Consider the following 90,194-nt stretch of genomic DNA (forward strand, 5'->3'; position numbering starts at 1 on the left):
GCGGCACCCGCTGCTCCTGCTGCCGAAACTCCCGCCGCTCCGCAGGTGATTCTCACGCCGGCTCAAACTGAGCACATTCTCAAGGAACTGGAGAAAGTGGAGGCGCAGATCGGCCAGGGACGCAATGCGATTTTGGGCGCGGCGCTGACCAAATTCCGCGCGGCGATGAGCAGTGAGAGTGATGCGCTGGCACTCTACTTGGATTGTTACAAGTTGGAGAACTTCGAACGCAAGGATTTGAAACAGACGGATTTCACGGATTGGCGTGACAACAATGAGGCGCGGCTGAAGGACGACAACTTCAGGCAGGGATTGGTGCTCCAATTAGAATACCTCGTGCTGACGATTCAGGCCCAGGACATTGATGATCCGAAGAAGATGGGACCGCTGGTGGCGGTATTGCAGACGTTTCTGGGGAAAGCGATCGTAGCCGTGCAGGCCACGATGAAGCACACTGCCACTGGGGCGGTGGAAATTAAAGATGCAGGCAAAGGCGGCGGCCAAGGGGCGGGACGCGGTGGACCAGGGCGCGGCGGCCAAGGCGGCGGTGGCCAAGGTGGCGGCGGACCGCTCGCGGGAATCCTCCGGCAGTCCGTCAAAGGCACCGAGTTCAGCAAAGCGTATCTGCTGGACGATTATTTGGATCGCAAGGAATGGGAGTACTCGCCGCTGAATGTGGACGGCATTTATTCCAACGCCATTTTCCCTTACTACCTGGCTGAAAAACCGGCGGAGTTGCCCGCCCAGTGGGATGCACGCATCAATGCCGAGCTGGCATTGCGCAAAACCGGTCTGAGCGAGACGGAATTCAATTTGTTTTTAAAGGAGGAGCACCCTCGCCTGCTTTGGTCGAAGAGCAGCTACCTTCTGTCGAACAACATCAATGCAGTCAATGCGCTGGCGGACATGCTCAAGATCATTCAAACCAATCCGAACCATCCGGACGCCGCTGGCTGGCTGAAGGAGTTCAAAGAGATTGTGAAAAAGGTCGCGCCAGCGGGGGCGGTGGAAACACCCATCAGCAAATAATCACCCTCCGGCTCGATCTCATGCGCCATTGGTCTGCCTCGGTGATCCGTAGCTTTCGTCCAGCGCTGGTAGGATTGCTGTGGGCGCTGAAAACGCAGCGCAATCTGCAGGTGCATGCCTTTGCTTCGGTGTTGGTGGTGGCGTTCGGTGTGTGGCTGCAGATTGCCACCTGGGAATGGTGCGTGGTGATTTTGGCGGTGGGAATGGTGCTCGCGGCAGAGCTGATGAACACAGCGCTCGAAGTGCTGGCGGATCGCGTCACCCAGGAGCGGGAGGAGGCGATCCGCCGCGTGAAGGATGCGGCTGCTGCCGCTGTGCTGGTCGCGGCACTGGCGGCACTGAGTGTCGGCCTGCTCATCTTTCTGCCGAAGCTGTGGCGGCTGCTTTGAGAATGTTCCGCCGCTTCCTTGACGCAGCGGGGCAGACTTCTATGATGCGCGGCTTTCTCAGCCCCAAAACCTCACCGAATCACTCCGATGGCCATTCTTGTTGAAACCGACACCCGCATTCTTGTTCAAGGCATCACCGGTGACTTCGGTTCGCGTCATGCGAAGGCTTCCATCGACTACGGCACGCAGCTCGTCGCAGGCGTGACACCGGGCAAAGGCGGTCAAGTATTCGAGCACAGCGGTAAAAAGGTGCCGGTGTTTGACACGGTGGCCGAAGCTGCTCGTGAAACTGGAGCGACTGTCAGCGTGATCTTTGTGCCGCCGCCGTTCGCCGCGGATGCGATTCTCGAAGGCGTGGATGCCGGACTCGATCTCGTTGTCGCCATCACCGAAGGCATTCCGATCAACGACATGATTCGCGTCAAAGCGGCCATGAAGGGCAGCAAAACTCGTCTCATCGGTCCCAACTGCCCCGGTCTCGTGACGCCAGGACGTGGCGACAAATCTCACGGCGGCTGCCGCATCGGCATCGCTCCGGGTTACATCCACAAGCGCGGCAATGTCGGCGTCGTCAGCCGTTCCGGCACGCTCACGTATGAAGCCGTGTGGCAGCTCACGACCCGCGGCTACGGTCAGAGCACCTGCGTCGGCATCGGTGGTGACCCGGTGAACGGCACCAACCATCTCGACGTGCTCAAGATGTTCAATGACGACCCGGAAACTGAAGCCATCATCATGATCGGCGAAATCGGCGGTACTGCTGAAGTCGAAGCCGGACTTTGGGCCAAAGACAACTGCAAGAAGCCGATCGCCGCCTTCATCGCCGGTGCCACCGCGCCTCCCGGACGCCGCATGGGCCACGCCGGTGCGATCATTGGCGGAGCCGATGACACGGCGGCGGCGAAGAAGCGCATCCTCGCCGAGTGCGGCATCGCCGTCTCCGATTCTCCTGCCGATATGGCGACCACGCTGCTGAAGCGTTGGGGCAAGGCGTGAGTCATTCAGCGTCTCATCCAACAAACCCTTGTTGCGCCCAGGTGTGGAGCGTCGCCGGATCGATGTCGTAGCCATTCGGCCAAGTTAAGGCACCATCGTCAATGGCGACGCTGGCAAAGAAGGCCGGATCACGCAGCGGCGCAAGCATCGGGCCAGAGGTTTCGTGAACATCATCTCGAAAGTCCAGTTCTGCGACGAGACCGTCCCGGAAGCGTAAAGAGAGACGAAAATCCTCGGTCACACGCAGGCAGGCGACCTCGCAGTCGTGCAAGGTGGGTTTTGAAACGGTAATCGTCATATGGTTGAGGCACTTGCAAAACCTCGGCTTCAGAGTTCCGGCCTGCCATTTTTTACCCCTCATCTTTTACCAGATGCCTTGGGCGTTGGACGGTTGGGCAGGATTCAGATGGTAAAAGATGGTGGGTAAAAGATGGCCAAGCAGGGGTTTTGCAAGTGGCTCTCTTGATCCCATTAAACCGGCTTAGCGTGGGCATGTCACAGGCTCCAGGTCAGGGCTTGATCAGTTCCAGAAGTGAAACCATTGATTCAGCCAACCGACCACACCGGCAATCGTGCCGATGACCAGCGCACTTTCAGTGAACAAGCGCAGCCGCTCACCACGCCGCGCACGCTGTTGCGCGATGGGCACGCGACGATGACGCGGGGCAGGTGAAGAAAGTTCCATCGGCGGCACGATGTTCACGTTGGCCATACGTTGCTGACGTTCCAAACGCGGTGCGGCGGTGATGTAGCACTCCAGGCGGTGGATTTCGCTGCTCACCTCATCCGCACGCTTCGCGAGATGACGCGATTTGGCGCGCGGGGACGGTTCCTGCTTCAATTCCTGCGCGGTTTTTGGACGGCGGGAACGGACTTTGCGATTGCCGGAGAACAGAGCCATAGGCGTGAGGTGCGAAGGGTTGGAAATTAGAACATCAGGCGAATGAGCACGATGGCGACGAGGACTGTGGCCATCAGCGGCAAGGTGAAAGCAAAACCGCGACGCAGCCAGGCGGTGATGTCATCGGAGTTGCCGGTGAAGGATGACAACACCGGCGCATCAGCATCATCCAGGCTGATCGGGCCAGTGGCATTGGATTCCATCGGCCCCATGGCGTGCAGGCGGCGGATGCCTTTGGCGAAATCATTCTCCGCGTCCTCGATGGCGGCCAAGGCGTTGTCGAGTTCTTCATTCACCTGCGTGCGGTGCCACTTCTCCGGCTGGAGTGATTTCAAAACCTCCAGGTGACGGCGAAACTCATCGTGGGTGACAGTCAACTCTTCGACACGCTTCTGCACATCATAAAGCTCGCGTTCGACATGACCGGCGGAGCGACCGATTTTTTCGAGGAGATCACGTTTGCCAGCGACGAAGCGCTCCTGCTTGACGCGCAGACCTTCGAGATGCTGCTTCTGGCGTTCGATCTCCTCCTGTTGTCGGCGGAGTTCCACGAGCTGATCCTGCGCGGCTTTCACTTTGGAATCGACATTGTCGAGCGAACCGCCAGCGGCGTGTCCGTCCATGAATTCAGGGGCATCTTCGAAGACGAGGAGATGATCGTCGTTGTGGCCGGTCGGCGTGGCTGGGGCAGGTGCTTTGCGGGTGATCATGGGAGTGCTGGAAATTATTTTCAGCACGGAAATACTACAGATGTCTTAAATATTCCAGATTTTTCGTCCGCCGTTTGGCAAAAAAATACGGAAGCCCCCCAAAAACCACGGTCAGCACAGCCAGTCCACCGAGGCTGAGCAATTCGATCCGCCAGTCATAACCCAGCGGGGCAGGGGCTTCCTGTTTGAGATGCTGCCAGGATGGAATCACCAGCAAAGCCATCCCGCACACAATGTACACGAAGCTGGCGATCAGGCAGACCGTGCCGCCGAAGCCGGAGACGATGCGTGCCGGGTTCGACTCGCGGAAATTCGGCACCAGTGCCCCGAGGGACAGCGCCAGCGAGGTCAGGCCATAGCTCAGCATCAAAATCGCGGCGCTGAAGAACAGGATGCGTTTTCCTGGCAGTCCCAATGACATGCCCGACACGATCACGAGCGCCAGCATGACCAGCGCGAGCACGCTGGCACTCAAGCGCAGCTTCAAGGCCAGCACGCGATGCAGCGGCACAGGCGAGAGCCCCAGAATCCACATCCGCCGTCCTTCCAGGCTGAACTGCGGATAAATGAAACGCGTGGTCAGCGTGGACAGCGCCAGGCAGCAGACCAGCAGATTTAGATGACTCACCACCGTGGTCCAGAACGGGCTTTGCAGGTCGTAGCCCAGCTTGCGCAGGTTCATCGAATACATCAGCAACAGGCCGAAGATGAGCGCCGTCTGGCCCCACTGCACCGGCTCGCGCACAAAGGTGCGCACCTCCTTCACCAGCAGCGCGAACGACGCGCGATCCAGCGCCAGCATGCGCCGCAGCCATGTGGCAGCGCGTCCCGGCTGTGCGCGAAACGCCGGATTCGGAACGGCTTTGCCAGCGCCCGGTGCCGCGCTCATGATGCGGTTCCAGGCGGGCGTGAAATGCACGCCCGCGATGCGTGTGGTGATCACGATGCTCAGCAGCGCATTGGCCAGCAGCACGAGATTGAAAAACAGCGCACGCTCGCGGATGCCGCGCCCGGCGGCCTGAATCGTCTCAGCCACCCAGGAGCTTGGCAGCAGCGGATGCATGCAGATCTCGGTGTGGCGCAGGATTTGATTCAAGCTCGCGCTCAGATCACCGGAGTTCAGTGTCTCGTAGCTCGAATGCCACACCGGCAGCGCTTTGATCAACAGCAGCGCCGCGCACACCACCACCGGCTTCCACATCCAGCGCCGCGCCCCGCGCACCAGCGCGATCAGCAGCCAGGTCGAAACATTCGCCGCAATCGCCACCAGTGCCAGCAGTGCCGGCACCACGGCCAGCATGAAGCCCGCATCCGCCTCATACACACGCCCCAGCGCCAGCAGGATCGGCGCACTGAGCAGCAGCAGGCCCCAGCTTGCCAGCAGCATGCCTTCCAGCGTCTTCCACAGCACCAGACTGCGAGGCGGCAGCGGCAGCGCGATCTGCCATTCCATCTCCTTGCGCCTAAACAAGCCCATGCCCGTGATGGTGGCGTTTGAGATGATCAGCATCACAAAGAAGAAGAAAAACAGCAGAAACACCAGCCGCTCCGTCAGCAGCGGTCCGATCAGCGGCACCTTCACAATGAACTCCAGCCCGCGTGCCACCAGCAAATACGCCGCCATGCCATACAGCACGAGGAACGCCGCCACCGTGAAGCTCAGCAGCCGGTTCTCACGCAACCCAAAGCGCAGCTTGTGCAGCAGCATGCGCCCATGCGCACGAGCAAGCAGCGAGGTGGCGGCGGCGACGGTCATGAATGAGTCAGGAGTTAAGTGTTACGAGTGATGCGATGAGTTTTGGGTCCGGCTTCAATAACTCATCACCTCTAACTCCTAACCGGTTCCTTCACTTCACCTCTCCCTTGTTCCCCAGCATGTTCTGCTCGGTCATGTTATCCTTGCTGTCGAGAATGACGAGCGACGGCTCCTTGCTGCGTTTCTCAGCTTCGCGGTCATCGCGGATGATGTTGCCGTCGATGATGCTGTTGGTGACTTTTTCCAGGCGCAGGCCCGCACCATCGCTGTCCAGCACGCTGTTGTGGGAGATTTGCAGGCGGTTGCAGGACTCGACATCCACCGCCGCACGCTGCTTCCACACGCCGGAAATCACGTTGCTGCTGAGGATGCTGTCCTCGCAGCGCAGGAAGACGACGCCGTTCTTCTCCGCATTGTCGTTGCCGTTCACGAGATAGCGCGGGTTGCGGTCAAAATTGTTGCCGGTGACCACGATGTTGCCGCTGTCCTCCACCCGCAGGTCGTGCTGGAAGCCTTCCCAGAAGGTGTTGCCGGTGATCGTCACGCCGCGTGCGTGGCGGATCTCGATGTTCACCTGCACGTCGCTAAATACATTCGCGCTGATGGTCACGTTCCCTTCACGGGTGAACTCGCGTCCGCCACGGCGCAGCAACGATTCATCCTTTCCTGAGCCGATGATGCGGATGTTGGCGGAGTCCGTTGCCTTGTTCGTGTGCTGAAGCGTGCATCCCGTGATCGCCACCTCGCCGATGGAGCCGCCGCGTGAATCCAGCTCCACATTCGCGCTCGGCGGTCCGTCCTTCTCGTGGTTGCCTTCGATGTCGCAGGTGCCGATGTGCAGGTTGCGCACGTTGCCAGCGCGTGACACGACCCCGCCGCCGCCGTTGTAGCTGATGTGGCTGCCCGCGATGTTCGACTGGTGCAGGTTCACATCATCGTAAAACACGCCGATGCCCGTGTTGTGGTAGAAGTGGCAGGCGGAGATCAGCACATTGCGGTTTCGTTTCGTCAAATGCACCGCATGGCGGCACTCGCGCACCACCACCCGGCTCAGCGTGATCTGCATCGTGCCCGTGGCCTCGATGCCATCAGCCTCCGCATGCGCTCCCACGATCTCGATGCCTTCCACCATCGGCGTGCGTTGATTCTCCCACACTTCCGGCTTGAACGATTCCGGTGCCGCCGTGCCTCCATGCGTGCCGATGAAATGCAGCGCCGGTCCAGCGCCCGCCATCACGATGCGCGCCGTGCCATCGCCACTCAAGGCCGCGAAACCCGTCTTCGTCAGGTCCACCGTCAGTGTTTTCGCGATTCGATACGTGCCCTTCGCCAGCTTCACACTGCCGCTTGTATCTATCAGGTGCTGAATGGCCGCCGTGTCGTCCGCCTTGCCATCGCCGACCGGTTGTTGTCCCATCGCCAGACCAGTCGCTGTCAGCAGGAGAAAAAGAATTTTTGGGATCATCAACTCAGCGTAGCCGTCCGCCGTAGATTTCGTCAATCGAAGACTGAAAAGGTGACTCCCGAAACCAATTCCTCCTGCAGAATATTCCCCTCTGGCAATCTGTGGGTTCCTGAATCTGTGGGAACACTTTCTGTTTTCCGGCTGTGCCCAAAAGTCATCCCCTACCGCAATCACTTGAAACCAGCCCCATTCACGCCACGTATCGCCACGATCATCTTTTCCACCCGCCACTCATGAAAAACACCACCCGCATTCTCGTCCTCGTTGCCGGCTTGAGCAGCGCCTCCGCTTTCGCGCAGGCCGATCTCTCCGACGCCTTCCTGCCCATGTTCCAGCCGCTGCCAGCGCAGGCGCTGTCACCGGACAATGAACTCACCGAGGCGAAGATCAATCTCGGCCGCCAGCTCTACTTTGAGAACCGCATCTCCAAAGGCGAGAAGCTCTCCTGCAACTCCTGCCACATGCTCGACAAATACGGCCAGGACAATCTGCCCTTCTCCCCCGGCCATGAAGGCAAGCTCGGTGGCCGCAGTTCCCCCTCCACCTACAACGCCGCCATCCACGTCGCCCAGTTCTGGGATGGTCGTGAGCCCACCGTCGAGGCGCAGGCCAAAGGCCCCGTCCTCAACCCCGTCGAAATGGGCATGCCCAGCGCCGACTTCGTGGTGAAAGTGCTCAAGAGCATGCCCGGCTATGTCGAAGGTTTCAAAGCCGCCTTCCCCGGCGAAGCCGACCCCATCACATATGACAACTTCGGCAAGGCCATCGGCGCCTTTGAGCGCAAGCTCCTCACTCCCTCGAACTGGGACACCTTTCTCAAGGGCAACAAGGACGCCCTCAGCGCCGACGAGAAGAAAGGCTTCGCCACCTTCGCCAAAACCGGCTGCGTCACCTGCCACAACGGCCCCGGCGTCGGCGGCATGATGTATCAAAAGCTCGGCCTCGTGAAACCCTGGCCCGGCCTCAAGGACAACGGCCGCGCTGACGTGACCAAGAACGAAGGTGAAAAATTCTTCTTCAAAGTCCCCAGCCTCCGCAACATCACCGAAACCGCTCCCTACCTCCAGGACGGCTCCGTCAAGACCCTCGACGAGATGGTCAAGAAGATGGCCGAATACCAGCTTGGCAAGCAGCTCACCGACGAAGAAACCGCCTCCATCATCACCTTCCTCAAGGCCCTGAAAGGCGACCTCCCCACTGACTACATCAAAGCCCCCAAGCTCCCCGACAGCACCGCCGACACGCCGAAGGCGTAGCGTCGAACGGGGTTTCCAACCCGTTGTCCGATCTCCCATCTCATCAGCCGGGCCGCAATCCCGGCTGATTTGTTTTCACACAATCAGCAGGCAGTCGCCATAGCTGAAGAACCGATAGCGTTCACGAATCGCTTCCTCATAAGCCTGCATGGTCAGTTCTTTGCCCGCAAAGGCGCTCACCAGCATGATCAGCGTGGACTTCGGTAGATGGAAATTTGTCAGCAGACCACCAGCGACTTGAAATGCGAAGCCGGGATAAATGAAGATGTCCGTGCTGCCTTGTGTGGCGATGACGCGGCCATGATCGCGAGCCACCGTTTCCAGCGTGCGCAGGGCGGTGGTGCCGACGGGGATGACGCGTTTGGCTGATTGAATCGCCTGGGCGGTCGTTTCAGAGACTTCATAAACCTCGCTGTGCATCTTGTGATCCGCGATGTCTGCCACCTTCACCGGCTGAAACGTGCCGACACCGACATGCAGCGTCACAAACGTGTGGGGCAGGGGATTCAGCACCTCTGGTGTGAAGTGCAGCCCCGCCGTCGGTGCAGCGATGGAACCTTCGCTGCGGGCGAACACGGTTTGATAGCGTTCGCGGTCGGCAGGCTGGTCCGCGCGGCCCATGTAGTGTGGCAGCGCCAGATGACCGTGCTTCGACTCATCCACGATGCGGTCGAACTCGATGATGCGGTTGCCGTTCTCCTCCAAAATCTCGATCACGCGGCCCGTGGCCTCGCCAATTGGCACCGTGTCGCCAACGCGGAACTTTTTTCCCGGTTTCACCATGCAGCGCCAGCGCGTCGGCGTGATCGGCTCCAGCCGCAGCACTTCGTGCCCGTGATCCGTGAAGTAACGAGCCGGAACCACCCGCGTGTCATTCAGCACCAGCATGTCGCCCGCTTCCCGCGACACAAACTCACCGATCTCACGGAACATCCGGTGCTCGATCTTCCCCGAGTCCCGATGCAGCACCAGCATCCGCGACGCTGAACGTTCCGCCAGCGGCTCACTGGCGATCAATTCATGCGGCAGGTGGTAATCAAAGTCGGCGGTCAGCATCGGAGTGCGCACTCCCTAACTTGAAACTTTGAACCTGAAACCTGAAACTTTGCTCCCACCGTCCGATTCCCCCCAAACTTTGTCCTTCCCATGCGCCAGCGCCCGCGCCTATAAAGTCACCGCAACTTCCAACCATCATGTCAGACAAAAAACTCAACATCGCCGTCGTCGGCCTCGGTTTCGGGGCGGAATTCATCCCCATCTGGCAGCGCCACCCGCTCACGACCTGCTACGCCATTTGCCAGCGCGATCCGAAGAAGCTCAACGCCATCGGCGACGCCTTCGACATCGCCGTGCGCTACACCGACTTCAAAGCGATGCTCAAAGACCCGAACATCGACGCCGTTCACATCAACTCGCCCATTCCTGACCACGGCTGGATGAGCATCGAGGCGCTCAAGGCCGGCAAGCACGTCGCCTGCACCGTGCCGATGGCCACCAGCATCGAAGACTGCAAAAAGATCTGCGATTTGGTCAAAAAGACCGGCCTCAAATACATGATGATGGAGACTGTTGTTTATGCTCGCGAGTACCTGTTCATGAAGGAGCAGCTTGATCAGGGCAAGCTCGGCAAACTGCAGTTCGTGCAGGCCTCCCATCAGCAGGACATGGACGGCTGGCCGAACAACTGGCCCGGCTTGCCGCCGATGTGGTATGCCACGCACTGCGTCGGCCCCGTGGCCGGTATGATCGGCAAACCGGCCGAATACGTGAGCTGCTTCGGCTCCGGAACCGTGCGCAAGGAATTGCAGCAGTGCTACGGCTCGCCGTTTGCCGTCGAAACCGCGCACATCAAATTCAAAGGTACTGATGTCAGCGCCCGCATCATCCGCAGCCTGTTCGACACCGCTCGCCAGTATCGTGAGAGCATCGACGTCTATGGCGACAAAGCCTCCATCGAATGGCCGCTCATCGAGCACGAGCCGCTCATCATGCACCGCGCCAAACTGCCCGAGCACAAGATCCCCAAGACCATCAAGGCTCCCGACTTCGCCAAACGCCTCCCCAAGCCGATCCAGCGCTTCACCACCAAGGGCGTCTATGATCTCGGCAAGAAAACCCACCTCAGCTTCACCCAAGGCTCCGGCCACGGCGGCAGTCATCCGCATCTCGCCAACGAGTTCGCCAACGCCCTCGCTGAAAAACGCCAGCCCTTCCCGAACGCCGCCCAATCCGCCAACTGGACCTGCGTGGGCCTTTGCGCCCACCAATCCGCGATGGCTGGCGGTAAGATCGTGAAGCTGCCTGCCTTCACGCTGGGTTGAGTTTGGTCAAAGAGTCAAGGCTGCGCCGTCAAGGTGGTCAAGAGTCGTACTTTGGGACGATCTTGACCTTCTTGACCTTTTGACCCATTGACCTGCATGTCAGCCACGCCTGCTTCCTCGTCACCGATCGCCGTCATCACCGGTGGTGAGGGTGATTTGGCGAAATCGATTGGCGCAGAACTCAAGCAGGCAGGTTTTGACGTTGTCGCGCCGGGTCGTGACGCACTCGATGTGACGAGTGCGGACTCGGTGCGTGCCTTTTTCGCCACGCTGAAGCAGATCGACCTGCTGGTGAACAATGCTGGCGTGTGCCGTGACGTTTCGACGATGAAGATGGCAGAGTCGGAGTTCGATCACGTCGTCGATGTGAATCTCAAGGGCGCGTTTCTCGTGTCACAAGCGGCGGTGAAGCTGATGTCGAAGCAGCGCTGCGGCCACATCGTGAACATCGGCTCGTATTCAGCTCTCAGCGGTCCTTATGGTCAGGCGAATTACGCAGCGGCGAAAGCGGGCTTGATCGGATTGACGCAGAGCATCGCCAAGGAGTATGGCGCACGCAACGTGCGGGCGAACTGCGTGCTGCCAGGCTTCTTGGAGACGAAAATGACGCGACACTTGCTGGAAGATGCGGCGTGGCGGGAGAATTTGATGAACGCGCATGCGCTGGGCCGACTGAACACGCCGCAGGACGCTGCGCGCTTCATCGTCTTCCTGCACAGTCTGGAGAACGTGAGCGGGCAGGTGTTTCAGCTCGACAGCCGGGTGCGCCGGTGGACGTAGCTTCGATTGGCAATCGAAGTCTTGGAGCGCTCGGATTCGACTGCCAGTCGAATCTACAGGGCGAACTCCGCCGGCACAGGCGCTTCCCAGCAGCTCGGAAAACCTTCGAGATTGAGTTCAAGCCGTGAGGAGTGCAGCGCTTGCCGAGGCAGGAGAAGTTTCTGTTCCAATGCAGGCGTCCAGCCAGTTTCGATGAACTCGAGGTAGCAGCGGTCATCGCGGCCGTAGAGTTTGTCGCCGACGATAGGCAGGCCGAGATGATGCAGATGCACGCGAATCTGATGCATGCGGCCCGTTTCAGGCTTCGCCTCGATCAAGGCGAACTTCATACCATCGCGCTCGAAGCGCTGGAGTGTGCGAAACGCGGTGCGGCACTCAGCACCTTGCGGATGGACGATTTGTTTGACCCAAATATCAAAGGGCTGCACATCGCGGGCGTTCAAGATCGGCGCATCGAGCATGTGCTCCTCCCAGTCTGGCCAGCCGTGAACGAGCGCGACGTACGTTTTGTGAATCTTGCGGTCCTGCATTGCCATGCCGAAGAGGCGGGCGAGTTCATGATTCTTCGCCACGAGCACGACGCCGCTGGTCTCGCGGTCGAGGCGGTTGATGATGGAGACTTGGCCGCCGTTGGCGATTTCATACGAGAGGAGATCGCACAGCCGATGCCAGAGCGTGGGCGGACCATTCGGATCACCGGGATGAATTTGCAGCGGGGCGGGTTTGTTGACGACGATGTAGCCGTCGGTCTCGTCGATGACGGTGAAGGTGGCGTCGTTGCGGATGCTCACAGCACGGGGATGGCGAGTTCCCGGCCATAGACGATGGGCTGGGGATCGTGGATGTAGTCCTCGTCGTCAAAGTGCCACCACTCGGACTCCAACTGTGTGAACCCGGCCTGCTTCATGGCGTCCTTGAGGATTTGGAGGTTCTGTTTCACGACGGGATCGCTGCCACGATAGTGGTGGCTGGCGTGTTCGAAGTCCTGGTCAAAGTAGGTGGGCATGCGCTGCTCCTGGCCTTGTGCATTGACGAGAGTGAGATCGACGGCGATGCCGCCGCAATGGCGGCTCCAGCCGGATTTGGGAGAGAGAAACATGCCCGTGTTGCCGCCATGCCGATGCAGGGATTCTTGGGCTTCTGGCGGGCGATAGGCATCCCAGATGCGCAGGCCGTAACCCTGGGCGTGAAGGAGTGCCTGCGCCTGTTTAAGCTTCGCCGCTGTCTCCTGACGCAGCAGGCAGGGCATGCGTGCGGGATAAATGGCATGACGGACGACATTGTGCGGCGTGGCGTAGCGCAGGTCGATGGCGATGCCCGGAATCTCAGTGCGGACATCGACGAAGTCGAAGCGCTTGGCGAGTTCGATGGAATGGCTTGGCACCTGGGCGCTGCGGCGTTCCTCCTTCGTGGCGCAGGCGGCCAGAGTGATGATGGCAAGGGTGGAAGCAATGCGCAGGCTGCGCCAGGAATCTGAGGTCATGTGGAGTTTTTGCTTCCGTACTCACGCACGGCAGGCCAAGTTTGCAAACATTGCCCTTTGCCATGATCCGTTTTCAAATTCTCGACACCCTGCTGCACTTTCTGGCCTTTTACATCGGCGCGGGCATCGGCTCCTTCCTGAATGTGGTCATCTATCGCCTGCCATTGGGCATTTCGGTGAACAATCCGAAGCGCAGCTTCTGCCCGTCGTGCAAGCATCAGATCCCCATGTGGCAGAACATTCCGCTGCTGAGCTGGCTGCTGCTGCGTGGCAAGTGTGCGAGCTGCGGCGGTAAAATTTCGGTGCGCTACTTCATGGTCGAGCTGCTCACAGGCGTGATGTTCTACCTCGTGTTTCTGAAGATCAGCGGTGAATACCCGAATCCGTGGCCTGAGATTCAAACCTGGGGGCCGCAGGTGCTGTGCCTGTGGGTGTTCATGAGCCTGCTGATCTCGGGCACGTTCATCGACATCGACCATTTCATCCTGCCGCACTCGATCACGATTGGCGGTGCGGTGGTAGGCGTGCTGGCGTCATGGTGGGTGCCAGCGCTGGTGGATCAACACACACACACACACGGACTGCTCATCTCGCTCGCGAGTGCAGCTTTGGGCCTCGGCGGACTCTGGTTGGTGGTGGAACTCGGCAAGCTGGCGTTTGGCAGGAAGAAGTTCGTCTTTGAAAAAGTCGAGTCCTGGGAGGTAAAGCAGCCGGATGAGAACGAGCCGCCCGTGGTGGTCTTTGGCGAGCACAACTACGGCTGGGCCGATCTCTTCATGCGCGCGACGGATCGCATGGTCGTTTCCTGCAACGAGCTGCAAGTGAATGACCGCAGCTTTGGCGCCGTGACAGCTGAGTTGTGGATGGAAAAACTCAAGGTGCGTGATGGTGCGAGTCTGGAGGAGTTCTCCCTTGAAGGGGTGACGACGTTGAAAGCCAAGGTAACTCAGGTGGTGATCCCGCGTGAGGCGATGGGCTTTGGCGACGTGCTGTTCCTGATGATGATCGGTGCCTTCACCGGCTGGCAGGCCGTCTTATTCACGATTCTCGCCGCCTCTGTGCTCGGCACGGTCTTCGCCGTGATCCACCGCGTTACCGGCAAAGCGGAATGGGGCGCAAAGATTCCCTTCGGTCCCTATCTCGCGATGGGAGCTGTGATCTGGGTCTTCTACGGCCCACAGTTCGTCGAATGGTATGTGAGCAAGACGATGTGGCGGTGAGTTGCAGCAACGGTTGGAGGATAGGCCTCCGGCCTGTCTGCGGATCGGGGCGTCCCGCCTTGATCAAAGGCAAAGGCTGGTTGCGAAGCCGCGAAGCGAACCCTCTGTCCGTTGTCAGGCTAGAAGCCTAACCTCCGACGGCAGCCGTTGTGTGATGTTCGAAGGTTTACCCCTGCTTCGCTCCCGTCTTCTTCTTGCCCGCACCTTTGCCTTTCGTCTGCTCGGGCGGCTGAGGTTCGTTGTCGAAGGGCTTGTTGCCGTGCGTGAAGCGTGGTGGAGGCATGGTTTCCTTCACTTCGGCCTGGAGGCGGAGGATTTCGGCTTTGAGTTCCTTCACCGTGTCGGCGTAGGCGGGATCATCGTAGAAGCTCTTGGTTTCGAGCGGGTCTTTCTCGCGATCCATCAGCTCCCAATCATCAACGTCGGGCTTGTAGTAGTGGATGAGCTTGTAGCGGTCCGTGATGACGCCGTAGTGCGGGCGCACGCGGTGCGGCACGGGGAACTCGTAGTAGTGGTAGTAGAGCGATTTGCGCCAGTCAGCGGGCGTTTCGTCCTTCATGAGCGGCACGATGCTGCGGCCATGCACACCTTCGAGATTCGGGCACTGGGCGATGTCGAGGAAGGTGCTCGCGAAGTCGATGAGGCTCACGATTTTGCTCGTGCTGCTGCCCGCCTTGATGACGCCGGGCCAGCGGACGAGCAGCGGCGTGCGCAGCGACTCCTCGAAGATCCAGCGCTTGTCGAACCAGCCGTGTTCGCCGAGGTAGAAGCCTTGGTCGCTGCTCAGGATGACCACGGTATTTTTAGCAAGGTCTTCTTTGTCGAGGTAATCGAGCACACGGCCCACGTTGTCGTCCACGGCCTTCACGCAGGCCAGATAGTCGTGCATGTAGCGCTGGTAACGCCATTTCACGAGATCGCGACCGGCAGGAGCGTCGGCGCGATACTTGGCGTTGCGCGGCTCGTAGTAGGCATTCCAAGCGGTCTTCTGTTCTTCAGTTAAATTGCCGGGGACGATGAGTTTCGCATCGCGTTCGGTGAAGGTGCGGTCGATGCCCATGTCGTGATCGCTCACCGCTTTGCTGCGGCCGCTGTAGCTGTCGAACAGCGTCTCCGGCTCCTCATACACGCGGTCCTTGTCGAAGCCGAGATAGCGCACCGGCGGCTCCCATTCGCGATGCGGGGCCTTGTGCTGGCACATCATCATAAAAGGTTTGGTTTTGTCCCGCTGATCCATCCACTTCAGCGTCAGATCACCGATGATGTCGGTCGTGTAGCCGTCGTATTTCACGTTCTTGCCGTTCTCGGTCATCGGCGGGTTGTAATACACGCCCTGGCCGGGAAGGACGTTCCAGTGGTCGTAGCCCACGGGGTCGGCCATCAGGTGCCATTTGCCGATCACGGCCATCTGGTAGCCGCTTTTCTGCATCACCTTTGGAAACGTCGGCTGCGTGCTGTCGAACTTGCTGTTGCTGTTGTTATAGAAGCCGTTGGCGTGCGAGTACTTGCCCGTCTGGATCACCGCACGGCTTGGGCCGCAGATCGAGTTCGTCACGAGGCAGCGGTCGAAACGCATCCCTTCCTTCGCGATGCGGTCCATGTTTGGCGTTTCGAGCAGCTTGCGCTTGTCGCCGTAGCAGCTCATGGCCTGATAGGCCAGGTCATCGCAGAAGATGAAGACGATGTTTGGCGGTTGTGCTGCGTTGACGAAGATGGTGAGCGCGAGAAAGGCAAGGAGAGAGCGGATCATGATTGGAAAGTGGGATGAATGTCGAACGCAGGAAACACCAGCGCTTTTCAAGAATCATCCCGTATGCCTCATGCGGTGCTTCGTTTTCGTCCCCTCACCCAACCTCTCCCCGAAGCAAATCGTGGAGTCAATTCGACGAGGGGCGGGGAGAGGGGGATGCGTTTTGGCTCAGTATTGATTGAGAGCGCCTCAAAGCGTTCTCCCTCTCCCCGCCCCTGGATCGCAACGCTCAAAAAATATTCTTCGGGGAGAGGGTTGGGGTGAGGGGCAAGGTTGACGCCTGCGGCATTCTTTGGTCAGCCCGCATGTCCCATGGCGGCAGCCATGAGTTTTTCCTGCGTGGCTTCGGCTCGGGTGAAGGAGCCGCCGATGCGGCCGGCGTTGAGCATGAGAATGCGGTCGCTCATGCCGATGAGTTCTGGCAGCTCACTGGAGACGAGAATGACGGCCTTTCCAGCAGCGGTGAGCTGATTGATGATCTCGTAGATTTCGAGCTTGGCACCGACGTCGATGCCGCGTGTCGGCTCATCAAGTAGAATGACCGAGGGCTCCGTGAGCAACGCTTTGCCGAGCACGACCTTCTGCTGATTGCCGCCGGAGAGTTTGCCCACGACGGCCTCCAAACCCGTCGCTTTGACTCGGAGCGATTCAAAGATGCCCTGGTTGCGACGAATCTCGGCATTGCGCTGGATGAATCCGCCGCGCGTGACACTGGAAAGCGAGGACAGCGACAGGTTGAAGCCAATCTCGTGCTCCAGATGCAATCCGTAACGACGGCGATCTTCAGAGGCTAGTACGAGCCCCTTTTGAATGATTGTCTCCGGCGTGAGACCACCCAGCGGCTGACCGCGAAGCTGCACGCTGCCCGAGACACCGCGTCCCCAGGCTCCGAATAGATGCATGAGCAATTCGGTGCGTCCTGCGCCCATCAAACCACCGATCCCGAGCACTTCACCGGCACACAGCTCGAAATTGATGTCGTGGAGCTTGGTGGTTCCGCTTTCAGCATCGGCCACGGCGAGTGAATCGACGCGCAGGATGACTTCACCCGGTTGGGAGGTGCGACGCGGAAACAAATCGCCCAACTCGCGACCAACCATGTGGCGGATGACTTCGTTCTTGTTCGTGTTTGCAGCGGATTGCGTGCAAACCGTCGTGCCATCACGCAAAATCGTGATGCGATCCGCGATGTTGAAGACTTCATCGAGCTTGTGCGAAATGTAGATGCTGGCGATGCCGCGCTTCCGCAGATCACGCAGGATGTCGAGGAGGATCAAAACCTCATGCTCGGCCAAGGCGGCGGTGGGTTCGTCGAGGATGAGGATCTTGGAGTCCTTGGCGAGCGCCTTGATGATTTCGACGAGCTGCTTCTGCCCCACGCCGAGCGTGCGAACCAAAGCGGCAGGATCGAGATCGACCTTGAAACGACTCAACAAAGCCTGCGCTTCACGATACATGCGCGGCCAGTCGATGAAGGCACCCCAGCGGCGTGGTTCGCGACCCAGGAAGATGTTTTCAGCCACGGTCATCTCCTCCACCAGCGCCAGCTCCTGATAAATCACCGCCAGACCGGCCTTCTCAGCGTCCTTGATCGTTTCAAAGCGTGCTTCGACACCACTTACCTCAAACCGACCTTCGTAGCTGCCATGCGGATGAATACCGGAGAGCAGCTTGATCAGCGTGCTCTTGCCTGCGCCATTTTCGCCGCAAAGCGCGTGGATTTCGCCTCCGCGAAGGTCGAACGATACATCCTTGAGTGCCGTGACACCGGGGAAGCGCTTGGTGATGTTTTGAGCGGCGAGGATCATGTTGCGTGATTTGGGAGAATATCGAAAATGCCTGATGATAGGCCATAGGCCAGTCGCTTGCCATCTCGGGAATAGGCAAGGCTGCAAAGCCTGCCGCTCTCTTCGGGACAAGCCGGATAGGTTCTCAAGATCGACCATGAGACCGTTGAGTAGACGGTGATGTTTCGATTCTCACTTCCAACAGCCAGCTCAACTCCCCCAGGGGAAATGGAGATCGATCCCCCAATGCCGCCAACAGGCAAAGTTCCCAGGAGGGCGCCTGTGTGGGCATCCATGCGGTGAAGAACCGTTTCGGCTTCGCCTCCATTGCAAAGGCCGACGATTTCCATGCCTTTACCGGTAAAGGCAAGATCGTAGAAGCCAATATCTTCGCTCAGAACATGCTCTTTCACTACCTCGAGAGAGCTAATCTGAACGAGGTAGAGATGCGTTGATTGCTGTTCGTTTTGGTCGCGTGCTGCCACTGCGAGATAATTTCCATCCAAAGAGATTCCCATGGCCGTGACACCCATTCCGAGGGGAAGAGCATGCTCGAATACATTCTTCTGCCGAGACAAGCTGTAGATGTAGAATGAGTGGGACCCCTCGTAGTAGTCATACTCGCCGATGGCCAAAAGCGAGCCTTGCGGGCTGAATTCGCAGTATCCTTTGCACTTTCCGTCCTCTCCCCGCAGAAAAATAATATCGTCTTCGTCAAGGTCCCAGAGGTGTGCCGCGTAGTCGAAGCTGGCCGAAGCCAGGATACCTGTTGCTGGGTCTATGGAAAGGGCATGAACTCCGCAAACATGTGCGTTCAAGGTTTTAATGTTCCTCTTTGACAGAGGGTCGATTATCCGGATGGAACCATCTGCACCTGGCAGGCAGCCGCCGCCTGCCAGCGCTAGATAAGAATCGTCCTCCGCCCAACTGAGGTCTAGAATCGATGTGGAATGCACATAGGAGCCTTCTGTCTTGTCCCCGTCAGAGATTGACCAGCCTACAGGTGCCAGTCTGAAAATCTTAATCAGTTTTTGCCAGATGGATTTCGACTTCATATGAGCGACATTTTATTGAAACACATCGCTTTCTTTGCGGAAGCCATCCTTGATGACGGTGTCGCGCAGGTTTTCCTTGGTGACGGAGGTGATTTCGAGCAAAACGGAGGGCACATCGGTTTTGCCGTTGGAGACGGCGTCGCGGGCGACGATGGGCTGGCGGCGGGCGAGTTTGAGGGCGAGATCGGCGGCTTTGGTGGCGATGCTTTGGATGGGCTTATAGACGGTCATGGCCTGTGTTCCCTGAGCGATTCGCTGGCAGGCGGCGAGATCGGCGTCCTGGCCGGTGACGATGATTTTTCCGGCGAGTCCTTCCTCGGTGAGCGCTTGAATGGCTCCACCGGCGGTACCGTCGTTGCTCGCGAGGATGGCGTCGAAGTTCGGGCCGATCTTGGTGATGGCGGCGTTGGTGATCTTCTTGGCGTTCTCGGGCTTCCAATCCTCCGCCCAGTCTTCGAAAATGACTTCGACTTTGCCAGCAGCGATGAGTGGTTGGAGGATGTTGTCCTGGCCTTGTTTGAAGAGCTTGGCGTTGTTGTCGGTCTTCGCACCGTAGATGCGGATGAGGCGCAGTTTGCCACTCTGCGGGATGCGGTCGGCGAGGAATTTGGCCTGCAACTCGCCGACTTTCACGTTGTCGAAAGTCAGATACAAATCGAGGTCGCAGCCGGTGATGAGTCGATCATAGGAGAGCACGGGAATGCCAGCCTGATGGGCGAGTTCGACGCCTTTCGCCATGGCGGCGGCATCTTTGGGGATGATGACGAGCACATCGACCTTCTGCGTGATGAGGCTCTCGATGTTCTGGAGCTGTACGACGTCGTTGCTGTTGGCGGACTGCACCAACACGTCTGCTCCGGCGGCCTGGGCGGCGGCGGTGAAGAGATCGCGGTCAATCTGCCAGCGCTCTTCCTTGAGGGTGTCCATCGAGAGACCGATGAGCGGGCGCTGGCGTGCGGCGGTGACGCCTACACCGCCGCGAGCGATGACGAGGCCGGTGATGACGCTGAGGGCGCAGGAGACGAGGACGAGCAGGATGCGAACGTGCATGCCTGCTGTGTAGCGAATGCAGGGTGAGATGACGAGCAGAAAATGTGGGGGAGAGGTTATGAGTTAAGGGTTATGCGCCATAACCCATAACTTCTAACACTTAACACCTCTCCGCAGCTTACTTCACCACCTTGGCCTTCGTCGCTCGCTTGGCAGGGGCTTTCTTGGCCGCGACTTTCTTCACGGCGGCTTTTTTGGCCTTGGGGGCTGGCTCAGGCACAGGTTCTTCCACCGTCAGGGCAAGCTCAGGCGCATCGCCCCAGAGTTCTTCGAGGGCGTAGAACTCGCGTTTCTCGGGGGTGAGCACATGCACCATGACGTTGCCATAGACGAGGATGATCCACTGGCTCTCAAAGTTGCCGTCCTTCACGTCGGGCGGGGTGTCGTGCTCGTCCTTCATACGCTCGATGATTTCATCGCGCACGGCACGCAACTGCGGCGTGGAGGTGGCGGTGACGAGCACAAAGTAGTCGCAGATGGGGCTGAGGCCGCGCAGGTCGAGAATGCGGATGTCCTCCGCTTTTTTGTCATCGGCGTAAAGGGCGCAGGCGCGGGCGAGTTCGAGGTCTTCCATGTGTTTTCGGGTCGGGAGGGACAGCCATAAACGCTCCGGCATGGTTTTGACAGAACTTTTACACAGGCATCATGCTGCGTTGACGCAAGGCTCGGCCTGTGTGGCAGTCTCGTGGTGCATGAAATCACACGCCCTACTCTTTCTCGCCCTCGTCACCGTACTGGCCGCCCAGGACAAGCCGAAGGATCCGTTTGTTAAGGACAAGAAGGCTGCGACAGCGGCCCCTGCGGCGGCCGCCGAGCCCGAACCGGACGTGCCTGAAGCACCGAAAAACGTCCTTTGTTTCATCGAAACCTTCACGCTGTCGCACACGGACTACGCGGCGCTGCTGGATGCGCCCGAGGGCCAGGACAAGCTTTACAGTCATGTGCAGGCAGCGGTGAAAACCGGCACCGCCAAGCTGGATGGCTGTCATTTGATGACGAACAAGAGCGGCACACGCAGCACCTTGGAAAGCGTGGATGAGTTGATTTATCCCACGGAGTGGACTCCCGCAGACCGCACAGGATCTCAATATCCAACGGCCTTTGAGATGCGCCAATTGGGGGATAAATTTGAGTTTGAGCCCACTTTGGATGATGAAAACGGCACTCTGAACATTACGCATGAGTTTTCTCGGGATCGATTGCTCGGCATTCGGCTGTTCAAGGCGGATGCCACGTTGGCAGGGGTTCCAGTGGTGGATGTGTTTGCGCGGAGGGGGCCGTCCTCATGCCGCATGATTCCCGGTTTCCCCACGCTCATTTCCACGCTGAATGATGTGCAGCCAGGAATCATCACGCTCGTGTTCGCCACCGCACAGGTCATCACTCTCAAGGCGCCCAAAGAGCCTGCTGCAAAGAGCAAAAGCAACTTGATGCTGACCGCGCGGGTGATCTCAATTGACCGCATGAAAGGATGGGAGCTGCTCAAAAAGCATGCCATGGAGGGCGGGGCCTGTCTGGCGGAATTGAAACCCATGCTGGCGGCCAAGGAGGCGACGCTGGAACATCTGGCGACGATCAACACTCAATCAGGAGTGCGCGCCACGCATGAGTCGGGTCTCCTTTACACCTATGGTACCGAATACGCTCCTCCAACGGAGGGCGTGCCAGCGCAGCCCAGTGATGATCCGAAGAAGCCGGGAACTCCGGCCCGGCCTGCGGGGCTGGCGGGGACCACTGCTTTTGAGCAACGGTCCACGGGGTTTCGCCTGGAAGTGGAGCCGACTCGCAGTGCGGACAATGCCTTTTCCGATCTGACTCTGGCTCCTGAATTTGTCCGCATGACGGGCAACTTGAAGGACAAGAACTGGAATGAGCACTATCCTGAGGTGCCGTTGTTTTCGAACCAGAAGATCACCACGGGGTACACGCAGGTCATTGGCACCACGACCTTGATCGGCACGATGAATCCACCGGGAGACACCGGGGCGAATGAGCACAAGGATGAAGGCCGCATGTGGCTGCTGTTTATGGATGTGAATCAGGAATGAGTGCTGCCGACGAACGCCAACCGATCTCGGGCGCGAGCCTCATGCTGGGCATGATGCTCGTGCTGGCGTGTTGCATCGCGGTGGGCGGCGTCAGCGTGGCACGGCGAGAGACGGAAACACGGCGTGAGCGGGACCGGCAGGCGCTGCATGCCCTGGACAGCGCCATGCAGGTGGAAGCGCGGAAGCTGGAGGCATTGTACGATGGCCATCTCAAGAACACCGGCGGGCTGCTGGCGCAGTCCATGCGTGACAGTGAGGCGGCACGGCGCACCGCGCAGAATGTCGAGGGCATTCAACGGGTGTCCTGGTTGTTTTGGAAGAGCGCCAGCCCGGAGACGCATCTGAGCATCGGCTTTCCTGCCGATCCGCCACAGCCAGAACCAACGATTGAAAAGGAGCACAGCGGCCTGCCGCGTCCACGCGTGATGCTGAATGCCAAAAGAATCTTCGCCGACGTCGGCGGGCAAAGCTCCGGATGGATCGATGAACCGGGCAAACCACTGATGTTTTATGTGCAAATACTCGCCACGGCGGTGGTGTTGACGATTGATCGCGCAGCGGTGGAGACTGCGATGAGCGGGCATTTTCAAATCTGGCTGGAGCAAGAATTTCACCCGGTGGCACAACTGGGCGGACCGGATGCCGTGCAGGACGCCCACGGCAAGATGCTGTGCTCGGTCGGTAAACTGTCCGCTCTGCGACCTGACATGCTGGGGCCGGTCATTTCGCGTTTTGGCGTCTGGCAGATCGTCTCCTGGGATGAACGAGAAATGCGCGCGACGTATCATCTGCCGACGCTGGTTGGTTCGCTGGCGCTGGCGGTGTTGGTGGCGGGTTGTGGCATCGGTTTGAGCGCGCAGCAGCGGCGTGCGGCCTTGCTGGCGCGGCAGCGGGTGTCGTTTGTGAACCGGGTGTCGCATGAATTGCGTACACCGATGACTAACATCCTGCTCAATCTTGATGTGATCGAAGAATCGGTGCCGGAGGCAGCGACGAGCCGGTTTAGCCTCGTACGCGAAGAAGCGGGACGTTTGAGTCGCTTGATCGAAAACGTGCTGACGTTTTCGCGACAGGAGGAAGGTCGGCTCACGCTGCAAAACGCCGCCTGCATGCCGGTGGCGATCGTGGACGGCATCGTGCCGCAGTTTGAGCCGGCACTGGAGCGTCGCGGCATCACATTGACTCGCATCCACGCAGGTTTGAAAACTGAGGTGATGCTCGATGCGGATGCTCTGGCACAGATCACGGCGAACTTGCTCTCGAACGTGGAGAAATATGCGCCGAATGCGTCGGTCAGCGTGCACACGCAGCAGACGGGGGATGTTTTCATTCTCAGCGTGGCTGATGAAGGTCCTGGTATTGCTGCGGACGATGCTGAGCGCATTTTTGAACCATTCACTCGTCTCGATGATCGTGTGCAGGCCGGGGTGAGTGGCGCAGGGCTGGGGCTGAGCATTGCGCGTGATCTGGCGCAGCGCATGGGTGGCACCTTGTGCCTCATGAAGACTGAAAAAGGTGCTGCGTTTGAACTTCGGCTGACGTTGAATCAACCTCTTGTCCCATGACCATTCTTCTTGCCGATGACGATCCCGTGACGCTCGAAAGCTTGGCGGCGTGTTTGCAGCCGGAGGGCTTTCGCACGTTGCTGGCGCGTGATGGCGCGGAGGCGCTGGTGCTTTGGCAGAAACATCGTCCTGATCTGCTCTGTCTCGACATCATGATGCCCGGTGTGGATGGCTATGAGGTCTGCCGCCGCGTGCGTGCGGAGGATGCGACCGTGCCCGTGCTGTTCATTTCGGCCAAGAGCGAGGAGATAGACGTGGTGGTCGGTTTGCGGCTCGGCGCGGATGATTTTGTGCGCAAGCCGTTCGGGAAACATGAACTAATCGCACGCATCGGTGCGGCGTTGCGCCGCTCGCAGGCGGTGAAATCATCCGCGAGTGGCTTTCAACTGGGACCGCTGCGTGTGTTACCCGCGGAACTGCGGGCACAGCGAGATGCGGAGAGCATGGATCTCACACCGCGTGAGGTTTCGATCCTCAAGCTGTTGCATGAGCGTGCAGGACAAGTGCTGAGCCGCGATGTGCTGCTGGATGTATGCTGGGGGCTCGAATACATGCCGGAAAGTCGCACGCTGGACCAGCACATCGCCAAACTGCGCAAGAAGATCGAACGTGAGAGCGAGGAGATCATCGAGACGGTGCGAGGTGTCGGCTACTGCTGGCGTGGTCAGGGATAAAGCAGGAAACGCTGGCGCTGCGAGCGGAAGCTCTGGTTATAACCCTGCCAGCGGGCGACGATGCTGGTGGCGGGGACGCCGCGACGAAGGTCGCTGTGGAGCGATTCGCTGCCATAGACTTTGTTGAACAGGTTCAGCTTCGATCCGCTCATGCGACCGACGACTTTGCCGCCGCTGAGGCGGTTGATCTCGGCCAGCAGGAGGACATCGAGCGCGGTGATGTCGGCAGTGGAGCGTGGGTGAATGTTGAGACGGACACCGCCGAAGCCGTTCTTTGAATAAGGGGCGAAACTGACGCCTGGGGTGTTGAGGCGCTGGCAGTAGGCGAGGAGGGCGTGCGGATTGACGCCGCTGCCACCGGCGTAGCCGAAGGGGTTCTCGGTGCCGATACCGATGTCCACGGAGGTGGCACCACCAAGGATGCCAGTGGCGACGTAGTAGAAGGGGGAGGTGGCGTGCGGGATGTTGGGCGAGGTGCGATACCAGCGCAGGCCGGTGTCTTGCCAGACCATGCCACGGCTCCAGCCCTGCATTTTGACGACATCGAGACGCGGCACACGCGACACCCAGCCGCGCGCGGCGGCCATCATGGCGAGTTCCCCTGCGGTCATGCCGTGGACATAAGGAACGGGAATCTGGCCGACGAAGGATTTCCATTTGGCTTCGAGCGGCGGGCCTTCAACTCGCCAGCCACCGAGTGGATTGGGACGATCAAGCACGACGAACTGCTTGCCGTTTTCGGCAGCGGCCTCCATGGCGACGATCATGGTGCTGATGTAGGTGTAGCTGCGGCAGCCGATGTCTTGCAGGTCGAACACGAGCACGTCGATGGGGGCGAGCATCGCGGGTGTGGGTTTGCGCGTCGGGCCGTAGAGCGAATAGACCGTGAGGCCGGTCACGCTGTCGCGTCGAGTGCTAACGTGGATGCCAGCGCCGATGGTGCCGTCGATGCCGTGCTCCGGGGCGTAAAGTGCGGTGAGATTGGGGCCCAGGGCACGCTGAAACGCAGTGCGCGTGCGTTCGCCACGACCGGTGATGCTGGTGTGGTTGGTGATGAGGCCGACACGCTTGCCACGCAGCAGATCAAAGCCGCGTGAGGCCAAAACATCGACGCCGAGCATGAATGGACCGGCTTGCGCAGCCTGCGGTTGATATGCCTGCGGAGCAGGCATCTGGCAGGAGGCGAGAATGAGCGCTGTGAGAGCCGATACGATGCGAAGAAAGCCGCGAGTGAACATCATGGCGTTTCTTTAGCGGAGAATGCCATCAGCGGCAACGTCACGGTTCTGCGAGAAGAGAAAATGAGATGTATCTCTACGACGTGCCGGAGATCGTGGCGCTCAAACCGGAACAGGTGGCGGAGGGGTATGCGCGGTGGGTCGGGGAGAGTTGTCCTGTTTTGAATACACCACGACAGCCGAGCACATGATCCTTGCCAGTCCGTCAAACGGCGGCAACTAATTCGCCAGCTTTGGAATGGGACTACCCGTTCGGCGGAAGGTCACTGGGACTACCCGGTGGCCTTGCGTTTTTTTCTCGGGGAAGCACTTGAGGCCGTGGCGTTTAGCAGCCTCGTGAACTGCGGATGAATGCCGCGCTTTACCTCGCACCGGCTTTGCCATAGACTGCCCGCATGAGTTTCCGATTCGACATCACCAAAGCCACCGAAGTGGCCTGCGACCTCCTCCGCCGCGAAGGTGGTGTGATGAACATCATGAAGCTGATCAAGCTGGTCTATGCCCTGGACCGGCTGTCGATTCAGCGGCGCGGCATTCCGGTGGTGGGCGGCACTTATTTCTCGCTGCCGAATGGACCGATCACCAGTGAGCTGCTGGATCTCATCAACTCCGGCACCCTGTGGGGTGAGGACGAATGCCGCTGGGAGGAGTTCATCAGTGACCGGCAGAACCATGAGATCGGTCTGCAAGAAGCCAAGATCGGCACCGAGCATCTGGCGCCGAGTGAGATCAGGCTGATCGGCGAAATCTACGCAGAGCATGGCGGCAAAGACCAGTGGCAGCTTCGTGACTGGTCCCATGAGCGCTGCGAAGAATGGACCCCGATGGTGAGAGGGCGTGACCGCATCCCGCTGGCAAAGATGGCACGCGCGGTGGGACTCAATGACGCGCAGATTCAGCAGATCGAGCAGGATGCCGAGGAACTGAACTTTGTGGAAGCCGCGCTGCATGCATGATCACGCTGGGCACCACGCTCCGCTGCAATCTGCCGCCCCGTCACCTGTGGGTGGTGCTCTCTGATCCCCAGCAGACCGGTGATGCCATCCTGCTCGTGAGCCTGACCACTTTTCGGGACGACGGCATTGATGATGTCTGCATTCTCGATGCTCCTGATTTTCCTGGCTATCTGACGCATGCCACGACGGCGGCCTACTCACGGGCGAAGGCTGGCAGTGCTGCGGCACTGGCTGAATCCGTTGCCAACGGCAGCTTCACGATTGTTTCGTCGATTCCGCAGACAACACTCACCAAAATCATCGACGGCGCGCGGAAGTCCGATGAGTTGTCTGCCAGCAACAAAAAGCTGCTGCCACACTGACACTGGCTTAACCAAAGCGTATCACCTCCGCCAGCGCCCGCTGAATGCGCGAGATCGTCTTCCCACGCCCGATCAAATGCGCAATCGTCGTCACACCCGGTTCACGTAGCTCACCTTGCCTTCGGTATCGAGCAGGATGACGCCCTCCTGCAACGCCTCGAACACCTTCTCCTGAAATTTCTTCTCCCGCAGCAGCTCCAGCACGATGCCCTGAACTTCGCCCGGTTCCAGGCGGTCCATGCGTTTGATAAGCTTGTCGATGAAGGCAGATCTCATACACTGGCGGTCATGAACGACATCCTGATCGTCCTTTGCACCTTCCCGGACCTCGGGAAAGCCCGCGAGACTGGCACGGCGCTGGTGGAATCGCAACTCGCCGCCTGCGTGAATCTCATCCCCGCCGTCGAATCCATCTACCGCTGGGAAGGCAAGGTCGAAACCGCCGCCGAAGTCCTCGCCATCTTCAAAACCACGCCCGCCGCCTGGCCCCGCTTCGAATCACGCCTCCGCGAACTGCATCCCTACAACGTGCCGGAAATCGTCGCTCTGAAACCGGAGCAGGTGGCGGAGAACTATGCGCGGTGGGTGGGGATGAGTGTTTCGTAACGTTGAAGTTAAGCCTAAAACGAGGTTTGCCGTGGGCTATCGGTTCCAACGACTGGTTAGGCACCATGACATGACACGATTGTGTTTAGTTCACTTGCAAGATGAATGATGTCGATGGGTTCTCCACGCTCGACGCGTTTCCACAGCATGGTTAGCACTGCAATCGAGAGGCCCGATTGCCGGAAACGCAGCGCAGCATTTGTACCGTATTGATCGGACTCTAGGCACCACTCAAGACCAGGAATGTAATTCATCAGGGCATCACCGAACGCGACACCTACCGCGACCCACGCCCCGTAGTTGGCGTGTTGCATTGCTCCCACCTCGCAAAGACGCTGTAGCGTTTCAAAATCGTCCGCAGTCTGTGTGAGAACGTGGCCGGGCTGGAAGCGACCTACGAGACTTGAGGCAAAGGAGCGAAGGTCTGATAGCTCAGATCTTGCCTCGTCATTGATCGGACTGAACTTAGAGTTGTCAGTGTCTTTTATTGCCATTAGGGGCGGCGAGTTTGGTTGACGCCTAACTCATTGATGAGAAGCAATTCTGTCGAGTGCGTCAACAGGGTTTATGCGCCTAGCACCTCCGCTGTCGCCCGCTGAATGCGCGAGATCGTCTTCTCCTGCCCGATCAAATGCGCAATCGTCGTCACCCCAGGGCCGCGTGACTGACCGCTGAGCGCAAAGCGCAGCAGCGGCATCATGGCGCCGGGTTTCACGCTCAGAGCCTTCGCTGCGGCTTCGACGGCGTCATGCACGCCCTGCTCGGTCCATTCGGCGGCTTGGGTGAGGTGATCGCTGGCGGCCCTGAGCAGGCCGGGGTTTTCGGGTTTGGCCTTCAGTTTGGTCACGACATCGGCCTCGAAGAGATAATCCTCGCGGAAGAAGTAATGCACCCACTCGGGCAGTTCGGTGAGCAGGCTCACCTTTTCGCGCACGCTGTGAACGGCGGCGGCGGCCATGGCTTCATCGGTCCAGGCGAGGCCTTTGGCGATCAGAAACGGCCTGGCGTGCTGCAGCAGGTCTGCGGGACTCAGTTCGCGCAGATATTGGGCGTTGAACCACTGGGCTTTCTTGAGATCGAACTTCGCGTTGCTGCTGTGGATGGCGTCGGCGTCGAACAGCGCGGTGAGTTCGGCGCGGGAGAGTTTTTCGCTTTCGGCCTTTGGTGTCCAGCCGAGCATGCAGAGGTAGTTGAACACGGCGTCGGGCAGGAATCCGGCGTTCATGTAGCTGTGCTCGATGGCGCTGCCTTCATCGCGCTTGCTCATCTTGGTGCCGTCGGGGTTCAAGATCAGCGGGATGTGCGCGTAGGTCGGCGCGGTGGCACCGAAGGCGTTGAAGAGGTCAATGTGCTTCCAGGTGTTCGAGAGATGGTCCTCGCCGCGAATGACGTGCGAGATGCACATCTCGATGTCATCGACGACATTGACGAAATGGAAGATGTAGCTGCCGTCCGGGCGGCGGATCGTCATGTCCGGCTCCTCGGTGGGCGCGAAGGTCACATCCCCGCAGACCAGATCATGCACGGTGATGGCCGTGCGGCTGAATTTGAAGCGCATCGCGCCGTCGTGCTCCGCATAGACGCGTCCGGCGTCCTCCAGCTTCTTGAAATAGGCGTCGTAGAGGTCCTTGCGCTGACTTTGGAAGTAGGGGCCGCAGTCACCGCCGACATCGGGGCCTTCATCCCAGTCCAGTCCGAGCCAGCGCATGCCTTTGAGGATGCCAGCCGCCGCTTCCGCCGTGTTGCGGGCACCATCGGTGTCTTCCACGCGCAGCACGAAGGTGCCGCCGTGCTTGCGGGCCATGAGCCAGTTGAACAAGGCCGTGCGTGCGCCGCCGACATGAAGATCACCAGTGGGAGAAGGAGCAAAGCGGACGCGGATGGACATGATGGCTTGGGATTGGGTAAACGGGAGGCGATCATAGCCGGGATTCCTCATTTCAAATTTGAAATCTCAAATTTCAAATTGCCCGCCACTGGTTATGCTCGACCCATGAAGATCTCCCGCATCCTGCTTTCCCTGATCGGCCTTGCCCTATTGCTCGCCGTGGCCGCTCCGCTGGGCGGCGCTTGGTGGTTGCGCCGCTATGTGAACAAAGAGCGCCTCGTCCTCGAAACGGAGAAAAACATCAATGCGCGTGTGCAGCTCGACGACGTCACGCTCTCACTGTTCGCCTGGCCGCCGAGTCTGCGACTTTCAGGCATCAAAATCGGTCCGCGTGACCAGTATGCCGGCACTCCCATCGCCGCACGCCCACCGCTCAAGCATGCCCCGGTGCAAATCGAGATGGCTTATGTCGAACTGGTGCCCGAGGGCCTGTGGCACCGACACTTTTTTCCACGCGTGCTGCGCCTCATCGGCCTCGATGTGAACGAGTCCATCGGCCCACAGGGCAGCTCCCTGCAGGCGTTGTTTCAGCCACCAGCGGAAAAGCTTGCGCAGATGCAGCAGGAAGAAGTGCCGCGTGCGATTCCGCTTCAAACCGCGCCGCCCGTGGCGGTTGATCCTAATGTGCCCGGTGCGCCGCCGCCTTCTGTCGCTGCGCCGCTGCTGGATGTGCCGGAGGAGCCCAAGCACGCCAGGGCCGAACGCCTCGCCCTCCAGGAGATCAGCATCGAGCAGGCGCACTTCCGCATCACGAATCAGGACGCGGAGTCGAAGTTTGACGCCGACATCAGCGACTTCAGCCTCGCTCTCACGGAGATCGACATCGACCCTGCTGATCTCATGGCGCACAACCGCCTGCACGTTCGTCTGGCCGCCAAGATCGTGGTGGATGGCATGGCCAAGGTCGGCGGACAAATGCGACAGGTGCAGTTTGCCAACATGACCCTGCATGGCGAGGGCGATGTAAATCCCGTCGATCCCGCCACGATGGCGTGGTCGCCTGCGGCCGATTTGAACCTCGTGATCGACCGCGGCTCCGCCATCGGCGGCAATGTGACGATCGGCGAGGCGGCAGGGAGCAATCTCGACAAGCTCATGAAGTACGGCATCGACATCAGCACCATCCGCATCGGCGGCACGCTCGCGCAGGATGTCGCCGCCGCCGTGCATTACCGCGATCAAGCCATCCGCTTCCGCAGCGACACGCAGTTCGCGCTGCCGGACTACGAGTACACCATCAAGCGTGATTCCTGGATGGATTTTGCCAAGGACCAGCAGGGACTGCTCACCCGTCTTTCTTGCGGCGAGGCGCTGAAGCAAAGCGTCGTCAACGGCATCTCCAGTCGCGGACTTGGACAGACCGTGTCGAAGCTCATCGTGGAAGGTCTCTCAGACAACCGTGGTCGCTTGTCCTTTGATCTCACCGTCACTGGTTCGCTGTCGCATCCCGAGGTCAAGCCGGACCTCCAGATCAAACTGGAAAGCCTTCTCGGTGGCGACATTGAGGACAAGGCCAAGGGGCTGATCAACACTTTCAAAGGCCTCAAAGGGTTGTTCAAAAAAGACTGATCATGTTCAACCGAGTCCGCAAAGCCGTCATCCCCGCCGCTGGCTACGGCACCCGCTTCCTGCCCATCGCCAAGGCCGTGCCGAAGGAGATGCTGCCACTGGTGGACAAGCCAGTGATTCAATATGTCGTCGAAGAAGCCGTCGCTTCCGGCATCGAGGACATTCTCATCATCATCTCGCGCTCCAAGCGCTCGATTGAGGAGCACTTCCATCCCGCGTTTGATCTCGAAGCCGAACTCGCCGCCAAAGGGCGTGAAGCCGATCTCGCCGAACTGCGCCGCATGCAGACGATGGCGCGCATTCATTTCATCTGGCAGCCGAAGATGGGCGGTCTCGGCGATGCGATCCTCTACGCGCAGGATCACGTCGGCGATGAACCCTTCGCCGTGCTGCTCGGCGACACCGTCGTCACCAGCAACACTGACAAGCCTGTCACACGTCAGCTTGCCGATGTCGTCGAGCAGCACGGCGGCTCCGCCGTCGCTTTGCAGCAAGTGCCGCGCGAAAAAGTCAGCCGCTACGGCATCCTCGGCGGCGATGAGATCGCCCCCGGCCTCATTCGTGCCACCACCTTTGTCGAAAAGCCGAAACCTGAAGACGCACCGTCGAATCTCGCCGTCAGCGCCCGCTATGTGCTCTCACCGCGCATCTTCGATCACCTCAAAAAGACACCCCCGGGCAAAGGCGGCGAGCTTCAGCTCACGGATGCGATGGCCAGCCTGATGCGCGAAGAAACGCTGCACGGCCTGCGTTACGACGGCGCACGGCACGACATCGGCAACAAGCTCGATTTCATCAAAGCGAACATCCACTTCGGCCTCCAGCGCGATGACATCGCCCCAGCGCTGCGCGAGTATTTGAAGACGCTGGTGTGAGTGGAGGTTCACCCCTCACCCAACCTCTCCCCGAAGGTGGCCGAGCAGCTGCTCACGCACTCGACGGGGAGAGGAGAATCGTTTGGCGTGCCTATTCGCTTCCGAGGCGCTCAAACCCGTATCTCCCTCTCCCCGCCCCTGATTCGATAGCAGAATGACGATCTTCGGGGCTGCGAAGCCGCGAAGCGAAAGGGTTGGGGTGAGGGGCGAGTGACGATGCCGCCAAACGAGCAGCACAACCGACGTACATTAATCCTCATTTATCTGTGGCCCATGGCAAAACTTCACAGATGAGTTTGGTTCAAGGAATCACACCATGAGACTTATTTTCCTACTCGCAGCCACCAGCGCAGGTGCGATCACGCCTGAGCACAGTGCGTTCTTTGAAGCGAAGATTCGGCCCGTGCTGGCAGAGAAATGCTACTCCTGCCATTCAGCGCAGGCGGAGAAGCTCAAAGGTGAACTGTTGCTCGACACGCGTGCTGGAACGCTCAAAGGCGGCGAGAACGGCCCAGCCATCGTTCCAGGCGACGTGAATAAGAGCCTGCTCATCACCGCGCTGCGCTGGCATGACGCCGACACCGGCATGCCGCCGCAAAACAAAGGCGGCAAGCTGCCAGACAGCGTGATCGCCGACTTCGAGCAGTGGGTGAAGCTGGGCGCGCCTGATCCACGTGAAGGAGCTGCGAGTGTGGTCAAAGCTTATGATCCCGTGTCAGCGAAATCGTGGTGGGCGTATCAACCGCTGACCAAACCGGCGGTGCCGCAGCCGAAAGACGCAGGCTGGGCCAAGACCGACATCGACCGCTTCATTTTGGCGAAGCTGGAGGAGAAAAAGCTCAAGCCTGTCGCTGATGCGAATGCCGCCACACTGACACGCAGGCTTTATCTCGATCTCACGGGACTGCCACCGCCTGCGGAGCAAAGTGCTCAGTTCTCAGTGCTCAGTTCGCAGATTCAGAATCTGAGCACTAAGCACTCGGCACTGAGCACTGACTCTTCCGTTGACTCGCTACTCGCCACCCGCCAGTTCGCCGAACGCTGGGCGCGGCATTGGCTGGATGTGGCACGGTTTGCGGAGACGACGGGCCGCGATGTGAACATGACGATGCCCGAGGCCTGGCGTTACCGTGATTACGTCATCGAGGCGTTCCAAGCCGACAAACCCTTCGATCAATTCATCCGCGAACAGATTGCCGGTGATCTGCTGCCAGATCGCGGTGATGCGGATCGGGCGAAACTATTGATCGCGACGGGATTTCTCGCGGTGGGGCCGAAAGCACTCAATGGGACTGATCCAAGGCAGTTCGCCGTCGATTTGGCCGATGAACAGATCGATGCGGTGTCGCAGGCATTCATGGGCATGACGATTGCATGCGCCCGTTGTCATGATCACAAGTTTGATCCGATCTCGCAGCGCGACTACACCGCGCTGGCGGGCATCTTCTTGAGCACGGACACCCGCTTCGGCACACCCGGCGGCGTGCAGGGGCGCAATGCAGCGAGTTTGATCGAGGTGCCGGTTTCCGCTGGATTGAAGACGCTGGACCGCCGCATGGACCCGGCCTTGTGGGCACGGAAGAAGGTGGAATACGATGGTCTGGTGGCACGACGCGATGCAGCGCTGGCATCGCGTGCTCCAGGAGCATCGCAAACTGGCGGAGCGCAGATGACCGGATTCGACATCGTGCGCACCATCACGCGAGCAAAGCAGGTGGAGATGGACATCATCGCCTTCAATCCCGACGGCAGCCTCAAGCCGCGTGTCATGGGTGTGCTCGACAAGCCAGCGATAGCACCGGCTGCACGTCGCGGGCGCATGAATTCGAGCACCGGTGGCCCAAACAGTCGTGGACGACGCGGCAGCGGCTTTGAAGCGATTGCGGACAGTCCGTTGTTCGTGCGCGGCAGCATCGACAAGGAGAGCGATGCGGTGCCGCGTGGTCTGCCGGAGTTCATCGCGCATGGGGCGAAGCTGGAGATCGCGCAAGGCACGAGCGGACGTCTTGAACTGGCGAACTGGATCGCCTCACCGCAGAACACGCTGACAGCACGCGTGACTGTGAACCGCGTGTGGCACTGGTTGTTTGGCCGTGGGCTGGTGGAAAGCGTGGACAACTTCGGTGCGAGCGGCGCACTGCCTTCGCATCCTGAACTGCTCGACTATTTGGCGCAGCAGTTCATCGCCGACGGCTGGAGTTTGAAAAAATTGATCAAGCGTATCGTGACGAGCCGCGTGTATCAGCTCGACACACGATACGATGAGGCCAACAACACCGCCGATCCCGACAACACGCTGCTCTGGCGTATGAACACACGGCGTCTCGATGCCGAAACGATCCGCGATGCGATGTTGGCGGCGAGTGGAGCACTCGATCTGACGCCGCAGGCCGGTTCCATCGTTGCCAAGGCCGGTGACGGGCCGATTGGCGGCGAACGCTTTCAAATTTTGAACGAGGAGATGATCTCACAGGCGAATGGCCGCTTTCGCAGCCTGTATCTGCCGGTGGCGCGCAATGTGCAGCCGGAAACACTGGCCGTGTTTGATTTCACTGATCCGAGCGTCGTCCTCGGTGCCCGAGAAACCACCATCGTGCCGCCGCAAGCGCTCTACTTGATGAACAGCGACTTCGTGAGCACTCAGGCAGCGATCATGGCGAAACGGGTGATGGCTGAGAACGGCTTCGAGGAGCGCTTCAACCTCGCGTGCAGGCTGGCGTATGGCCGAGAGCCGCTGGCGGATGAGTTGCAAGCGGCGAAGAAGCTTGATCACAACGACCTTGCCTCGTGGACGAGCATTTGCCGCGCGTTGTTCGCCAGCGCTGACTTTCTATTCATCAACTGAACCACCATGAACCGTCGGCACTTCCTGCAACACACTTCGCTTGGCTTTGGTTGGCTCGGTTTGTCCGCGCTGGCGGCCAATACGGCACCGAAATCGCCGAAGCGGGTGATTTTTCTCTGCATGCGCGGTGCGCCATCGCATGTGGACACGTTTGATTACAAGCCGAAGCTGATCGCGGACACGGGGAAGCCGGGAACGCGGGCGGGGACGCAGTTGCTTGGCTCGCGCTGGAAGTTTGCGCAGCATGGGCGCAGCGGGCAGTGGATGTCGGAGCTGTTTCCCGAACTGGCGCATTGTGCGGATGATCTCTGCTTCCTGCATGGCATGCAGACGGAGCTGCCGGCACATCCGCAGGCGTATATGAAGCTGCACACGGGCAGTTCGCAGTTTGTGCGGCCTTCTCTGGGGGCATGGACGCATTACGGCCTCGGTTCGATGAATGAGAATCTGCCGGGCTTCATCACGATCACGCCGCCGAGCGGCTTTGGCGGTGCGCAGAATTATGGCAGCGCGTTTCTGCCGGCGCAGCATCAAGGCACGCGCATCGGTGCGGAGAAACGGCCCATCGCGAATGCGGAGGTGGCGAACTTGAAGCCGAAGCTTGGCGCGGTGGCGCAGCGGGCGGAGCTGGATCTCGTGCAGGCGTTGAACCAGGCGAAACTTGGCCGCGAGCAGCATGATCCGCAGGTGGAGGGGTTGATCGAGTCCTTCGAACTGGCCTACAAGATGCAGGGCGAGATGCCGGTGGTGATGGATTTGACCAAGGAGACCGAGGCAACGAAGCAGCTCTATGGCATCGGCGACGCGGTGACGGATGACTTTGGCCGCAAGTGCCTGCTGGCACGGCGCATGGTGGAGGCCGGAGTGCGTTTCGTGGAGATCAATCACGGTGACTGGGATCATCACTTCAATCTCGGCACGGCATTGCCCGCGAACTGTGCGGCGGTGGACAAGCCGCTGCGGGCGTTGATCACGGATTTGAAGTCACGCGGCCTGTTGAACGACACGCTGGTCATCTGGGGCGGTGAGTTTGGCCGCACGCCGCATGCGGAAGGCCAGGATGGCCGCGATCATAATGTGAAGGCGTTTACCATGTGGATGGCGGGTGGTGGCGTGAAGGCGGGCATGAGCCATGGCAGTAGCGATGACTACGGCTACGAGGCGGTGGACGGCAAGGTTTCGATCCACGACTGGCATGCGACGATTCTGCATCTGCTCGGTCTCGATCACGACAAGCTGACCTTCCGGCATGCGGGCCGAGACTTCAGACTCACTGATATTCATGGCAGCGTGGTGCAGGAAATTTTGGCCTGAAGGCTTGGCAAGGGACGTGGTGGCGCGTAGTTTCGGGCCATCATGAACAAAAAATATGGATGTTTGATTGCGCTGCTGCTGCTGGCTTTGCTGGTGAGCGTTGGCCTGAATTTTGGCCAGTTTCTAGGCAAGCTGGATTTGGATGTGGGTATGGATGCCGGGATTGCGACCGCGCATCCAAAGCGGCACTTGCGCGAGACAGTCGTCGAAACGGCAAAGAAGCCGACGCAGGATAAAATCGTTCACATCGACCTCGAAGGGATCATTTCTTCCATGGAAATGGGCGGTTTGTTTGCCGAGGCGATGCCGAGCGTGGATTCGATCAAACGGGCGCTGGAGCAGGCGGTGGCGGACAAGAAGGTGAAGGCCATCGTTTTGCGCATCAACTCCCCCGGCGGCGAGGTGACGGCCTCGGACATCATTTATAACGCGGTGAAGAAAGCGGCGAAGGAGAAGCCGGTGGTGGTTTACATGGATTCGATGGCGGCCTCAGGCGGCTACTACGTCGCTTGCGGGGCGACGAAGATCGTGGCGAGTGAGACGACGCTGACGGCGAGCATCGGCGTGATCATCGAGACGATGAATTACAGCGAGTTGTTTGGCAAAGTGGGCCTGAGCATGACCACCTTCACTAGCGGGGCCTTCAAGGACTCGCTGAGCGGCGCACGACCGATGCGTGATGATGAAAAGGCGTATGTGCAGAACCTGGTGACGCAGATGTATGACCGCTTCCTCGGCATCGTGTCTGAGTCGCGTGGCGTGCCGAAGGATCAGCTCAAAACCGTGGCGGATGGCCGCGTGGTGACGGGGCGTGAGGCACTGGATGCGAAACTGGTCGATCAAATCGGCTACGTGGAGGATGCGTATGCGCTGGCGCGTGTGCTTGGCAAGGCTGCGGATGCTGGTGTGGTGAAGTATCGCCATGAAGTGAGCTTGTTTGATGCGCTGGGCATGGCTTCGGCCAAAGCGGCACAGCAACCGGCGAAGGTGCAGTTTGATCTCAGCAGCGGTCTGCTGCCGAAACTGCAGCCGGGCGTGCCTTACTTTCTGCCGCCGAGCTACGCCCGTTGAATATGCTGGATGTGGCCACAGTCGGGGTTTTGCGTGACCTCTCGGTGTTTGTCAGCATCGCCACAATGTTGGCGCTGGTCGGCTATCGCATGATGAGGCATTGGCGGCCCGAGGTGTCGTGGAATCACGAGGGGCAGGTGCTGTCGCGCCCGTATGCCGCGCCGGATTTGCTGCTGCTGGCGGGACTGGGTTTGTTCTACATCGTGACGATGGCAGCGCAGAGCAGCGGAGACGGTGGTACGGCAAAAGAAAGCGGTCTGGTAGTGAGCATGGCGTTCAATCTCATCGTGTGTGCGGGTCTGCTGCTCTATCTGCACCGGCTGCGTGGTCTGAATCCGGCGGAGCTGTTCGGCCTGCAGCACCTGCACTGGCGTTCGCTGGCGCTGGCCGTGTTGATGTTCACGGTGATCACGTTGATCACGGTGAACCTTGTCTCCGCCGCTACGGTGAAATGGCTGAAGGACATCTGGCCGGATCTCGAACCCCAGGAGACCGTGACGGCGTTTCGCGAATCCAGCGGAGTCGGCTTCAAGATTCTCGTGATCATCGCCGCTGTGGTGATCGCCCCACTGGCGGAGGAAGTCTTGTTCCGTGGCTTTGTGTATGGCGTGCTGAAACGTTACACCGATGCGCCGTTCGCAGCGCTGGCTTCATCGCTCATGTTTGCGATCATTCACAACCACGTTGGGAGCTTGCTGCCGCTGTGGATGCTCGCGTTGCTGTTCTGCCTCGCCTATGAGATCACCGGGTGCCTGTTGGTGCCGATGATTTTGCATGCCATCTTCAATGCCGTGAGCATTCTGGGCATGCTGTTTCTGGAATAGCGTTCGGAGTCCGGCTGAAGCCGGGACGCCGCCAGCAAAGTGGCCGTCATCGCTCCGCGTGACGTGCGGAGGGCGCTGTGCAGGTGAAAAGCATTCGAGTGATGCGGACCGCTGAGTGCTGGCGGTGCGCCATGCTCATCACGCGGAGCGATGATGGCTACTTTCTTGCTCATTCAATTTTCATCACTGTGGCGAGCGCATCACTGATTTGCTCCATCTCGTCGGCACTGGCCACGCCCAGCTTGGGAATGAAACGCTCTTTGGCGGCGGCTTTGATCTGGTCCACCACGGCTACCGATGGACGCCCACTGCTGCTGATGGCGATGAGCAGCGGGAATTATGTGACCGCATGCGCGCTGGAGAGTGGCACGACTATGACGGTGCGTCGGAGGCGGATGAACGGCTGAGTTGAGATGATGATTGCCGGACGGGTCTTCTTGATCTCCGAGCCGATGGTCGGGTCAAAGTTGACGAGCCAAATCTCACCACGGTCCATGGTTATTGATCGTCAAAGCGCTCCCACTCGGTCATCTCCTGCTCCAACGCTGCCAGCTTGTTGACGCGGCGGCAGACGGCAGCCAGAGACTGCTCAGACGGCCCCAGCTTCTTGCGCAGGAAGTCGCTGACCACCGCCGAGCGCTCGCCGACTGGCACTGCCTGGCGGAAGCGGCGGCTCAAGTCGTCTGGAATGGCGAAGGTCATTTTCATGGGCGGTGTTTAGCACAACCGTCCTGCTGTTTCAAGGGGGGGGGCGATGCTGCGTCAGCAAAGTGGCCGTCATCGCTCCGCGTGACGTGCGGAGGGCGCTGTGCAGGTGAAAAGCGTTCGAGTGATGCGGACCGCTGAGTGCTGGCGGTGCGCCATGCTCATCACGCGGAGCGATGATGGCTACTTTCTTGCTCACATCACCATGCCGCCATCGACGGCGAGCACCTGACCCGTCACGTAGCGTGCAGCAGGGCTGGCAAGGTAGAGGGCGGCGGCGGCGATGTCTTCGGCGGCACCGAGGTCGCCGAGCGGGATCTTCTTCAAGATCTCTTCCTTCACTTGATCGTTGAGCACGTGCGTCATGTCGGTGGCGATGAAGCCGGGGCAGATGCAGTTGGCGGTGACACCGCGACCGGCGAACTCACGGGCGAGCGATTTGGTGAAGCCGATGAGGCCGGCCTTGCTGGCGGCGTAGTTGGCCTGGCCGGCGTTGCCGATGAGGCCGATGACGGAGCTGATGTTGATGATGCGTGCGCCTTTTTGCTTGAGCATGCTGCGTTGCACGGCTTTGACCATGTTGAAGGCTCCTTTGAGGTTGGTATCGAGCACGATGTCCCAGTCTTCCTCGCTCATGCGCAGGAGCAGGCCGTCCTTGGTGACACCGGCGTTGTTTACGAGGATGTCCACATGATCGAAGTCGGCGAGGATTTGCTTTCCGACCTCGGCGCAGGCGGGGCCATCGGCCACATCGAGTGCGTAGGCCTTGGCGGCACCGGGATGGGCGGCGTTGATGGCATCCGCAGCGCTTTGGGCGTTGGCCTGCGTGCGGCTGACGACGGCGACTTTCGCGCCCTCGGCGGCGAAGGCTTCGGCGATGGCTTTGCCGATGCCGCGTCCGGCTCCGGTGACGACTGCGATCTTGTCTTGGAGTTTTCCCATGCGGCATTTAGGCAGGAGGGCAGGGCGGTGCAAGAAGAAGGTGCGCGATGTGGAGTTCGCGTTCATGATCGCGCCATTGCCGATGAGTGACGACGCGCCACCTGCCGAAAAAACATCTTTCCTCAAATCAACGATCTCGCTGGGCGGATTCTGCGAGGTCATCGCATTCCTGTCGCTCACGGGCACCTGGTTGGGCAGTCTGGGCCGCTATGGCTGGGTGTTTGATCTGCTGTCGCACTTTCGGCTGCAATACATCGTCGTGTGTGCCGTGGTGCTGCTGTATGCGCTGTGTTGTCGTCGGACTTTGCTAGTGCTGGTGGCGGTGGTTTCGTTGCTATGGAATGCGCAGATCGTTTATGGCACACATCAAACCGCTGAAGTGGCGAGAAGTGCGACACCGAGGCCCCTGCGGGTGATGACTTTCAATGTCATGACGGACAACGAGAATCATGTCGCTGCCATCGAGCATGTGTTGAAAGCGGATGCGGACATCGTTTGCTTGCTGGAGGTGGATGAGACATGGCGCATGAGCCTAGAGCCACTGCGGGTGAAGTATCCTCATCGGGTCGAGGAGATGAACGACGGCAATTTTGGTCTCGCTTGCTACACGCGGCTGCCACTGAAAAGCAGCGAGGTGCGCCGGTTCACGATCTGGCGGCTGCCCAGCATCGTACTCAATCTCGATCACCTCGGCGTTCCGCTGACCTTCATCGGCGCACATGCCATCCCGCCGATGGGCGGATTGAGCGCACACGAGTGGCGGGAAGAGCTTTCCCAGATCGGTGCCATCGTCGCTGGCATCCATGGTGAAGTCATTGTGGCAGGAGATTTCAATGCCACGCCTTGGTGTGATGGTATGCGACTGCTGTGTGAGCAGAGCGGCCTGCAATTCCGCTCCGTCGATCCGGTGTGGCCGCCGACATGGGGCTTGAAGCTGCCGATGATGATTCCCATCGACCATGTGCTGGTCAAAGGTGGCCTGAGCGTGCAGAAGCGGGTGATTGGGCCTGAGATGGGGTCGGATCACCGTTCGGTGACGGTGGAGATCGTACGGTAGCCATGCCTGTAGCCACGCTCGCCAGAGTGTGGGTGGCGGGTGTTTGCGGAAGCGCACTTCCATCCTCTGGCGAGGATGGCTACTTTACGCTAGCACCGCCTTCACCGGATGGTGCTCTTCGACGCCGGTGAGCCGCTGATCGAGCCCCTGGAACTTGAAGCTGAACTTGCGGTGGTCGATGCCCATGAGGTGGAGGATCGTGGCGTTGAGGTCGTTGATGTGGACGGGGTCTTTGACGATGTTGTAACTGAAGTCGTCGGTCTCGCCGTGCTCCACGCCGCCTTTGACGCCGCCACCGGCCATCCACATGGTGAAATTGCGCGGATGATGATCGCGGCCGTAGTTGTCCTTCGTCAGCGTGCCTTGCGAATAGACCGTGCGCCCGAATTCGCCGCCCCAGACGACGAGCGTGTCCTGCAACAGGCCGCGTTGCTTCAAATCCATCACGAGCGCGGCGCAGGCCTGATCGGTGTCCTTGACCTGCGCGGCGAGGTTCTTGGGCAGGCCGCCGTGCTGGTCCCAGCCGCGATGCAGGATCTGCACCACGCGGGTGCCGCGCTCGATGAGCCGTCGGGCCATGATGGCGCTGTGGGTGAAGCTGCCGCTGCGATGCACGTCTTCGCCATACATCTCCAGAGTGGCCTTGCTCTCTTTGCTGAGGTCGGTCAGCTCCGGCACACTGGTCTGCATGCGGAAGGCCATTTCGTACTGGGCGATGCGTGTTTGGATTTCGGGATCGCCTGCACGTGCGTAATTGAGTTGGTTCAGCTTGTTGAGGCCATCGAGCATGGTGCGGCGGTCGGTGGCATCCACACCGGGCGGATTCTTCACGTAGAGCACGGGATCGCCTTGGCCGCGCAGCGCGACGCCGCTGTACTTGGTGGGCAGGAAGCCGCTGCTCCACATGCGGGTGAACAGCGCCTGGGCATTCCCGGTGGCGGGGAAGCTGGGCGTGAAGACGACGAAGGCGGGCAGATCGTTGCTTACGCTGCCGAGGCCATACGCGAGCCAGGAGCCGATGCTGGGCTTGCCGGGCACCTCGCTGCCGGTCATGACGAAGGTGCAGGCCGGATCGTGATTGATGGCGCTGGTGTTGACGCTTTTGATGACGGCGATCTCATCGACGATCTTGGCGGTGTGCGGCAGCAGCTCGCTCACAAAGCGTCCGCACTGGCCGTGCTGCTGAAATTTGAAGATGGACGGTGCCACCGGGAAGCGCGCCTGGCCGCTGGTCATGCCGGTGATGCGCTGGCCGTTGCGCACGCTGTCGGGCAGGTCTTTGTCAAAGTACTGCTGCAACTGCGGCTTGTAGTCCCACAGGTCGAGCTGTGAAGGAGCACCGTTCATGTGCAGGTAGATGACGCGCTTCGCCTTGGGTGCAAAATGTGGCAGTCCCGGCAGTGGTTGATGCACGGCAGTCGGGGCGGCATTCGCAAAGCGCGATCCCATCATGCTGGCGAGCGCAATGCTGCCCGCGCGCAGGCCGGTCTGGCCGAAGAACTGACGGCGGGTCTGAGCGAGACGGTATTCGAGGAGAGGGTCCATGGTGTGGAATTAACGTTATGGACTGGCGGGGGCTTGCGGTGACATGAGATGGAGGAATGGAGAATGGAAAACTGCCAATGGCAAGAGGGGGCCATTCAGGGACATGCGTGAGCGCTTTGGCCAGAGCTGGCGCGCTATACCCAACGTCACCATGATTGGTGAATCTTGACTGCGGAGTACTGGAGTCGTGGAGTGCTGGAATGCAGAACTCCATCACTCCATCACTCCATCACTCCATCACTCCATCACTCCATCACTCCAAAGGCCCGGGACTCCCAAATCTTGATGACGCGAGGTATATCAGCCTTCGATGCTCTGGCGGAACTTCAGGATGGCATCCATCCAGTCTTCAATGACGGCACATTCGGCGAGATGGCGGAGCGGGACGTCTGGCAGCAGCCGACTGGCTTCATGCGGGCCGGTGTAGTTGCCACGATCAAGCGTCCAGACTTCGAGCTGGCCTTTGCGCCAGAACCAGACTTCCGGCACGGCAAATCGCTGGTAGATTTCCAGCTTGGGCAGGCCGCCGCTGGTGAGATTGATCTCGAGCACCAGATCGGGCACGTCTTTGCGCTCATCAAAGGTCCAGGACTCATCTGGCTCGGCACCCGCCTCCTTGAGTTTCTTGATGGTGGCCTGGCCGCGTGGGTAAGCGTGGATGCGCTTGGCGATGAAGTATTGCGCCATCAAATCGGCCAGCCATTTCTTGAGTTCTTCGTGTTTCGATGAGGTGCTCATAATTTCAACCATGCCGTCGAGGAAATAGAGGCGCGGACTGGAGCGGTCATGGCCGAGCGCATCATCCAGCGCGAGATAGCCATCCCACGAGAAGCCGGAAAACATGAGCCGGTCCTCACCCGGGTCATCATGCGGCGCAGGATCATGCCAGCGCTGCTGGAGGGAGTGAAGCATGGACTCGCGCAGGCTGGGTTCGTTGATGAGGTCGAGCACGGTGGGCATGCGCCTAGCGTAACTCTCCGTCCATCGCTGGCAAGCCGCGATCCAGCGCAAAAAGCCGCACCTGCCGCACGTTCACACACTCCCATGATGCTCCGCTCTCTCATCGTCTGTCTGCTGCTGCTTTCATCTGCCAGCGCCGCGCCTGCCAAACCCAATTTCGTCTTCCTCCTCGTCGATGACCTGCGCTACAACGCGCTGGGCTGCATGGGCGACAAGATCGTGCAGACGCCGAACATTGACCGGCTGGCAAAGGAGGGCGTGCTGTTCAAGAACATGTTCGTCACCACCTCGATCTGCGCGGTGAGCCGGGCGACGTACCTCACCGGGCAATGGATGCGGCGGCATGGCATCGGTGATTTTGCCACGGGCATCACGGACGAGGCGTGGCAGAGTACCTATCCGGGGCAATTGCGTGCGGCGGGTTATCACACCGGCTTCATCGGCAAGTATGGTGTGGGCAATGCGAAGCTCACGACGGAGCGGGGAGCAAGCTTTGACTTCTGGCGCGGCGAACCGGGCCAAGCGGGCAGATTTTTCATCGAACCGAACGATCCCACGCGCACGCACAAGACCGCGAAGATGGGCAATGACGCACTGAGCTTTCTGACGACGGCGCCGCAGGACAAACCGTTCTCGCTGAGCATCAGTTTCAACGCCGTGCATGCCCGCGATCATGAAAAGCGCGAGTATGAGCCGGATCCGCGTGACGAAGGCCTCTACGATGGCATCGAGATTCCACTGCCCAAGCTGGCGACTGACGAAGCGTTCAAGCGTCTGCCCGAATTCGTGCAAAAGAGCGAAGGCCGCCGCCGCTGGGAGTGGCGCTTCGATGAGCCGCAGAAGGCGCAGGACATCCTGCATGACTACTACCGCCTCATCACCGGTGTGGATCGCGAGATTGGCCGTCTTTTGGCGACACTGGAGCAGCAGAAGCTGCTGGAGAACACGATCATCATCTTCACCGCCGACAACGGCTACGCGCTGGCCGATCGTGGCATGGCGGACAAATGGTATGCTTATGAAGAAGACATGCGCGTGCCGCTGATCATCCGCGATCCGCGTCTGCCACAAGAACGTCGCGGCATCAAAGTCGAGGCGATGGCGCTGAACGTCGATCTCGCGCCCACCATGCTCGATCTGGCCGGCATTCCAGCTCCCGCCGCCATGCAGGGCCGCAGTTTGAAGCCTGTGCTGGAAGGTTCGACGCCAAAAGACTGGCGCACCGAGTTTTTCTACGAGCACCACAGCGTCGCCGCCCGCATTCCGCCCAGCGAGGCCGTGCGCACGCAGCGCTGGAAATACATTCGCTGGATGGAGCCGAATCCGCTCGTCGAGGAACTCTACGATCTCGAAGCCGACCCGCTGGAGGAAAAGAACCTCATCGTTGATGCCCAACACGCCGGTATTCTCAAGGAACTGCGCGAGAAGTGGGCGAATTACCGCGAAAGCTTGAAGGGCACTCCCGGAAACTGAATTATTCCCGCAGATTCAGAAAACCCGCAGATTCGGACCCGAAGCATTCCATCTGTGGGTTTTCTGAATCTGCGGGAAAATATCTTCTGCATTGATCTGTGTGTGAGTTTTCGGGGGTGCCCTGAAATGATCAGTCGAAGACGGTGCCGCTGCATGAAACACTGCGTTTCACGAAATTCAGTTTCACGAGGGAGCCGTCTTTGGGGAATCTCAGGAACTGACGGCCGGAATGAACGCTGTAGGGCTGCTCCAGCAGCACTTCTTGAGAGGGGCCGCGAAAATGGATGTCTTGAGCCCGGGCGGTGAAGGTGCCGTCAGGCGTGATGACCGTCACCGTGGCACCGGTGGCACGGGCAAGCAGGACCGGGCCGTTTTTGCCAGATCGCGTGAAGCGGATGCTGTTGCCTTCGAGCAGCACAAACGGCGATTCGCACAGAACCAACTGCCTGCGCGGCTTCGTTGGCTCCATACCCATGGAATTCTGTGAGACCCAGGTGAACGGATCAACCCATGTCAGAGTGTAAGTCAGGCCATCAACGACGGCGGACGCGCCTTTGCCGACGAGAGTGCCGGGACGCGGCGCATTCCTGCCGCCGTTGGCCGCAGACAGTTCGGCCTCGGTGATGAGGGAGTTTCGCGGGATGGTCTGCCGCTGCATGACCGTGAGCTTTGGCCCCGGTTTGGCGGCCCATTGCTTGAGCTGTTTCGTGGGCAGGCGTGCCAGCGGTTCATCGCGTTTGGTGATGCTGTCATGCGCACCGTTCACCCCTGCGGCGGACCAGATGCCGACACACGGCGTGAGCCAGGGGAAGGAGAGCAGGCAGGCTGCGCTCACAAACAGCAAGCGCCGGAGTTTTTCCCGTTTCATGACGCCAGACTGCCGTTCTGGCCTGACGCGTGCAAGCGTGGATTTCGGATTCAAGACACGAACGTATCACCATCCGACATGGCGGCCCCTCACCCCAGCCCTCTCCCCGAAGTCGATCCTGGCACAAAGATGTTTTGAGGGCGGGGAGAGGGAGATCGTCGTTGAGCCGTATTGTCAGTATGTCGGAGCCAGAGCGCGTTTCTCCTCTCCCCGCCATGAGCATGAACTGCTCACCGACAAACTTCGGGGAGAGGCTGGGGGAGGGGACATGCTGACATTCGCGCCAGCTTTTCTTGGATGATCTGGATTACATCAGCACACATACGTGATGCCTCAGCGGAACAGCTTCTTCTCAATCACCGGCCCGTTGACGGTCACGCGTCGTTTCGCGAAGTCGAGTTTCATGATCGTGTCGGTTTTGGTGCCTTTGATGTGCTGTTGGCCGGATTGCACCGTCGGATCGCCTTCCAGGATCACTTCTGAGGAGCCGCTGCGGAAGTGAATGCGCTGGGCGATGCCGAAGAAGGTGCCGTCAGGCGTGATGACCGTCACCTTGCTGCGATTGGCGGCTCGGGCGATCTGAGGCCAGGGTTGGTCGTCCTGTTTGAGGTAGAGCAGTTCTTCGCCTTGCAGCAGCACAAAGGGAAATTCGTTGATTGCCAGTTGGCGGCGTTTGTCATCGATGGAGCCCAGTTTGTCTTCTTTGGTGGAGCCGCTGGCAATGGCCAGCAGCGTCGTGACAAATCCTACCAGATCTCCGGCCCTGCCGCGGATGCCAGAGCTGGGGCGTGGTGCTTTCCGGGCTTTGGCCAGTTCGTCGTCGCGAATGAACAGGCTGCTCGCAATGCTCTTGCTGGCCTGCACTTCCAGCAAGGGACCGGGTCGGGCGGCCCATTGCTTGAAACTGGGGTCCAGCAGGTGGTCCAGGGGATCGGAAGACAATGGACTCACCACCCGATGAAGGGCGTTTGAGGCAAGGGAGCCGACGTGCAGCTTGCACGAAGCCAGCGGAAGGATGGAGGTGAGGAGCACCGGCAACAAACGCCGGAGGTTTTCATTCATGGCTTCAGGCTGCCTTCTCACATCGCAGGTGCAAGCATGGATTTGCTGCGGCGATGCAGCATGATGAAGCCGAGTGCGGCCATGGCCAGCGCGATGAACTGATAGCCGCTGAGCCCGAGGAAAACCTTTGGCGTGTCACGCATGAACTCGTGGAAGAAGCGCAGCAGGCCGTAGGCGGTGAGGTAGAGGAAGAATAGCCGGTCGCGCAGCAGGCCGCGTCGTTGCAGCAGCAGAATCGTGATGAGCATGACGATCTGGAAGGCACCTTCGACGGCAGGAGCAGGCCAGCGCATGATGCCATTGATGTCGCGAGCGGCAAACACACCCGCGGTCGGTTTACCGAGGCAGCAGCCGTTCAAGTAGCAGCCGAAGCGGCCAAGCAGGATGCCGATGGGCACGATCACCGCGAAAGCATCGCCGGTGGAAGCTTTGTGGCCGACGAGGTGCTTGGTGCCTTCCACGCCCGCATAAGCGCCGAGCAAACCACCGAGCACGGACTTGCCTGTGGCCCAGCGCAGCCAGCGGTCAGGTTGATGCCATTCAAGCCAGCCTTCCGCGAGCAGGTAGGCGATCTTCGCTCCCGCGAAACCGCCGATGAGGGCACCGAGATAGATGAGCAGCAGGTCGCTTTGGCCTTTGGAGCGTCGATACCAAAACACCGCACCGATGAGAATGCCCGCTGCCATCAGCGCTGCATACGCGGCGTTGCCGGGAATGAGCTGATGCTGAGGCGCTGAGTTCACAAAGCTGCTTTTGTGTCGGGAAAGCCGGAGTAGTAGCGGCAGAAGGAGTCCAGCTTGCCATCGGGTCGAATGACATGCGTGCAGCAGCGGTCGATGCGGTCCTCGTCCCACGTCCACGCATCCATGAACGGCTTCACCATCAGGCGGAAGGCCATGCTGCGGGTCTGCTCCATCGTCTTGAGCAGTTCGCCGAGCGGTTCGTTCTCGCAGCCGCATTTAGCGAGGTCGGCGAGCGTGTAGTGGATCTTGTCTTGGAGGAAGCCTTGCAGCTTGGTGAAGTCGAGGAAGTCGCTGACGTGCCAGACCTGATCATCACGACGAATGAGATAGCCGATGGTGGCGCAGTTGGGGTCACCGCAGGGCAGGGGCGTGAAGTCTTCAAAGCGGAGCTGCTCCTTTGATTGTTCGACAGCGGCCAGGAGGATGTCAGCGGTGTTGAGTCGCTGCTTGGCGTTGGTCGCTTCATTGCGCCCACTCAAAAACTCCGGCTGGAAGGTCACACCGTGGATGTTGGCATCATCGAGACCGAAACGAATCGTCTGCCAGAGATGCGGCAGGTTGTCATGCGTCACCGTCATCGCCAGCGTGACGGGTATGTTTGCTGCGGCGAGGTTGGCGAGCGCCTTTTGCTTCACCTCGCGCAGATCGGCGCCGCGCAGTGCTGTGTGTCCGGCCACTTGCAAGCCATCGAACTGCAAATAGACCTGCAAGCCGCCGTTGCGGAAGATTTCACCGAGTTCTTGGCACAGCGCGGGTTCTTTGGCGAAGCGGACACCGTTGGTGTTGATCAGCAGGAAGTCGATCTGCTCGTGTTGCTTCGCCCAACGGCAAATGTCGGCCAGTTGCGGATGCAGCGTCGGTTCGCCGCCGGAAAGCTGCAATATCTCGATCTTGCCCTTGCGGGCGATCACGCCGTCCACACGAGCCTGTATTTCTGCCATCGGCACTGCATCCACCTTCGAACCGATGCCGATGGGCGAATCCGCGTAGCAGGTCGGGCAGGAGAGATTGCAGGAGTTGACGATTTCGATCAGCGCGAGGCAGGTGGAGAGCGTCTCGATGGGATTCGTGCCACGCCCTTCCGCATTGCGGCCCAGCGTGCCTGCGGTCTTGCCTTCCGCCGTGCAGCATGCGCCACCCGAGTAGCAGCGATTCTCCTCCTTGCCCTGCGCCAGCCAATAAAACCGCGCATCACTAGCGATGCAGGCGCTGAACTCGCCATGCGCGATGCAGCGCCGCTTCATGAAGACCTTGCCATCCACCTGCTCCACCGTGGCAGGGCATGGCGTGTGACATTGCGGGCAGCGTGAAGTGGTGCGCTTGAGGAGGGTGGCGCTCATCATTCGTTGGTGATGAGTACGAGGCAGCCGGCAAAAAAGGAAACCAGCATGAGCGCCCAGCCGCCGAAGATCAGGCCAACGACGAGACCGGCGGAGCGGCCTTTGCCAAGTTTGATGCTGGAGACGATGTGCAGGACTAAAGCACTGATGCCTCCCAGAGCCATGATCGTCTGTGGCAGGCTGTTATTCTCAGGCAGCAACGGCAGTACGGCCAGGGTGAGGCCAGGAATGACCGCCGTGGCGAGAATCCAGGCAAACCACAAGGAGCCTTTGGCTGGCAGGGGTGGAGGGGTGTTGGCATCCATAGGGTGTGATTCAACGCGCTTCCGATTCGCTGGCAAGATGCTTTCTCGCGCTGTCGTTGTTCTGCGCCTCATGATCCGCCGACTTTTCCTCTCCCTGCTGGCCCTGCCGTGCCTCGTTTCCGCCGCGGATGCGCCGCCGAACATTGTCATGATCATCTCGGATGACCATTTGTGGAGCGATTATGGCTTCATGGGAAACAAAGACATCCAGACACCGAATCTGGACAAGCTGGCGAGCGAGAGCCTGACGTTCCGCCGGGGTTATGTGACCAGCAGTCTGTGCTGCCCGAGTCTGGCGACGATGATCACGGGGCTGTATCCGCATCAGCACAAGGTGACGAGCAACGATCCGCCCCTCGTACTCGGAGCCGGAAAGAAGAAGGGTCAGGCCAAGGGGCCGGAGTTTGAGGCAGGACGCGAGGTGATGAGCCAGCACCTCGAAGACGCCGGCACGCTGCCAAAGATGCTGGTGCAGAAAGGCTACCTGAGCCTGCAAACCGGCAAGTGGTGGCAGAAGCACTACTCACGCGGCGGCTTCACCCACGGCATGACCGAAGGCGGCCGCCACGGCGACAAAGGCCTCGACATCGGCCGCAAGACGATGCAGCCGATCTATGATTTCATCGGCGAGGCGAAGCAGCAGCAGAAGCCATTCTTCGTCTGGTATGCGCCAATGATGCCGCATGATCCCCACACGCCGCCGCAGCGTTTGCTCGACAAATACAAGGACAAGGCCCCCAGCGAGCATGTGGCGAAGTATTGGGCCATGGTGGACTGGTTTGACGAGACCTGCGGCGCTCTGGTGAAGCACATTGATGACAATGGGATGAAGGAAAACACCATCTTCGTCTATGTCAGCGACAACGGTTGGATCACGAATCCCCAGACCGGCAAGTACGCGGCGAAGTCGAAGCAAAGCCAATACGACGGCGGCCTGCGCTCCCCCATCATGATTCGCTGGCCCGGCAAGGTGCAGCCGAAGATGTCTGACGAACTCGCCCAATCGATCGATCTCGCGCCAACACTGCTCAAAGCCGCCGGTCTGGAGCCGACCAAGGCCATGCCGGGCATCAATCTGCTCGATGATGCCGCTGTGAACGCTCGCAAGGCCATCTATGGCGAATGCTTCACTCACAACTTCGTCGATTTGAACGTCCCCGCTTCCAGCCTCAAATGGCGCTGGATGGTTGAGGGCACGACCAAGCTCATCGTGCCGCATAAAGCCAACCAACCGGACGATGTCGTCGAACTCTACGACCTGAAGGCCGATCCGACCGAGGAAAAGAATCTGGCGGCTGACAGCGCGGAGAAAGTGAAGGAATTGAGCGCGAAGCTGGATGCGTGGTGGCAGCCGTGACGCCCGGTTTATTCCGAAATGAGGTCTAGCGCTGGGGGCTTTGATCTCCATGGTCTATCTCGTCACCCAGGCCGCTTGGCCGTCGATATGCGCTGCTGGCAGACACCATGCCAGTCCATACCTGCCAACCCACCCAGAACCCGCGCATTCAGTCCGACAACGAATTCCTGCACGCTTTCAAGGATCAAGAGTTCGACCAGATTTATCCGGAGGACATTTCCAGGCTGTCCCCATGCCACTGGAGTCCGGTGGCGGTGTGCCAGATGGCCGCGCAGCTTCTCGTCGTGGCACCACGGCATTACGACGACTACACGCTGCACGTGCAGCAGCAGCTTGAGCGGGAGCCGATGGCCACGCGCGTGATCACCTGCTTCGGGAGCCGTGCCGAAGTTCCCGAACGCTACACCGGCGTGAAAACGGCCTGTGAAGGCATGTTGAAGCTGTGGGTGAAGACGCGCCCGAGCCTCAAAGACGACTGAATCTCCCAAATCAACCAACCACCCAAGAACATGACACCCATCGCCACCCAAATCGAAGACCTCGGCCAGCTCACGGAGCTGGACGCCAGCAAACGCCGCCTGACGTCAGGCACGTCCGAGTTCAAAAAACTCACCGTTGAATGCAATCATGTTCGCGAGCGCCTGCCCGCCGCCATTCTGCATCATTACGATCTCCGCATTTCCAAAGGTAAGAAGGGTGCGGCGAAGATGCGCAATAAAGTCTGCGGCGGATGTTTCATCTCCCTGCCCAGTGGCCAGCTCGCTGACATGCTCAGAGAGGACATGGCGGTGCAAATCTGCGGCAACTGCAGCATCTTCATTCTCCCAGGAGATGAGCCACTGCCAGTCGCAGAAACTCCCGAAGTCACCAAGAAGGCCGCAACCAAGGCCGCTCCGCGCAAACGCAAAGCCAAAGCCGCCGCTCCAGACGCGGAGACAGCAACGGATGAAGCGCCAGACACTGAACTCACCTGAAAACATCAGGCAGAGATCGCAATAGCTCAAGCCAACGCGCCAGACCGCGCCAACGGCGCGAAGAAACCCAGCCCAGGGCCAAGGAGCCTTGGCGACTGCCGCCCTGGGTCGGCGAGCAATGGATCTCATGGACCTCAGGTCGCGCTCTGAAAGAGCGCAGGAACGGCGGCGGCAGCTCTCCTGCGCTCTTGCAGAGCGCCATGACCTTTGATCTTGTTGGCCCCATGTTATCCCAGGGCTTTTTCGCCCTGGGCTGGAATCCTGCGGCCCTTCAGGCCGATGCTTTCACATTGAACTTCATGGTTGAGCCCCTTTTTTCGTGACAGACGGCACCCATATCGGGTATTTACACCGGTAATTATATGTCGGCCGCCTACCGCCAGCATCAGATTCGTCCCTCATCGCAGTCTCAAGCGACTACGGATGGCGGGATCGCCGTCCCGTGCGGGCAGCGCGAATCGCCCCGGATGGTGAACAGGCGTCAGCGTTCCACCAATAGCAGTCATCGGACCGCGAATCCCCGTCAGAGACGTGGGAATCGTTGTCATCGAAACGCGAATGGCCGCCATCGCAGTCCCAATCCCCGCCAGAGAACTGCGAACCAGCCTCCACGAACGGCGAATGGGAGCCAGACAAACGCGAATGACCGTCAGAGAAAAGGCAATGGCGGCCAGAGAAAGGTGAATGTGTGCCAGTTTGGCTCAAGTTACTTCCATTTCACCAAAAAAAGAGTCACTTGCAGCAATCTCCCCGTCTCTGTGCTTCTCGGTGATCTCTGTGGTGAACTCCATTTTCTACCACGGAGGACCCAGAGGGACACAGAGGGAGCGAACGCAGAGATTCGCTGATCCCGTTCAGAACCAGACGTTCCCACGAATCCATCCATCCAGTATCCAAGATCTAGCATCCAGCCTCCAACCCACCCAACCACCATGCCAGACGCACCCACACCCGCCCCAGAGCCAGCCAGCAACGGCAAAGCCAAACGTGCCAAAGCCGGCTTCATCAGCCAGAGCCTCGTCGATGCCATCGACCTCGCCGACGACTGCCATCTGGAGGCAGCCAAGCCCGAAGTCGCCGCCAAACTCGCTGAGCGTGACTGGTCCGCCGCCGACCAGACGAAGCTCGGCGAACACCTCGTGAAAGCGGATGATTTGCAAAACGACATCGCTGAAGCCCGTGCCGGGAAAGGCACCCGCACGCAGGAGGAGAGCGAGGCGCGTGAAAAACTCCTCACCGCCCTCGATCCCATCCTCAAAGGTGCCCGCCGCACCTTCGCCAGCGACGACGCCCAGCGTGCCGCCTTCGGCATCGGCCACAACCTCAGCAACGCCATCACTGGCGAAGTGCTGCGCCACGCCGAATACGCCCGTGACCAGCTTACCGGTACCCCGCCGAAAATCGTCCTCAAAGGCGTCATCGCCACCGAGATCACCGCCATCGCCACCCTGGCGGACAAGTACAAGAATGCCGACTGGGCCCAAGCCCAGGCCCAGCAAACCGCCAGCGCCCTCCTCCAAGACCTCCGCACCCTCGTCGAAACGAAAATCAACCCCGCCCGCCGCGAACTCCAACTCACCGCCGACATGGCCTACCCCCACCGCGTCGAAACTAACGCCGCGCAGCGGAAAGCCTTCGGCCTGCAGGTGGACCGCCCGCTGGCATAACCTTGGCGGTCTGGCAGCCCTAATGGCTTGCCAGACCGTTTCCCCCCAACCACAGCAACGCGCCACCTGCGGGCATTGCAGGAGTATCATCGGTAATTTTGAAAAGAAATTCGGAAAGCACTTCCAACACCTAAAACCACACGGCCATGGCTATCTACGTCTATATCACTGAACAGTGCCGCAAGGAGATCAAGCAGCAGCAATACACGGCCGAGGTCGAGAACTTCAAAAAGAAGGTGGAATCCGCCCAGACCCTGGAGGTGTTTGACAGGTTTCCGCCACCGTTCCTAAAGAAGCGATTCGAGCGCCAGATTAGAGTGGTTGCACGTGACATCATCCTCAAGGACCACATCGTTGTTGCCTTCCTTCGCTTGTTGGTTCGTGGTGGCAAGGAATACAAGCAATTTGGAGACTCCAGTTGGAAAGTGCTCCCCGGTTTCGATGGGATGGGTGATGAACTCAATGAAGCAAATCTCACCGCTTATGTAAATGGCAGGCAAGACCCGCCGCCGCCGCCGCCCCCAAAGCCCACTGACAATGAGGTAGCATTTCTCCACTCGGCACTGAACTCCTCGGAGAACATTTATCAGGACTTTCATTGCTGTGAAACGAAGCTTTGGGTCGATACCATTTCTTCTCCAGGCTTTAAGGATAGAAAAAACATTTTTATCGATCCAGTGTTTGAGACAATGGATGCTTCGGGGGCGGTTCTGGCTGAAGCGAGATGCAAAAAGGACCCCCAGTATGGAATTCTGTTTCGACGAGTGCCCGCTAAGAAGATGGTCATCTTGTTCACATCGTTTAAAGGCAACGCACCCTACGAGGCTGTTAGAGAACGTTACCCAGAACTGCTTTGCGCAAATGACCCAGATATGGAGGCGGTTCTCCGAAAGACCAAACGAGCCTACCCGCAGGAACTGCTTCTGAACGAAGATGCTTGGCTGCAAGTGCAGAACGACCAGGATGGCAATATGGCGCTTTCTTTTGAGGAGATAGAGGTCTTGGAGTCTGCGAGGCGGCCAGATGGTGGATACCCGCTATTCATCAACGGAAGTGCAGGAAGCGGCAAGTCCACCATCCTGCAATACATATTCTCTGAATATCTGTTTCATCATCTGGAGAGCGGCAAGGCGACCAAGGGTCCAGTCCTGTTTGCGTGTAACAATGAGTTGCTAGCGCGGTCAAACACAAGTGTGCGTTCAATTTTGAGGGCGCGTCACGGACGCAAATCCGAACAAGGGCAGTCTTTCGATCAGTGGATCAAACAGAACGAACAAAGTGTCGCTGCATCACTTCGTAATTTTCACGAGTGGCTCCAAAGCTTAGCTCCGTCCAATTTGTTTCGATCCGAACTGTTGTTTGACTACGGTAGGTTCAAGCTGTGGTGGGAAGATCGGTTTCGTGCCGAGGCACGCGCACGCGACCTCTATAACGCCGATATTTCATGGCATGTGATTCGGACTTACATCAAAGGAATCAGCCCGGAAGGCTATCTAGATCCTGATGATTATCTGGAGATTCCTTCAAAGCAAAAAAGCGTCACGCCAGATACCTATCGAATCGTCTTCGAGAAAGTGTGGAAGCGGTATTCGGAGGATCAAAAGAACTTTGGCTACTGGGATCATCAAGACCTCGCACGGTATGTTCTCGAGCATGCGCTAGTGTCTCCTGAGCATCCTGTCGTGTTCTGCGATGAGGCGCAGGACTTTACCCGAATCGAGCTTGAAGTGCTTCACCAACACTTTCTTTTCAATGCACGAACTTTGAACAGCTTTCAGCTTGCGCAGACCCCAATCGCTTTCGCTGGCGATCCTTTTCAAACACTCAATCCGACCGGATTTAGATGGGAGGCAACCAAGGCGTTCTTCACCGACAAATTCATCAAGTCATTCCCGGGGCAAAAAAAGGGCGAGATCAACTACCAAGAGTTGACATACAACTACCGTTCCAGTCATCACATCGTTCGGTTTATTAACAGCCTTCAACTGATTCGTAGTGTGATTTTTGGTTTTACGGAGATCAAACCCCAGCACCCTTGGGAGGATGACGATGATGTTCCGCTCGTCGCCTATTTCGAGAGGACGCCCGACTCGCTCAACATGCTCAAAAGCCAGTCTGAAATCCGTATTATCGTGCCATGCGAAGAAGGGTTTGAGGGGGAGTGGGCTAAAGCAAATGGACTCGCGGACTACGTTGAATTTGATGATGCTGGAGTACCGAAGAACGTGGTGTGTCCGACCGGGGTTAAGGGGTTGGAGTTTCCGCGTGTGGTCTTGTTTGGTTTTGGTGCAGCTTGTCCGCCAGCCTTGCGCAATGCCCTCACAGACGAGTCCGTCGAATTATCTGGCGATCAGGCAATCGAACCTCAGTATTTCTGGAATCGCCTATATGTAGCCGCAAGCCGACCAAGAAAACGCCTCTTCATCATCGATAGCCAGGAACACATTGATGGTTTTTGGAACCAGATTTTCGCCAATCAGGATAACACCATACTGAGAGCACAGAATGTAGCGCAATGGGACAAAAACATGACCGGACAGGTGGTCAAGGGATCACCCGAGGCATGGGAGGGTGACCGCGAGGATCCTGTCGAGACAGCACGAAAGCTAGAAAACGAAGGACGGATACGGAAAGATCGAACCCTGCTCCGTCAAGCCGCCCAGTCGTATCGAACCGCAAATAAACCTTCGGATGAAAAGCGATGCCGAGCCGAGGCGCTGGAACTCGAAAAGGACTTTTTGGGGGCAGCGAAACTATGGCAAGAACTCCAGAAATTCGACCTGAGTATCGCTGCAGCCTGGAATGCACGAATGGAAGGATTGGCCTTTATCGTAAGTCTTTCGGATCAACGCCCAGACATCAAGAATGGCATTCATTGGAAGTTCGCCATATATTTAAAGGCACAGGGAGACTTCAGTGAAGGTGTGGCATTGATCAAGGATTTGGCAGAAGCGCTTGATTTGCCTGAAGCACAGGGAGAGATACTAACGAGCGCCGTTTGGCCGGATATGATCCTTCTAGCTTTGAACCGCATGCTAGCTGACAAGGCTTCGGAGTCAGGCATGTGGTCTGTGACATATCGCAATGCAGTAAAGTTGGTGAAACAGGGCATCCGTCTTCCCAACGAGGTGCTTGGGCATCTTGCCTTCCGAGGTGTCCTAATGAGCGAAGCATTTCGCCACTGGGATTCTATACCACCTGAAGCTCGTTCCAAATTTGAGGGACTGTTCTTGCAGGCCAAGGCTGCCACTCTGCCATTTCCACAAAACATGGATGCCTATGGCGACCTTCTTCGCCACCAGGGTGACCGCAAGTTTGCTGATGAGATTATAACACTGGTGCAGCGGGAGGGCCGGGATCGCATCAATGCTACTCAGCTTCCAACTCTTGTCCGTGCTCAGCTAATTGCTGGTGATAGTGAGGCGGCATTTGGAGAGATCGAACGACTCACAGACATTCCGTTGCTAGCCAGCCTTCTTGAACTCGCTGAAAAAGGCGGCGACGATTCCAGAAGGGCCAGTTCGTTGAAGCAGATTATTACCCAACTCGCGAATCAAGATTTGTGGGCTTCTGTTATTGAACTGCTGCGGAAAGGGCGCACGGAAGGAGTGTCTATTTCATCTTTGGAATTGCGGGCGAAAAGCAGCCCACGAACGTATGCGCGACCCTTTATTGAAGCAGTTGTCGAGAACCGTGGAATTGAAAGTGCTCGCAATGATCTGAAAACCCTTTTAGCCGAATGGTTAAAAACCCACTTCCCAAGCACATTCACCTGGCATCAAGAGATTCACCCCTTGCTTGTAGGGCGAGCATTTGAACGGGCTGGTTTGTTCAGGGAAACACTTCCATATTATGAGGCGTTGGCGGCTTCGAGCTTTGCTTCCGAAGATTTGAAGAAATGGGCATGGCTCCGCTGGGCCAAAACGAAATCAATGCAGTCAACTCGTGAGCGCGAGATGAATGCAGTTGGGCGCGCAGAAAAAGCCATGAAGGAAGCAAGTGAAAAGGCTGCTGCCTACGGATTCCGTTCGCCAGAACTCATCCCAGATGACCTGCCGGAGCCACTTCCTGGCATTGTGGTCCAGCCCGCAGCAACGTCAGACACGCCAGAACCTAAATCGCACTTGGCGCAACCGGACGAGCCAATAGAACAGCCGAAAGAAATGCCAGCTCCAACATCGGCTTCATCATATGCGCGCACCGTGCCGATTGGGGAACTGCAAATTCGGGTAAGTCCTGACGGGAAACGAGTGAACATCGAGCACAGCATTACCCTCCAAATAGCATCAGTGAATGTAGCCAAGAAGCTGGTTACAATCGATGGTGAGACTGTTCCGATCAATTCGGACGGACAAGTTGAACTCCCACCTCAAGAGTGGGGGCTTGTAGTCGTGTTTGATCGTCTGATGGAAGGGAAATTGGGTTTTGTTTCAAGAGATGGGCTCGAGATCAATGTCCCCGTTATCATTGTTTAGTCAGGCGAGCTCCAGAAACATCTCATCCATCGAATCCCCACAAGGCAGAAGCAGCAGGGACACCCGCAGCAGGCCCTGGCTGAGGCCTTGGAGTGAGGGAGAATGACGAAATCCGAATGACGAATGGCGAAAAAGTACCTGGTGGCGTACATCCGAACCTTGGAGCGCGGGGTGAATGCGCTGGAGTTGATAGAGGATGGTTCATAGTTGATGGCCTGGAAATCAGCTCGTCTCACAATCAGGCTATCATCCATCAACTATCTACTATCATCTACCCTTCAAAGCCGATCCCCACGCCCGCCTACCCCTTGATTCGGCAGAGGTTCAGCAGCACGGACGTGTCTGCCACGACGATCATTGGGTCTTGAGGGCGGCAAGATGGCGCATGTCCTCATCAAGCATTTCATCGGTGTAGGCGGAGATGCGACGCTCGGCGAGAGCGGATTGAAAGCGGAAGAAATCCAGCCCCGCCAGCGCGGCGGCGGACAGCTTGCTGAGCGCTCCGCGTGCGAACATGGAGCACGCCAGGTCCACACGCGCCTCCTCCGGACTCAAGTCGGCAGCGCAGGTTTCATCTTGCAGGGTCAGCGTCAGTGTCATGCAGGCAAAGTGCCGCCAAACGCCGCCAAAGCAACTGTTCCGCCTGGCACATGCGGCTGAACAGAAATGATCCGCCCGGAGATGGATATGCATCACAACGTCATTCGCGGGACGATGCATAACGGCGACCTTATCGTCGGTGCCAAAGGGGGCTCAGCCGATCATCCGCCTGACATGAACGGGCTAGGATTTCAATCCAAGAACCGAAACTCCGGCGTGGACCACAGCGTCTGAATAAAGCGTGCCCACAAGTCGCGGGTTTCTTCGGCGGTGGCGTTGCCGGAAGAGGATGATTCGAGGAAGTCGCGGACTTGCGTCTGCTCTTTGGCGGCAGGGGCGCGATTGAGGGAGTTTTGGAAGGCGGTGTCGATGCGCTTGGTGGTGTCGTCGGATGCTTTGAGCACGACATCGGCAGCGGCGCGGGCTTGTTCGATGACTTTGGGGGAATTCATCAGGAACAGCGCCTGGGTGGCGACGGTGCTGGTGGTGCGCTGGGCGATGGGCTGGTTGATGTCGGCGAAGTCGAAGACTTCAAAGAGCGGGTGGCGCACGTTGCGGAAGGCGGCGGTGTAGAGGCTGCGGCGCGTGTCGAGGAACTGGTAGCCGTACTCGATGTTTTGAATCTTCTGGTCGTTGGCATCGACCGCTTTGACCTCGCTGACACCGGGGCCGCCAAAGGCACGATCCAAGGTGCCGGCGGCGGCGAGCATGGCATCGCGCAGGCATTCGGCGTCGAGGCGTTTGCGGTTCATGTGACTGAACAGGCGATTGTCGGGGTCTTGGGCTAAAGAGGCGAAGTGCTCAGTGCTCAGTGTGGAGTGCTCAGTATTCGCTGTGCGGGACTGAGCACTAAGCACTGAGCACTGAGCACTTGAGGCTTGGCGATAGGTCCGCGACATCACCATCTCCTTGACGAGGCGCTTCAAACTCCAGCCGTCTTCGATGAACTTGATGGCGAGATAATCCAGCAGTTCAGGGTGGCTCGGCAATTCGCCGGTGGAGCCGAAGTTGTCGGTGGTGCGGACGATCCCAGCACCGTAGAGCCAGTGCCAAACGCGGTTGACCATGACGCGGGCGGTGAGCGGATGATCGCGGGAGGTGATCCACTGGGCGAGTTGGAGACGACCGCTGGCATCTGCGGGAACCGGTGGCGCACCGGGTCGCATGGCGGCCTGGATGAAGCTGCGTGGCACCGTGGCACCAAGATTGCGCGTGCTGCCGCGGATGTGGATCTTGGCATCTTCCGGCGCGGTATCTTCGGCGACGGACATGGCTTCGGGACGCTCGGGTATGTTTTTTTGCAGCGCTTTGAGCTGCTTTTCGAGGTCGGCGAGCTGCTGCTTGAGCTTTGAAGCGGTGGGTGAGTCTTTTTTGGCAACCTCCTCAACGATGGTTTCATCCGCCGGCACGAACTGGACGGCATCGACGGTGACGAAACCTTGTGAACCGGCGTTGGCGATGAGCACGAAGCCCTGGCCGTTGGCTTCGAAGCGATAGGTGCCCAGCGAGGCGAATTGCAGGCCCTTGAGGTTGTCCGTGACCATTTTGATGCCTTTCAATTCCTCACCGTCGGCATGCAGGATGGTGACGGTGGCATTTTCGGCGCGGTTGGGGCCGGCGTTGAAAGCCACGCGCACTTCGTAGCGGCCGGATTTCGGAAGTTTCGGCGTGAAGGTGATGGTCTTCTCGCCTTTGCCATCATTGTTGTCACTGACGTAGCCGGCGCCGATGTAGGGCGCGTAGCTGGTGGACTCCTTCCACATGCCGACCTTCTGTGCGGCGCTGTCATCGACGACGATGCCAGGAAGATCGCGGCTGGTGATGCCCTTGCGTTTCCGCAGATCAGCACTGCCCGCATCGCGCAGATCGTCTTTGATCGCGGCGATTTGATCCTTCAAGGCGGTGACCTGCTTCTCATGCTGCTGCATCACGGTTTCGGATGCGCCATCGAGCGGCAGTGGCGTGTCGATCCAGTGGGCGACGTTGTCGGTGTAATTCTTGAGCGTCTTCGTGCTGCGCAGGATGCCGGCGAGCGCGTAGTAATCGCTGGCGGAGATGGGATCGAATTTGTGATCGTGGCAGCGGGCGCAGCCGATGGTGAGGCCGAGGAAGGCGCGGCCCATGGTGTCGAGCTGCTCATCGACGATGTCCATGCGCAGCATGCCTTTGTCCTGCTCTTCGTAGTTCGTGGGACCGAGGGCGAGGAAGCCGGTGGCGGTGACTTGGCGGCGGCGTGCGGCGGCATCGGTGGCAGGCAGCAAATCACCGGCGAGGTGCTCGGTGATCATGCGGTCGATGGGCACGTTGTCGCGGATGGACTCGATGACGTAGTCGCGGAAGCGCCAGGCGTCTTTGAAGGGCAGGGAACGGCCGCCGCCGGAGGATTCAGCGAAGCGCGTGATGTCGAGCCAGTGGGAGGCGAAGCGTTCGGCGAAGGCGGGTGACTCCAGCAGCGAATCGACGAGGGATTCGAGAGCAGCGGGTGTGGCGGGAGATTGAGTGCTCAGTGCCGAGTGCTCAGTGCTCAGTTTCTGAAACTGAGCACTGAGCACTGAGCACTGAGCACTTTGCTCCGGCGTCGGTGGCAGGCCGGTTAAGTCGAAGCAGAGTCTTCGCAGCAAAGTGCCTGCATCCGCATCCGGGGCGGGGGTGAGCTTGTTGGCTTCGAGTTTGGCGAGGATGAAGCGGTCGATGTTGTTGGTGGGCCAAGCGGTGTTTTGCACCGCAGGCGGTGGATGAGCGACGGGCGGCTGGAAGGACCAGAAGCTGGCATCAGCGCGGGGCTGGCGATGGGAAACAATTTTTTCAGCAGTGCCTTCGCGTGGATCGGGCGCGCCGGATTCGATCCAGAGCTTGAGGTCGGCGATCTCGCTGTCTTTGAGCTTCCGTTTCGGCGGCATCTTCAAATCGCGGTCGGTGTAGCTGACGGCATGCCAGAGTTTGCTGTCGGTGATCTTGCCGGGAACGATGGCGGGGCCGGAATCGCCGCCGGTCTGCCAGCCAGCACGCGAATCGAGGCGCAGCCCGCCTTTTTGCTTGTCGGGGCCGTGGCAGTCGATGCAGTTGGCGATGAGCAGCGGACGGATGCGTTGCTCAAAATGCGTCAGGTCCACGGCGGAGGCCGTGGTGGCAAAAAGGGCGAGAGCAAGGGCGCGTCGGGTCATCAGAGGTGCGAACGCAAACGAGCGCGGCTTTGGGGCTCTTTCAGGGCGTGAAGCGCACAATGTGGTGTTGCGCGTGGCGGCTGATGAGCTGGGTTTGGGAGAGCGAGGCCTGTTTTGCCATGCGGGCGAGATCAGCGAGCGTCTCGGGGAAGTCGTAGGCGGCGACGTGGGCGCAGGCTTCTTCGAGCTGATCGGGTGGAACCTCAGTCCATTGCGTGTGCATGAAGTTCAGGTAGCCATCGAGGTATTGCTCGCGCGACTGGCCTTCCTCACGCACGACATCGACCATGATGAACTGGCCGCCAGGGGCGAGGCGCTGGGCGCAGGCGTGGAAGAGCTGCTGTTTCGCTGCGGCATCGAGATGATGCACGGCAAAACCGGTGAAGATGATGTCGAAGGCGGAATCGGTGTCCTCAATGGCCTGCAGCATATCCTTGTGATGCAGTGCGGTGTTGGGGATACCGTTCAAATACGTGCGTGCTTCAGCGAGTGCGGACGCGGAGAGATCGACGCCGTCATAACTGGCCGGTGGGGCGATTTGAAGGCAGGGAGCGAGGAAGCGCGCATTCCCGCAGCCGAGGTCGAGGAGGTGGTAGGGGCCGGCTTGATGACGCTGGCGCAGCAAATCGGCGACGTGTGCGTAGATCTCACGATGGAACATGTAGTTCTTCTCGGAGATCGTGTCGTAGAGCGTCCAGGACTTGCGAAACAGCGCGGTTTCGTCGTCTTGCGACTGTAGCGGGGGAGAAGGAGGATCTGAGGCGCTTTCAGGCATGCGGACCGCATGAGAGCATCATTCAGCCCGCGTGCCAGTTTGCACTGATGGGAAATGTGCCGCAACTCAGCGTGTGCCACGCAGGATGTGGGAGCGGCGTTCCGCTGGGGTGATGTAGCGACCGCCAGGGCTGAGCGGGCTGTGATCATTGCGCTCCATCGGCGTGATGATGCGGCCGCCAGGGCTGTGGGGGCTGTAGGGATTGCGTGCCGGACGCGGCGTCACATAGCAGGAGGTCAGAGTGGCGACGAGCAGGGTGGCGAGGATGGGATGCTGTATTTTCATGGCGATGCTAATGAACACCTGAATCAAATAGTGTTGCAAGACTGAATTCAAAAGACCCTGTGTCTTTGTGCTGCGTGTCGAAAGGCCGGGATTTTCACTTTCGTTTCCTGCGTCCCGTTTCACAGTCCCCGCCCTCAAACCCCGCTCCTCCATGACACCAGCCGAAGCCAAGACCCAGCTCGATAACCAAGTTCGCGAAATCATCCACTGGCACTTCTCGCCAGAAACCGGCTGTCCCTTCTGGCTCGACTGGGCGAAGAAGAATTTCGACCCGCGTGGCGTGGTGAACAGCTACGAGGACATCATCGCGAAGTTTCCACACTTCCAGGACGAGTGGCTGCGCGACCTGCAACCCGAGGTCTGGGTGCCAGCGGCCTACAAAGGCAAGCCGTACAACATTTTCGAGACCGGCGGCACCACCGGCATGCCGAAGCAACGCATCGGCTGGAACGACTTCCGCGTCGATTACGAGGAGTTCAGCCACAAGCTCGACGACAAGCACTTCCCGCCCGGTGAAGCCTGGATCATGGTCGGCCCGACGGGTCCGCGTCGCTTGCGTCTCGCAGTGGAGCATCTGGCGAACTACCGCGGCAGTTCCTGCTACTTCGTCGATCTCGACCCGCGTTTCGTGAAGAAGGCGATCTCGAACAAGCAGTTCGACGTGGCACGTCAGTACATGGATCACGTCATTGACCAGGCCGTGCTCATCCTGAAGAACCGCAAGGTTTCCGCGATCTTCACCACGCCGAAGCTGCTCGAAGCACTCGCTGAGAAGGTCGATCTCTACACCGTCGGCATTCGCGGCTGCTTTGTCGGCGGCACCACGATGACGCCGCAGTATGTGCGCTTCATTGTGGAAGAAGTGCTGGAGAACCGCATCGGCTTCTACCCGACCTATGGCAACACCTTGATGGGTCTCGCTGCCAGCGTGCAGCTCACGCCAGAGGACAACTTCTCCATTTCCTACTACGCGCCGCAGCCCCGTGCCGCGCTGCGCGTGGTTGACCCCAAGCAGACCGACCAGACCGTCGAATACGATGCCTGGGGCCGCGTGGAACTGACCACGCTGACGAAGGAGTTCTTTATGCCGCGCTTCCTGGAGCGTGACGAAGCCATGCGCCGCAAGCCGCGTGCGCCTTACGCCTGGGATGGGGTCGCTGATGTGCGTCCGTTCGGCGCGATGGAGAAGACCATCGTTGAAGGGGTTTACTAGGCCCTTCGGGAATGACGAAATCCGAATGACGAATGACGAACCTGCCAGCAGGTCGTTTGGATTTAGTCATTCGTCATTCGTGCTTCGTCATTGCCGCCAAAGGTGGCCAAAACTCCCGTTTGCATTCCCGCCGATCTCACGCTTTAGGACTCGCAGCCAACCACCTTTGAAGAACCACACGCACGAGACGGCATGAAGATCGCACTGGATGTCATGGGCGGCGATTTCGCCCCTCAAAATCCCATCGCTGGCGTCAAACTCGCCCTCGAATCGCTGCCTGCGATCACCAAGCTGTTTCTGGTGGGCATTCCCGAGGTCATTGAGAAGGAATTGAAGCTCCAAGGTGTCTCCAGCCCGAAATTGGAGATCGTTTCGGCCAGTCAGGTCGTGGACATGTCCGACAGCGGCCTCGACGCCGTGCGCAAGAAAAAGGACAGCTCCATCAGTGTGGCGGTGGATTTGGTGAAAAATGGCAAGGCAGACGCCGTCGTCAGCGCCGGGCACACCGGTGCCGCCGTGACCGCTTCTCTGATCAAACTGCGCACGCTGACGCACATTGAGCGTCCGGCCATCGCGTCGATCATGCCGTCGTTGACGAAGCACTGGGTTCTTATCGACGCTGGAGCCAATCCTGACAGTGAACCGGCACATCTGGTGCAGAATGCCATCATGGGCAGTGCTTTCGCCCGCCATGTGCTTGGCCGTGAGAATCCGACTGTCGGACTGATGTCAAACGGCACCGAGGAGGAGAAAGGCAACGCGTTGTGCAAAGAGACTAGCAAGCTGCTGCGTCACACAGCGGGCCTGAACTTCATCGGCAACGTCGAAGGCCATGACGTCTGGGAAACGCCGCCGGATGTCGTCGTGTGCGACGGCTTCACCGGGAACGTCATTTTGAAAAACGCCGAGGCGCTGGCCCACACCATCTTCAGCATGGTGAAGAGCGAGATCAAAAGCGGCTTCTGGACCAAGATCGGCGGCCTGCTTGCCAAGCCGGCCTTCAAACGCGTCCACACCCGCACCAACCCCGACGAGGTCGGCGGCATGCCGCTGCTAGGTCTCAATGGCATTACCATCATCTCCCATGGCAGTGCATCTCCGCTTGCCATGAAGAACGCTATCCGTCAGGCTTGTGAAAGCATCCAGCACCAGATCAATCCGCACATCGAAGCTTCCGCCACCGCCCATTCCATCGCTCTCCATGCCCGCCATCAGTAACCAGCCCTTTTGCGCATCCAGTATCATCGGCACCGGCAGCTACATGCCGGAAAAGGTGCTGACCAACGACGACCTCTCGAAAATCGTCGATACCAATGACGAGTGGATCACCTCACGCACCGGGATCAAAGAGCGCCGCATTGCCGCTGACGATCAGGCCACCAGTGATCTCGCCGCCGAAGCCGCCCGTCGTGCCATGACCGCCGCAGGTGTCACGCCGGAGGACATCCAGCTCATCATCGTCGCCACGGTGACGCCGGACATGTTTTTCCCGTCCACCGCCTGCATCGTGCAGAAGAAGATCGGCGCAGCGAATGCGGTCTGCTTCGATATTTCCGCCGCCTGCTCTGGCTTTTTGTATGCGTTGCAAGTGGCACGTCATTTCATCAACACCGGCAACCGCACCACCGCGCTGGTCATCGGTGCGGAAAAGCTTAGCACGCTCATCAATTGGAAGGACCGCAACACCTGCGTGTTGTTTGGCGATGGCGCTGGTGCCGTTGTCATCCGTCGGGCCGAAGAGGCTGACGCAGAGGCCCCCGGCCGCGTGCTTTCCACCGTCATGGGCAGCGACGGCAATCTGACTGACCTGCTCAAAGTCCCCGGCGGCGGCTCCGCCTGCCCGATCACGCCGGAGAATGCCGACTCACGTCCGAACACTATCCACATGGAAGGGCGCGAGACCTTCAAGCACGCCGTCACCCGCATGCTTGAGGCCGCCCAGCAGGCGTTGGAAATGGCCGGACTTACCGCCGCCGATGTTTCGCTCGTCATCCCGCATCAAGCGAATGCCCGCATCATCACCGCCATCGCCGACCGGTTGAATTTACCAAACGAACGCGTGTTCATGAATCTCGACAAATACGGCAACACCAGCGCTGCCACCATTCCCGTCGCACTCGATGAAGCCAACAAATCCGGTCGCCTCAAGCGTGGCGATGTGATCCTGCTCGTCGCCTTCGGCGGCGGTTTCACCTGGGCCAGCTCCGTCGTCCGCTGGTAGTAGGACGGATGTGTTTGGCGGAAGCGAGTTCCGCTACACCCATGATCACGTTCGCCAAACTGTCCGTCAGTTCAGCGTGGCGCTTCGTTGCCGCAGAGCTTGGCATGCTTTTGCGCTTTGCATCAAAGCGCATCCCGCCATATTCGCCGCCCTTCGTTTCCACTGACTCATGGCACCCAAGCGCATCGTTCTCAAATTCGGCTCTGGCATCCTCACGCGTAAAGACGCGCCTGAGCCGGATCCTGTGCAGTTGCGCAAGCTCGTTGAGGCCGTCGCCCTGCTCAAACGGGCCGGGCATGCCGTCGTCGTCGTCAGCAGTGGTGCCGTTGCCTCCGGTTTGAAGCCGCTCGACTTCAAACAGCGTCCTTCGGACGTGACCACGCTCCAGGCGCTTGCCGCCGTGGGCCAGACGCATCTCATGCATGCCTATGAGTCGCTGCTGCGCGATCACGGCCTGCACGTGGCCCAGCTTCTCGTCACGCACGAGGACTTCGAGAACGCTGAGCGTGCGCCGCGCATGAGAGCGGTGCTGGATCGACTCATCGAGTTCTCCCAAGTCGTGCCCGTCATCAATGAAAACGATTCTGTCGCCATCGAAGAACTGCGCTACGGCGACAACGACAAGCTTTCCTCCCGTGTCGCCCGCTTCTGGGGCGCGGATGTTTTGATCCTGCTCACCAGCGCCCCCGGACTGCTGCGCGACATGAAAAAGCCCGAGGAAGGGCCGATTCCCGTCGTCGAAAACGTCGATGACGTGATTCATCACGCCGAGGAGGAAAAATCCACGCTCGGCACCGGCGGCATGATCTCGAAGCTGCGTGCAGTGCAGGATGCCGTGCATGGCGGTGTCGAGTGCATCATCGCCTCCGGCCGTCATGCCGAGCAGATTCCATCCTTGATCGAAGGAAAAGGCATCTGCACCCGCTTCCCCGCAAAACTGAGCACTGAGCACTGAGCACTTCCCCCCCCCGCATGTCCGACATCGCCACACTCCTCATCCACTGCCCGGACCGTCCCGGGCTCGTGCATGATGTCACCGGTTTCATTTCCTCGCATCAGGGCAACATCATCGACCTTCAGCAGCACATTGATCCCGACCAGAACGCCTTCTTCATGCGCCTGGAATGGAGTTTGGAGAAGTTCACGCTGGAGAACGAGGAGATCGAAGCCCGTCTGCAACCGATGGCACGCCGTCATGAAATGCAGATGCGGCTCAGCTTCGCCAGCCAGCGCAAACGCATCGCGTTGTTCGTCACGAAGGAAAACCACTGCCTCTACGACCTTCTCGCCCGTCATGAATCAGGCGATCTGCCGGTGGACATTCCGCTTATCGTCGCCAATCACGAAACACTGCGGCCTGCGGCGGAGCGTTTCGGCATCCCGTTTCATCATTTCCCAATCACCAAGGACAACAAGGCCACGCAAGAAGCCGCGCAGATCGAACTGCTGCGCCAGCATCGCATAGACACCGTCGTGCTGGCCCGCTACATGCAGATCATCAGCCCGGCGATGATCGCCGAGTTTCCGCATGGCATCCTGAACATCCACCACAGCTTCCTGCCCGCGTTCGTCGGTGCCAAGCCCTACCATCAGGCCTTCCAGCGCGGGGTGAAGATCATCGGTGCCACCAGCCACTACGTCACCGCCGATCTCGACGAAGGCCCGATCATTCATCAGGATGTCATGCGTGTGAGCCATGAGGACAGCGTGAACGATCTCGTGCGCCTCGGTCGTGATCTGGAGAAAAACGTGCTCGCCAAGGCGTTGTGGTGGCACGTCCGTGATCGTGTGCTTGTCTTCAAGAACAAGACCGTGGTATTTGAATAATACTCCACCATGACAACCACCACCGCCATCCTCGCCAGCGTCGTCTGCGGTTATCTCAGCGGCTCCGTGCCGTTTGGTTATCTCGCCGGAAAATTGAAGGGCATTGACATCCGCCAGCACGGCAGTGGCAACATCGGTGCCACGAACGCGATTCGTGTGCTGGGGAAGGGGGTCGGCATCCCGGTCTTCCTGCTCGACATGTTCAAAGGCTGGCTGCCCGTGTGGCTGGCGGCGAGCTGGATCGCGCATACGGGTGCGCCGGTCGAACTGGTCTCCTTGGGTAAGGTGCTGGCAGGTTTTGCGGCGGTGATCGGTCACATGTTCACGTTCTGGCTCGGCTTCAAAGGTGGCAAAGGCATCGCCACCACGGGCGGTGTGCTGCTCGGCATCTCGCTGGCCGGGATGATCGGCGGCTGGATCGGCTTTCTCACGTTTCTGTTCGCATTTCGTTATGTCTCGCTTGGATCGCTGGCCGCAGCGGTCGGCGTTCCCACGGCGATGGCCATTCAGATGTGGCGTGAAGGCCGCTGGGACTATGTGCTGCTCGGCTTCGGCATTACCGTGATGATTCTGGCCTTCATCCGTCATCGCTCCAACATCCAGCGCCTGCTCGCAGGCACGGAGAGTAAGGCCTTCGTGAAAAAGCCTGCCAGCAAGCCCGTGGATCAGTAGCTCAGTGGGACGGCCATTCTTTTCATCACCGCCATGCCAACCGACACACTGATGAACCGTCCCACTGACACACTGCGGAGCGCCACAGTCATTGGTGCCGGAAGCTGGGGCACCGCGCTCGCTTTCATCTTGTCACTGCGTGGACTCCAGGTGCAGTTTTGGGGCCGTGATGAGGAGTTGATGGCCCAGATTCGCACGACACGTCGCAATGAACGCTATTTGGCGGATCTGGTGCTGCCAGACAGCATCGTGGTCACGTCCGATCTCGCCGCATTGCAGCCTGCGGACATGCTGGTGTTTGTCGTGCCATCCAAAGCAATGCGCAGCACGGCAGAACTCGTTGGCCAAAGCAACGCCGCTTCCAAGGCGCGTGTGCTGGTCTCCTGTGCGAAAGGCATCGAACTCGAAACCGGCCGCCGCATGAGTGAACTGATCGGTGAGTCACTGCCCGGCATCCCGCTGGCCGTGCTGACCGGCCCGAATCATGCCGAGGAAGTCGCCAACAAACTCGCCACCGCCGCCGTCGTGGCCTGCGCTGACGATGACATCGCCAAGGCGGTGCAGTCCTGCTTCACGCTGCCGTTTTTCCGCACCTACACCACCGATGACATCACCGGCGCTGAATGGGCCGGAGCGATGAAGAACCCTTACGCCATCGCCGCCGGCATCGCGCTCGGCCTGAAACTCGGCGACAACGCCATCGCCGCGCTCGTCACCCGCGCCCTCGCCGAAATGGTGCGCCTCGGTGTCGCTGAAGGCGGCAAGATCGAAACCTGCTATGGCCTGAGTGGCGTCGGTGATTTGATGGCGACGTGTTACTCCGAGCACAGCCGCAATCACCGCGTCGGTCTCCTGCTCGGCCAGGGCAAGGCGCTCGACGACATCATTGCCAGCACGCGCATGGTCGCTGAAGGCGTGCCGAACACCGCCAGCCTCCATCGTGCCGCCAAAGCCCGTGGCGTGCGCACGCCGCTGCTCGACGAGATCTACGCCATCCTGCATCAAGGCAAGTCCGCCAAAGACGGCATGCGCGCGCTGCTTTCCCGCGATCCGCGGCCAGAGGCGGATTGAATCACGCCACCGGCAGCACCTGCGGCTTGATCACTGCCACGCTCATCGGTTCCAGCACCGCCTTCAGCTTCGCAAGCATCGCTTCATCCTCGTAGGTGCCGACGATGGCACCGCCGCTGCCGGTGAACTTGGCGCTGGCACCGACGCTGCGGGCACCCTCGACCATATCGACGTTGCCCTGGCTGAGTTTGCAGATGCGGCGGCGGAGATTGAAGTTCTCATTCAAGATCGGCCCGATCTCACGTCCGCGTCCCGCGGCGAGGAGGTCGCGCACCTGCTGGGCGTAGCCAGCCCAGGTTTTCATCGCATTGACCACCTCCGTGTCACCGACGTTCCAGCGGGCGCGCAGGTCGTTGTGCAGCACCTCGGTGCCTTCGCTCAAGCGAGTCGTGTAAGCCACATAGACCGGCGGGAGTGATGCAGGGTCGAGTTGCTCATAAATGCCATGGCCATGCTTCGCAATGTGGTCGCGGTCGAAGTCCATGAACACGACGCCCTCGTAGTTCTGGATCACGCGGTCCTGCAACCCCGCAGGGATGCCGAGTTCCTCGTTCTCCACCGCCAGCACGAGGCTGGGGACGATGTCTCGGGGGATTTCGACGCCGTAGAAGTCCATCAACGCACGCCAGCAGGCGGTGATGATCGCGCTGGAGCCGGCCATGCCGACCTGCGGCGGGATGTTCGTGTGGTAGCGCAGCGTGAAGTTGCGGTCGTGCATCGGATGACCGTGCTTCTGGCAGTATTCGAAGAAGCGCTTCACGCCCGCCTTGAGCAGGCGGATGCCGCCGTAGTAACCGAACTGCCGCACGTTGCGCGTCAGATCCGCGATGCTTTCGAAGACGGAGTCATCCCGTTCACTCGGCGAGATGCGCAGCTCCGGCGACTCAAACAGCGTCACCTCCGCCCAGAAGTCACGGATGATGAAGGAAACGGTCTTGCCGAAGTAGCCATCCGAGGGATTTCCCACCAGTCCGGCGCGGGCATAGGCTTTCTTTTTGAGGAGCATGGTTGGTCGGGGTGGGTGGAATAAAACGCGAAAGCTAACGACTGCCCTCTGCGCTGACAAGATTAAAGACGTTCGTTGATTCAATCCCGATTTGAGGCCATGAGCGTGGTCATCCCATGTCTGATCCCAACGGCTATGAACTCCTCGACAGCGGCGCTTTCCAGAAGCTGGAGCGCTTTGGCAGCGTCGTGCTCTCACGGCCCTGTGCCCAGGCCGTCTGGCAGCAGAGCCTTCCTAAAGCCGAATGGCAAAAGGTGACCGCCACCTTCTTCCGCGATGGCGGCAATCAATGGCGTGGGCGCGACAAACTTCCCGAAACCTGGACCATCGAGGTCGATGGCACGAAGTTCCAGCTCAGCTCGACCGACTTCGGCCACCTCGGCATCTTTCCCGAGCAGCGCGATCAGTGGCGGCGCATTCGCGAAACGTGTGCGGAATATGCCAAGCGCCATGGCCGCCCCGCTCGTGTGCTCAATTTGTTTGCTTACTCCGGCGGCAGCACGTTGGCTGGTGCGCTGGCCGGTGCGGAGGTCTGCCATGTGGACGCCTCGAAAGGCATGGTTGATTGGGCACGCAAGAACGCCGGGCTGAACGGTCTCGAAGAAAAACCTGTGCGCTGGATCGTCGATGATGTGACGAAGTTCCTGGAGCGCGAACTGCGTCGCGAACGCCAGTACGACCTGCTCATCCTCGATCCACCCAGTTACGGCCGTGGCGCGAAGGGCGAGGTCTTCAAAATCGAAAACGATTTGCCGCCGTTGCTCTCGCTGCTCGGCAAACTCATGTCTCCCCAGCCGCTCGGCGTGTTGCTGTCCTGCCATACCCCGGAACTGACGCCCCTTTCGCTGCATCACATGTTGCTCCAGCAATTCGGTCGCAACGGCGGCAAAGTGGAGCACGGCGAAATGCAGCTTCGCGGTGCCGCGAACGTTTTGCCTGTGCCCAGCGGCAGCTTTGCGTGGTGGCTCGCCTGATTGAGCATTCGACATTCCGCCTTCGTCATTCGACATTTTCCCAATGTTCAGCTTCCTCCTCCGCCGCGCCTTCAGCAGCGTGATCGTGATCTTCTGCGTGATCTCGATCACGTTTGTGCTCGCACGGATCACGAAGGGCGGCCCGTTTGACAAGGAAAAGGAACCGCCGCCGCACATCAAGGAGGCGCTGCTCACGCGCTACAAGCTCAACGGCACCGTGTGGGAGCAATACACCGCCTATGTCGGCTCTCTCGTGCGCTTCGATCTCGGTTTGTCCACGCGTTATCGCGACTGGCGTGTTTCTGAGCTGCTGCGGCAGAAAATGCCGAACTCCTTCGCGCTTGGCTCGTTGGCTTTCGTCATCGCGAGCTGTGCCGGCGTCTTCCTCGGCAGTGTCGCGGCAATGAAGAAGGACACCTGGATCGACCGCTCGGCCATGTTCGGCGCGCTGCTGTCCATCTCGATTCCTTCATTCGTCAGCGGCCCGTTTTTGATTGCTGTGGTCGCACTCTGGCTCGGTTGGCTGCCGGTCGGCGGTTGGGGGACGTTGCAGCAGATGATTCTGCCCGCGATCTGCCTCGCCGCACCCTACATCGCCTACGTCGCCCGGTTGATGCGCAACAGCCTGCTCGATGTCTTGAAAAGCGACTTCCTGCGCACCGCTCGTGCCAAAGGACTCACCGAAACACAGGCGGTGGCCAGACATGCCGTCAAAGTGGCGATTCTGCCCGTCGTGACCTTTCTCGGCCCGCTCGCAGCGCACTTGCTGACCGGCTCGATGATCGTCGAGAGCGTCTTCAACATCTCCGGGGCCGGCATGATCTTCGTGAACTCGATTCAGAATCGCGATGTCTTCCTGCTCGGCGGTGCTGTCATCGTTTACTGCGTGCTGCTCGTGCTCTTCAACCTGTTCGTGGACGTGCTCTACACGCTGCTGGACAAACGCATCAAACTTTATGCCTGATGCCGCCGCTCCAGCCCGAATTGCCCGGCCCGATGGCTGGCAGATCCTCAAGCGCAATCGCGCGGCGCTCATCGCGCTTGGTTTTCTCGCCGGATTGTCGCTCATCGCCATTGTCGTGCCGATGCTGCTGCCCGAGGCGCTGAAAGTCACCAGCAGTGCCTCGTTCGTGCCGCCTTCGGCGCAGCATTTCCTCGGCACGGACGTCAACGGCCAGGACATGCTTTACCGCCTGCTGGCCGGTGCGCGTGTCTCGCTCGGCGTTGGTCTGGTCGGAGCGCTCATCAGTCTCGTGATCGGCACGCTCTACGGCATGATCAGCGGCTACGCGGGTGGTCGTGTCGATGCCCTGATGATGCGCACCGTCGAAGTGCTGCAATCCGTGCCGCGCATCCTGTTCATCATGATCCTCATCGCCGCGCTCGATGATTATGTGAAGGAGTGGATCGATGGCTGGCGCTTGCTCGCGCAGAAGAACAACTCGCCCAACCTCGCCGCCACCATGAGCGACTGGAAGGCTTATTCCAAGGTGTTGGTGATGATCGTGTCCCTCGGACTCGTCGAATGGCTCACCATGGCCCGCATCGTGCGAGGTCAGGTGCTCGTGCTGCGGGAGATGACCTTCGTCACCGCCTCCCGTGCGATGGGGCAGAGCCCTTGGGGCGTGCTGCGTCGTCATCTGCTGCCAAACCTGAGCACCATCATCCTCACCTACCTCACGCTGACCATTCCCGCCGTCATCCTCGACGAATCCTTCCTCAGCTTCCTTGGCCTCGGCATCGAAGACCCCGCTGCAAGCTGGGGTTCGCTGCTCAAAGACGGTGCGCAGGTCATCAACCCGCTCGAAAGCAAATGGTGGCTTCTCGTCTTCCCCGCCCTCCTCATGTCCGCCAGCCTCCTCGCCCTCAACTTCCTCGGCGACGGCCTGCGTGATGCGTTTGATCCGAAGAGCGGGGAGTAGCCATGAATTCAGAACCGGAGTTCAACAGGAGCAGCAGTCGAGCCTGAAATCGTTGAGGCGAAGGTTTAGAGAAAGAAATCAACAAGCCATGTTGACAATAATGGTTATAATTTGTATAATTATTACAAGATGTCATACCAAAGTCTTGTCACGATGCTTGCTGTCCTAGTCCTGCCTTTCGGCACGGCGAAGGCGTTGAACTGGAATGAAATGATCAATGGCGAGCTGTCGAACGTCGGTAACGCGCCGACTTTCATCCTGTTCACGGAAGGCTCCAACTTGATCGAGGGCACCATGGGCAGCCTGGGCGGGGTGGGGCCGCTGGATGCCGATGTCTGGACGTTCACGATCGCCGCAGGTTACTATCTGACGGGCATCAGCTTAGCGAGTTATTCGGCACCCACTTCGGGACTTGATTCCTTCATGGCGATTGACGACGCCACGACGATCAACATGAGCGATCCCTCACAGCATCTGAGCAACGGCTTGTGGACCGAGGAACTGGATGGTTTTGGCAACACCTATACCGACCTGATGGCCATCCTCGACGCCGGACCGATGTTTGGCGGCACCGGATTTGACGGGCCGATTGGGCCTGGGGACTACACGTTCTGGGTGCAGGAAGGTTCGGAACAGATTGAGTACTGCATCAATTTTGTGGTCACGCCCGTGCCTGAGCCGGGCAGCGCCCTGCTGCTGGGGCTGGCGGGCATGCTGATGCTGCGTCGCAGGCGCTGAATGCGCATGGCAGTTTGCAAAGCTCTGTCGCCGCAGCTAATGCGCCGCGCATGATTCGGAACCTCCTGCTCGACTGGTCCGGCACGCTGGCGGATGACCTCCCCAGCGTCCTGCGTGCCGTGAATGGCATGCTGGGCGCCGCCGGACGTGCGGAACTGACGCGCGAGGAGTTTAAGGCGCGCTTTCGGCTGCCCTACACCGAGTTTTTCGAGGAAATGTTGCCTGGGGTCTCGCTGGAGGAGTTGCAGCGGCTCTATCTCGCGCATTTTCCGCATGTGCATGAAGGTGTGGAACTGCTGCCGCATGCGGCCGAGTTCATCCGCTACGCCGCCGCCACGGGACGGCGTATGGTGGTGCTCAGCAGTGCGCCCATGCAGCATGTGGCGGCTCAGGCGCAGGCGCTCGGCGTGCGGGATGCGTTTGAGGTCATGCGCTGCGGCGTCATCGACAAACGCACAGAGATTCACACCCTTCTGGCCGAACTCGACATGCAGGCCGCTGAAACCGCCTTTATCGGCGATATGCGTCATGACATCGACGCAGGCAAGGCCGCCGGGGTCGTCACGATCGCCACCTGCACGGGTTACGAGAGCGCGGAAGTGCTGCTGACGGCATCGCCTGACATGCTGGTGCAGGACCTCGCACGGCTGCCCACCTTGCTCGGTGGTTTGGAGGTGCGTGATGTCGGTCATCCCGTTGCCACCGTGGGTGCGCTCATCTTGAACCGGGCAGGGGAGCTGCTGCTGATTCGCACGCACAAATGGAGTCATCGCTGGGGCATCCCTGGTGGCAAAATCAAACGCGGTGAGAGTTGCGAGCAGGCGTTGATCCGCGAGATCACCGAGGAAACGACACTCAAGTTGAGCAACATTGAATTTGTCATGGTGCAGGACTGCATCGAGCCGCCGGAGTTCCAACGTTCCGCGCATTTTCTGCTGCTTAACTATGTGGCGCGTTGCCAGGATGAAGCGCCACAGGTTGTCTTGAACGAAGAAGCGCAGGCGTTTCAATGGCTGCCGCTGGCCGATGCCTTGCGGGTGGATTTAAACATCCCCACCCGCATTCTCATCAACGAATGCGTGCGCCGCGGACTTGTGCCATGATCTCCGCATGAATCCGCCCGATGAAATCCGCATTTCCGCCCTGCGTCTGACCACGCACATCGGCGTTCCCGAGGCGGAGCGTGCTGCCAGCCAGGTGCTGGAGGCCGATGTTGCCATTCGCCTTGCCGGCCGCTTCGAGTCGATGAACGATGATATTGCCGCCACCGTTGATTACGCCGCCGTTGCCGCCCGGCTTCAGGCGCTAGCCGTCGAACGGCCGCGCCAGTTGATCGAAACCCTCGCTGCCGAGATGGCGGCCTGTGTGCTGGATGAATTCAAGGTCTCCGGTGTCACCATTGAACTGCGCAAGCACATCCTGCCCGGCACCGATCATGTGGCGGTGCGCCTCGTTCGTGGAATTTGAACCGACGTGCTGCCGGGTGGGTCAGACTTCCATCTTGCCAGCCACAACCACACCGCCTAGTATCGCGGTCACTTTAGAATTCAATCCTGCCAAACAATGACATCTCTGCGCCTCCTTTTTGCCGCTCTGCTTGCCTCGACCACCCTGACTTCCTGTGGTGCCTTTGTGCATGCTGACTCTCGCGAACCCACGGTCTCCCAGCAGGACGCCTATGATGTGAGCTGGGGCCTGCCCGCACGCAAAACGCGCGGCAATCCCAAATTAAAGTATCAATACAATGCCAGGAACGAGATTTCCCAGCCGATGCCAGCCGCACCTGCGGCTCCTGCCGCTCCCGTAGCTGCACCAGCCCCGGCACCTGCGCCAAACCGCGCACCGATCAGTCCGACGATCCCGTCCACTCTGCGCTAGCAGTTCATCTTATCCCCCCTTCAACGCGAACGCCACGTGAAGACCCCGCTCCTGACCTGCCTCCTCGCCATTGGCTGCTGTGCCGCTTTGAACGCCCAGCAGTTGAATGCCCCCAAGATGCTCCTGCCCGGTGGCGCACCTGTGGTCCCGGCGTCACCTGCGACCGAGGTCGAAAAACTGGCCGAGGAAGCGCAGAAATCACTGTACCAGTCGGTGGACAAAGCTGGCGGTGCCTCCAGCACAAAAAGTTCCGTCACATCCACGTCCAATTCGCTGCGCCTGCCTTCCCCGCGACCAGAAGACCCCTCGCTCTGGACGAAAGAATCAACGCACAAGATTGCGGTCATGGAGGTCGCCTTTGGCGGCATGAAGGACACGGTCATGATTGAGCTGTACTCAAATGATGCGCCGCAGACCGTCAACAGTTTCATTGATCGCTGCGACAGCGGTTTCTACAATGGTCTCGCCTTCCATCGCGCCATCGAGAGTTTCCTGGTCCAAACCGGCGATCCGCTCACGTCGGATGAATCCGCCCGTGAAAAATGGGGTACCGGGGGCGAGGACAAGACGCTTCCCGCCGAAATCAAGCGTCCGCATCGCATCGGTGCCGTGGCGATGGCACGCCGGGCCGACTCGGTCAATCCAGAGCGCCGTTCGAACGGCTCGCAGTTCTACATCACCCTGGGTAACTATGCGTCTATCGACAATAAGTACACCGTCTTCGGTCAGGTGGTTTCCGGGCTGGATGCCATCAAACGCATCTCACTCATGCCGGTGGATGCCAACGACTGCCCCGTCGCCCGTATCGAGGTCAAATCCATCAAGGTGATCGATCACAAAGGCCCGCTGCAGGTTGAGCCGGAACTCGCTGGCGACGGTCAGCGTTACTCCAAGCCGAACTCAGCCAGAGGTTTCGTCGGACGCTTTTTGAATCGCGTTTGGTAAGGCGCTGCTCTGCATCACTTCGTCGGCAGCTCAAAGCACACCGCTTCGCGGTCATTGCGCACCAGCAGCCAGCGTCCCGCCAAGGTGGGTGGATTCCAGGTCTTGGCACTCAGCGCTTCGAGGCGCGACACTTCCTCCAGGCGTTCGGGATTGGGCTTGATCAATGCCACGAAGCCTTTCTCCGCCTGGATCAGCAGCCATTGCCTGCCCACCCGAATCTGCTGCCCAAAGCCATAGCGTCCTTCGCGCCAGCCGCGCTCACCGGAGGCTAGATCGACACAGCACAGCGTGCCTTCATCAATGGCATAGCCATGCGTGCCAAACACGCTCGCGCTGCTGAACTTCGTGCGCGGAGCACTGCCGCTCCACACCGGCGAGCAGATCAGCTTGCCACTGGCGTCGGCCTTGATTTCCAGCATATGGCTTTTCAAACCATAGCTGGATGTCACCAGCACACGATCAGGCGCGGTCTGCACCGGCTGCGCGACTTTGGGAAAAGCCCCCGGCCAGTCAAAGCTCCACAACACCACACCTGTGGCCGGATCGTGGCCGGTGACGGAAGCATTGTTCACGTTCACGATCTGCTCGCGCCCTGCCAGCGTCATGCGCACAGGCGAACTGTAACTGCCGCCGTCGTTTCCCGCCCGCCATGCGATTTGCCCATCATCACAACGATAGGCGATGAGTGAGGAACCCTTCTCACCACCGCTGCAAACAACGAAGTCACCCACGATGAGCGGTGATGAACTCTGGGCCCACTGCAGATGGCCGGCGGCGTTCGTGTCCTGCATTACCGCATGACTCCAGCGTGACACACCAGTCACCACATCAAGGCAGTTGAGCAGGCCTGTGGCACCGAGGGTGAACACCACGCCCTTCGCCACATCCACCGTGGGCGTCGCACGCGGCCCGATGCCACCCATCGCTTCATCAAATCGCACCGCATCCGCATGTGACCATAGCAGTTTGCCCGTGGTGATGTCATAACACGTCACGCATTCCTCTTCACCGCGCTGTTCCTGCGTGATCGCACGATTGCCCACCACGGCAAAGCCGGACCAGCCATCTCCCATCGCACTGCGCCACACTTCGCGCGGCGGATGCGCCTTCCAGTCCGTCTGCCAGCCAGGTTCCGGCAGCACGCCGTCGCCCTCGGCACCGAGAAAGCGCGGCATGTCAGCCACACCCACAGATGCAGTCGAGATCGCCGTCGCATCACCCGCGATGTTGTGCAATGCGGGCAGCATCGTCCTCTTTTGCCAGCGCCATGTCAGACTCGGCAACGCCGAGCCATCGGCGGAGCCTTCATAGCGAATCAAAAAGCGGAAGGTGGCCATCACCGCGACAAATCCCAGCACGAACAGCCCCAGCCGTTTCAAGCGCACGCCGCTTCGATGCAAAGCCCACCACAACCCCATCAACAGCAGCCACAGCGGCGTCAGAATCATGAGGCCGCCGGAGCGGAACACATGATCGGTGAGCCAGAGCCAGGACAGCAGGCCAGCGATGATCAGCGTGAGGATGAGAGGAAATTTGGGGATCATGAGGATGGGGAAGGCGATTCATTCTACGCCGGTCGCAGTTCAAAGGAAATGGCTGGCATTCATCCGCGTATGTCTCATCCTCCGCCCGTTCAAGCCTACCACCATGAAACATTTCATTCTTCCATTCATCACCCTCGCTCTCGTTGCGTCCGGCCTGCGTGCCGCTGACCACGTCGTCTATGAACCTGCGGGTGAAGCCAAAGGCAAACACATCGTGTTGCTCGCCGGTGATGAAGAATACCGCAGCGAAGAGGCCATGCCCATGCTCGGCAAGCTCCTGAGCCAGCGCCATGGCTTCAAATGCACGGTGCTGTTCAGCCTCGGAGCCGATGGTACGATTGATCCCACCGCCGGAGCCAGCCTCAGCCATCCCGAGGCGCTCGCTTCTGCCGACGCCATCGTCATGCTGCTGCGCTTCCGTCATTGGGATGACGCCACGAGCAAAAAATTCGAGGCCGCCGTCCATCGTGGCATTCCCATCATCGGCCTGCGCACCAGCACGCATGCCTTCAACGGCTATCCGCAGGACAGCCCCTTCGCCGCCTGGAACTTCGGCAACAACGGCGGCTGGGGTCGCAAATTCCTTGGCGAAACCTGGGTCAGCCACTGGGGCAAACACAAAGTCGAGGCCACCAAGGGCATCATCGAAGCCGCCAACGCCAGTCATCCCATCCTGCGCGGCGTAAGCGACATCTTTGCCAACAGCGACGTCTATGAAGCCGCTCCGCCCCCCGACGCCCTCATCCTGGTGCGCGGTCAGATTCTCCAGGGCATGACTGCTGACACGCCTCCGGCCAGTTACAAGAAAGCCACTGCTGCCAAGGTCGAGCAGGACGTGAACAGTCCCATGATGTCCGTCGCCTGGACCCGTGTGGTCAAAAACGATGCCGGGACTGACAATAAAATCTTCTGCACCACCATGGGCGCCGCCACCGACCTCGCCATCGAAGGCACCCGACGTCTCGTCGTCAACGGCATCTTCTGGGGCCTCGGCATCGAAGTCCCTGAGAAAGCCGATGTCACTCCCGTCGGCGACTACCAGCCCACGATGTACGGCTTCAAAGGCAACAAAACCGGCGTGAAGCCTGACGATCACGCCTTGGCAAAATAACCGTTCACTTTTCCGCACCTTATGCCACGCAAAATCCGCCAGTTGATCAGTGATCTGAATCGGGCAGGTTTTGAGCTGGATCGGCAGAAAGGATCGCATCGGCAGTTCAAGCATCAGGTGTTTCCAGGCATCATCACGCTGAGTGGCGGAGAAGGCGATGATGCGCAGCGTTATCAGGAAAAGCAGATCGCTCAGGCCATTGCACAAACCCTCAAGAAGTGATTAACTTGGAACCATGAAAGCCGAAGATCGTTATCACCGCTTCGTCCGCTGGTCGGAGGAGGACGAGCTTTACATCGGTTACTGCCCGGACCTCTATTTTGGCGGCGTTTGCCACGGTCCGAATGACGAACAGGTCTATGCCGACCTTTGCGGCATCATTCGAGATGAAGTGGCGCATCGCCAGTCACGCGGAGAAGCGCTTCCCGCAGCCTCGGTGCGTGTCACGCGGGATGTGGAACTCGTGGCGGCCTGATTCGGCCATCACTTCAGCTCAAACACAAACGGCAACCCCTGTGCCGCCATCATCTGCTGCTCCTTCGCCATGAAGCGATCGGCCAGGCGTTTGAAGCTGCCGTCCTGCTTCATGCGGGCGATCACCTCGTTTACCTTCGTCTTCAATTCGTCCTGCCCCTGTCGCAGACCGACGGCCCACACCTCCTCGCGCAGCGGGGCGAGCAGCGCGCGTGTCTTCTCCGCATGCCGGGCGTGGTAGTTCATGATGGAAACCTGGTCATAAATCCACGCATCCACGTTCCCGTTCACCACCTCCATCACGCAGGACACATCCGCGTCGAGGGCGATGATCTTGGCGTCCTTCAGGTTCTCCCGCGCCCAGGTTTCGCCCGTAGTGCCCAGGCGGGTGACGATCTTGCGTCCTGGCGTCTTTAAATCGTCCGTTTTCAACACCGTCGAGTCCTTGGCGAGCAGCACCGACAATCCGGTCTTCACATATGGCTCCGAAAAGTCGATCGCCATGCGCCGCTCCGGCGTGGCGCTCATCGACGAGATGACGAGGTCGAGCGAACCCGTCTGCAAGCCCGGTTGCAAGCCCTCGAAGCTGATGTTGCGAAATTCCACCTCACGTCCGAGCGCCTTGCCGATCTCACGGCCCAGTTCGATGTCCACGCCGCTGATCTGGCCGTTTTCATCCTTGAACTCGAACGGCGGATACGTCGCATCCGTGCCGATGATGAGTTTGTCGCTGCGCGAGCAGGCACAGAGCAGAAGTAGGGCGAGGAGAACGGCGAATTGCTTCATGGGATGCAGATGTTGGAACCACTGACTGACACTGATGATCAGATTCAGAAGTTAGTGTTAAGTCAGTGCCAGTCAGTGGTTAAATAAAACGGTGCCTACCCCAGTTCTCCCGCAAAATCACTCGGCATACGCCAGTCACCACGCGGCGAAAGTGCCACGGAGCCGACTTTGGGGCCGTCGGGCACAGAAGAGCGCTTGAACTGGTTTTGCGCGAAGCGTTTGAAGAACAGCGCGAGCCACTTGGCGATGGTTTCGTCGTCGTATTTGCCCGCAAAGGCCTGCGCGGCCAGCCAGCGGATTTTTTCCGCGTTGCTGCCATGACGCACGAAGTGGAACAGGAAAAAGTCATGCAACTCATACGGTCCTATGGTGTCCTCGGTCTTCTGTTGCAGCGATGCATCCGCCGCGAGCGGCAGCAACTCCGGCGTGATCGGCGTGTCGGCGATGTCGCGCAGGATCACGCCCGCTTTGTCAGCGAACGGGCCTTCAGCGCACCATTCGATGAGATAGCGCACCAGCGTCTTCGGCACGCCGGAGTTCACATGATACATCGACATGTGGTCGCCATTGAAGGTACACCAGCCCAGCGCTGCTTCGGAGAGATCGCCGGTGCCCACAACGATGCCGCCGGTCTTGTTGGCGATGTCCATGAGGATCTGCGTGCGCTCACGCGCCTGCGAGTTCTCGTAAGTCGCGTCGTGCTGCGTTTCGGAGTGACCGATGTCGGCAAAATGCTGTCGCACCGCCTCGTTGATCGAAATCGTGCGCAGTTCGATGTTCAGCGCCTCGGCCAGTTTCTCCGCATTGCCCTTCGTGCGCGTCGTCGTGCCGAATCCGGGCATGGTGATCGTCAAAGCTGCGGTCATCGGCATTCCGGCACGCTTCAACGCCTCCAGCATCACCAGCAAGGCCAGCGTCGAGTCGAGTCCGCCTGACAAGCCGAGCACAGCCGTCTTGGCGCGTGCCTGTTTGAGCCTGCGGGCCAGTCCGGTGGCCTGAATCGCGAAAATCTCCTCGCAAACCGCCGCACGATCCACTTTGGCCGAAGGCACGAACGGATGCGCCGAGATCGTGCGCAGCAGTTTGTCATCGCCACCCCAAGCTGGGCCGAGATCAAAGGCAATGCGATGCATCGGCATCGTGCTGGCCTCATCGCGGAAGGAGGAGCTTTTCAGCCGGTCATGCGTCAGATGCTGCACATCGACATCGGCAACGATGTGCCGTGTCTCGAAGGAAAAGCGCTCGCTCTCGCCGAGGATGATGCCGCTCTCCGCAATAATGCCATGCCCCGAATAAACCACGTCCGTGCTCGATTCACCCGCTCCAGCTCCTGCATAGACATAAGCCGCCAGACAGCGTGCCGCCTGCTGCGCCACGAGATGACGGCGATACGGTGCCTTGCCCAAAACTTCCGTGCTGGCCGAAGGATTCGCTAGCAGTGTGGCCCCCGCGAGCGCGAGATGGCTCGACGGCGGAATCACCGTCCACAAATCCTCGCAAATCTCGACACCGAGCACGAAGCCGGTCACATCTTGTGCCTCAAACAGCAGTTCCGCGCCAATGGGCACGTCCTCACCATTCAGTCGCACCGCGGCTGCGCTCAGCGTGTGCGCGGGAGAGAACCAGCGGCGTTCGTAGAACTCGGATGAGTTCGGCAGAAACGATTTCGGCACCAGCCCGAGCACCCGTCCTTTCGCCAGCACCGCCGCCACGTTGTAAAGCCGGTCCTGCACCAGCAGCGGCAGTCCCACGACTAAAACCGACGGCAGATCATGCGTCGCTTGTGCCAGTTCGCTCAAACCGTTCACCGCAGCCGCTCGCAGCGCCTCAGTATGAAACAAATCTGCACAGGAATAGCCCGTGAGGCTCAGTTCCGGGAACACCACCAGCCTGCATCCATGATGCGCCAGCGAGCGTGCCTCACGCGCGAGGATCGCGACATTCTTCCCCACATTCCCCAGCACCAGTTCCGGCGACACCGCCGCCACCCGCACGAAACCAAGTCGTTCACGGGTGTAGGTCGGGGAAGGGGCTGCCTGCTGCATGCGGGAGCTTAGCACGCGAGGTTTAGGGTGCGCGAGAAGTAAGTGTGAGGCAGTCGGGATCACTAAAAGCGCGGCAGCGTCTTGGAGTGCACCAGCCCTCTGGCGCTTTGCGCAGGCATGAGGACGCTCGAAAAGCGCTAGGGAAACACTGATTTAACACCGCAGAGGCAGGAACGCCGCAGAGAAAACCTGCCAGATCAATCCTCTGCGGCGTTCCAAACTCTGCGGTGTGGCTTTAATCAGCGCCTCCCTAGAGGACAAGCGCACTCCAGAACGCTGCCGCGTTGCCGCAGCATTTGGTGGCTGCGTTTGCTTGGGATAAGCGGCAGCTACGGCTTGGTCACAGCTTAACCAACCACTCGCTCCTTCAACTCCGCGGTCGGCATCATGCAGGTCTCGTCTTTGCCGAACCAGCGGTAGCGGTTGCGGGCGATGAAGTAATAAGCGGCATCGCGCAATAAACGCGGCAGCGGTTTGAAGATGAGGGCGAGTTTCCACAGGCCGCCGAGGCTTCGCGCGATTTCGAGACCGGCGTCGCTGGCCTGGAAGGCTCCATGCGGAGTGATGAACAGCATGGCGTTGGGGGATTCGGGATCGAGACCGTGACGGGTGTAGAGTTCACGGCCCAGCGGGCTCTGAATCGGCGCGAACTTGATTTTGCCAGATGGATCGTGGCGTACGATGAAGCGCACGCCGGCATCGCAGAGATGGCAGACGCCGTCAAAGAGCAGCAGGTGGTCGCGGCTGGGATCGTAGTGGGACATGAGTGGATCGGACTCGCTGGAGTCGCAGAGCGACGTTCGTCCGGCAGCCCGGCCTTTCAAGGTCGGGACTTGGCGTGGGGCGCATTTCGCCTGGAAACAGTCGATTGGGGTGTTCATGCGCTGGTCGGCATGATCTCGCCGGCAGACACCGTCCATGCGCAGCGGATGGTTGGGGAACGTTGTCCGTGTAGGACAAAACGCATGGTATCTCGTTACCCGACCGACTCACCCATCACCGCCATTGCGCCATATCCAGTCCGGCATCAAAATCGCGCAGCACCCCGCCTGCCATGCCCACCACGCCACAGCCGTCGCTTCCCATCACGTTTCCAGTCTTCCTTGATGACCGGCCTGCCATCGTGACGCTCGATCTCGCTGATAATGCCGATGTCATCTCCGCCACCCGCTGGCGCGTGCCGCGTGAGCTGGAAAGCGATCCTGCCATGCAGGCCCGCGCTGCCGACGCGCGTGAGTTCACGCTGCTCGCTGCGAAACGCTGGCGGCACTACCGCGACACCACCGCGACACCACCGCCATTGCCCAAACGCTGTCAGGGCTTCGGCAGATGATCGACAGCGACCCGCGCGGCGAGTGTTGCTTCCACCTCAAAGTCACCGCCGACTGGTTCCCCACCAGCCTCGGCGGCGCGATGGTTCGCCGCACCTGGTGCCATCATCTGGTGATCGACTTTCTCTTCGTGCATCCTGCCATCTGCGGCAAAGTCGTGAACATCAAAGGAGTCGGCGTCAAGATTCTACAGGCCGTCTGCATCATCGCCAAATCACTTGGCTGCAAGCGTGTCTGGGGCGAGGCCACCTCCGACTCTGCGCCCTTTTATGCGCTTCAGCTTGGCTGTCCCGTTGAGGATCAGTTCGCCTTGGACGCGCCCGAGATCACCACCTTTGCCTCAAGGCTCGAAACCAAGCGCCGAACCATTTGATCTAATCAACCAAGCGAATTACTCTGAAACATGAACAAACCCCTCCATCTCCTGACCCCGGAAGAAATGGCCGAACTCACTGCCCGGCTCAAAGCTGAGTACGATACCGAAGGCGATCTGCCCATGATCCTCGGCAACCGCAACAACCTGTTCTTCGCCCGCCCCACCCGCCGGCTAAAACCGGCAGTGCGGAAGCCTGCTAAAGCCACGGCTTGATCCGTTGGGCGGGGCCTGGCGGCTGTCTGTCTCGCTCCCCCGGTTCCGTGTTCAGGGGACTCCCGAAACCCCTTTCTCCCACAGATTCAGAGAACCCGCAGATTGTTTTGCCTTCTGAGAATCTGTGGGTTTTCTGAATCTGCGGGATGATGATCCAGTTTTCGGATCTCACCTTCAGGCTAAGCCCAGGTGCCACGCACGATGAATCCCAACGGTCCCGCTGATTCCAAACGGATGTCGGTTGGTGCGTTCATGGGCAGGTCTGCATGATCTCCAAGGCGGCCACCGTCCATGCGCCGCGCAGCGAATGATGCTGGGAGCGCTGGCCTTGATGGACAAAACGTTTTTTCTCGAGTGCTGGCGCTGCAATCGTCAGAGGCTTCACAAACTGGTGACCTTTAGCCGCATAAAAAGTTGAGTGGCCGCGCCTATAGGGACACCGAAGACATGTTGCGGTGACGTGCCGGAATCGGTAGCGGGATGCCAGTCATCTGGCTGCATCGTCGCACTCCACTCCGCGCCATACGTGATGCCGCTGACTCCAGGTGGCTCTATGAAGCTCATCACAAAACTACCGCCGGTGATTTGCGCTTGCGGCAGTTGTCCGCTGCTCGGTTGCTGGGGATTCAGGCCAAAAGCATACTCTAGGATGTTTGGAATGCCGTCGAGGTCATAGTCATTGAGGTCTGCACCGTCGCCACTGTTGGCAGCGCTGCCGAAGTAAGCCAACCGCCAGTCCGAGACGGTTCCGGTCCCAGTTCCAGTGACATTGATTTCAAACGGGTTCTCGTCGCTGTCGTTGTTAGTGATGGACAGCATGGCGCTTTTCGTGCCGCCGCTCGTGGGAGCAAACTGGACGGTGAAGGTAGCTGAGTCGTTCGTTACAATCAGTGACGGTGGCTGTGCAGTGACGATGAACATCGACGCATCCGCACCCGTAACTACCACCCGTGGCGCACTCGTGAGCACGAGGTCATCGGTTCCAGTGTTTTTGATGATGAAAGTCAGACTGCCAGCACTCCCCACATTGAGGCTGCCGAAATCTTGATTGCCACCATCGGTAATGTTTGTCAGTGTAGGTTGTTCAATGACGATTTCAGGAACTGCGTTCTCGAATCCTACGACGGAGTTGGCGGCAGAGACCACGCCGGTGACGCCGAAGCTGCTTGAACCCCAGGTGAGCGCTCCGGCTCCATAACACCAACTGGGACTGTTCACGAGGTAGGCAGTGGTGCCCAACGCCGTGATTCCACCGCTGCCCACAGAGTCACTGGGGTGAGAGCCCACCAGTGAGTTGGCGGCGGAGACCTCACCTTTGACGCCCACGTTGTACGATCCCCAACTAACCGCGCCTGCATTTGGGGCAAGGCCGTTGTCCCACACTGGACTTAACACGAGATACGCCGTTGTGCTCAGCAGAGTGATTCCGCCACTGCCCACGGAATCACTGTTTGTGGTGCCGACCAGTGAATTGACCGCTGAAACCTCACCCTTCACTCCAACACTGTTCGATCCCCATGTGACCGCTCCTGCGCTGGGAACAGCACCGTTGTCCCAGACTGGACTTAGCACGAGATACGCCGTTGTGCTCAGCAGAGTGATTCCGCCACTGCCCATGGAATCACTGTTTGTGGTGCCGACCAGTGAATTGGCCGCTGAAACCTCGCCCTTCACTCCAACACTGTTCGATCCCCATGTGACCGCTCCTGCGCTGGGAACAGCACCGTTGTCCCACACCGGACTTCGCACGAGATACGCGGTGGTGCTCAGCGCAGTGATTCCGCCACTGCCCACGGAATCACTGTTTGTGGTGCCGACCAGTGAATTGGCTGCTGAAACCTCGCCCTTCACTCCAACACTGTTCGATCCCCATGTGACCGCTCCTGCGCTTGGAACAGCACCGTTGTCCCACACTGGACTTAACACGAGATACGCCGTTGTGCTCAGCAGAGTGATTCCGCCACTGCCCACAGAGTCACTGGCTGTAGAGCCGACCAGCGAGTTAGCGGCTGAGACTACTCCGCTAACGCCTGAACTGTTCGATCCCCAAGTGACCGCACCAGCATTGGCAGCAGCACCATTGTCCCAAACGGGACTCTGCACGAGATAGGCGGTCGTGCTCAGCAACATAACTCCGCCACTTCCGATTTGATCACCAGAGGAACTGCCAGTGAGCGTGCTGATAAGCGCTCCCGAGGAGCCACTGTAGAGAGATACTGCTCCCACATTCGCGATTGGCCCCGGCGCATCGTAGTCAGGATCAACGACGAGGTAGTTGCCGTTCGACAAAGTTAAGATTTGCGCGGCCCGTGCTGGAACTGTTAGCATGATCACCACCAGGCCGATGCTCAACGGAATGAGCGCACGCAGTTTGTGACGAACGCAGTGCATTGGAAATGACGTTTCGGTTTTCATCCTACGGTGGCGAAGGCAGAATGAAGCTAAAGTGGCATTTCTACAACTGCCGAAGCGCAAAAACGCAGTGCAGGCTCTCTGCTGGCAGGTTTGGAAATTTGATACTTGATTCATCAGCGTCTCGTTAGCGTGTATATCAGCGGCTCGGACCTTCTTCGGCCGGAAATGACATGAAGAGCCTCCCATGGACCAATGAACGTCAGCCGCCCGGTGACGGGACCGCGTTGCCGTCCGGGATTGTTCAGGGTGGGGTGGCTCCGGTTTCCCAGGAGAGGCCGCTGCGCGCCCACTCCTGGGCTGCATGGCGGGACCGCGTTGCGGTTCAGCGCTGCCTACAGATCGGTGAACGACGAGCGGTAAGCTTCCGGGTGGCGTGCGCTGTGCAGCAAGGCCCCGAAGTAGAGCAGATCGGCCTCCACCAGATAGTAGATGATGTACGGGAAGCGGGGAACGAGGCAGCGCCGCACGCGGCCATCGAAGACACGCCAGCGCAGCGGGTCCGCCTGAATCTCCATGGCCGCGTTTTCGACCGTCTGGACGAAACGGCGACCAAGTGCCTTGTCCTCGGCGCTGTAGCGGCCGGTGACGCAGCACAGCTCCGCCTGGAACTGCTCCGAATAAATCACCTTCATGCCGCAATAACCTTGGCGGCGGCAAACACCTCGTCGTGGCTCAATCCGCGCTCACGTCCGGCTTTGAACGCCTCGAAGCGTCGCTCGACCTCGGCGGCGATGGTGGCGTCGTTGTCCCACTGCGCCGGCAAATCCGCATCGACGGTCTCCCAGATGATTTCAGCCAGAAAACGCCGTTCCTCCGCAGGAAGACGGGCGGCTTGAGCAAAGAGTTCTTGGGTAGCCATGATGATGGATGGTAACGGATCGTCCTTGGAATGCCAAGCGTGGAATTTGGAGAGCTTAAGACGTGAGCCGCGCTGCCAGCATCTCCTCCAGCAGATCGTCCTCAGCGCTCAATGGCTGCAAGACCTTCCCAAGCTGCAACGGAGCCAGATCGAACATTGAACATTGAACTCCCCCGCCTGCAACGCTGGCTTGCTTCAGGCAGGAAGCGCCAAGAAGCAGGTCACTCGTGTTTGCGATGCTCATGCGCCGCCGAAATCCAGAACAGGTAGGCGAAGATGAGCAGGGTGCCGAAGCCGAGGGTGCAGCCCCAGGTGCGCGGGTAGTCGAGAGGATCGGCGAAACGCATGGCGATGTCATTGAGCAGCGTGTGGGGCCGATGGATGATGTCCCAACTGTTCCAGCGCAGGAAGCGGCCGAGGTAGATGCCGAAGCCGCTGAGCGCGAGCGTGGTCAGCGCCGTGCACCAGCCGGTTATGCGCGAGAAACGTTGAGTGAACCAGTGCTGGACGATTTGCAGCGATTGGAAGCCGAACGCGAGCGAGATGAGGCCAAAGGAGAGCAGCATCAGGAGATCGAGCCACTTGGGCACGTTGCCGTTGCGCTCGTTCAGATGCATGAGGTCGGTGAGGACGTAGGGTGCATTCGGGAAGAACAGCAGCCAGGCCGTGAGCAGTGGCGCTGCGAATATCACACGGCGTATTTTTGGCAACGCGAGGCTGAGGGCGAGCGGGATGCCGGCGAGAAAGAGATTCCACACCATGAAGCTGTAGTAAGTGTGACCGGCGAGGCGGATGCGCATGGCGAGCAGCGTGCAGCACCAGACGCAGGCGATGAAATTGAGCAGGAGAAGGCGGAGAGGCATGAAGAGGCATCAATGCTCGGGCGTGCTTCTTGCTGCGGCAAGCGGGTGGTGGGTGTGTGGAGATGAATTCACGTTGGATTCACGGAGTTTTCATGAAGGGCAGTGGAATGATTCAGATCAGAAATTCTTCTGCCCCACTATTCCTTTGCCAAAAGTAAAAGCGCACTCCTGGAACTCAAAATTCCCGCAGATTCAGAAAATCCGCAGATTGGGGGCTGAAAATCTGTGGGTTCTCTGAATCTGCGGGAGAATGAAGTCCTGGAAAGAGCGAATGCCTGGATGATTTACGGGTGTCCCCAAAGTGTCACAAACTCAAGCCGCCTTCCGTCGCGATTGCTTGGTCGCTTTGAGTTGGCCGCAGCCAGCAGCGACATCGATGCCGCGTCTTTGGCGGATGGTGCAGGGAAAACCGGCGTCCTGGAGGATGCGGTGGAAGGCATCGGCGGCGGTGTCGCTGCTTTCGGTGCCGGTGTAGCCCTCGGTGCGGTTGAGGGGGATGAGATTGAGGTGGGCGTCGAGGCCGTGGAGCAAATCGGCGATGCGTTGGGCGTGTTCGGGCGTGTCATTGACGCCATGGATCAAGGTCCATGCGAAGAAGATGCGGCGGCCGGTTTGCGCGTTGTAGCTGCGGCAGGCGGCGATGAGTTCGGCGAGCGGCCAGCGCTGGTTGGCGGGAATCAATTTCGCGCGTTCCTCCTCCGTGGCGGCGTGGAGGCTGACGGCGAGGTTGTAGGGCCGATTCTCCGCCGCCATGCGCAGGATGCCGGGCACGACGCCGACGGTGGAGACGCTGATCTTGCTGGGGCCGATGTTGAGGCCGCGCGTGTCGCAAATTATGTCGAGGGCGGTCATCACGGCGTCGTAGTTGTGCAGTGGTTCGCCCATGCCCATGAAGACGAGGTTGCGCAGGCCGCGTTCGCCCTTCGCACGCAGGATGCGCTGCGCATGCAGCACTTGGGCGACGATTTCGCCGGGACGCAGATGCCGCACGAAGCCCATCTGCCCCGTGGCGCAGAACACGCAGCCCATCGCGCAACCGGCCTGGGTGCTGACGCAGGCGGTGTGGCGACCGGGGTAGCCCATGATGACGGTCTCGATCTCCTGGGCGTCGGCCATGCGCAGGAGGAATTTGTGCGTCAAACCATCGCTGCTGGGCGTGTCGGACGACACGGGCGGCACGTCGAGCGTCCATGAGCCGTCGCTGAGCACTTTCGTGAGCCATTGGCGCAGCGGGGGCAGCAAGTCTTCGCGTGTGAGTGGATCGGCCAGCGCTTTGAAGTACAGCGTGTTCCAAAGTGTGCCTGCATGTGCCGGACGCAGACCTTCCGCCTCGATCAGTTCGCGGAGGTGGTCGAAGGTCAGGTCGTGGAGCGAGCGGGGCATCGGGAAATGACGAATGCAGAATCAATGTCGTTAAGTTAAGGCGATCACAAGTTTTTGTATGCGGTGGGCGCCATGCGTTTGGCGCGAGGCGTGCGCGGATTGGAGCGCCCTGGGCGTATCAGGCAGCGGGCACGTTGGAAGCAGCCGTTCAAGCTGCGCAGCGCTGCGTCGAGCAGGTGTCCCAGCCCTTGCCACAGCAGCTTGGGCAAGTGACGGCACACGGCTGCCAGCGCATGCGTGCGGTTGA

The 90,194-nt window shown here is 59.5% G+C and carries 88 protein-coding genes and 1 pseudogene; 47 read left to right on the forward strand and 42 right to left on the reverse strand.

Features of this window, described 5'->3' with window-relative positions; all coding sequences use genetic code 11:
- From ACKVY0_RS24560 to sucD, 3 genes are all read left to right on the forward strand, one after another.
- Nucleotides 1–1,029: hypothetical protein (locus tag ACKVY0_RS24560; RefSeq protein ID WP_409217503.1), on the forward strand; the 1,029-nt coding region annotated here is incomplete at its 5' end.
- 20 nt (nucleotides 1,030–1,049) lie between these two features.
- Complete coding sequence (locus ACKVY0_RS24565; RefSeq protein ID WP_409217504.1) at nucleotides 1,050–1,418, forward strand: diacylglycerol kinase family protein; 369 nt, start codon at nucleotides 1,050–1,052, stop codon at nucleotides 1,416–1,418.
- An 87-nt stretch (nucleotides 1,419–1,505) separates the two neighbouring features.
- Complete coding sequence (gene sucD / locus ACKVY0_RS24570; protein WP_409217505.1) at nucleotides 1,506–2,414, forward strand: succinate--CoA ligase subunit alpha; 909 nt, start codon at nucleotides 1,506–1,508, stop codon at nucleotides 2,412–2,414.
- 13 nt (nucleotides 2,415–2,427) lie between these two features.
- Here the strand turns inward: sucD and ACKVY0_RS24575 are convergent, their stop codons facing one another.
- From ACKVY0_RS24575 to ACKVY0_RS24595, 5 genes are all read right to left on the reverse strand, one after another.
- The gene (locus tag ACKVY0_RS24575) at nucleotides 2,428–2,712 is read right to left on the reverse strand and encodes a DUF2442 domain-containing protein (protein ID WP_409217506.1); all 285 of its coding nucleotides are present in this window, start codon (nucleotides 2,710–2,712) and stop codon (nucleotides 2,428–2,430) included.
- Between the two features lie 222 nt (nucleotides 2,713–2,934).
- Nucleotides 2,935–3,315 carry a hypothetical protein gene (locus tag ACKVY0_RS24580; RefSeq protein ID WP_409217507.1) on the reverse strand — a complete coding sequence of 127 codons (381 nt, stop codon included), beginning with the start codon at nucleotides 3,313–3,315 and terminating at the stop codon, nucleotides 2,935–2,937.
- A 26-nt stretch (nucleotides 3,316–3,341) separates the two neighbouring features.
- Nucleotides 3,342–4,025: a hypothetical protein gene (locus tag ACKVY0_RS24585; protein ID WP_409217508.1), complete on the reverse strand. Its 684-nt coding sequence runs from the start codon at nucleotides 4,023–4,025 to the stop codon at nucleotides 3,342–3,344.
- Nucleotides 4,026–4,059: 34 nt separating this feature from the next.
- Nucleotides 4,060–5,781 (reverse strand): putative ABC transporter permease subunit, encoded by a 1,722-nt coding sequence (locus ACKVY0_RS24590; protein WP_409217509.1) that lies wholly within the window; start codon nucleotides 5,779–5,781, stop codon nucleotides 4,060–4,062.
- A gap of 91 nt (nucleotides 5,782–5,872) precedes the next feature.
- A complete protein-coding gene (locus tag ACKVY0_RS24595) occupies nucleotides 5,873–7,246 on the reverse strand; it encodes a right-handed parallel beta-helix repeat-containing protein (RefSeq protein ID WP_409217510.1) in 1,374 nt (457 codons plus the stop codon).
- Between the two features lie 233 nt (nucleotides 7,247–7,479).
- Between ACKVY0_RS24595 and ACKVY0_RS24600 the strand changes: the two genes are divergently transcribed.
- Nucleotides 7,480–8,502, forward strand: a complete 1,023-nt coding sequence (locus ACKVY0_RS24600; protein ID WP_409217511.1) for a cytochrome-c peroxidase — start codon at nucleotides 7,480–7,482, stop codon at nucleotides 8,500–8,502.
- 75 nt (nucleotides 8,503–8,577) lie between these two features.
- On the opposite strand, the gene queA is transcribed toward ACKVY0_RS24600, so the two are convergent.
- On the reverse strand, nucleotides 8,578–9,558 hold the full coding sequence (queA, locus tag ACKVY0_RS24605) for a tRNA preQ1(34) S-adenosylmethionine ribosyltransferase-isomerase QueA (protein ID WP_409217512.1): 981 nt from the start codon (nucleotides 9,556–9,558) through the stop codon (nucleotides 8,578–8,580).
- Nucleotides 9,559–9,695: 137 nt separating this feature from the next.
- On the opposite strand from queA, the gene ACKVY0_RS24610 reads away from it, so the two are divergent.
- Both ACKVY0_RS24610 and ACKVY0_RS24615 read left to right on the forward strand, forming a co-directional pair.
- Nucleotides 9,696–10,823, forward strand: coding sequence for a Gfo/Idh/MocA family protein (locus ACKVY0_RS24610; protein ID WP_409217513.1), 1,128 nt, complete (start codon nucleotides 9,696–9,698; stop codon nucleotides 10,821–10,823).
- Between the two features lie 96 nt (nucleotides 10,824–10,919).
- Nucleotides 10,920–11,603: an SDR family oxidoreductase gene (locus tag ACKVY0_RS24615; protein WP_409217514.1), complete on the forward strand. Its 684-nt coding sequence runs from the start codon at nucleotides 10,920–10,922 to the stop codon at nucleotides 11,601–11,603.
- A 53-nt stretch (nucleotides 11,604–11,656) separates the two neighbouring features.
- On the opposite strand, the gene ACKVY0_RS24620 is transcribed toward ACKVY0_RS24615, so the two are convergent.
- Together ACKVY0_RS24620 and ACKVY0_RS24625 are read right to left on the reverse strand one after the other, a co-directional pair.
- Nucleotides 11,657–12,394, reverse strand: coding sequence for an RluA family pseudouridine synthase (locus ACKVY0_RS24620; RefSeq protein ID WP_409217515.1), 738 nt, complete (start codon nucleotides 12,392–12,394; stop codon nucleotides 11,657–11,659).
- Nucleotides 12,391–13,086 carry a M15 family metallopeptidase gene (locus tag ACKVY0_RS24625; RefSeq protein WP_409217516.1) on the reverse strand — a complete coding sequence of 232 codons (696 nt, stop codon included), beginning with the start codon at nucleotides 13,084–13,086 and terminating at the stop codon, nucleotides 12,391–12,393. The genes ACKVY0_RS24620 and ACKVY0_RS24625 overlap by 4 nt, the downstream gene beginning before the upstream one ends.
- A gap of 62 nt (nucleotides 13,087–13,148) precedes the next feature.
- Between ACKVY0_RS24625 and ACKVY0_RS24630 the strand changes: the two genes are divergently transcribed.
- Nucleotides 13,149–14,306: a prepilin peptidase gene (locus ACKVY0_RS24630; RefSeq protein WP_409217517.1), complete on the forward strand. Its 1,158-nt coding sequence runs from the start codon at nucleotides 13,149–13,151 to the stop codon at nucleotides 14,304–14,306.
- A gap of 166 nt (nucleotides 14,307–14,472) precedes the next feature.
- On the opposite strand, the gene ACKVY0_RS24635 is transcribed toward ACKVY0_RS24630, so the two are convergent.
- The 5 genes from ACKVY0_RS24635 to rsfS all read right to left on the reverse strand — a co-directional run bounded on the left by ACKVY0_RS24635 (nucleotide 14,473) and on the right by rsfS (nucleotide 20,522).
- Complete coding sequence (locus ACKVY0_RS24635) at nucleotides 14,473–16,056, reverse strand: sulfatase (RefSeq protein WP_409217518.1); 1,584 nt, start codon at nucleotides 16,054–16,056, stop codon at nucleotides 14,473–14,475.
- A gap of 296 nt (nucleotides 16,057–16,352) precedes the next feature.
- Nucleotides 16,353–17,864, reverse strand: coding sequence for a sugar ABC transporter ATP-binding protein (locus ACKVY0_RS24640; RefSeq protein ID WP_409217519.1), 1,512 nt, complete (start codon nucleotides 17,862–17,864; stop codon nucleotides 16,353–16,355).
- Nucleotides 17,861–18,898 (reverse strand): WD40 repeat domain-containing protein, encoded by a 1,038-nt coding sequence (locus ACKVY0_RS24645; protein WP_409217520.1) that lies wholly within the window; start codon nucleotides 18,896–18,898, stop codon nucleotides 17,861–17,863. The genes ACKVY0_RS24640 and ACKVY0_RS24645 overlap by 4 nt, the downstream gene beginning before the upstream one ends.
- 12 nt (nucleotides 18,899–18,910) lie before the next feature.
- Complete coding sequence (locus ACKVY0_RS24650) at nucleotides 18,911–19,948, reverse strand: sugar ABC transporter substrate-binding protein (RefSeq protein ID WP_409217521.1); 1,038 nt, start codon at nucleotides 19,946–19,948, stop codon at nucleotides 18,911–18,913.
- Between the two features lie 118 nt (nucleotides 19,949–20,066).
- Nucleotides 20,067–20,522 carry a ribosome silencing factor gene (gene rsfS, locus ACKVY0_RS24655; protein ID WP_409217522.1) on the reverse strand — a complete coding sequence of 152 codons (456 nt, stop codon included), beginning with the start codon at nucleotides 20,520–20,522 and terminating at the stop codon, nucleotides 20,067–20,069.
- 118 nt (nucleotides 20,523–20,640) lie between these two features.
- Between rsfS and ACKVY0_RS24660 the strand changes: the two genes are divergently transcribed.
- The 3 genes from ACKVY0_RS24660 to ACKVY0_RS24670 are packed head-to-tail and all read left to right on the forward strand — an operon-like array spanning nucleotide 20,641 to nucleotide 24,235.
- A complete protein-coding gene (locus tag ACKVY0_RS24660) occupies nucleotides 20,641–21,996 on the forward strand; it encodes a hypothetical protein (protein ID WP_409217523.1) in 1,356 nt (451 codons plus the stop codon).
- A complete protein-coding gene (locus tag ACKVY0_RS24665) occupies nucleotides 21,993–23,561 on the forward strand; it encodes a sensor histidine kinase (RefSeq protein ID WP_409217524.1) in 1,569 nt (522 codons plus the stop codon). The genes ACKVY0_RS24660 and ACKVY0_RS24665 overlap by 4 nt, the downstream gene beginning before the upstream one ends.
- Nucleotides 23,558–24,235 (forward strand): response regulator transcription factor, encoded by a 678-nt coding sequence (locus ACKVY0_RS24670; protein ID WP_409217525.1) that lies wholly within the window; start codon nucleotides 23,558–23,560, stop codon nucleotides 24,233–24,235. Before ACKVY0_RS24665 ends, ACKVY0_RS24670 begins: the two co-directional genes overlap by 4 nt.
- Here ACKVY0_RS24670 and ACKVY0_RS24675 read toward each other — a convergent pair.
- A complete protein-coding gene (locus tag ACKVY0_RS24675; protein WP_409217526.1) occupies nucleotides 24,226–25,476 on the reverse strand; it encodes an exo-beta-N-acetylmuramidase NamZ domain-containing protein in 1,251 nt (416 codons plus the stop codon). The two genes, ACKVY0_RS24670 and ACKVY0_RS24675, sit on opposite strands and share 10 nt — an antisense overlap.
- A gap of 392 nt (nucleotides 25,477–25,868) precedes the next feature.
- Here ACKVY0_RS24675 and ACKVY0_RS24680 point away from each other — a divergent pair, with 392 nt between their 5' ends.
- Nucleotides 25,869–26,429 carry a Panacea domain-containing protein gene (locus tag ACKVY0_RS24680; protein WP_409217527.1) on the forward strand — a complete coding sequence of 187 codons (561 nt, stop codon included), beginning with the start codon at nucleotides 25,869–25,871 and terminating at the stop codon, nucleotides 26,427–26,429.
- The gene (locus ACKVY0_RS24685; RefSeq protein WP_409217528.1) at nucleotides 26,426–26,791 is read left to right on the forward strand and encodes a hypothetical protein; all 366 of its coding nucleotides are present in this window, start codon (nucleotides 26,426–26,428) and stop codon (nucleotides 26,789–26,791) included. The genes ACKVY0_RS24680 and ACKVY0_RS24685 overlap by 4 nt, the downstream gene beginning before the upstream one ends.
- Before the next feature lie 90 nt (nucleotides 26,792–26,881).
- On the opposite strand, the gene ACKVY0_RS24690 is transcribed toward ACKVY0_RS24685, so the two are convergent.
- Entirely contained in the window at nucleotides 26,882–27,067 is a 186-nt protein-coding gene (locus ACKVY0_RS24690) for a hypothetical protein (RefSeq protein ID WP_409217529.1), read from the reverse strand.
- A 12-nt stretch (nucleotides 27,068–27,079) separates the two neighbouring features.
- Here ACKVY0_RS24690 and cutA point away from each other — a divergent pair, with 12 nt between their 5' ends.
- Nucleotides 27,080–27,397, forward strand: a complete 318-nt coding sequence (gene cutA / locus ACKVY0_RS24695; protein WP_409217530.1) for a divalent-cation tolerance protein CutA — start codon at nucleotides 27,080–27,082, stop codon at nucleotides 27,395–27,397.
- Nucleotides 27,398–27,453: 56 nt separating this feature from the next.
- On the opposite strand, the gene ACKVY0_RS24700 is transcribed toward cutA, so the two are convergent.
- The gene (locus tag ACKVY0_RS24700; RefSeq protein WP_409217531.1) at nucleotides 27,454–27,891 is read right to left on the reverse strand and encodes a DUF3806 domain-containing protein; all 438 of its coding nucleotides are present in this window, start codon (nucleotides 27,889–27,891) and stop codon (nucleotides 27,454–27,456) included.
- Nucleotides 27,892–27,962: 71 nt separating this feature from the next.
- Nucleotides 27,963–29,285, reverse strand: coding sequence for a glutamate--tRNA ligase (locus tag ACKVY0_RS24705; protein ID WP_409217532.1), 1,323 nt, complete (start codon nucleotides 29,283–29,285; stop codon nucleotides 27,963–27,965).
- 105 nt (nucleotides 29,286–29,390) lie between these two features.
- Between ACKVY0_RS24705 and ACKVY0_RS24710 the strand changes: the two genes are divergently transcribed.
- The 6 genes from ACKVY0_RS24710 (at nucleotide 29,391) to ACKVY0_RS24735 (ending at nucleotide 37,783) form a co-directional block, all read left to right on the forward strand.
- Nucleotides 29,391–30,854 carry a hypothetical protein gene (locus tag ACKVY0_RS24710; RefSeq protein ID WP_409217533.1) on the forward strand — a complete coding sequence of 488 codons (1,464 nt, stop codon included), beginning with the start codon at nucleotides 29,391–29,393 and terminating at the stop codon, nucleotides 30,852–30,854.
- A 2-nt stretch (nucleotides 30,855–30,856) separates the two neighbouring features.
- Nucleotides 30,857–31,729 (forward strand): UTP--glucose-1-phosphate uridylyltransferase GalU, encoded by an 873-nt coding sequence (gene galU, locus ACKVY0_RS24715; protein ID WP_409217534.1) that lies wholly within the window; start codon nucleotides 30,857–30,859, stop codon nucleotides 31,727–31,729.
- A 316-nt stretch (nucleotides 31,730–32,045) separates the two neighbouring features.
- A complete protein-coding gene (locus ACKVY0_RS24720; protein ID WP_409217535.1) occupies nucleotides 32,046–34,574 on the forward strand; it encodes a PSD1 and planctomycete cytochrome C domain-containing protein in 2,529 nt (842 codons plus the stop codon).
- 6 nt (nucleotides 34,575–34,580) lie between these two features.
- Complete coding sequence (locus ACKVY0_RS24725; protein WP_409217536.1) at nucleotides 34,581–35,888, forward strand: DUF1501 domain-containing protein; 1,308 nt, start codon at nucleotides 34,581–34,583, stop codon at nucleotides 35,886–35,888.
- Nucleotides 35,889–35,930: 42 nt separating this feature from the next.
- Entirely contained in the window at nucleotides 35,931–36,959 is a 1,029-nt protein-coding gene (sppA, locus tag ACKVY0_RS24730; protein WP_409217537.1) for a signal peptide peptidase SppA, read from the forward strand.
- An 11-nt stretch (nucleotides 36,960–36,970) separates the two neighbouring features.
- On the forward strand, nucleotides 36,971–37,783 hold the full coding sequence (locus ACKVY0_RS24735; protein ID WP_409217538.1) for a lysostaphin resistance A-like protein: 813 nt from the start codon (nucleotides 36,971–36,973) through the stop codon (nucleotides 37,781–37,783).
- Between the two features lie 169 nt (nucleotides 37,784–37,952).
- On the opposite strand, the pseudogene ACKVY0_RS24740 reads toward ACKVY0_RS24735, so the two are convergent.
- The 3 genes and pseudogenes from ACKVY0_RS24740 to fabG all read right to left on the reverse strand — a co-directional run bounded on the left by ACKVY0_RS24740 (nucleotide 37,953) and on the right by fabG (nucleotide 39,430).
- A pseudogene (locus tag ACKVY0_RS24740) lies at nucleotides 37,953–38,279 on the reverse strand (type II toxin-antitoxin system PemK/MazF family toxin).
- 2 nt (nucleotides 38,280–38,281) lie between these two features.
- Entirely contained in the window at nucleotides 38,282–38,491 is a 210-nt protein-coding gene (locus ACKVY0_RS24745; protein WP_409217539.1) for a hypothetical protein, read from the reverse strand.
- Nucleotides 38,492–38,683: 192 nt separating this feature from the next.
- On the reverse strand, nucleotides 38,684–39,430 hold the full coding sequence (gene fabG / locus ACKVY0_RS24750; protein ID WP_409217589.1) for a 3-oxoacyl-[acyl-carrier-protein] reductase: 747 nt from the start codon (nucleotides 39,428–39,430) through the stop codon (nucleotides 38,684–38,686).
- An 82-nt stretch (nucleotides 39,431–39,512) separates the two neighbouring features.
- On the opposite strand from fabG, the gene ACKVY0_RS24755 reads away from it, so the two are divergent.
- Complete coding sequence (locus ACKVY0_RS24755; protein WP_409217540.1) at nucleotides 39,513–40,487, forward strand: endonuclease/exonuclease/phosphatase family protein; 975 nt, start codon at nucleotides 39,513–39,515, stop codon at nucleotides 40,485–40,487.
- A gap of 84 nt (nucleotides 40,488–40,571) precedes the next feature.
- Here the strand turns inward: ACKVY0_RS24755 and ACKVY0_RS24760 are convergent, their stop codons facing one another.
- Nucleotides 40,572–42,032, reverse strand: coding sequence for a DUF1501 domain-containing protein (locus ACKVY0_RS24760; RefSeq protein ID WP_409217541.1), 1,461 nt, complete (start codon nucleotides 42,030–42,032; stop codon nucleotides 40,572–40,574).
- 300 nt (nucleotides 42,033–42,332) lie between these two features.
- On the reverse strand, nucleotides 42,333–42,992 hold the full coding sequence (locus ACKVY0_RS24765; protein WP_409217542.1) for a Uma2 family endonuclease: 660 nt from the start codon (nucleotides 42,990–42,992) through the stop codon (nucleotides 42,333–42,335).
- A gap of 84 nt (nucleotides 42,993–43,076) precedes the next feature.
- Between ACKVY0_RS24765 and ACKVY0_RS24770 the strand changes: the two genes are divergently transcribed.
- A complete protein-coding gene (locus tag ACKVY0_RS24770) occupies nucleotides 43,077–44,465 on the forward strand; it encodes a sulfatase (protein ID WP_409217543.1) in 1,389 nt (462 codons plus the stop codon).
- A gap of 130 nt (nucleotides 44,466–44,595) precedes the next feature.
- Here ACKVY0_RS24770 and ACKVY0_RS24775 read toward each other — a convergent pair whose 3' ends face one another.
- The 5 genes from ACKVY0_RS24775 to ACKVY0_RS24795 form a co-directional block, all read right to left on the reverse strand.
- Nucleotides 44,596–45,333, reverse strand: coding sequence for a hypothetical protein (locus ACKVY0_RS24775; RefSeq protein ID WP_409217544.1), 738 nt, complete (start codon nucleotides 45,331–45,333; stop codon nucleotides 44,596–44,598).
- A 333-nt stretch (nucleotides 45,334–45,666) separates the two neighbouring features.
- Nucleotides 45,667–46,395, reverse strand: a complete 729-nt coding sequence (locus ACKVY0_RS24780) for a hypothetical protein (RefSeq protein WP_409217545.1) — start codon at nucleotides 46,393–46,395, stop codon at nucleotides 45,667–45,669.
- A gap of 17 nt (nucleotides 46,396–46,412) precedes the next feature.
- The gene (locus ACKVY0_RS24785; protein ID WP_409217546.1) at nucleotides 46,413–47,138 is read right to left on the reverse strand and encodes a prolipoprotein diacylglyceryl transferase; all 726 of its coding nucleotides are present in this window, start codon (nucleotides 47,136–47,138) and stop codon (nucleotides 46,413–46,415) included.
- Entirely contained in the window at nucleotides 47,135–48,478 is a 1,344-nt protein-coding gene (locus ACKVY0_RS24790) for a radical SAM protein (protein WP_409217547.1), read from the reverse strand. Before ACKVY0_RS24790 ends, ACKVY0_RS24785 begins: the two co-directional genes overlap by 4 nt.
- Nucleotides 48,478–48,783 carry a hypothetical protein gene (locus ACKVY0_RS24795; protein WP_409217548.1) on the reverse strand — a complete coding sequence of 102 codons (306 nt, stop codon included), beginning with the start codon at nucleotides 48,781–48,783 and terminating at the stop codon, nucleotides 48,478–48,480. The genes ACKVY0_RS24790 and ACKVY0_RS24795 overlap by 1 nt, the downstream gene beginning before the upstream one ends.
- Nucleotides 48,784–48,853: 70 nt before the next feature.
- Here ACKVY0_RS24795 and ACKVY0_RS24800 point away from each other — a divergent pair, with 70 nt between their 5' ends.
- The 5 genes from ACKVY0_RS24800 to ACKVY0_RS24820 all read left to right on the forward strand — a co-directional run bounded on the left by ACKVY0_RS24800 (nucleotide 48,854) and on the right by ACKVY0_RS24820 (nucleotide 57,256).
- Complete coding sequence (locus ACKVY0_RS24800) at nucleotides 48,854–50,140, forward strand: sulfatase (RefSeq protein WP_409217549.1); 1,287 nt, start codon at nucleotides 48,854–48,856, stop codon at nucleotides 50,138–50,140.
- Between the two features lie 107 nt (nucleotides 50,141–50,247).
- Nucleotides 50,248–50,619: a hypothetical protein gene (locus ACKVY0_RS24805; RefSeq protein WP_409217550.1), complete on the forward strand. Its 372-nt coding sequence runs from the start codon at nucleotides 50,248–50,250 to the stop codon at nucleotides 50,617–50,619.
- A gap of 30 nt (nucleotides 50,620–50,649) precedes the next feature.
- Nucleotides 50,650–51,114, forward strand: a complete 465-nt coding sequence (locus ACKVY0_RS24810) for a hypothetical protein (RefSeq protein ID WP_409217551.1) — start codon at nucleotides 50,650–50,652, stop codon at nucleotides 51,112–51,114.
- A gap of 932 nt (nucleotides 51,115–52,046) precedes the next feature.
- Entirely contained in the window at nucleotides 52,047–52,781 is a 735-nt protein-coding gene (locus ACKVY0_RS24815; RefSeq protein ID WP_409217552.1) for a hypothetical protein, read from the forward strand.
- Nucleotides 52,782–52,927: 146 nt separating this feature from the next.
- On the forward strand, nucleotides 52,928–57,256 hold the full coding sequence (locus ACKVY0_RS24820; protein WP_409217553.1) for a hypothetical protein: 4,329 nt from the start codon (nucleotides 52,928–52,930) through the stop codon (nucleotides 57,254–57,256).
- 354 nt (nucleotides 57,257–57,610) lie between these two features.
- Here ACKVY0_RS24820 and ACKVY0_RS24825 read toward each other — a convergent pair whose 3' ends face one another.
- From ACKVY0_RS24825 to ACKVY0_RS24840, 4 genes are all read right to left on the reverse strand, one after another.
- A complete protein-coding gene (locus ACKVY0_RS24825) occupies nucleotides 57,611–57,856 on the reverse strand; it encodes a UPF0175 family protein (RefSeq protein WP_409217554.1) in 246 nt (81 codons plus the stop codon).
- Between the two features lie 191 nt (nucleotides 57,857–58,047).
- Nucleotides 58,048–61,020 (reverse strand): DUF1553 domain-containing protein, encoded by a 2,973-nt coding sequence (locus tag ACKVY0_RS24830; protein ID WP_409217555.1) that lies wholly within the window; start codon nucleotides 61,018–61,020, stop codon nucleotides 58,048–58,050.
- A 40-nt stretch (nucleotides 61,021–61,060) separates the two neighbouring features.
- Nucleotides 61,061–61,795: a class I SAM-dependent methyltransferase gene (locus tag ACKVY0_RS24835; protein WP_409217556.1), complete on the reverse strand. Its 735-nt coding sequence runs from the start codon at nucleotides 61,793–61,795 to the stop codon at nucleotides 61,061–61,063.
- A 66-nt stretch (nucleotides 61,796–61,861) separates the two neighbouring features.
- A complete protein-coding gene (locus tag ACKVY0_RS24840; protein WP_409217557.1) occupies nucleotides 61,862–62,080 on the reverse strand; it encodes a hypothetical protein in 219 nt (72 codons plus the stop codon).
- Between the two features lie 151 nt (nucleotides 62,081–62,231).
- Here ACKVY0_RS24840 and ACKVY0_RS24845 point away from each other — a divergent pair, with 151 nt between their 5' ends.
- The 7 genes from ACKVY0_RS24845 to ACKVY0_RS24875 all read left to right on the forward strand — a co-directional run bounded on the left by ACKVY0_RS24845 (nucleotide 62,232) and on the right by ACKVY0_RS24875 (nucleotide 69,084).
- Nucleotides 62,232–63,293 carry a hypothetical protein gene (locus tag ACKVY0_RS24845; protein ID WP_409217558.1) on the forward strand — a complete coding sequence of 354 codons (1,062 nt, stop codon included), beginning with the start codon at nucleotides 62,232–62,234 and terminating at the stop codon, nucleotides 63,291–63,293.
- Between the two features lie 192 nt (nucleotides 63,294–63,485).
- Entirely contained in the window at nucleotides 63,486–64,511 is a 1,026-nt protein-coding gene (plsX, locus tag ACKVY0_RS24850) for a phosphate acyltransferase PlsX (protein WP_409217559.1), read from the forward strand.
- A complete protein-coding gene (locus ACKVY0_RS24855; RefSeq protein ID WP_409217560.1) occupies nucleotides 64,495–65,514 on the forward strand; it encodes a beta-ketoacyl-ACP synthase III in 1,020 nt (339 codons plus the stop codon). The genes plsX and ACKVY0_RS24855 overlap by 17 nt, the downstream gene beginning before the upstream one ends.
- 169 nt (nucleotides 65,515–65,683) lie before the next feature.
- Entirely contained in the window at nucleotides 65,684–66,469 is a 786-nt protein-coding gene (gene proB / locus ACKVY0_RS24860; protein ID WP_409217561.1) for a glutamate 5-kinase, read from the forward strand.
- A gap of 17 nt (nucleotides 66,470–66,486) precedes the next feature.
- Nucleotides 66,487–67,341 (forward strand): formyltetrahydrofolate deformylase, encoded by an 855-nt coding sequence (purU, locus tag ACKVY0_RS24865; RefSeq protein WP_409217562.1) that lies wholly within the window; start codon nucleotides 66,487–66,489, stop codon nucleotides 67,339–67,341.
- A gap of 9 nt (nucleotides 67,342–67,350) precedes the next feature.
- Nucleotides 67,351–68,013, forward strand: a complete 663-nt coding sequence (gene plsY / locus ACKVY0_RS24870) for a glycerol-3-phosphate 1-O-acyltransferase PlsY (protein WP_409217563.1) — start codon at nucleotides 67,351–67,353, stop codon at nucleotides 68,011–68,013.
- 33 nt (nucleotides 68,014–68,046) lie between these two features.
- Nucleotides 68,047–69,084: an NAD(P)H-dependent glycerol-3-phosphate dehydrogenase gene (locus tag ACKVY0_RS24875; protein ID WP_409217564.1), complete on the forward strand. Its 1,038-nt coding sequence runs from the start codon at nucleotides 68,047–68,049 to the stop codon at nucleotides 69,082–69,084.
- A 1-nt stretch (nucleotide 69,085) separates the two neighbouring features.
- Here ACKVY0_RS24875 and ACKVY0_RS24880 read toward each other — a convergent pair whose 3' ends face one another.
- Nucleotides 69,086–70,090: a mevalonate kinase gene (locus tag ACKVY0_RS24880; RefSeq protein WP_409217565.1), complete on the reverse strand. Its 1,005-nt coding sequence runs from the start codon at nucleotides 70,088–70,090 to the stop codon at nucleotides 69,086–69,088.
- 116 nt (nucleotides 70,091–70,206) lie between these two features.
- Between ACKVY0_RS24880 and ACKVY0_RS24885 the strand changes: the two genes are divergently transcribed.
- The 8 genes from ACKVY0_RS24885 to ACKVY0_RS24920 all read left to right on the forward strand — a co-directional run bounded on the left by ACKVY0_RS24885 (nucleotide 70,207) and on the right by ACKVY0_RS24920 (nucleotide 76,547).
- Nucleotides 70,207–71,064 (forward strand): class I SAM-dependent methyltransferase, encoded by an 858-nt coding sequence (locus ACKVY0_RS24885; RefSeq protein WP_409217566.1) that lies wholly within the window; start codon nucleotides 70,207–70,209, stop codon nucleotides 71,062–71,064.
- Between the two features lie 43 nt (nucleotides 71,065–71,107).
- Nucleotides 71,108–72,028, forward strand: coding sequence for an ABC transporter permease (locus ACKVY0_RS24890; protein WP_409217567.1), 921 nt, complete (start codon nucleotides 71,108–71,110; stop codon nucleotides 72,026–72,028).
- Nucleotides 72,021–72,986, forward strand: coding sequence for an ABC transporter permease (locus ACKVY0_RS24895; protein ID WP_409217568.1), 966 nt, complete (start codon nucleotides 72,021–72,023; stop codon nucleotides 72,984–72,986). Before ACKVY0_RS24890 ends, ACKVY0_RS24895 begins: the two co-directional genes overlap by 8 nt.
- 129 nt (nucleotides 72,987–73,115) lie before the next feature.
- Nucleotides 73,116–73,724, forward strand: a complete 609-nt coding sequence (locus ACKVY0_RS24900) for a PEP-CTERM sorting domain-containing protein (protein ID WP_409217569.1) — start codon at nucleotides 73,116–73,118, stop codon at nucleotides 73,722–73,724.
- Nucleotides 73,725–73,774: 50 nt separating this feature from the next.
- Nucleotides 73,775–74,827, forward strand: a complete 1,053-nt coding sequence (locus tag ACKVY0_RS24905; RefSeq protein ID WP_409217570.1) for an NUDIX domain-containing protein — start codon at nucleotides 73,775–73,777, stop codon at nucleotides 74,825–74,827.
- A 7-nt stretch (nucleotides 74,828–74,834) separates the two neighbouring features.
- Entirely contained in the window at nucleotides 74,835–75,191 is a 357-nt protein-coding gene (locus ACKVY0_RS24910; protein WP_409217571.1) for a dihydroneopterin aldolase, read from the forward strand.
- Nucleotides 75,192–75,287: 96 nt separating this feature from the next.
- The gene (locus ACKVY0_RS24915; protein WP_409217572.1) at nucleotides 75,288–75,602 is read left to right on the forward strand and encodes a hypothetical protein; all 315 of its coding nucleotides are present in this window, start codon (nucleotides 75,288–75,290) and stop codon (nucleotides 75,600–75,602) included.
- Between the two features lie 36 nt (nucleotides 75,603–75,638).
- Nucleotides 75,639–76,547 carry a peptidylprolyl isomerase gene (locus ACKVY0_RS24920; protein ID WP_409217573.1) on the forward strand — a complete coding sequence of 303 codons (909 nt, stop codon included), beginning with the start codon at nucleotides 75,639–75,641 and terminating at the stop codon, nucleotides 76,545–76,547.
- Between the two features lie 14 nt (nucleotides 76,548–76,561).
- Here the strand turns inward: ACKVY0_RS24920 and ACKVY0_RS24925 are convergent, their stop codons facing one another.
- Nucleotides 76,562–78,091, reverse strand: coding sequence for a PQQ-binding-like beta-propeller repeat protein (locus ACKVY0_RS24925; RefSeq protein ID WP_409217574.1), 1,530 nt, complete (start codon nucleotides 78,089–78,091; stop codon nucleotides 76,562–76,564).
- 103 nt (nucleotides 78,092–78,194) lie between these two features.
- On the opposite strand from ACKVY0_RS24925, the gene ACKVY0_RS24930 reads away from it, so the two are divergent.
- From ACKVY0_RS24930 to ACKVY0_RS24940, 3 genes are read left to right on the forward strand one after another with little or no spacing between them, the layout of a single operon-like run.
- On the forward strand, nucleotides 78,195–79,202 hold the full coding sequence (locus ACKVY0_RS24930) for a ThuA domain-containing protein (protein ID WP_409217575.1): 1,008 nt from the start codon (nucleotides 78,195–78,197) through the stop codon (nucleotides 79,200–79,202).
- A gap of 21 nt (nucleotides 79,203–79,223) precedes the next feature.
- Nucleotides 79,224–79,424 (forward strand): type II toxin-antitoxin system HicA family toxin, encoded by a 201-nt coding sequence (locus ACKVY0_RS24935; RefSeq protein ID WP_409217576.1) that lies wholly within the window; start codon nucleotides 79,224–79,226, stop codon nucleotides 79,422–79,424.
- 13 nt (nucleotides 79,425–79,437) lie between these two features.
- Nucleotides 79,438–79,677 (forward strand): pilus assembly protein HicB, encoded by a 240-nt coding sequence (locus tag ACKVY0_RS24940; RefSeq protein WP_409217577.1) that lies wholly within the window; start codon nucleotides 79,438–79,440, stop codon nucleotides 79,675–79,677.
- An 8-nt stretch (nucleotides 79,678–79,685) separates the two neighbouring features.
- Here ACKVY0_RS24940 and ACKVY0_RS24945 read toward each other — a convergent pair whose 3' ends face one another.
- From ACKVY0_RS24945 to ACKVY0_RS24955, 3 genes are all read right to left on the reverse strand, one after another.
- The gene (locus ACKVY0_RS24945; RefSeq protein WP_409217578.1) at nucleotides 79,686–80,462 is read right to left on the reverse strand and encodes a transporter substrate-binding domain-containing protein; all 777 of its coding nucleotides are present in this window, start codon (nucleotides 80,460–80,462) and stop codon (nucleotides 79,686–79,688) included.
- Nucleotides 80,463–80,557: 95 nt separating this feature from the next.
- Complete coding sequence (locus tag ACKVY0_RS24950) at nucleotides 80,558–82,507, reverse strand: NAD(+) synthase (protein ID WP_409217579.1); 1,950 nt, start codon at nucleotides 82,505–82,507, stop codon at nucleotides 80,558–80,560.
- A 347-nt stretch (nucleotides 82,508–82,854) separates the two neighbouring features.
- Nucleotides 82,855–83,388 carry a thiol-disulfide oxidoreductase DCC family protein gene (locus ACKVY0_RS24955; RefSeq protein ID WP_409217580.1) on the reverse strand — a complete coding sequence of 178 codons (534 nt, stop codon included), beginning with the start codon at nucleotides 83,386–83,388 and terminating at the stop codon, nucleotides 82,855–82,857.
- Nucleotides 83,389–83,561: 173 nt separating this feature from the next.
- Here ACKVY0_RS24955 and ACKVY0_RS24960 point away from each other — a divergent pair, with 173 nt between their 5' ends.
- The 3 genes from ACKVY0_RS24960 to ACKVY0_RS24970 are packed head-to-tail and all read left to right on the forward strand — an operon-like array spanning nucleotide 83,562 to nucleotide 84,427.
- Nucleotides 83,562–83,840, forward strand: a complete 279-nt coding sequence (locus ACKVY0_RS24960) for a hypothetical protein (protein ID WP_409217581.1) — start codon at nucleotides 83,562–83,564, stop codon at nucleotides 83,838–83,840.
- Complete coding sequence (locus ACKVY0_RS24965; RefSeq protein ID WP_409217582.1) at nucleotides 83,837–84,211, forward strand: hypothetical protein; 375 nt, start codon at nucleotides 83,837–83,839, stop codon at nucleotides 84,209–84,211. Before ACKVY0_RS24960 ends, ACKVY0_RS24965 begins: the two co-directional genes overlap by 4 nt.
- A 30-nt stretch (nucleotides 84,212–84,241) precedes the next feature.
- On the forward strand, nucleotides 84,242–84,427 hold the full coding sequence (locus ACKVY0_RS24970) for a hypothetical protein (protein WP_409217583.1): 186 nt from the start codon (nucleotides 84,242–84,244) through the stop codon (nucleotides 84,425–84,427).
- 381 nt (nucleotides 84,428–84,808) lie between these two features.
- On the opposite strand, the gene ACKVY0_RS24975 is transcribed toward ACKVY0_RS24970, so the two are convergent.
- The 6 genes from ACKVY0_RS24975 to ACKVY0_RS25000 form a co-directional block, all read right to left on the reverse strand.
- Nucleotides 84,809–87,028 (reverse strand): choice-of-anchor D domain-containing protein, encoded by a 2,220-nt coding sequence (locus ACKVY0_RS24975; RefSeq protein ID WP_409217584.1) that lies wholly within the window; start codon nucleotides 87,026–87,028, stop codon nucleotides 84,809–84,811.
- A 146-nt stretch (nucleotides 87,029–87,174) separates the two neighbouring features.
- On the reverse strand, nucleotides 87,175–87,474 hold the full coding sequence (locus tag ACKVY0_RS24980; protein ID WP_409217585.1) for a type II toxin-antitoxin system RelE/ParE family toxin: 300 nt from the start codon (nucleotides 87,472–87,474) through the stop codon (nucleotides 87,175–87,177).
- Complete coding sequence (locus ACKVY0_RS24985; RefSeq protein ID WP_409217586.1) at nucleotides 87,471–87,701, reverse strand: addiction module protein; 231 nt, start codon at nucleotides 87,699–87,701, stop codon at nucleotides 87,471–87,473. The genes ACKVY0_RS24980 and ACKVY0_RS24985 overlap by 4 nt, the downstream gene beginning before the upstream one ends.
- 221 nt (nucleotides 87,702–87,922) lie before the next feature.
- Nucleotides 87,923–88,564, reverse strand: coding sequence for a DUF1361 domain-containing protein (locus ACKVY0_RS24990; protein WP_409217587.1), 642 nt, complete (start codon nucleotides 88,562–88,564; stop codon nucleotides 87,923–87,925).
- Between the two features lie 312 nt (nucleotides 88,565–88,876).
- A complete protein-coding gene (gene rlmN / locus ACKVY0_RS24995) occupies nucleotides 88,877–89,947 on the reverse strand; it encodes a 23S rRNA (adenine(2503)-C(2))-methyltransferase RlmN (protein ID WP_409217588.1) in 1,071 nt (356 codons plus the stop codon).
- Nucleotides 89,948–89,991: 44 nt separating this feature from the next.
- Nucleotides 89,992–90,194, reverse strand: a 203-nt coding sequence (locus ACKVY0_RS25000) for a hypothetical protein (RefSeq protein ID WP_409213553.1), incomplete at its 5' end; no start/stop codon positions are given.

Origin of the sequence: Prosthecobacter sp., from assembly GCF_046154365.1 — a bacterium.
Taxonomy (GTDB): domain Bacteria; phylum Verrucomicrobiota; class Verrucomicrobiia; order Verrucomicrobiales; family Verrucomicrobiaceae; genus Prosthecobacter.

What these genes read in the sequence shown, in the direction of transcription:
- queA (WP_409217512.1), bottom strand. Translation starts at nt 9,558, where the DNA reads ATGCTGACCGCCGACTTTGATTACCACCTGCCGCATGAATTGATCGCC.
- ACKVY0_RS24705 (WP_409217532.1), bottom strand. Translation starts at nt 29,285, where the DNA reads ATGTCCATCCGCGTCCGCTTTGCTCCTTCTCCCACTGGTGATCTTCAT.
- ACKVY0_RS24640 (WP_409217519.1), bottom strand. Translation starts at nt 17,864, where the DNA reads ATGATCCTCGCCGCTCAAAACATCACCAAGCGCTTCCCCGGTGTCACG.
- ACKVY0_RS24685 (WP_409217528.1), top strand. Translation starts at nt 26,426, where the DNA reads ATGATCACGCTGGGCACCACGCTCCGCTGCAATCTGCCGCCCCGTCAC.
- ACKVY0_RS24915 (WP_409217572.1), top strand. Translation starts at nt 75,288, where the DNA reads ATGACATCTCTGCGCCTCCTTTTTGCCGCTCTGCTTGCCTCGACCACC.
- ACKVY0_RS24815 (WP_409217552.1), top strand. Translation starts at nt 52,047, where the DNA reads ATGCCAGACGCACCCACACCCGCCCCAGAGCCAGCCAGCAACGGCAAA.
- ACKVY0_RS24760 (WP_409217541.1), bottom strand. Translation starts at nt 42,032, where the DNA reads ATGGACCCTCTCCTCGAATACCGTCTCGCTCAGACCCGCCGTCAGTTC.
- ACKVY0_RS24635 (WP_409217518.1), bottom strand. Translation starts at nt 16,056, where the DNA reads ATGATCCGCTCTCTCCTTGCCTTTCTCGCGCTCACCATCTTCGTCAAC.
- ACKVY0_RS24980 (WP_409217585.1), bottom strand. Translation starts at nt 87,474, where the DNA reads ATGAAGGTGATTTATTCGGAGCAGTTCCAGGCGGAGCTGTGCTGCGTC.
- ACKVY0_RS24670 (WP_409217525.1), top strand. Translation starts at nt 23,558, where the DNA reads ATGACCATTCTTCTTGCCGATGACGATCCCGTGACGCTCGAAAGCTTG.
- ACKVY0_RS24610 (WP_409217513.1), top strand. Translation starts at nt 9,696, where the DNA reads ATGTCAGACAAAAAACTCAACATCGCCGTCGTCGGCCTCGGTTTCGGG.
- galU (WP_409217534.1), top strand. Translation starts at nt 30,857, where the DNA reads ATGTTCAACCGAGTCCGCAAAGCCGTCATCCCCGCCGCTGGCTACGGC.
- ACKVY0_RS24720 (WP_409217535.1), top strand. Translation starts at nt 32,046, where the DNA reads ATGAGACTTATTTTCCTACTCGCAGCCACCAGCGCAGGTGCGATCACG.
- ACKVY0_RS24615 (WP_409217514.1), top strand. Translation starts at nt 10,920, where the DNA reads ATGTCAGCCACGCCTGCTTCCTCGTCACCGATCGCCGTCATCACCGGT.
- ACKVY0_RS24795 (WP_409217548.1), bottom strand. Translation starts at nt 48,783, where the DNA reads ATGGATGCCAACACCCCTCCACCCCTGCCAGCCAAAGGCTCCTTGTGG.
- ACKVY0_RS24810 (WP_409217551.1), top strand. Translation starts at nt 50,650, where the DNA reads ATGACACCCATCGCCACCCAAATCGAAGACCTCGGCCAGCTCACGGAG.
- ACKVY0_RS24805 (WP_409217550.1), top strand. Translation starts at nt 50,248, where the DNA reads ATGCCAGTCCATACCTGCCAACCCACCCAGAACCCGCGCATTCAGTCC.
- ACKVY0_RS24585 (WP_409217508.1), bottom strand. Translation starts at nt 4,025, where the DNA reads ATGATCACCCGCAAAGCACCTGCCCCAGCCACGCCGACCGGCCACAAC.
- ACKVY0_RS24625 (WP_409217516.1), bottom strand. Translation starts at nt 13,086, where the DNA reads ATGACCTCAGATTCCTGGCGCAGCCTGCGCATTGCTTCCACCCTTGCC.
- ACKVY0_RS24600 (WP_409217511.1), top strand. Translation starts at nt 7,480, where the DNA reads ATGAAAAACACCACCCGCATTCTCGTCCTCGTTGCCGGCTTGAGCAGC.
- ACKVY0_RS24565 (WP_409217504.1), top strand. Translation starts at nt 1,050, where the DNA reads ATGCGCCATTGGTCTGCCTCGGTGATCCGTAGCTTTCGTCCAGCGCTG.
- ACKVY0_RS24820 (WP_409217553.1), top strand. Translation starts at nt 52,928, where the DNA reads ATGGCTATCTACGTCTATATCACTGAACAGTGCCGCAAGGAGATCAAG.
- ACKVY0_RS24910 (WP_409217571.1), top strand. Translation starts at nt 74,835, where the DNA reads ATGAATCCGCCCGATGAAATCCGCATTTCCGCCCTGCGTCTGACCACG.
- ACKVY0_RS24690 (WP_409217529.1), bottom strand. Translation starts at nt 27,067, where the DNA reads ATGAGATCTGCCTTCATCGACAAGCTTATCAAACGCATGGACCGCCTG.
- plsX (WP_409217559.1), top strand. Translation starts at nt 63,486, where the DNA reads ATGAAGATCGCACTGGATGTCATGGGCGGCGATTTCGCCCCTCAAAAT.
- ACKVY0_RS24875 (WP_409217564.1), top strand. Translation starts at nt 68,047, where the DNA reads ATGCCAACCGACACACTGATGAACCGTCCCACTGACACACTGCGGAGC.
- ACKVY0_RS24645 (WP_409217520.1), bottom strand. Translation starts at nt 18,898, where the DNA reads ATGAAGTCGAAATCCATCTGGCAAAAACTGATTAAGATTTTCAGACTG.
- ACKVY0_RS24825 (WP_409217554.1), bottom strand. Translation starts at nt 57,856, where the DNA reads ATGACACTGACGCTGACCCTGCAAGATGAAACCTGCGCTGCCGACTTG.
- ACKVY0_RS24595 (WP_409217510.1), bottom strand. Translation starts at nt 7,246, where the DNA reads ATGATCCCAAAAATTCTTTTTCTCCTGCTGACAGCGACTGGTCTGGCG.
- ACKVY0_RS24800 (WP_409217549.1), top strand. Translation starts at nt 48,854, where the DNA reads ATGATCCGCCGACTTTTCCTCTCCCTGCTGGCCCTGCCGTGCCTCGTT.
- ACKVY0_RS24780 (WP_409217545.1), bottom strand. Translation starts at nt 46,395, where the DNA reads ATGAATGAAAACCTCCGGCGTTTGTTGCCGGTGCTCCTCACCTCCATC.
- fabG (WP_409217589.1), bottom strand. Translation starts at nt 39,430, where the DNA reads ATGGGAAAACTCCAAGACAAGATCGCAGTCGTCACCGGAGCCGGACGC.
- ACKVY0_RS24935 (WP_409217576.1), top strand. Translation starts at nt 79,224, where the DNA reads ATGCCACGCAAAATCCGCCAGTTGATCAGTGATCTGAATCGGGCAGGT.
- ACKVY0_RS24675 (WP_409217526.1), bottom strand. Translation starts at nt 25,476, where the DNA reads ATGATGTTCACTCGCGGCTTTCTTCGCATCGTATCGGCTCTCACAGCG.
- rsfS (WP_409217522.1), bottom strand. Translation starts at nt 20,522, where the DNA reads ATGGAAGACCTCGAACTCGCCCGCGCCTGCGCCCTTTACGCCGATGAC.
- ACKVY0_RS24660 (WP_409217523.1), top strand. Translation starts at nt 20,641, where the DNA reads ATGAAATCACACGCCCTACTCTTTCTCGCCCTCGTCACCGTACTGGCC.
- ACKVY0_RS24680 (WP_409217527.1), top strand. Translation starts at nt 25,869, where the DNA reads ATGAGTTTCCGATTCGACATCACCAAAGCCACCGAAGTGGCCTGCGAC.
- ACKVY0_RS24890 (WP_409217567.1), top strand. Translation starts at nt 71,108, where the DNA reads ATGTTCAGCTTCCTCCTCCGCCGCGCCTTCAGCAGCGTGATCGTGATC.
- ACKVY0_RS24985 (WP_409217586.1), bottom strand. Translation starts at nt 87,701, where the DNA reads ATGGCTACCCAAGAACTCTTTGCTCAAGCCGCCCGTCTTCCTGCGGAG.
- ACKVY0_RS24950 (WP_409217579.1), bottom strand. Translation starts at nt 82,507, where the DNA reads ATGCAGCAGGCAGCCCCTTCCCCGACCTACACCCGTGAACGACTTGGT.
- ACKVY0_RS24575 (WP_409217506.1), bottom strand. Translation starts at nt 2,712, where the DNA reads ATGACGATTACCGTTTCAAAACCCACCTTGCACGACTGCGAGGTCGCC.
- ACKVY0_RS24745 (WP_409217539.1), bottom strand. Translation starts at nt 38,491, where the DNA reads ATGAAAATGACCTTCGCCATTCCAGACGACTTGAGCCGCCGCTTCCGC.
- ACKVY0_RS24885 (WP_409217566.1), top strand. Translation starts at nt 70,207, where the DNA reads ATGTCTGATCCCAACGGCTATGAACTCCTCGACAGCGGCGCTTTCCAG.
- ACKVY0_RS24725 (WP_409217536.1), top strand. Translation starts at nt 34,581, where the DNA reads ATGAACCGTCGGCACTTCCTGCAACACACTTCGCTTGGCTTTGGTTGG.
- ACKVY0_RS24650 (WP_409217521.1), bottom strand. Translation starts at nt 19,948, where the DNA reads ATGCACGTTCGCATCCTGCTCGTCCTCGTCTCCTGCGCCCTCAGCGTC.
- ACKVY0_RS24835 (WP_409217556.1), bottom strand. Translation starts at nt 61,795, where the DNA reads ATGCCTGAAAGCGCCTCAGATCCTCCTTCTCCCCCGCTACAGTCGCAA.
- ACKVY0_RS24930 (WP_409217575.1), top strand. Translation starts at nt 78,195, where the DNA reads ATGAAACATTTCATTCTTCCATTCATCACCCTCGCTCTCGTTGCGTCC.
- ACKVY0_RS24925 (WP_409217574.1), bottom strand. Translation starts at nt 78,091, where the DNA reads ATGATCCCCAAATTTCCTCTCATCCTCACGCTGATCATCGCTGGCCTG.
- ACKVY0_RS24765 (WP_409217542.1), bottom strand. Translation starts at nt 42,992, where the DNA reads ATGCCCACCGTGCTCGACCTCATCAACGAACCCAGCCTGCGCGAGTCC.
- ACKVY0_RS24955 (WP_409217580.1), bottom strand. Translation starts at nt 83,388, where the DNA reads ATGAACACCCCAATCGACTGTTTCCAGGCGAAATGCGCCCCACGCCAA.
- ACKVY0_RS24590 (WP_409217509.1), bottom strand. Translation starts at nt 5,781, where the DNA reads ATGACCGTCGCCGCCGCCACCTCGCTGCTTGCTCGTGCGCATGGGCGC.
- ACKVY0_RS24965 (WP_409217582.1), top strand. Translation starts at nt 83,837, where the DNA reads ATGATCGACAGCGACCCGCGCGGCGAGTGTTGCTTCCACCTCAAAGTC.
- ACKVY0_RS24895 (WP_409217568.1), top strand. Translation starts at nt 72,021, where the DNA reads ATGCCTGATGCCGCCGCTCCAGCCCGAATTGCCCGGCCCGATGGCTGG.
- proB (WP_409217561.1), top strand. Translation starts at nt 65,684, where the DNA reads ATGGCACCCAAGCGCATCGTTCTCAAATTCGGCTCTGGCATCCTCACG.
- ACKVY0_RS24665 (WP_409217524.1), top strand. Translation starts at nt 21,993, where the DNA reads ATGAGTGCTGCCGACGAACGCCAACCGATCTCGGGCGCGAGCCTCATG.
- ACKVY0_RS24775 (WP_409217544.1), bottom strand. Translation starts at nt 45,333, where the DNA reads ATGAAACGGGAAAAACTCCGGCGCTTGCTGTTTGTGAGCGCAGCCTGC.
- ACKVY0_RS24990 (WP_409217587.1), bottom strand. Translation starts at nt 88,564, where the DNA reads ATGCCTCTCCGCCTTCTCCTGCTCAATTTCATCGCCTGCGTCTGGTGC.
- purU (WP_409217562.1), top strand. Translation starts at nt 66,487, where the DNA reads ATGTCCGACATCGCCACACTCCTCATCCACTGCCCGGACCGTCCCGGG.
- ACKVY0_RS24945 (WP_409217578.1), bottom strand. Translation starts at nt 80,462, where the DNA reads ATGAAGCAATTCGCCGTTCTCCTCGCCCTACTTCTGCTCTGTGCCTGC.
- ACKVY0_RS24960 (WP_409217581.1), top strand. Translation starts at nt 83,562, where the DNA reads ATGCCCACCACGCCACAGCCGTCGCTTCCCATCACGTTTCCAGTCTTC.
- ACKVY0_RS24975 (WP_409217584.1), bottom strand. Translation starts at nt 87,028, where the DNA reads ATGGGAGGCTCTTCATGTCATTTCCGGCCGAAGAAGGTCCGAGCCGCT.
- ACKVY0_RS24940 (WP_409217577.1), top strand. Translation starts at nt 79,438, where the DNA reads ATGAAAGCCGAAGATCGTTATCACCGCTTCGTCCGCTGGTCGGAGGAG.
- ACKVY0_RS24900 (WP_409217569.1), top strand. Translation starts at nt 73,116, where the DNA reads ATGTCATACCAAAGTCTTGTCACGATGCTTGCTGTCCTAGTCCTGCCT.
- ACKVY0_RS24880 (WP_409217565.1), bottom strand. Translation starts at nt 70,090, where the DNA reads ATGCTCCTCAAAAAGAAAGCCTATGCCCGCGCCGGACTGGTGGGAAAT.
- ACKVY0_RS24905 (WP_409217570.1), top strand. Translation starts at nt 73,775, where the DNA reads ATGATTCGGAACCTCCTGCTCGACTGGTCCGGCACGCTGGCGGATGAC.
- ACKVY0_RS24830 (WP_409217555.1), bottom strand. Translation starts at nt 61,020, where the DNA reads ATGACCCGACGCGCCCTTGCTCTCGCCCTTTTTGCCACCACGGCCTCC.
- ACKVY0_RS24700 (WP_409217531.1), bottom strand. Translation starts at nt 27,891, where the DNA reads ATGGCAATAAAAGACACTGACAACTCTAAGTTCAGTCCGATCAATGAC.
- ACKVY0_RS24845 (WP_409217558.1), top strand. Translation starts at nt 62,232, where the DNA reads ATGACACCAGCCGAAGCCAAGACCCAGCTCGATAACCAAGTTCGCGAA.
- ACKVY0_RS24970 (WP_409217583.1), top strand. Translation starts at nt 84,242, where the DNA reads ATGAACAAACCCCTCCATCTCCTGACCCCGGAAGAAATGGCCGAACTC.
- sucD (WP_409217505.1), top strand. Translation starts at nt 1,506, where the DNA reads ATGGCCATTCTTGTTGAAACCGACACCCGCATTCTTGTTCAAGGCATC.
- plsY (WP_409217563.1), top strand. Translation starts at nt 67,351, where the DNA reads ATGACAACCACCACCGCCATCCTCGCCAGCGTCGTCTGCGGTTATCTC.
- rlmN (WP_409217588.1), bottom strand. Translation starts at nt 89,947, where the DNA reads ATGCCCCGCTCGCTCCACGACCTGACCTTCGACCACCTCCGCGAACTG.
- ACKVY0_RS24770 (WP_409217543.1), top strand. Translation starts at nt 43,077, where the DNA reads ATGATGCTCCGCTCTCTCATCGTCTGTCTGCTGCTGCTTTCATCTGCC.
- sppA (WP_409217537.1), top strand. Translation starts at nt 35,931, where the DNA reads ATGAACAAAAAATATGGATGTTTGATTGCGCTGCTGCTGCTGGCTTTG.
- ACKVY0_RS24790 (WP_409217547.1), bottom strand. Translation starts at nt 48,478, where the DNA reads ATGAGCGCCACCCTCCTCAAGCGCACCACTTCACGCTGCCCGCAATGT.
- ACKVY0_RS24630 (WP_409217517.1), top strand. Translation starts at nt 13,149, where the DNA reads ATGATCCGTTTTCAAATTCTCGACACCCTGCTGCACTTTCTGGCCTTT.
- ACKVY0_RS24710 (WP_409217533.1), top strand. Translation starts at nt 29,391, where the DNA reads ATGAAGATCTCCCGCATCCTGCTTTCCCTGATCGGCCTTGCCCTATTG.
- ACKVY0_RS24840 (WP_409217557.1), bottom strand. Translation starts at nt 62,080, where the DNA reads ATGAAAATACAGCATCCCATCCTCGCCACCCTGCTCGTCGCCACTCTG.
- ACKVY0_RS24755 (WP_409217540.1), top strand. Translation starts at nt 39,513, where the DNA reads ATGAGTGACGACGCGCCACCTGCCGAAAAAACATCTTTCCTCAAATCA.
- ACKVY0_RS24855 (WP_409217560.1), top strand. Translation starts at nt 64,495, where the DNA reads ATGCCCGCCATCAGTAACCAGCCCTTTTGCGCATCCAGTATCATCGGC.
- ACKVY0_RS24580 (WP_409217507.1), bottom strand. Translation starts at nt 3,315, where the DNA reads ATGGCTCTGTTCTCCGGCAATCGCAAAGTCCGTTCCCGCCGTCCAAAA.
- cutA (WP_409217530.1), top strand. Translation starts at nt 27,080, where the DNA reads ATGAACGACATCCTGATCGTCCTTTGCACCTTCCCGGACCTCGGGAAA.